Annotated in this window: 95 protein-coding genes, 1 tRNA gene and 5 pseudogenes (2 of these 101 cut by a window edge); 57 read left to right on the top strand and 44 right to left on the bottom strand. The window is 60.2% G+C overall.

Annotated elements, in window-relative coordinates; genetic code table 11:
- The 3 genes from PYH37_RS05190 to PYH37_RS05180 form a co-directional block, all read left to right on the top strand.
- Positions 1-199, top strand: partial view of a sugar transferase gene (locus PYH37_RS05190; RefSeq protein WP_280732356.1) — the 3' end only. Its footprint begins 524 nt before the window's first position; only the last 199 of its 723 coding nucleotides appear in the window; its start codon lies beyond the left edge, outside the window; the stop codon is at positions 197-199.
- Positions 200-268: 69 nt separating this feature from the next.
- Positions 269-955 (top strand): PIG-L deacetylase family protein, encoded by a 687-nt coding sequence (locus tag PYH37_RS05185; RefSeq protein ID WP_280732355.1) that lies wholly within the window; start codon positions 269-271, stop codon positions 953-955.
- A 100-nt stretch (positions 956-1,055) separates the two neighbouring features.
- Positions 1,056-2,249, top strand: coding sequence for a DegT/DnrJ/EryC1/StrS aminotransferase family protein (locus PYH37_RS05180; protein ID WP_280732354.1), 1,194 nt, complete (start codon positions 1,056-1,058; stop codon positions 2,247-2,249).
- 169 nt (positions 2,250-2,418) lie between these two features.
- On the opposite strand, the gene PYH37_RS05175 is transcribed toward PYH37_RS05180, so the two are convergent.
- Positions 2,419-3,261, bottom strand: coding sequence for a sulfotransferase domain-containing protein (locus PYH37_RS05175; protein ID WP_280732353.1), 843 nt, complete (start codon positions 3,259-3,261; stop codon positions 2,419-2,421).
- A 484-nt stretch (positions 3,262-3,745) separates the two neighbouring features.
- On the opposite strand from PYH37_RS05175, the gene PYH37_RS05170 reads away from it, so the two are divergent.
- Positions 3,746-4,915, top strand: coding sequence for a glycosyltransferase family 4 protein (locus PYH37_RS05170; RefSeq protein WP_280732352.1), 1,170 nt, complete (start codon positions 3,746-3,748; stop codon positions 4,913-4,915).
- A gap of 362 nt (positions 4,916-5,277) precedes the next feature.
- Positions 5,278-7,569: a GumC family protein gene (locus PYH37_RS05165; protein WP_280732351.1), complete on the top strand. Its 2,292-nt coding sequence runs from the start codon at positions 5,278-5,280 to the stop codon at positions 7,567-7,569.
- A 1,144-nt stretch (positions 7,570-8,713) separates the two neighbouring features.
- Here PYH37_RS05165 and PYH37_RS05160 read toward each other — a convergent pair.
- The 3 genes from PYH37_RS05160 to PYH37_RS05150 are packed head-to-tail and all read right to left on the bottom strand — an operon-like array spanning position 8,714 to position 11,156.
- Positions 8,714-10,549, bottom strand: a complete 1,836-nt coding sequence (locus PYH37_RS05160; protein ID WP_280732350.1) for a carbamoyltransferase family protein — start codon at positions 10,547-10,549, stop codon at positions 8,714-8,716.
- Between the two features lie 11 nt (positions 10,550-10,560).
- Positions 10,561-10,710 carry a DUF5989 family protein gene (locus tag PYH37_RS05155; RefSeq protein ID WP_280732349.1) on the bottom strand — a complete coding sequence of 50 codons (150 nt, stop codon included), beginning with the start codon at positions 10,708-10,710 and terminating at the stop codon, positions 10,561-10,563.
- A gap of 17 nt (positions 10,711-10,727) precedes the next feature.
- Complete coding sequence (locus PYH37_RS05150) at positions 10,728-11,156, bottom strand: SxtJ family membrane protein (protein ID WP_280732348.1); 429 nt, start codon at positions 11,154-11,156, stop codon at positions 10,728-10,730.
- Positions 11,157-11,467: 311 nt separating this feature from the next.
- On the opposite strand from PYH37_RS05150, the gene PYH37_RS05145 reads away from it, so the two are divergent.
- The 5 genes from PYH37_RS05145 to PYH37_RS05120 all read left to right on the top strand — a co-directional run bounded on the left by PYH37_RS05145 (position 11,468) and on the right by PYH37_RS05120 (position 17,816).
- Positions 11,468-13,309: a sensor histidine kinase gene (locus PYH37_RS05145; RefSeq protein WP_280732347.1), complete on the top strand. Its 1,842-nt coding sequence runs from the start codon at positions 11,468-11,470 to the stop codon at positions 13,307-13,309.
- Complete coding sequence (locus tag PYH37_RS05140; protein ID WP_280736685.1) at positions 13,306-13,950, top strand: response regulator; 645 nt, start codon at positions 13,306-13,308, stop codon at positions 13,948-13,950. The genes PYH37_RS05145 and PYH37_RS05140 overlap by 4 nt, the downstream gene beginning before the upstream one ends.
- Before the next feature lie 251 nt (positions 13,951-14,201).
- Entirely contained in the window at positions 14,202-15,518 is a 1,317-nt protein-coding gene (locus tag PYH37_RS05135) for an alginate O-acetyltransferase AlgX-related protein (RefSeq protein ID WP_280732345.1), read from the top strand.
- A gap of 433 nt (positions 15,519-15,951) precedes the next feature.
- Positions 15,952-17,049 carry a glycosyltransferase family 4 protein gene (locus PYH37_RS05125; protein ID WP_280732344.1) on the top strand — a complete coding sequence of 366 codons (1,098 nt, stop codon included), beginning with the start codon at positions 15,952-15,954 and terminating at the stop codon, positions 17,047-17,049.
- Entirely contained in the window at positions 17,046-17,816 is a 771-nt protein-coding gene (locus tag PYH37_RS05120; protein WP_280732343.1) for a polysaccharide deacetylase family protein, read from the top strand. Before PYH37_RS05125 ends, PYH37_RS05120 begins: the two co-directional genes overlap by 4 nt.
- On the opposite strand, the gene PYH37_RS05115 is transcribed toward PYH37_RS05120, so the two are convergent.
- Positions 17,803-18,633, bottom strand: a complete 831-nt coding sequence (locus PYH37_RS05115; RefSeq protein WP_280732342.1) for an MBL fold metallo-hydrolase — start codon at positions 18,631-18,633, stop codon at positions 17,803-17,805. The genes PYH37_RS05120 and PYH37_RS05115 overlap by 14 nt on opposite strands.
- Before the next feature lie 282 nt (positions 18,634-18,915).
- Here PYH37_RS05115 and PYH37_RS05110 point away from each other — a divergent pair, with 282 nt between their 5' ends.
- A complete protein-coding gene (locus PYH37_RS05110; RefSeq protein ID WP_280732341.1) occupies positions 18,916-20,124 on the top strand; it encodes a DUF3095 domain-containing protein in 1,209 nt (402 codons plus the stop codon).
- Here PYH37_RS05110 and PYH37_RS05105 read toward each other — a convergent pair.
- The gene (locus PYH37_RS05105) at positions 20,114-21,451 is read right to left on the bottom strand and encodes a nucleotide sugar dehydrogenase (protein WP_280732340.1); all 1,338 of its coding nucleotides are present in this window, start codon (positions 21,449-21,451) and stop codon (positions 20,114-20,116) included. The genes PYH37_RS05110 and PYH37_RS05105 overlap by 11 nt on opposite strands.
- Before the next feature lie 405 nt (positions 21,452-21,856).
- Between PYH37_RS05105 and PYH37_RS05100 the strand changes: the two genes are divergently transcribed.
- The 9 genes from PYH37_RS05100 to PYH37_RS05060 all read left to right on the top strand — a co-directional run bounded on the left by PYH37_RS05100 (position 21,857) and on the right by PYH37_RS05060 (position 34,078).
- On the top strand, positions 21,857-23,206 hold the full coding sequence (locus tag PYH37_RS05100) for an adenylate/guanylate cyclase domain-containing protein (protein ID WP_280732339.1): 1,350 nt from the start codon (positions 21,857-21,859) through the stop codon (positions 23,204-23,206).
- Positions 23,207-23,214: 8 nt separating this feature from the next.
- Positions 23,215-24,183, top strand: coding sequence for a polysaccharide lyase family 20 protein (locus tag PYH37_RS05095; protein WP_280732338.1), 969 nt, complete (start codon positions 23,215-23,217; stop codon positions 24,181-24,183).
- A gap of 225 nt (positions 24,184-24,408) precedes the next feature.
- A complete protein-coding gene (locus tag PYH37_RS05090) occupies positions 24,409-26,301 on the top strand; it encodes an ABC transporter ATP-binding protein (protein WP_280732337.1) in 1,893 nt (630 codons plus the stop codon).
- Positions 26,298-28,199 (top strand): ABC transporter substrate-binding protein, encoded by a 1,902-nt coding sequence (locus tag PYH37_RS05085; RefSeq protein WP_280732336.1) that lies wholly within the window; start codon positions 26,298-26,300, stop codon positions 28,197-28,199. The genes PYH37_RS05090 and PYH37_RS05085 overlap by 4 nt, the downstream gene beginning before the upstream one ends.
- 1 nt (position 28,200) lies before the next feature.
- Positions 28,201-29,199 carry an ABC transporter permease gene (locus PYH37_RS05080; protein WP_280732335.1) on the top strand — a complete coding sequence of 333 codons (999 nt, stop codon included), beginning with the start codon at positions 28,201-28,203 and terminating at the stop codon, positions 29,197-29,199.
- Positions 29,196-30,371 carry an ABC transporter permease gene (locus PYH37_RS05075; protein ID WP_280732334.1) on the top strand — a complete coding sequence of 392 codons (1,176 nt, stop codon included), beginning with the start codon at positions 29,196-29,198 and terminating at the stop codon, positions 30,369-30,371. Before PYH37_RS05080 ends, PYH37_RS05075 begins: the two co-directional genes overlap by 4 nt.
- A gap of 77 nt (positions 30,372-30,448) precedes the next feature.
- Positions 30,449-31,663, top strand: a complete 1,215-nt coding sequence (locus tag PYH37_RS05070; protein ID WP_280732333.1) for a glycosyltransferase family protein — start codon at positions 30,449-30,451, stop codon at positions 31,661-31,663.
- A 4-nt stretch (positions 31,664-31,667) separates the two neighbouring features.
- The gene (locus tag PYH37_RS05065) at positions 31,668-32,915 is read left to right on the top strand and encodes a glycosyltransferase family 4 protein (RefSeq protein WP_280732332.1); all 1,248 of its coding nucleotides are present in this window, start codon (positions 31,668-31,670) and stop codon (positions 32,913-32,915) included.
- Entirely contained in the window at positions 32,897-34,078 is a 1,182-nt protein-coding gene (locus PYH37_RS05060) for a glycosyltransferase family protein (protein WP_280732331.1), read from the top strand. The genes PYH37_RS05065 and PYH37_RS05060 overlap by 19 nt, the downstream gene beginning before the upstream one ends.
- Here PYH37_RS05060 and PYH37_RS05055 read toward each other — a convergent pair.
- Entirely contained in the window at positions 34,056-34,730 is a 675-nt protein-coding gene (locus PYH37_RS05055; protein ID WP_280732330.1) for a class I SAM-dependent methyltransferase, read from the bottom strand. The genes PYH37_RS05060 and PYH37_RS05055 overlap by 23 nt on opposite strands.
- A gap of 309 nt (positions 34,731-35,039) precedes the next feature.
- Here PYH37_RS05055 and PYH37_RS05050 point away from each other — a divergent pair, with 309 nt between their 5' ends.
- The 3 genes from PYH37_RS05050 to PYH37_RS05040 all read left to right on the top strand — a co-directional run bounded on the left by PYH37_RS05050 (position 35,040) and on the right by PYH37_RS05040 (position 39,198).
- Positions 35,040-37,751, top strand: a complete 2,712-nt coding sequence (locus PYH37_RS05050) for an ABC transporter transmembrane domain-containing protein (protein ID WP_280732329.1) — start codon at positions 35,040-35,042, stop codon at positions 37,749-37,751.
- 93 nt (positions 37,752-37,844) lie between these two features.
- Complete coding sequence (locus tag PYH37_RS05045) at positions 37,845-38,309, top strand: cyclic nucleotide-binding domain-containing protein (protein ID WP_280732328.1); 465 nt, start codon at positions 37,845-37,847, stop codon at positions 38,307-38,309.
- A gap of 139 nt (positions 38,310-38,448) precedes the next feature.
- On the top strand, positions 38,449-39,198 hold the full coding sequence (locus tag PYH37_RS05040; protein WP_280732327.1) for an FkbM family methyltransferase: 750 nt from the start codon (positions 38,449-38,451) through the stop codon (positions 39,196-39,198).
- Positions 39,199-39,740: 542 nt separating this feature from the next.
- Here the strand turns inward: PYH37_RS05040 and otsA are convergent.
- From otsA to PYH37_RS04985, 11 genes and pseudogenes are all read right to left on the bottom strand, one after another.
- A complete protein-coding gene (gene otsA / locus PYH37_RS05035) occupies positions 39,741-41,114 on the bottom strand; it encodes an alpha,alpha-trehalose-phosphate synthase (UDP-forming) (protein WP_280732326.1) in 1,374 nt (457 codons plus the stop codon).
- 45 nt (positions 41,115-41,159) lie between these two features.
- Positions 41,160-41,957 (bottom strand): trehalose-phosphatase, encoded by a 798-nt coding sequence (otsB, locus tag PYH37_RS05030; protein WP_280732325.1) that lies wholly within the window; start codon positions 41,955-41,957, stop codon positions 41,160-41,162.
- Positions 41,958-41,983: 26 nt separating this feature from the next.
- Complete coding sequence (locus tag PYH37_RS05025) at positions 41,984-42,331, bottom strand: hypothetical protein (protein ID WP_280732324.1); 348 nt, start codon at positions 42,329-42,331, stop codon at positions 41,984-41,986.
- Positions 42,332-42,541: 210 nt separating this feature from the next.
- Positions 42,542-43,587 (bottom strand): annotated as a pseudogene (locus PYH37_RS05020) (epoxide hydrolase N-terminal domain-containing protein).
- A gap of 54 nt (positions 43,588-43,641) precedes the next feature.
- Entirely contained in the window at positions 43,642-44,043 is a 402-nt protein-coding gene (locus PYH37_RS05015) for a cupin domain-containing protein (protein WP_280732323.1), read from the bottom strand.
- Between the two features lie 452 nt (positions 44,044-44,495).
- Positions 44,496-44,654 (bottom strand): hypothetical protein, encoded by a 159-nt coding sequence (locus PYH37_RS05010; protein WP_280732322.1) that lies wholly within the window; start codon positions 44,652-44,654, stop codon positions 44,496-44,498.
- Positions 44,655-44,854: 200 nt separating this feature from the next.
- Entirely contained in the window at positions 44,855-45,523 is a 669-nt protein-coding gene (locus PYH37_RS05005) for a VOC family protein (RefSeq protein WP_280732321.1), read from the bottom strand.
- A 55-nt stretch (positions 45,524-45,578) separates the two neighbouring features.
- Positions 45,579-46,451, bottom strand: a pseudogene (locus PYH37_RS05000) (epoxide hydrolase); the annotation flags it as partial.
- Positions 46,421-46,687 (bottom strand): tautomerase family protein, encoded by a 267-nt coding sequence (locus PYH37_RS04995; RefSeq protein WP_280732320.1) that lies wholly within the window; start codon positions 46,685-46,687, stop codon positions 46,421-46,423. The pseudogene PYH37_RS05000 and the gene PYH37_RS04995, both read right to left, overlap by 31 nt.
- 124 nt (positions 46,688-46,811) lie before the next feature.
- Positions 46,812-47,477: an SDR family NAD(P)-dependent oxidoreductase gene (locus PYH37_RS04990; RefSeq protein WP_280732532.1), complete on the bottom strand. Its 666-nt coding sequence runs from the start codon at positions 47,475-47,477 to the stop codon at positions 46,812-46,814.
- Positions 47,478-47,669: 192 nt separating this feature from the next.
- A pseudogene (locus PYH37_RS04985) lies at positions 47,670-48,602 on the bottom strand (LysR family transcriptional regulator).
- Between the two features lie 272 nt (positions 48,603-48,874).
- On the opposite strand from PYH37_RS04985, the gene PYH37_RS04980 reads away from it, so the two are divergent.
- Both PYH37_RS04980 and PYH37_RS04975 read left to right on the top strand, forming a co-directional pair.
- Positions 48,875-49,552, top strand: a complete 678-nt coding sequence (locus tag PYH37_RS04980) for a type 1 glutamine amidotransferase domain-containing protein (RefSeq protein ID WP_280732319.1) — start codon at positions 48,875-48,877, stop codon at positions 49,550-49,552.
- A 257-nt stretch (positions 49,553-49,809) separates the two neighbouring features.
- On the top strand, positions 49,810-51,579 hold the full coding sequence (locus tag PYH37_RS04975) for a cytochrome c biogenesis protein DipZ (protein ID WP_280732318.1): 1,770 nt from the start codon (positions 49,810-49,812) through the stop codon (positions 51,577-51,579).
- A gap of 37 nt (positions 51,580-51,616) precedes the next feature.
- Here the strand turns inward: PYH37_RS04975 and PYH37_RS04970 are convergent, their stop codons facing one another.
- Both PYH37_RS04970 and PYH37_RS04965 read right to left on the bottom strand, forming a co-directional pair.
- On the bottom strand, positions 51,617-51,784 hold the full coding sequence (locus PYH37_RS04970; RefSeq protein WP_280732549.1) for a hypothetical protein: 168 nt from the start codon (positions 51,782-51,784) through the stop codon (positions 51,617-51,619).
- A 13-nt stretch (positions 51,785-51,797) separates the two neighbouring features.
- Positions 51,798-52,979 carry a hypothetical protein gene (locus tag PYH37_RS04965; protein WP_280732317.1) on the bottom strand — a complete coding sequence of 394 codons (1,182 nt, stop codon included), beginning with the start codon at positions 52,977-52,979 and terminating at the stop codon, positions 51,798-51,800.
- 437 nt (positions 52,980-53,416) lie between these two features.
- Between PYH37_RS04965 and PYH37_RS04960 the strand changes: the two genes are divergently transcribed.
- The 6 genes and pseudogenes from PYH37_RS04960 (at position 53,417) to PYH37_RS04935 (ending at position 58,640) form a co-directional block, all read left to right on the top strand.
- Positions 53,417-55,087 carry a hypothetical protein gene (locus tag PYH37_RS04960; RefSeq protein ID WP_280732316.1) on the top strand — a complete coding sequence of 557 codons (1,671 nt, stop codon included), beginning with the start codon at positions 53,417-53,419 and terminating at the stop codon, positions 55,085-55,087.
- 107 nt (positions 55,088-55,194) lie between these two features.
- Entirely contained in the window at positions 55,195-55,803 is a 609-nt protein-coding gene (locus PYH37_RS04955; RefSeq protein ID WP_280732315.1) for a helix-turn-helix transcriptional regulator, read from the top strand.
- 96 nt (positions 55,804-55,899) lie between these two features.
- Positions 55,900-56,048: pseudogene (locus PYH37_RS04950) on the top strand (IS5/IS1182 family transposase); the annotation flags it as partial.
- Positions 56,049-56,554, top strand: a pseudogene (locus tag PYH37_RS04945) (GlxA family transcriptional regulator); the annotation flags it as partial.
- 207 nt (positions 56,555-56,761) lie between these two features.
- Positions 56,762-57,814 (top strand): alpha/beta fold hydrolase, encoded by a 1,053-nt coding sequence (locus PYH37_RS04940; protein ID WP_280732314.1) that lies wholly within the window; start codon positions 56,762-56,764, stop codon positions 57,812-57,814.
- 409 nt (positions 57,815-58,223) lie between these two features.
- Positions 58,224-58,640: an organic hydroperoxide resistance protein gene (locus PYH37_RS04935; protein WP_280732313.1), complete on the top strand. Its 417-nt coding sequence runs from the start codon at positions 58,224-58,226 to the stop codon at positions 58,638-58,640.
- A gap of 142 nt (positions 58,641-58,782) precedes the next feature.
- Here PYH37_RS04935 and PYH37_RS04930 read toward each other — a convergent pair whose 3' ends face one another.
- From PYH37_RS04930 to PYH37_RS04910, 5 genes are all read right to left on the bottom strand, one after another.
- Positions 58,783-60,108: an ATP-binding protein gene (locus PYH37_RS04930; RefSeq protein WP_280732312.1), complete on the bottom strand. Its 1,326-nt coding sequence runs from the start codon at positions 60,106-60,108 to the stop codon at positions 58,783-58,785.
- The gene (locus tag PYH37_RS04925) at positions 60,108-60,845 is read right to left on the bottom strand and encodes a response regulator (RefSeq protein ID WP_280732311.1); all 738 of its coding nucleotides are present in this window, start codon (positions 60,843-60,845) and stop codon (positions 60,108-60,110) included. Before PYH37_RS04925 ends, PYH37_RS04930 begins: the two co-directional genes overlap by 1 nt.
- A 665-nt stretch (positions 60,846-61,510) precedes the next feature.
- Entirely contained in the window at positions 61,511-62,353 is an 843-nt protein-coding gene (locus PYH37_RS04920) for a type 1 glutamine amidotransferase domain-containing protein (protein WP_280732310.1), read from the bottom strand.
- Positions 62,354-62,409: 56 nt separating this feature from the next.
- Positions 62,410-62,712, bottom strand: a complete 303-nt coding sequence (locus PYH37_RS04915) for a putative quinol monooxygenase (protein ID WP_280732309.1) — start codon at positions 62,710-62,712, stop codon at positions 62,410-62,412.
- 13 nt (positions 62,713-62,725) lie between these two features.
- Positions 62,726-63,517, bottom strand: coding sequence for an SDR family NAD(P)-dependent oxidoreductase (locus tag PYH37_RS04910; protein WP_280732308.1), 792 nt, complete (start codon positions 63,515-63,517; stop codon positions 62,726-62,728).
- A gap of 97 nt (positions 63,518-63,614) precedes the next feature.
- Here PYH37_RS04910 and PYH37_RS04905 point away from each other — a divergent pair, with 97 nt between their 5' ends.
- The 4 genes from PYH37_RS04905 (at position 63,615) to PYH37_RS04890 (ending at position 65,581) form a co-directional block, all read left to right on the top strand.
- The gene (locus tag PYH37_RS04905; protein WP_280732307.1) at positions 63,615-64,547 is read left to right on the top strand and encodes a LysR family transcriptional regulator; all 933 of its coding nucleotides are present in this window, start codon (positions 63,615-63,617) and stop codon (positions 64,545-64,547) included.
- Between the two features lie 303 nt (positions 64,548-64,850).
- Positions 64,851-65,069, top strand: a complete 219-nt coding sequence (locus tag PYH37_RS04900; protein ID WP_280732306.1) for a GcrA cell cycle regulator — start codon at positions 64,851-64,853, stop codon at positions 65,067-65,069.
- Positions 65,070-65,169: 100 nt separating this feature from the next.
- Entirely contained in the window at positions 65,170-65,466 is a 297-nt protein-coding gene (locus tag PYH37_RS04895) for a DUF982 domain-containing protein (RefSeq protein ID WP_280732305.1), read from the top strand.
- 24 nt (positions 65,467-65,490) lie between these two features.
- Positions 65,491-65,581: transfer RNA gene (locus PYH37_RS04890), tRNA-Arg, on the top strand.
- Positions 65,582-65,606: 25 nt separating this feature from the next.
- Here the strand turns inward: PYH37_RS04890 and PYH37_RS04885 are convergent.
- From PYH37_RS04885 to araD, 3 genes are all read right to left on the bottom strand, one after another.
- Positions 65,607-66,095 (bottom strand): metallophosphoesterase family protein, encoded by a 489-nt coding sequence (locus tag PYH37_RS04885; RefSeq protein ID WP_280732304.1) that lies wholly within the window; start codon positions 66,093-66,095, stop codon positions 65,607-65,609.
- 122 nt (positions 66,096-66,217) lie between these two features.
- Positions 66,218-67,000 (bottom strand): NAD-dependent epimerase/dehydratase family protein, encoded by a 783-nt coding sequence (locus PYH37_RS04880; protein ID WP_280732303.1) that lies wholly within the window; start codon positions 66,998-67,000, stop codon positions 66,218-66,220.
- 17 nt (positions 67,001-67,017) lie between these two features.
- On the bottom strand, positions 67,018-68,742 hold the full coding sequence (gene araD, locus PYH37_RS04875; protein ID WP_280732302.1) for an L-arabinonate dehydratase: 1,725 nt from the start codon (positions 68,740-68,742) through the stop codon (positions 67,018-67,020).
- Between the two features lie 77 nt (positions 68,743-68,819).
- Here araD and PYH37_RS04870 point away from each other — a divergent pair, with 77 nt between their 5' ends.
- Complete coding sequence (locus PYH37_RS04870) at positions 68,820-69,542, top strand: FadR/GntR family transcriptional regulator (protein WP_280732301.1); 723 nt, start codon at positions 68,820-68,822, stop codon at positions 69,540-69,542.
- 10 nt (positions 69,543-69,552) lie between these two features.
- Here PYH37_RS04870 and PYH37_RS04865 read toward each other — a convergent pair whose 3' ends face one another.
- Positions 69,553-70,509, bottom strand: coding sequence for a dihydrodipicolinate synthase family protein (locus tag PYH37_RS04865; protein WP_280732300.1), 957 nt, complete (start codon positions 70,507-70,509; stop codon positions 69,553-69,555).
- 165 nt (positions 70,510-70,674) lie between these two features.
- Between PYH37_RS04865 and PYH37_RS04860 the strand changes: the two genes are divergently transcribed.
- Together PYH37_RS04860 and PYH37_RS04855 are read left to right on the top strand one after the other, a co-directional pair.
- A complete protein-coding gene (locus PYH37_RS04860) occupies positions 70,675-71,562 on the top strand; it encodes an SMP-30/gluconolactonase/LRE family protein (RefSeq protein ID WP_280732299.1) in 888 nt (295 codons plus the stop codon).
- 255 nt (positions 71,563-71,817) lie between these two features.
- The gene (locus PYH37_RS04855; RefSeq protein WP_280732298.1) at positions 71,818-72,201 is read left to right on the top strand and encodes a VOC family protein; all 384 of its coding nucleotides are present in this window, start codon (positions 71,818-71,820) and stop codon (positions 72,199-72,201) included.
- Between the two features lie 80 nt (positions 72,202-72,281).
- Here PYH37_RS04855 and PYH37_RS04850 read toward each other — a convergent pair whose 3' ends face one another.
- From PYH37_RS04850 to PYH37_RS04825, 6 genes are read right to left on the bottom strand one after another with little or no spacing between them, the layout of a single operon-like run.
- Positions 72,282-73,361 (bottom strand): ABC transporter ATP-binding protein, encoded by a 1,080-nt coding sequence (locus tag PYH37_RS04850; protein WP_280732297.1) that lies wholly within the window; start codon positions 73,359-73,361, stop codon positions 72,282-72,284.
- 29 nt (positions 73,362-73,390) lie between these two features.
- A complete protein-coding gene (locus PYH37_RS04845) occupies positions 73,391-74,464 on the bottom strand; it encodes a Gfo/Idh/MocA family protein (RefSeq protein ID WP_280732296.1) in 1,074 nt (357 codons plus the stop codon).
- Position 74,465: 1 nt separating this feature from the next.
- Positions 74,466-75,482, bottom strand: coding sequence for a Gfo/Idh/MocA family protein (locus PYH37_RS04840; RefSeq protein ID WP_280732295.1), 1,017 nt, complete (start codon positions 75,480-75,482; stop codon positions 74,466-74,468).
- Between the two features lie 23 nt (positions 75,483-75,505).
- Positions 75,506-76,393 carry a carbohydrate ABC transporter permease gene (locus tag PYH37_RS04835; RefSeq protein WP_280732294.1) on the bottom strand — a complete coding sequence of 296 codons (888 nt, stop codon included), beginning with the start codon at positions 76,391-76,393 and terminating at the stop codon, positions 75,506-75,508.
- Positions 76,386-77,342 (bottom strand): carbohydrate ABC transporter permease, encoded by a 957-nt coding sequence (locus PYH37_RS04830; RefSeq protein WP_280732293.1) that lies wholly within the window; start codon positions 77,340-77,342, stop codon positions 76,386-76,388. The genes PYH37_RS04835 and PYH37_RS04830 overlap by 8 nt, the downstream gene beginning before the upstream one ends.
- A gap of 4 nt (positions 77,343-77,346) precedes the next feature.
- The gene (locus tag PYH37_RS04825; RefSeq protein ID WP_280732292.1) at positions 77,347-78,633 is read right to left on the bottom strand and encodes an ABC transporter substrate-binding protein; all 1,287 of its coding nucleotides are present in this window, start codon (positions 78,631-78,633) and stop codon (positions 77,347-77,349) included.
- A 199-nt stretch (positions 78,634-78,832) separates the two neighbouring features.
- On the opposite strand from PYH37_RS04825, the gene PYH37_RS04820 reads away from it, so the two are divergent.
- The 7 genes from PYH37_RS04820 to PYH37_RS04790 all read left to right on the top strand — a co-directional run bounded on the left by PYH37_RS04820 (position 78,833) and on the right by PYH37_RS04790 (position 86,682).
- Positions 78,833-79,510, top strand: a complete 678-nt coding sequence (locus PYH37_RS04820) for a TetR/AcrR family transcriptional regulator (protein ID WP_280732291.1) — start codon at positions 78,833-78,835, stop codon at positions 79,508-79,510.
- A gap of 120 nt (positions 79,511-79,630) precedes the next feature.
- Entirely contained in the window at positions 79,631-80,779 is a 1,149-nt protein-coding gene (locus PYH37_RS04815; RefSeq protein WP_280732290.1) for a Gfo/Idh/MocA family protein, read from the top strand.
- Positions 80,780-80,782: 3 nt separating this feature from the next.
- A complete protein-coding gene (locus PYH37_RS04810; RefSeq protein WP_280732289.1) occupies positions 80,783-81,946 on the top strand; it encodes a dihydrodipicolinate synthase family protein in 1,164 nt (387 codons plus the stop codon).
- A gap of 9 nt (positions 81,947-81,955) precedes the next feature.
- The gene (locus PYH37_RS04805; protein ID WP_280732288.1) at positions 81,956-83,380 is read left to right on the top strand and encodes an enolase C-terminal domain-like protein; all 1,425 of its coding nucleotides are present in this window, start codon (positions 81,956-81,958) and stop codon (positions 83,378-83,380) included.
- 21 nt (positions 83,381-83,401) lie between these two features.
- A complete protein-coding gene (locus PYH37_RS04800; protein ID WP_280732287.1) occupies positions 83,402-84,226 on the top strand; it encodes a sugar phosphate isomerase/epimerase family protein in 825 nt (274 codons plus the stop codon).
- Between the two features lie 163 nt (positions 84,227-84,389).
- Entirely contained in the window at positions 84,390-85,694 is a 1,305-nt protein-coding gene (locus PYH37_RS04795; RefSeq protein ID WP_280732286.1) for a Gfo/Idh/MocA family protein, read from the top strand.
- Positions 85,695-85,854: 160 nt separating this feature from the next.
- Positions 85,855-86,682, top strand: a complete 828-nt coding sequence (locus PYH37_RS04790) for an SIR2 family NAD-dependent protein deacylase (RefSeq protein WP_280732285.1) — start codon at positions 85,855-85,857, stop codon at positions 86,680-86,682.
- A gap of 77 nt (positions 86,683-86,759) precedes the next feature.
- On the opposite strand, the gene bla is transcribed toward PYH37_RS04790, so the two are convergent.
- Positions 86,760-87,653 (bottom strand): class A beta-lactamase, encoded by an 894-nt coding sequence (gene bla, locus PYH37_RS04785; protein ID WP_280732284.1) that lies wholly within the window; start codon positions 87,651-87,653, stop codon positions 86,760-86,762.
- Between the two features lie 177 nt (positions 87,654-87,830).
- Here bla and PYH37_RS04780 point away from each other — a divergent pair, with 177 nt between their 5' ends.
- On the top strand, positions 87,831-88,709 hold the full coding sequence (locus PYH37_RS04780) for a LysR family transcriptional regulator (RefSeq protein ID WP_280732283.1): 879 nt from the start codon (positions 87,831-87,833) through the stop codon (positions 88,707-88,709).
- Positions 88,710-88,745: 36 nt separating this feature from the next.
- Here PYH37_RS04780 and PYH37_RS04775 read toward each other — a convergent pair whose 3' ends face one another.
- Positions 88,746-89,336, bottom strand: a complete 591-nt coding sequence (locus PYH37_RS04775; RefSeq protein ID WP_280732531.1) for an SOS response-associated peptidase family protein — start codon at positions 89,334-89,336, stop codon at positions 88,746-88,748.
- A gap of 109 nt (positions 89,337-89,445) precedes the next feature.
- Between PYH37_RS04775 and PYH37_RS04770 the strand changes: the two genes are divergently transcribed.
- Positions 89,446-89,781 (top strand): hypothetical protein, encoded by a 336-nt coding sequence (locus PYH37_RS04770; protein ID WP_280732282.1) that lies wholly within the window; start codon positions 89,446-89,448, stop codon positions 89,779-89,781.
- A 658-nt stretch (positions 89,782-90,439) separates the two neighbouring features.
- Here PYH37_RS04770 and PYH37_RS04760 read toward each other — a convergent pair.
- Positions 90,440-91,723 (bottom strand): aminotransferase class V-fold PLP-dependent enzyme, encoded by a 1,284-nt coding sequence (locus PYH37_RS04760; RefSeq protein WP_280732281.1) that lies wholly within the window; start codon positions 91,721-91,723, stop codon positions 90,440-90,442.
- Positions 91,724-92,722: 999 nt separating this feature from the next.
- On the opposite strand from PYH37_RS04760, the gene PYH37_RS04755 reads away from it, so the two are divergent.
- Together PYH37_RS04755 and PYH37_RS04750 are read left to right on the top strand one after the other, a co-directional pair.
- A complete protein-coding gene (locus PYH37_RS04755; RefSeq protein WP_280732529.1) occupies positions 92,723-94,015 on the top strand; it encodes an NCS2 family permease in 1,293 nt (430 codons plus the stop codon).
- 226 nt (positions 94,016-94,241) lie between these two features.
- A complete protein-coding gene (locus PYH37_RS04750; protein ID WP_280732280.1) occupies positions 94,242-95,402 on the top strand; it encodes a CapA family protein in 1,161 nt (386 codons plus the stop codon).
- Between the two features lie 210 nt (positions 95,403-95,612).
- Here PYH37_RS04750 and puuE read toward each other — a convergent pair whose 3' ends face one another.
- Positions 95,613-97,028 carry an allantoinase PuuE gene (puuE, locus tag PYH37_RS04745; RefSeq protein WP_280732279.1) on the bottom strand — a complete coding sequence of 472 codons (1,416 nt, stop codon included), beginning with the start codon at positions 97,026-97,028 and terminating at the stop codon, positions 95,613-95,615.
- 176 nt (positions 97,029-97,204) lie between these two features.
- Between puuE and uraH the strand changes: the two genes are divergently transcribed.
- The 5 genes from uraH (at position 97,205) to PYH37_RS04720 (ending at position 103,049) form a co-directional block, all read left to right on the top strand.
- Complete coding sequence (uraH, locus tag PYH37_RS04740; protein WP_280732278.1) at positions 97,205-97,576, top strand: hydroxyisourate hydrolase; 372 nt, start codon at positions 97,205-97,207, stop codon at positions 97,574-97,576.
- Positions 97,577-97,582: 6 nt separating this feature from the next.
- Entirely contained in the window at positions 97,583-99,064 is a 1,482-nt protein-coding gene (xdhA, locus tag PYH37_RS04735; RefSeq protein WP_280732277.1) for a xanthine dehydrogenase small subunit, read from the top strand.
- Positions 99,065-99,077: 13 nt separating this feature from the next.
- The gene (gene xdhB / locus PYH37_RS04730) at positions 99,078-101,429 is read left to right on the top strand and encodes a xanthine dehydrogenase molybdopterin binding subunit (protein WP_280732276.1); all 2,352 of its coding nucleotides are present in this window, start codon (positions 99,078-99,080) and stop codon (positions 101,427-101,429) included.
- Positions 101,430-101,492: 63 nt separating this feature from the next.
- The gene (xdhC, locus tag PYH37_RS04725) at positions 101,493-102,350 is read left to right on the top strand and encodes a xanthine dehydrogenase accessory protein XdhC (RefSeq protein ID WP_280732275.1); all 858 of its coding nucleotides are present in this window, start codon (positions 101,493-101,495) and stop codon (positions 102,348-102,350) included.
- 393 nt (positions 102,351-102,743) lie between these two features.
- Positions 102,744-103,049, top strand: coding sequence for a hypothetical protein (locus tag PYH37_RS04720; protein WP_280732274.1), 306 nt, complete (start codon positions 102,744-102,746; stop codon positions 103,047-103,049).
- Between the two features lie 268 nt (positions 103,050-103,317).
- Here the strand turns inward: PYH37_RS04720 and PYH37_RS04715 are convergent, their stop codons facing one another.
- Positions 103,318-104,232 carry a LysR family transcriptional regulator gene (locus PYH37_RS04715; RefSeq protein WP_280732273.1) on the bottom strand — a complete coding sequence of 305 codons (915 nt, stop codon included), beginning with the start codon at positions 104,230-104,232 and terminating at the stop codon, positions 103,318-103,320.
- Between the two features lie 148 nt (positions 104,233-104,380).
- Between PYH37_RS04715 and PYH37_RS04710 the strand changes: the two genes are divergently transcribed.
- Together PYH37_RS04710 and guaD are read left to right on the top strand one after the other, a co-directional pair.
- On the top strand, positions 104,381-105,619 hold the full coding sequence (locus PYH37_RS04710) for a urate hydroxylase PuuD (RefSeq protein WP_280732272.1): 1,239 nt from the start codon (positions 104,381-104,383) through the stop codon (positions 105,617-105,619).
- Complete coding sequence (gene guaD / locus PYH37_RS04705; protein WP_280732271.1) at positions 105,616-106,959, top strand: guanine deaminase; 1,344 nt, start codon at positions 105,616-105,618, stop codon at positions 106,957-106,959. The genes PYH37_RS04710 and guaD overlap by 4 nt, the downstream gene beginning before the upstream one ends.
- A gap of 48 nt (positions 106,960-107,007) precedes the next feature.
- Here guaD and PYH37_RS04700 read toward each other — a convergent pair whose 3' ends face one another.
- Together PYH37_RS04700 and PYH37_RS04695 are read right to left on the bottom strand one after the other, a co-directional pair.
- On the bottom strand, positions 107,008-107,514 hold the full coding sequence (locus PYH37_RS04700; protein ID WP_280732270.1) for an Hsp20/alpha crystallin family protein: 507 nt from the start codon (positions 107,512-107,514) through the stop codon (positions 107,008-107,010).
- Between the two features lie 85 nt (positions 107,515-107,599).
- A complete protein-coding gene (locus PYH37_RS04695; protein WP_280732269.1) occupies positions 107,600-108,076 on the bottom strand; it encodes an Hsp20 family protein in 477 nt (158 codons plus the stop codon).
- 318 nt (positions 108,077-108,394) lie between these two features.
- Here PYH37_RS04695 and PYH37_RS04690 point away from each other — a divergent pair, with 318 nt between their 5' ends.
- Positions 108,395-108,700 carry a DUF982 domain-containing protein gene (locus PYH37_RS04690; RefSeq protein WP_280732268.1) on the top strand — a complete coding sequence of 102 codons (306 nt, stop codon included), beginning with the start codon at positions 108,395-108,397 and terminating at the stop codon, positions 108,698-108,700.
- Between the two features lie 185 nt (positions 108,701-108,885).
- Here PYH37_RS04690 and pbpC read toward each other — a convergent pair whose 3' ends face one another.
- Both pbpC and PYH37_RS04680 read right to left on the bottom strand, forming a co-directional pair.
- Positions 108,886-110,970 (bottom strand): penicillin-binding protein 1C, encoded by a 2,085-nt coding sequence (pbpC, locus tag PYH37_RS04685; protein WP_280732267.1) that lies wholly within the window; start codon positions 110,968-110,970, stop codon positions 108,886-108,888.
- 8 nt (positions 110,971-110,978) lie between these two features.
- Positions 110,979-115,343: the 3' portion of an alpha-2-macroglobulin family protein gene (locus PYH37_RS04680; RefSeq protein ID WP_280732528.1), read on the bottom strand. The gene runs 1,086 nt beyond the window's last position; only the last 4,365 of its 5,451 coding nucleotides appear in the window; the start codon falls outside the window, past its right edge; its stop codon occupies positions 110,979-110,981.

Here is a 115,343-nt window from a genome sequence, read left to right as displayed (position 1 = left end):
TTGGTATGTGGCCCATGCGAATCTCTGGCTCGATACACGGATATTGTTCTTGACGCTGAAAACGCTCCTTGCGGGCGAGCGCATCAACGCACGGAATTTGACGATCGCTGAAGAGTATCTCTCCCGCGCTCGGTCTGGAGGCCTCGGGGGGGCGGCGGAACATCCGACTGGTGCCACCGGATACTTGCAACGCGGCTAAAGAACTATAGCGCCATGGATTGGCGAGCGGGTGCGCGCGAGACTAAAGGCAGATTTTTCAGGAGGATTCATGCGTGGTTCGGGTATTTCCTTCGGTCGCACTCTGGTCGTTGCTCCGCATCCCGATGACGAGGTGCTTGGAGCGGGTGGCACCATTGCAAAGCTTTCCTCCGAGGGCGAGGAGGTTTTCGTCGCGATCGTGACAGAAGGCAAGCCCCCGGCCTTCGATCCGGTGACTATTGCCACAACTCAGGCTGAAGCACGGGAGGCCCATCGGGTCCTTGGCGTAAAGGAAACTTTCTGGCTCCGGCTGCCCGCGGCGCAGCTTGCGGAAACAGCGCATGCGACTTTAAACGCCGCATTGTCGGACCTCGTTCGGCGCATTTCGCCGCAAACGGTGCTGTTGCCCTTTGTCGGCGATATGCACATGGATCATCAGTTGACCTTCACGTCGGCGCTGGTGGCCTGCAGGCCGCATCAATCTGAGTTCCCCAAACTCATCCTGGCTTACGAGACCTTGTCGGAAACAAATTGGAATGCGCCCTATCTGTCTCCCGCGTTCGTGCCGAACGTCTTCGTCGACATCTCAGAACATCTCGAAGCGAAACTGCGCGCAATGCGGTTGTTTGCCTCGCAAGTGCGCGAACCGCCGCATGAACGGTCCATCGCGACACTGAGCGCGCTCGCCACTTTGCGTGGTGCCACCGTATTGCGACGGGCAGCCGAAGCATTCGTGCTAATTCGCCATGTCGTTTGAAGATTGCCGGTAATGGGTGCGTTCATGAATGCGGTGCTTCAACCTGGCCGTAGCGCCACCTGTAGGTGTTTGACGAACAGATGCAAAGAGGGAGATACGGATGGGTCGCTGGCCGATTTACGATGAGGAACAGATCGAGGATGTCGTGTCGGTCCTCAGATCGGGTGAAGTGAATGCCTGGACCGGGCCTCACGTCCGCAACTTCGAAGTAGCCTATGAGCGCTTTCTCGGCGTCAAACATGCCATTGCCCTGGCGAATGGAACGGTAGCGCTGGACCTGGCGCTCTTTGCGCTTGGGCTCCAACCGGGTGACGAGGTCATCGTGACCCCGCGCAGCTTCATCGCCTCTGCCTCCACTGTGCCAATGGCAGGCGGTGCAGCCATTTTCGCCGATGTCGATCGCGACAGCCAGAATATCACTGTTGAGACCATCACGGCGAAACTGACGCCGAGAACGAAAGGTATCATCGTCGTGCACTTGGCTGGCTGGCCCTGCGATATGCCAGCGATCATGGCACTGGCCCGCGAAGAGGGGCTTTGGGTTATCGAGGACTGTGCACAGGCGCATGGGGCTGAAATCGACGGTCGGCCAGTCGGCAGCTTCGGCGATATTGCGGCCTTCTCCTTTTGCCAAGACAAGATCATCACCACCGGAGGGGAGGGTGGCCTCATCGCGACGAATGATGAAGTCCTTTGGAGGAAGGCGTGGAGCCGAAAAGATCACGGCAAATCCTACGACGCCGTGTTCCAAAAAGAGCACCCCCCAGGCTTTCGCTGGTTGCACGAATCCATCGGAACGAACTGGCGCATGACTTCAATCCAGGCGGTGCTCGGATTGCGCCAGTTGCAGCGCCTTTCGCACTGGCGCAGTGTGAGGGCCAAGAATGCCGCCATTCTCGCCAAAGCCGCCGAGGAGATAGAAGCGTTGCGGACGCCCAGCCCGACGAGCGAATATCAGCATGCATGGTATCGTTTCTACACGTTCGTCCGGCCCGAGCTTCTGAAATCGGGCTGGAACAGGGACAGGATCATCGCCGAGATCATTAGCAAGGGCGTTACCTGCTTTAGCGGCAGTTGTTCCGAAATCTACCTCGAAAAGGCGTTTACCGATATCGGAATGGCACCGGCGCAGCGATTATCGAACGCGCAGGAATTAGGCGAGACGAGTCTATCCTTCCTGGTGGATCCCGCCCTCGACACGGCTGCTATGGAGAAAGCGGCGGCTGTATTGCGCGACGTTCTCACGAGCGCCACAGAAAGCAGAGAGGCGTGGTACGCGGCGAGAATGTCATAGACGCCACGGAGTGCACGGTGGCCGCAACGTTCAGCTTGCTGTGTCTTCGGTTGAGGATTTCAGATGCGTGTTGCCATATCAATTTGGCTTCGCTCGCCGGCGAATCGTGAATATGCTCCAACAAGTTGCAGCCGATCGGACGAAACCTGCATTCTTCTCTCGCTGCGCTCTAAACCTCCAATCCCGTGTGGCCAATGAGCCGCTTGGCGGCGGGTGTCAGATTGGCCGAGCACAATCGTTCGACCTCTAAGAGCTGAGCGTCATCGAGATAGTCGCGAAAGCCACCGACCTTGCCCCGTCTCATACGCAGGCTTTCGACATCGTTGCGATTATAATCATGGGCCGGAATGCCCTCGATCCGCTCCCGGTCCTGCATCACGTCAAAGCGCCCTGCCTCGACTGCATTGCGAAGAGCTTGTCGGTCAATTTGGCAACCCAGGAATTTGAGGGCGGCTTCGGTTTGCTCTTCGGTATCAGCGGAGAGACTTTCATAACTTAGAACGAAGTGCGCTCGGCTTGAGAGCCCGTCGGCCCATCTGTTCAAATAGCGAACCATGGCAGGCATTCCGTGTTCGCGATCTCTGATGAAATCCGAAAGGCTACCCTGAAAACGGTGCTTGTGACGCGTTGCGTGGAAGAAGGCCGAGACGATCACATCGCGGGGATCCCTGACCATCATGATGACTGGGCGTCGGAGAAAGCGGCTCGCTTGATAGTCTAGATGACTGACAAAAACTCTGGGAACCGTATTATTCGCCGTGCCGAAGCGATAGGCGGGGATTCCTCGTACAGGATCGAGGTCGAAATTTGGCACTATGGAAAACATGTTGTGCAAATCTATCGCCTCGGGAACGCCACCGACCGAGGCAAAGTAGTGAGCGAGAACATAGCGGAACCAGGTGCGGCCAGATTTCGGATAGGAGATCAGGAAGGCGTCGGCGCGGGCGGCGTGGGCGGTCAGTCGGGCCCGCCTTTCCACCCGGCGCCACGCGCGCCAAAAAATGTGCGTCATCCTCTTCTCCCATGTCTGCCATGCCGGGGCCTCCGCATGCCAAAAAGACGAATAAGCGCGTCCAGACCACCGCGAGCTTTAGCTAAATGAGGGTATTTTCTGACTTTAATCGGCTGCACTGAATATAATATTCTGCGCTTTCTATGTACCTCTTGTAACGTTCAACGCCTTTCTTAAAGGCAATGCTGCTGAATAGTTATGCTTTTGTGGACACAAGAAATTCATGCGCCTGGCGGAAATTGGATCGCTCAGATAGATTTCCACCAAAAAACCTGTCTTTATATCCAAGACTTGGAGCGAACCGTTGCAAGTTGAATATCAAATGAAAAAGACGCATCCTGTCAACAACGCAGTTTGCGACAGGGCATCGTCAATATGCCAGCGTAACCGTAAGCGCCGTCTTCTACAGTGCTGAGGTCAGGGCGGTTACCCGCCTTGTCACGGGGAGTGCTGATGAGGGAGTCGAGGTGAGAGGCGTTTCAATATGAGTGAGAGTGTGAGTACCCGAAAATTCGGAGCAACCAGCATCACAGGCGCCCGGATAGCGATCGTAGTTCCAGCGCTTGGCGCAGGCGGCACCGAACACGTAGTGAACCTGATTGCAAACCATTGGGCACGCGCGGGGCACAAGGTGACGTTGATTACACTCGAGCCGCCGAATGTCACGCCTTATTATGAGTTCGACCCGGCAATTGCGATAACTGGCTTGGGCGTCCCTCCTCAAAGGTCTTCGAAGCTCCAATCCGGTTTACTCGTCCTTCGTAGAATACAGCGGCTGCGCTCGGCTATTCGCCGCGCAAAGCCGCATCTCGTGTTGAGTTTTCTGACGCGAATGAACGTGCTGACGCTGCTGGCCGCAACCGGCTTGACCGTTCCGGTTATAGTGTCCGAGCGTAACAATCCTGCCTTACAGCCATTTGGGCCGCTTTGGAAATGGCTCCAGAACCGCTTGTATCCGCGCGCGTTCGGTCTGGTGACGATGACCCAAGGAGCTCTCGACCATTTTCCGGCGAAGATGCGCCGCAGGGCATGGGTGATTGCCAATGCCGTCGATTTACCCGCGGGATGGCAGAAGAAACGTGGAAAGAACATCTTGGCGGCGGTCGGTCGCCTTACCCATCAAAAGGGCTTCGATCTCCTGCTGGAGGCTTTCTCAAAGATCGCCGAGACCTACCCCGAGTGGAAGTTGGTAATTTGGGGGGAAGGCGATGAGCGACCGAGGCTGGAAGCCCAGCGTGACGCCCTGGGATTGAAGGCCCGAGTGGAGATGCCGGGTGTAACACCGCGGCCCGGCCTTTGGGTGGAAACCGCGGACGTTTTTGTATTGTCTTCGCGCTATGAGGGTTGGGGAATCGTTTTGCTGGAAGCAATGGCCGCAGGGCTTCCGGTGGTTTCATTCGAATGTGAATGGGGGCCGGGCGACATGATAAAGCATAGTAGTGACGGCATACTCGTACCGCGAGGGGACGTCGAAGCGCTCGCGAGGGCGCTTGGAGAAGTACTGGGCGATGGCGCACTTCGGGAGCGGCTGGCAGTAACTGCTGAAGCCAGCGCCAGAAGATACGCACCCGAGCGGATACTCTCGGAATGGGATGCGCTGGCTTCCTGCGCGCTGAAGCATGCGGCGGCCACACGGTGGCTGCAGGATGCCTGATCCACGCCTGCGCCACAGCTGTTCGGTTTACTTGCGTGCACCGACATCGCTTCGGCCGAACTCTGTTATGGTCGGCCCGCGTGACTTTTCATCTCGATCGTGAGGGAGTATCCTATCCTCAAGAATATGCTCGCGCAAAGGCAAGTTGTGTGGCAGAATTGCCAGCGAGAGTATGATTTTGTACATATATATAAAATAATTGGATAATCGGCGGACGAGATGCGCCGACAAGAGGCAGATTTCTTTGATTTCGCGTGCGTTTTCGCCGCTAAGTAATATTGCTATGCAACGACGGTTTCACTTCAAGATTTAAACCCCAAAAATTCAGGCTGGAATTCAGCCCCCGGGGTTGGAAGAGGGGCATGATGCTAACCTTTGATCGGGATTTTGAGGCCCGCGAAGAAAACCGGCGGCGTGCAAGTCTGCCGTTCTCAATAGAGCGCGATCCTTCCAGATATGGGCTTTCCGACATTCTGGATCTGCTGCGGCGCCACTTCAAATTCATTCTCCTGGTGATCGCGGCTGGCACTCTGTTGTCGGTCGTCATCACCTTCTCACTGACGAAGATTTACACGGCTTCGTCCATGCTTGTATTTGATCGCAACGACACGCGTCCTTACGAATCGGTACTGGAACTGCAGAAACTCGAACGCGACAAGTCAGCGATGGAAACGGAAATGGATATCGTTCGATCGCGCGAGTTTCTCGGCTTTGTTGTCGATGATCTGAAGCTCCAAGAAGATCCCTATTTCAACCCACGGCTTGCTGCGGCCCTCGCCGAGGGTGAATCGTCCTGGTTACCGGGATGGGCAGCGTTCGGCGGGTCCAATAGCGAAGACGCCAAGGGCCGAGAGGATATGCGTGGGCGTCTCGTTGCCGACGGCGCGCAGCGCGACCGTGCCATCACGCATCTCTTCTCTTCCGTTTCCGCCGGCCGCACGGGCGACAGCCTCGCAATGACCATCTACGTCAGGCACGAATCCCCCACCCAGGCTGCGGAAATCGCCAACGGCGTCGCCTCGAACTATGTGATTTGGACGTCCAAGTTGAAGGAAGCGGCCGCAAAAAACACCCTGAATTACCTGCGATCTCAAGCCAGTGCACTAGCCGCCACGATTGCACGGAAAGAGCGTGAGATGGCCGAGTTCACGACGCGGAGCGATCTGACATTTGATCCGAGTAACGATGTGTTGCGTGCACGCGTGGACCAGTTGAACGAGCAGTTCACCTTGGCGCGGGTGGAAGAAGCTGGCGCATGGGCTAAATTCAACGAAGCTAAACAATTGCTTGCCACTAGCGTAGATGCCGCGGGACGTGTGCTGACCTCAACTTTGCTGAGCGATCTGAGAAGCCAAGGGGGCCAGCTTATTCGCACACGCGCTCAACTCACCGCCAAATATGGTCGAAACCATCCTCTGGTCTTGGACGCCGACGCGGAGATCGCCTCAAACCGGCGGTTGATCGACGAGGAGGTGGGACGCATCGTTAAGGAGTTGGAAAACGACGCCAAAATCACAACAGTTCGTGTCAGAAAGTTTCAGCTGGAAGTCGGTCAGCTGCAGAAGCAAATGCAGGATCGCAATCTTGACGAAATCCGACGCCGCGAATTGGAGCGCGACTTGCTGACTGAGCAGAAGCGCTATGACGAAATAGCGCTGCGGCTTGGTTCGTTTGATCCCGAACAGGAAGAAGTCAAAGCAACGGCACGGATTTTGTCGTTTGCGGAGGTTCCGAGGGAACCATCGTTCCCGAAACCCTCCCTGATCATTCCGGTTGGCGCCGTCGCTTCGCTTTTGCTCGCGGCCATGGGTGCAATTGCCTTCGATGCTCTGGACGACCGCATCAGGACTTCGCGAGCGGTCGAGGAGATAACGAGACGCCCGAATTTGTTGTCGATCCCGGATGTAAAAGACATGCTAAAGCCGGGCGAAGGGCCTTATCAACATATGCTTGCCAGTCCCCATTCGCCTTTCGCACGGTCGATGCGCTCGCTTTGCCTCTCTTGGCGGGCCTTGGACCTCGGCACGGACAAGAAAGTCGTGATGTTCTGCTCGGCAGCAGCGGGGGAGGGCAAAACGACGTGCGCCTTGGGGATGGCCGCCATGGCCACCCTCAACGGGTTGAGGGCTATCATACTGGACATCGATGCAAAGCCGAGCGGCGCAGCGGGCATTCTTGGGATTTCGGTGAAGCATCCGACGCTCGGCATGTTTCTTGACGGGACAATGGATCTTGAGTCTTTAATTGCGGTCGCTCCCGAGTATCCTTTCCTCCGCGTCATCAATACTCGCCTCGGCCTACACGATCACGAAAAACTCTTCGAAGAACTCCGCCGCCGGTTCGATCTGATCATAGTCGACGCTCCCGGTATTGATCGCGATGATGACGCCATATGGCTGTCGCCACAGGTCGATGCCGCAATGCTCGTGGTCGCGATAGATCGCACCAGTCAGCGAGATCTGGAGGATGCTGTGGAGCGGTTCGGTGTCAGCCGAGCGCCAATCGTCGGGAGTATCCTGAACTTCTCTGCCGATCGTGCAGCGGGGGCGGACGTTAGCCTGGTCGGCCGAGTTCGATCCCTTAAAGCAGATGCGCACGGCAAATTTCAGAGCTTGACCGCGCGCTTTGCGCGTAACGGCATAAGGCGTGATTGATACTTTAGCGCTACTCCGGAAATAATTGCCCGGATAGCTTCGGCAAGCGATCCCTGAAGTTTGAAGTTTCGCTTGCCATGGTCAGCTTGGATACGGGGGAGCCCTCGCGCAACGTCGATTTTGCAGCGGCGAAGCAGCCGTTGCGCACGAGACTTCTCGTTTGACAGTCACGCTGTCGACCGACATTCGTGTGATCCAGCTTTCCTCTGGCGCCGGACCTCTGCCGGACTCGGCGCCGCCCGTTCCGCAACTCGCTCCCGTCGAGTCATCGTAAGCGCTGTGCTGAGGCCCGCAGATCAATGACGCGGGAACCTTGGTCGCCCCGGATGATCTTCGGAAAGCGCACTGTCCAGGGTCGCTACGACATCCTCGCCCCGGTAGCTGAAGGAGCACGATCGTTGTACGGGATCACTCGAAGCAGCTTGCGCGACCCGCCCCGGGTTCGCGCAGCGGGTTGGTGGCCTATCGCCTCCCAAGCTAGCTTGCAAGATTGGTACTCATTTGCGGAAAGAGACCAGCTGTTGAGGGCGCGAGTTGCCGAGGCGACTGGATGTATCGATCTATGTTTTACGCCAAATGTGGTCGCCAGGTTCTTAAAAGTCGTCGTGGCTGCGTAGATCGCGTCGGCCGAGACCACCGCCTCACGGACGCGCGCTACGTCCTCAATCTTGATATAGAGTACACCGGGTATGGAGAGCGGCATCGTCGCGACAACGGGATCCAGAATTACATTTACGGCCTGGGCCGTGACGTCGTTGAGAATAAATACGACGAGGCCATTTCGACTTGAGCGATACGCCGCCGCCATCAGACTGGCGGGGAGCTGCCCGCCAGATCGCGTGATCTCGATGACGCTGCAAACACGCATTTCGCCCCCCGCCGCTCTCGGCCCCACCGAGCGGTTATGATGGAATCTCGTCACACACCGCCACACGTCAAGGCTCAGAGGGCCTGAAAAGAAAAATACCCGATCGTCAACAGTCAAAGAACACAGCGGGACTGTTCATTTTTATCAGGGTGTTACAGAGACCCCCTTTGGATACATCCGCCCAGGAGTACATACTTCATTTGTGATCTTTTGAGTATATAACGTTGGGTATATTCAACATACACGCGAGCCGTTTGACCTGATCTCCAATGAGCGTCAATCAAGCTCGAATTTGTCTTTGTAATCCCTTCTCAGACTTGGAGCCTGGGCCTCCTTCAACAAAAAACAGTTTCCGACAACGAGCCGTTCTATCTCGGTTCCCATGAAGCAACGGAACGCATCCTCCGGCGTGCACACAACTGGCTCACCGCGCACATTGAAGCTCGTGTTGACTAAAATCGGACAGCCTGTGCGTGCCTTAAATGCAGTCAACAGTTCCCAGTAGCTCGGATTCGTCTCCTGATGCACTGTTTGCACGCGTGCGGAATAATCCACATGAGTGACTGCTGGTATCTCTGACCTCGGGACGTTCAGGAGATCAATACCAAATAGCCCTTCCACCGGATGGTTGGCATGGATCCTTCGTTTCTCCAACACGTCGGCCACCAGCAACATATACGGGCTGTCTGTATCAATATCGAACCAGTCAGCTAAGTCTTCCCGCCGGACAGACGGTGCGAATGGGCGGAAACTTTCCCGATACTTGACCTTGAGGTTGAGCATTTTTTGCATTGTTGGGGAGCGTGGGTCGCCCAAAATCGAACGCGCTCCCAATGCGCGCGGTCCGAACTCCATCCGCCCCCGCATCCATCCTACTGCTTTGTCCTCCACAAGGGCGTCTACTGTCCGGGTCAAGACCTCCTGCTCCGGCAGCACCTCAAAGGTCGCGCCGGCAGCAGCAAGGCGTTGCTCTATCTCGCTTTGACTAAAGCTCGGGCCAAGAAACGCCCCTGCCATGCTATCGTCAGCATTCGGATCTCGACTATTCCCGAGATAACCGTGCCACACGGCAAAAGCCGCACCCAGGGCCCCGCCAGCATCGCCAGCCGCAGGTTGAATCCAGATATCGTCGAAGATGCCCTTCTTGAGAAGCTTGCCATTTGCCACGCAATTGAGGGCCACGCCACCGGCGAGACAAAGGTGTCGCTCGCCAGTTTGCTGTTTGGCGAAACGCGCCAATCTGAAGACGACCTCCTCCGTCACGGCTTGAATTGACGCCGCCAGATCCATCTCCCGTTGTGTCAGCGGCGATTCGGGCTTCCGAGGCTCCCCCCCGAAGAGGCGATGAAAGGCCGGGGAGGTCATTGTGAGGCCGGTGCAATAGTCAAAGTAGCGTTGATCGAGCCGGAAGGACCCGTCCTCCTTTAGGTCGATCAGGTGTTCCAGTATGGTCTGGGCGAAGCGTGGGCGACCATAGGGGGCCAGTCCCATCAGCTTGTACTCCCCAGAGTTCACCTTGAATCCGGTATAGTAAGTGAAGGCGGAGTAGAGGAGCCCCAATGAATGGGGAAAATGAAGCTCGTTTAAAAGCTCGAGTTCGTGGTTTCGGCCGTGCCCGATCGACGTCGTGCACCACTCGCCGACGCCGTCCATTGTAAGTACCGCAGCGCTCGCGAAAGGTGACGGATAGAAGGCGCTTGCCGCATGCGCCAGATGATGTTCGGTGAATAAAAGCGAGCCCGCCCACTGCTTGGATCCTCCAATTTCACCGAAGCGCTGGCGCAAGAGTCTCTTTTGAAACAGCTTTTCCTTGATCCATATCGGCATCGCCATTTTGAACGAGCGGAAGCCCCGCGGCACTGTCGCGAGGTAGGTTTCCAGCAGCCGTTCGAACTTCAGGAATGGCTTGTCATAGAATACAACATGATCAATTGCATTGATGTCGCAGCGCGCCTCGTTGAGACAATATTCAACGGCCCTCGCTGGGAAGCTCGCGTCATGTTTCTTTCGGCTAAACCGTTCTTCCTGCGCGGCGGCGACAAGTTCACCATCTTCGATCAACGCGGCAGCGCTGTCGTGATAGAACGCGGATATGCCAAGAACGCGTTTCATTTGCGCTGCCGTCAAAACAGCGTGTAAACAAAAGGCGCAATAGCGGTGCCCTGGGTCAGGACGATTAGCGTCCCAAAGACTGTGAGCATGATCATGATTGGCAGCAACCAGAACTTCTTTCGGTTGCTCATATATCCAAAGAGTTCGCGTACCAGTTCCATTTGGTGTTCTCCTGGATTCAGTACTGGTTCGTCATTGTTGACGGGTTCGGCTCATTAGGTGCGCGGGTCTTCCAGTATGTGCTGGCCGCCCTATCGAGGGCAGGCGCGAGGGGATCGTGACCACGCAACCGTAGAATGAATCCTATCGGCAGAAACGTCGTGACGTACACAAAGAGCATGACGAGCGGATTTGCGATCTTGGACAGAAGTGTGCCGAGCCTCGTCCAAAGTTGGTTCGGAACCGTCAGCAACGCGGGAGCGATCAACGCCATGGCGACCAAGGCAATTCCGATCGCCGCGAGCGCAATGGTCACTAACGTGGTCGGACCCATCCACCATTTGGCGCCGGCAATTGCGAGCAAAATTCCCCCGACCGTATAGCCGAAGTTGCGATTGGAGGGGCCTTTTACTGGTTCGGGAAAAGTCGTGTCGTGTGAAATGCTCATCGGCACGCCACCTATACAAACGTACTCATTGTCAAAAACTGCGCGCAAAAAATCTAGAAAACATCACTTATCAGTTCGACAGACATTTCTATGATCCGTCAATATACCAAACGGTATATATCGATGTGTGTAGGTCCTCACCATTACTGAACTCGATGTATTGTCTACGGCCGACATCAGGCGTAAGTTGCGGGCGTATTTGCTGCCCGGTACATCGATAATGCGGTTTAGCTGCCGCTCATAAATGCGTAGATTTGGTGGAGCCGTGGTCATTTTTTGAAAGAAATGGGGATGACGCGCTGCATTCAGTTATGTGGGACGATTGGATAAAGAAAAGCGCGGTGCTGCAGCCAATCCAGGGTTCGTTCCGCCATTACGGGTGGGCTTACACCAAGCTCCCGCTCAATCGTTTGATGGCGAAACGCACCGGCCAGGAGCTCGATCTCGCCGCAGGCCGAAAAGTTTGGATGAATACCTTCCGCGCGCGCGCCGACAAGGTCATTGCCGCCGGCCGCATACTGCTGGCGATCGGCAGCCTTTGTATCGCTTGGCTTGATTCAACGCATCGGCCGACCCCGCCTGAGACAATCTACTTCCTGTTGATCGCCTATTTTGCCTATGCGCTCATGGCTGCGATCTTCGTTTGGCAGACCGAGATCTCTCGCGTGCGTGGTACTCTCATCCGGCATGTCGTCGACGTTATTGTCTTCACTGTGTTGATGTTCATGACTCAGGGTACCTCCAGTCCATTTTTCATGCTTATGCCCTTCACACTGCTATCGGCAACTCTGCATTGGCGTTGGAGAGGAGCATTCTGGACGTCTCTCATCTGCGTGGCGGTATTGTTGTACCTTGGCGCCTTCGACACGACGGCCTTGCTCGATCCCGACGATGGCACCACGGCAAACGTCTCGCGTGTACTCTTCATCTGCGTCGCGGCGATACTCCTGATCTGGCTCGGTGTTCACCAGGAAGCGGTGCGCGCGGAGATGCTGAGATTGGTCCAAAGGACACCGGCTTTGCCCGAAGGGCGCGATTGGCCCGCCGGTGTCGCCCTCGATTATGCGGTGCATGTCATGGGTGCACGGCGCGCCATTCTAGTTTGGAGTGATGCCGACGAACCGTGGACCTATCTCGCGACTTGGGAAAACGGAGTTTGCGACGTGGCGCACATGGCGCCTGATTTGTATTCGCCGCCTGTCGCCGAAGGATTGCTGAGCAAGAGTCTTTTGATCTCCGATGCTCAACGCGCACGGCTGCTGGTCCATAAAGGCGAAGGTCGCTTCGAACAATGGAGAGGAGAAGAAGCACCGCTTTGTGAAGCATTGGTCACCGAATTCGCGGTGACATCAGCTGTGTCAGTGCCGTTCCGGGTTGGAGATCTGGAGGCACGCCTGTTTCTTCTGGAGCCGCCGACGCTTGCGTTGGAAGACGTGGCTATCGCCGAAATCATCGCCGACAGAATAAAGGTTCTATTCGAGCAAGCAGTCTTGGTGCGCAAGCTTAGCGATGCAGCTGCAGGCGAAGAGCGGGTGAAGATCGGCCGCGACCTTCACGACGGCGTGCTCCAATCGCTTGCTGGAACGGCCCTGCAGCTCCAGACGCTGCGCTCGCTCGGCGTTGACGGTGACGAAGCACTGGGTCGCCGGCTGACTGCGATCCAAAACATGCTGACTGACGAGCAGCGGGAACTCCGCGCTTTCATCCGGGCGCTTGAGCCGGGGCACAAACATGGCGGCGTTCGTGTCCCTGAGTTAGCGGGCCAGTTCGAAGCTTTGGCTGCGCGGCTGCAGCAACAATGGGCCGTGGATATTTGCTTTACTGTGGGCCCTGCTGATCTTCGTCTGCCTGCAACGATGGCTTATCAACTCAGCCGAATGACGTCGGAGGCGACTGCCAATGCCGTTCGCCATGGCGCTGCTACCAAGCTCGATATCGATCTGCGGTTGAGTGCGGGGAGGTTGCTGCTCACGGTAGCCGACAATGGAATTGGTTTCGGCTTTGAGCGACGTGTCGAGCATGAGGAATTACAGCGTAATGCACTTGGTCCGCGCAGCCTGCAGCAAAGAGCCATGGCGTGCGGCGGAAAGCTGTCAATCGAGAGGGTGGCCGAATGGACGCGAATAGTGGTCATGCTGCCGATGCACCCATGAACTTGCGCATCATCATCCTAGACGATCATTTCATCGTGCTCGACGGCGTGTGTCGTTTGATTGAGACCGTGCCCGGTTGGCAAGTTGTTGCCGGTTGCACGCATGCCAGAGAAGCGGCCAAAGTGCTGCGGAGCGAGCCTGTCGACGTAGCTGTCGTTGACCTGCGGATGCCGGAGATTGACGGCCTCGAATTCATCAGGCGCATCCGGCCGGTGAAACCGGATCTCGCCATCATCCTGCTCACCGCCGATATCAGCGACCAGGATCTTGCTGAAGCAGCGCGGCTTCGCGTCAATGGCATCGTTCTGAAGGAGCAGGCGCCAAAGGAACTTCTCGACTGCATTCGCGCTGTTGCCTCGGGAGACACCTATTGCGAGGATCAAATCCTGCGAACCGCAATGGAACGTGTGCGGGCGCATAATGCTGAGCAGGATGAGATCCTTGACATATTGACACAGCGCGAACTTGAAGTCTCACGTTTGGCAGCGATGGGGTTGCGCAGTCGAGAGATAGGTGCAAAGCTAAGCATCACTCCGGGAACGGTGAAACTTCATCTTCATAGTGTTTACAACAAACTCGGTATTTCGTCACGGGTGGAGCTTGCAAACTTCTCACACCGGATGAATCTTGTTGGCAGTTAAGTTGTGGAGCCTAGCGCAAGAATTACTTGTCTGGGTTATTGGACGAGAATTTCTTTATATTGTAGTGAATAGTTCAACAATAGTGGCGCGCGGCGCATCAATAGCAGTTGTTCCTATCTGCATTACCTGCTCCGGAAGGGCCGCCGCGTAAATTTTCCATAGGTACGAGGCAAATGCGTCGAGGCCGAATCCGAAACACTGGTCATGATTGAAGGAGCAAACATGTCCGGACGGGGAGGAGATTAATCACCATGATTACGAAAAGATTGGGAAGCTTTCTCTGCGCGATTGTGGCGCTGTACCTGCTGCTTAGCCCTGCTTACGCGTTATATTATTTTGAGCAATTTGCATCCGACATTCCACGCGTTATCCGCTACAGTATTATACCCGGGGCGCTTAGTGTAATATTCTTGATCGTCGGATTTTATACAAAGCCTCAAATCGCCCTGGTCACCGGCCTATCCGGGGTGAGTGCCCTGGCCGGCTTTTTTCTCTTTGAGACCGTTCTCACCGCGCAATCTATTCCTGTTCGCTTGGCCATGTTGGGCCAGTTGAGCAATGAACAGCAAGAGAAGCTCGGCCGAAGCGACAACACCATTCGAGGATTCACTCTCGGCGGTCTGAATGACGCCGCCGGCACGGGTGAACTATCGAAGGCATTGTTATCCGGCTTTCCAGGGACACGGGTCGTTCTATGCTCGTCTCAGGATGGAGCGATCAGCTACGAGGCAGACCGGTACGGCTTTAACAATCCGGACGATATCTACCAGGACCCTTTGGAATTGATGGTCGTCGGTGATTCATTCGTGGAAGGGTTTTGTCTGCCTCCAGGCAAGGATCTAACGTCACGTCTGCGACAAGAAGGCTTGCGCGCCGCTAGTTTCGGCCTAAGGGGCAATGGACCCCTGCTTGAGCTTGCCACCATCGGGCGCTTTGGCAAGATTATTCGCCCACGGCACGTGGTCTTTGCTTTCTTTGAAGGCAACGACTGGGAAAATCTTGAAAAGGAATTGGGCCGTCCGTGGCTGCGCGCTGCACTCGAAGCAGAGGCGGATTACGGATCGCAGGAGGCCGCAGCAGATACAATACGTCAGGCAGAGCTTACCGTCAAAGAACGAAGCAAGAAAAGGATCACGACTTACGATCTGTTCGCGAAAACGGAGTTGCTCCGAAACTTCGTGGCCCTACAGCAAACCTTTACGCGGCTGGGTCTGATTTATCCCAAAGGCGTTGGTGCAATACCCGAGTTTAGAACAGTGCTGCGTCAAGCGAAGACCATCGTGGCGCAGTGGGGCGGTAAAGTCACTATGGTATACGTGCCGAGGAATGATCGTTTTTTGGGAGTCTTGTCGGCGGATCATGCTTTTGACGCGCTCCGAAACATCGTGCTCGATTCAGCGGCAAAGGAGGGAGTTGATGTCGTCGACCTTAGTGAGGCGTTTTCGAGGTATCCGGAGCCGAAACGCCTGTACGCGCCAGACAACCATTTCAGTCAGGAGGGAGCGGCATTTGCCGCGAGTATAGTCGCACGACACCTTACGATGATTGAGCAAAGCAAAGCCAATTAATGAGGATTGCAATCGCCGCCGGGATGATGGCGCTCTCGGGCGTCGAGGTCGGGTTCGCTGATCGCAGGTGCCGGCCTCGTCGGGGGTGTGATCGGCTTTGGCTCGCGGACCCTGGTCAAGGACGCTATCAGCGGCATCCTCTACCATGATGGATGATGCCTTCCGGATCGGTGCATACATTCAGCGTAAGCTCCTGCCCTGATCAAGGCCGCTTCGAGACCGACAGCTTCAGTTCGCCTCGGCGACCGTGCAGGTTGCCGGTAATGATGTTCAGTCGACAGCGGCAGCCTCGGCAACCCGCGGTGCGATCACCAAGAAGAATATTGCCGCACAGGCGGAGGAAGCACGAACGGGATAGCTCGCCGAATGCGGATGTGGCACCGGTTTCGCTCAATGTTGACTTCCGATTGGGAAGGCGAGATAGCTCGGCTCGATGAAGATCGCCTTTCATGCGCCGATGAAATCGCCCGACCACCCTGTCCCCTCCGGCGACAGGCAGATGGCGCGCGTGTTGATCGAGGCGCTTCGACTGGCCGGCCACGAAGTAAGTATCGCGTCGCAGCTGCGCACATTCTCGCGCGAAGGCTCGCACGCGGAGTTTTGGGCGCTCCGCAACGAAGCCGAGCAGGAAGCCGCACGTCTCCTTAGGCTCTGGCAACAGGACGGGGCGCCCGACGCTTGGTTTTGTTACCATCCTTATTACAAGGCGCCCGACCTCCTCGGCCCCGTTCTCTCGGCGGAATTCTCGATTCCCTACATCACTGCCGAAAGCTCCTATTCCTACCGTCGCAACGAAGGCGCCCGTAAGCTTGCGCAGGATCAAGTCGCCGCCGGTGCTAGGCAGGCGGCCGTCAATATCTGTTTCACCCGACGCGACCGCGAAGGACTGGAAGAGGCGATACCGGATGGCCGCTATGCGACGCTCGCGCCATTCATCGATGTGGCGCCGTTTCAGCAACTGCGAAAGATCGTAGCCGATGAATGCCGGCTGCTGGCCGTCGCCATGATGCGGCCGGGCGACAAGATGGACAGCTACCGGATGCTTGCAAAGGCATTGGCGCTGCTCCTCGATTTACCTTGGAAGCTGACGATCGTCGGGGATGGCCCTGCACGCGGTGAGGTACAAGCGGCATTTGCCGGGATTCCCGCGAAACGGCTGGATTGGGCCGGCGAGGTGGAGCCCAGGGCGATCGCCGGAGTTCTTGCCGCCGGCGACCTCTATGTCTGGCCGGGGTGCGGCGAGGCGTATGGCCTTTCCTATCTCGAAGCGCAGGCCGCGGGTCTTCCGGTTATTGCGCAACGCACGGCCGGCGTGCCGGAGGTCGTGAAAGACGGGAAAACGGGAGTGCTTACGCCCGCAGGAGACGTCGAACTCTTCGCCGCGGCGGTCCGGCGATTTCTTGGCGACAGGAGCCTCTGCACGCTCTTTGGAGCGCGCGCGCGCCGCTTCGTACTGGAAGAGCGCTCGCTTTCCGCCGCCGCTCTGCGGCTTGGGCAAATTTTCAAGGAGTTCGTGGAGAAGGCGGAATGACTGCGGCGTTGTGGCAACCGTTGATCGAAAGGCTGGATCGTTTACAGGCCACCGGCCGGGCCGCCGATTTCTGGTTGCGCGACGACGATGCGGTCGAACCGACGGCGGCACTTGAGCGGTTGATCGATCTCACTGATCGCTTTTCGATACCGGCGACGTTGGCCGTCATACCTGCTTTCACCGATGAGCGCCTTTCGCATCACCTTGCCGGTCGCGGCGATATCAACATCGCGGTCCATGGGTGGTCGCATCAAAACCACGCTTCCACGGGAGAAAAGCGGCAAGAGCTCGGCGCCCACCGGACGCGGGGAACAGTCGTGCGGGAACTGCGTATGGGATATGCTCGCCTTGCGGCGCTTTATCCCACCTCTTTCGTGCCGCTGCTCGTCCCGCCGTGGAACCGGATCGATTTCGGCTTGATCGCAGACCTGCCGGAGATCGGGTTCAGGGCGCTTTCGGTTTTCGGCCCCGAAGCGAGCGGCAAATTCGCCTTGGTGCGGCCTGATCCCGAGTTAGTAATAATCAACACGCATGTGGACGTGATGGACTGGCACGGAACGCGCGGATGCCGCGACCACGGCGAAATTGTTCGCGACATCGCCCGCCGGCTGGATCTGCTAAGCGACGGTCACGAGACGGTCGGCATCCTGACTCATCATCTCGTCCACGACGAGAGCGTGTGGACGTTTCTGTCGGAGCTGTTTGAGATTACGGCTCGCCACCCCGCCTGTTCTTGGCGGAAGGTCGTCGATCTCATAGATCGATGATCTGACCGTCGCGGGCTGCAAAGGCGCCGGCAAAAAAGGCCTGAACTTCCTGCTCCATCGCCGCCAGCGCCAAATCGGTGCGGGAGGGATCGTGATGGAACATCGCCAGGCGTGGAATGCCGGCGGCCTTGGCCAGCAGTGATCCATGCATGCCGGTCGAATGTCCGTAGCCGCGATATACCGGCATCTCCGTCTCGAGATAGGTGCAATCGTAGACCATGAGGTCCGCACCGGTGATGAAGTCGAGGAGCGCGGGGTCGAGAATGCCGGGCTCGTGTTCCGTGTCATATATGAGAGCAACTGCGCGGCCGCCCCAATCGATCCGATAGCCCACGCACCCGCCGGGGTGGGCGAGACTCATCGTCCGGACGGAGATGCCCTTGCGCGGCGTCAGAGTGTCGCCGGGTTGGAAATCGACGCAGTCAAGGCTCGCCTGACAGATGCCGGAATCTACCGGAAACCATGGCGGTCGCATGAAATCGTCGATCATCTCCTTGGTCGACATCTTGCCATAGAGATGTCCGGACCAGAAGCGGACGGCGGTGCTGCAGCGATAAATGGGCTTGAAATAAGGCAAGCCAATTATGTGGTCATAGTGGCTGTGGGTGAAAAAAACATCGTAGTCCGAGACGCCCTCAGACATCAGAGACAGGCCGGCTTCGCGCAGCCCGGAGCCTGCATCGAAGATCAGGACTTCTCCGCCGCAGCGGATTTCGATGCAGGGTGTATTGCCCCCATAGCGCAGGAATTGCTCGCCGGATACCGGCAAACTACCCCTTACTCCCCAGAACCGCACTCGAAAGGTGTTTTCCTGCATTCCAGTTTCGGCTTCGTCCTGCCCGCCTCGGCACCTTTACCTGCGGGCAATTCCTAGACAAGCACAGATCACGATGGTCCTGCAATGCTATTAGCTTCGATTGCTCTGGATTGCTTTTATTTCGTGGCGCTTGGTTCAAAGTCATGTTGAAACTTTGTCTTCCAGTTTAACATAAGTGATCGATCAGCCGGAGCGGACGGGAAAAAGCGCGAAGCGTTTTCCGCCCCCATTTCGCTCCTGAGATTTCTCGCCCATAGGGGTTGTCGAAAGTTCGGAGCATCCATGACGCAGGCAGCCGACATGCAGTTCTACGAAGAGCTTCCTCTCTTCGAGGCATTCGAGGGCGTCGCCAATGAGGCGAACTACCGAGCCCTGCCCGAAGGCTGGCTGCTTGCCGTCGCCGACATCGTCAATTCGACGGGAGCGATCGCGCAGGGGCGATACAAGAGTGTCAACATGGCCGGCGCTAGCGTCATCTCGGCGCTGATGAACGGTCTTGGCGAGCGGGACCTGCCATTCGTCTTCGGCGGCGACGGCGCGCTCGCCGCCGTGCCGGCAGCGCTCGCGGCGAAGGCGCGCTCGACGCTTGCGGCCGCCAAGACCTGGGTCGCGGAAGAGCTCGGTCTCGAGCTGCGTGTCGCGCTCGTTCCGGTCTCCGACGTTCGAGCGAGGGGGCTCGACATGCGCGTCGCACGCTTCAAAGCAAGCGAGGAGGTGTCCTATGCGATGTTATCCGGGGGCGGCGCCAGTTGGGCGGAAGCGGAAATGAAGGCAGGGCGCTACCAGATCGAGGCTGCGCCACCGGGAACCCGCCCGGACCTGACTGGACTGTCCTGCCGCTGGAATCCGATCGTCGCCCGCCACGGGACGATCGTTTCGATCATTGCGGTGCCGGGCGAGCGCGGCAATGGCCCCGAGTTTCAGGCGTTGATCGGCGACATCGTCACTTTGGCCGAAGGCGAACAACGCGGTGGACATCCTGTGCCGGAAAACGGACCCGAGCCTCGCCTTTCAATGCAGGGCGTGACAGCGGAATCGCGCGCCCTGGCGCCAAGGGGGCGGCGCTTCCTGACATGGTCCTGGATCGCTTTGCAGAGTCTTGTGCTGTTTCTCTTCTTCAGGCTCGGGCTCAACCTCGGCAAATTCGATGTCAACCGCTACAAGCACGATCTCGCCGCCAATTCCGATTTCCGCAAGTTTGACGACGGATTGAAGATGACGATCGATGTGAGCGTAGAGCGGCTGCGGCGGATCGAGGAGCGGCTGAAGCGGGCCGCGGACGCAGGCATCTGCCGGTACGGTCTGCACCAGCAGGAGTCGGCCTTGATGACGTGCATTGTTCCCTCGCCGATGAGCCGCGACCACATGCACTTCATTGACGGTGCCGCGGGGGGTTACGCCATGGCGGCAACTAACCTCAAGGCCACTCTTCCAGGTCGGGTCACCGAGGAGGTCCAAGGCGTGCCCGCTGCGCCTGCGGTCAAGCCTTGACGATATGCTCCGCCGTAAGGCCACGGCGAGCGAACACATTGCGTGTATCGACGATCAGCGGCGCCCAGTTTGCAAGTGCCGAATAGTCGATGGCGTCATGATCCGTCGCGACGAGCACGGCGTCAAAGCCACGGATGGTTTCCTCGTCGAAGGCAACCGAGTGGCGCCCCTTCAAGGCGATATGTTCCCGAGTCGAGGGAATTTCCTCCACATGCGGGTCGTAGAAGGCAGCGTTGCCGCCGCGCTCCTCGATGAGTTCGATCAGCCGCAGCGAGGGACTTTCGCGGATGTCCGGCACGTTCTTCTTGTAGGCGAGGCCGATGATCAGGATTTTGGAACGGCTGAGCGCCTTGCCCTGCTTCCGGTCGAGCGCTTCGGCCAGCCGTCCGACGACGTGGCGAGGCATGGCAGAGTTGATCTCACCGGCGAGTTCGATGAAGCGCGTCGGCAGTTCGTACTCACGGGATTTCCACGTGAGATAGAAGGGGTCGATGGGGATGCAGTGCCCGCCGAGCCCGGGGCCCGGGTAAAAAGGCATATAGCCGAAAGGCTTCGTCTTGGCCGCCTCGATGACTTCCCAGACATCGATGCCCATCGCCTCGTAGACGACCTTGAGTTCGTTCACGAGCGCAATGTTGACGGCGCGGAAAATATTCTCGGTGAGCTTCACCGCTTCGGCGGTGGCATTGGAAGAAACCGGCACGACGGTCTTGACCACGGCGGCATAGAACCGTTCCATCAGCGCTGCTGCCAGCGGACCGTCGCCCGCGACCACCTTCGGGATATTCGCCGTCTCAAACGCCCGGTTACCTGGATCTTCGCGCTCCGGTGAAAAGCCGAGGAAGAAGTCTACTCCCGACTTCAGACCCGTTTCTTCCAGAATCGAGCGCACGACACCGTCGGTGGTGCCGGGATAGGTCGTCGATTCCAGAGCGACAAGCTGGCCCGGCCGCAAGACCGATGCGATCGAACGCGACGTCTTTTCCACGAAGGAGAGGTCCGGATCGCGATGCTTGGTCAGCGGCGTCGGCACGCAGATGACGATTACGTCGCAAAGACCGAGTTCCGCAAAATCTATGGTCGAGCGGAACCGACCGGCGACAACTTCCCGGCCGAGGGCATCCTCTGAAACCGCTTCGATATAGGAGCGACCGCCCTCGAGCGCGATGATCTTCGCGGGATCGATGTCGAAGCCCGTCACCGAAAAACCGGAGCGCGCGACCGCAATTGCCAGCGGAAGACCGACATAGCCAAGTCCGATGACAGCGACATGTGCCGTGCGCAGGGAAATCGATTCGAGCAGCCTGTCGTGATGCGGGGAGGTCAAGATTCGCTTCCAGTTTTCCTTGGCGGGCGGGCTGATCATGACGAGCCGGCTGCCGGTCCATGCTTCGCTTTGTTGGCGAGAAAGAGGACGCAAGTCAAGCGCGGGCCTGATCGCTTGCGAGCAACCCCGGCAATTACAGGGTGTAATCGGCCGGGCGGTTCCGTGTAACATCTCACGACGATTAAAAATTGCGGACCTCTCTGGAAATCGTGTTCGGCGGTGAATATCTGCAAGGTAGCAGTGTGGCGATCCGATCGCCGCACAAGACCGCCGCCGGCTGCGGCAGGAATCTTTCTTTACTGGCGGGTGCCAATTCCAGGGCTGCCGTGGGACGCGCGATATTGATCGCCGGCTTCTGCGGGAGGGCACTGGAGGCGGTCGTCATCGCGACGATGAGGATATGGAATGAGCCCGAGCAACGATACTGTTTCCGAGATCCTTTTGGACAAGGTCGCGGATTGGCTCATGCGAACGTCGCTCAGCGACGAAACGCTGGAGACCATCGTGCGCGGTTTCTGCGAGCGACTGGCGGCGGCCGGCTTGCCGCTCATGCGCGTCCACTTGTCCTTCTCGATGCTTCATCCGCTTTACGACGCCCTCGGCTTCACCTGGTGGCGCGGCAAGGGAGTCGAGGTGAGTGGCTTGCGCCACGAGGAACTCGCGCTCAATCCCGAACGCTTCCTGCGCAGCCCCTATTACTATCTGCTCAGCAACAACCTCGATCACGTGAGACGGCGCATCGACCCGGCCGAACCCTCGGAGTTTCCGATCTTCGACGAGTTGAAGGAGCAGGGAGCAACCGACTACATCGCCTTCATGCAATCGCTTGGCTCGGACGCCGAACATGGCATGGTTGGCTCATGGACGACGGACCGCCACGGCGGCTTCAATGACGATGTCATCGCCGCCTTGCTCAGACTTCAGAACCATCTGGCGATCGCAGCCAAGGTTGCGGTGCTCGGCAAGCTTGCCGACAACATGTTGACCACCTATCTCGGCGCGAATGCCGGAAAGCGGGTGATGAGCGGCCAGGTTCGGCGCGGCGATGGCGAAACGGTTCGAGCGGTCCTCGTCATGGCGGACATGAGAGGCTCGACGGTGCTCGCGGAGAAGGAGGGGCGCCAAGCCTATATCGAAACGCTGAATGGTTTCTTCGACGCGATTGCCACGCCGTTCAATCGGAACGGCGGACAGATCCTGAGTTTCGTCGGCGACGGGTTCATCGCCGTCTATCCCTGCGGCCGGCACAAGGAGCCATCGGAGATGGCGAGCCAGGAAGCCTTCGCCGCGGTGAGCGCGGCGACTGCGCGGATGGCCGCGCTCAACGCGGAACGGAAGAAGCAAGGTCGCGACGCGATCGGGTACGGCATCGGGCTGCATGTCGGAAACGTCATGTTCGGCAATGTCGGGCTTCGCGACCGGCTGACCTTTTCCGTGTTCGGTTCGGCGGTCAACGAGGTGCAGCGGCTGCAGAATCTGACGAAGAAATACGCTCACAGCGTTGTCGCAAGCGAGGCCTTCGTCAACTATTGCGGCGGCGACTGGATGACGCTCGGCCAGGAGCGATTGCGCGGCGTCCGCCAGAAGTTCACCATCCTCTATCCGCAAGACGCCGCGCTTGCGGCAATAGCGGAAGAACGCCCCGACGACGCAACTCAGGATGGACTTTCCGAGGCGGAACATGTCATGCTGCTCTACCGCGGCAAGAAGCGGCCTTCCGGCCCACGCGGCCTGATCGACAAGATGCTTCAGTGAGGAGATGGATGTACCGCGTGGCTCTTCTAGCCGCCGTCCTTGCTACGGCAGGCGTCGCAAATGCTCAATCGCTGAAGCAAGAACCGGCTCTGGAGCGGAAATTGGTCGACGGTTTCGAGGGCACGGATTTTGCCCCCGAAGGCGGGCTTTATTACCGCGAGAACTCCGAGCAGAGCGCCGGCACTTTCGAGTTTCAAAGCGCGGTCAAGCGGACGGGCAACGGCGGGTTGAAACTTAGCGTCGTGCCCAAATGTCGGCCAGCGGACGACGGATGCAGCGAGCGGGCGGAAATCTGGGAGAAGACAGCACTGCGCATGCCCTATGACCAGGGTGTTTGGTACGGCTTTTCGGTGAAGTTCGCCGATCCGGTACCGAGCGGCGATCACCGCTACCTCATCGCACAATGGAAGCGCGAGATCGACGCGGGCGCTGACGGGGATTTCAGCCCCTTCCTTGCCCTCCGTATGAATTTCGGCAAGCTTTTTGCCACTGTAGAAACCAACTATCTTCCGCCGGTCTCGACGGGGCCTAAGAATGCGGCGGCGCGCTGCGGTGAGGGCGAGGTGCCGGTGTGGCTCCGTCCTGACGTCAACCAGATGCGCATGCTGGTTGCGACGGACGGCAATTGGACAACGGAGGACAGCCGCCTCTTCAATTCGTGCACGACAGCAATAACCGTTACGCGTCACGGCAACCCGCTGCCTGATCCGAAGTCCGGTTGGATCGATTTCGCCGTCTTCACCAAACCGGGGCCGGATGGCTCCGGCCATATCGAGCTATTCGCCAATGGCCAGCCGATCATAACGGTGAAGGGCCATGTGGGGCACGCGGACAAGGGGCTCGGCGAGAACCAGTACTTCAAGTTCGGCCCCTATCGCGCCGCCGACACCACGAATTGGACGCTCTATTACGATGATTTCCGGCGCTCGCCGCGTTGCGCCGACGTTCTGACGAACGGCATTTGCCCCTTCTCTTAAGTGTGCGCAGCTCCCTCTCGCCCACGGATTAGGCCGTCTGGTCGCGTGCTGGACAGCCTGTTGAAGCTACGCTACTGTTTTTTTGTGGCGAGGCTACAGCGCTGCGTGTCTGTTTGCAGGCGCAGACGCCGCTGTAACATCTGAAATCGCTGCATAATTTGGTCTTGGTGGGTGACGCCGATCCAGGGAGTTATGCAGGAGGGGCAATGAGGAAAGCGTGTTGCAATGACGTCAGGAGCGGACCTGCTGCGGGTTGAGGGTCTGCGGATCACATTCTCGGTGCTTGGCGGCCAAGTGGAGGCTGTTCGGGAAGCAAATTTCAGGATTTTGCCGGGAAAAGTGACCGCGCTCGTCGGCGAGTCCGGGTCGGGGAAATCGGCGATCAGCCAGGCGATAATGGGCATTCTGCCGAGCGTCGCAGAAGTCAGCGGCCGAGTGTTGTTCAATGACCCGGCGACTGGCGGAAAGCCACTCGATCTGCTCTCGCTGGAATCTGACGGGCGCGACATCCAGGAGATCCGCGGTGCGCGCATCAGCAAGATTTTCCAGGAGCCGATGACGTCGTTGTCGCCGCTTCACACGATCGGCAACCAGATTTCCGAAGTGATGAAGATCCATACGGACGTGGACACGGCCGGGCGGCGGGCGAGGACCGAACAGCTCTTGGGCTATGTCGGATTTTCCGATCCGAAGCGGGCTTATGACATGTATCCGTTCGAGCTCTCCGGTGGCATGCGACAACGTGCGATGATCGCCATGGCGTTGATTTGCCGTCCGGCGCTGCTGATTGCCGACGAGCCGACGACCGCCCTCGACGTGACCGTCCAGGCGCAAATCCTCCAGCTCCTGCGCGAACTCCAGGCCAAGCTCAACATGGCCATGCTGCTGATCACGCACGACCTCGGCGTTGTCGCCAACATGGCCGACGAGGTCGTCGTCATCTATCATGGCGATATAGTCGAAGCAGGGCCGGTCGACGCTATCTTCCGCAATCCCCAGCATCCCTATCTGAAGGGACTGATGGCGGCGGTGCCGCATTTCGACATGAAGCCTGGCGAGCGGCTGAAGGCGCTCCGCGAAGTGCCCGTAAAGGCCGGGACGCTTGTTGGAAGCCAACAGGCACAAAAATCCTCCGGGCCCGATGTCCTCGTGTCGGTTCGCCATCTGTCGAAGACCTTTTCGAGACGCAGCTCCGGCTGGTTCGGCAGCAGCGGCACGTCTCAGCATCGCGCCGTCGATAATGTCAGCTTCGACATTCGTCGCGGCGAATGCCTGGGGTTGGTGGGAGAGAGCGGCTGCGGCAAGACGACGGTCAGCAAGATCCTGATGCGCGCGGTAACACCGGACGCAGGATCGGTGACCTTTGACGACGGCGAAGGTCGGATCGACGTCCTCAAGCTCGAGGGCACCGAGCTCAAGGAGTTGCGCGCCAAGATCCAGATGGTCTTCCAGGATCCGGTTTCTTCCCTCTCACCGCGGATGACGGTCAAGAACATTCTCAGCGAGCCACTCGAAATTCACGGCCGGGGGACGCCGAAGTCGCGGGTCGAAACGGTGCGCTCCCTGCTGCAGGCGGTCGGCCTCGATCAGCGTTTCATCAACCGCTATCCGCACAGCTTCTCCGGCGGCCAAAGGCAACGCATCGGGATCGCCCGGGCGCTTGCGTTGGTGCCGCAGCTTCTGATCTGCGACGAGCCCGTCTCGGCCCTCGATGTCTCGGTGCAGGCCCAGATTCTCAATCTGCTCAAGGATTTGCAGAAGGAGCTCGGCCTCACGACGCTTTTTATTTCGCACAATCTCGCGGTGGTCGACTACATGGCGGATCGGATCGCGGTCATGTGCGCCGGCCGGATCGTGGAGCTCGCGCCGCGGGAGGTCCTGATGCGCAATCCCGTACATCCCTACACGAAATCATTGCTCGCAGCCGTTCCCTATCCCGATCTCGATCGCAAACTCGACTTCGATTCCCTCCAGGCGAGCGGCGGATCGGACCAAGACCGCTGGGGGGCACAATTCTCCGATGGCGGCGAGGAGAACGCTCTCTTTCCCGCCCACCTTGGCGGCGACCATTATGTCCTCGCCCGAAAGTCGATGGATGCAAGGGAGTTACGCCCGTGATTACCCGAAGAACCGCTCTTGCCATTCTCGCTTCGACTGCCCTGCCGAGGGTCCTGTTTGCGGCCGGGAAAGAGGTCGAGGCCCTCGCTCCGCTCGTCGCAGAGGGCAGGCTTCCGCCGCTTAGCGAGCGGTTGCCGAAGACGCCCCGGGTCATCAATGTCGCGGCGATGGGACGACAGCCGGGCCGCCATGGCGGAACGGTCCGGAGCCTGATCGGTAGCGCCAAAGACATTCGCCTCATGACGATCTACGGCTATGCCAGGCTGGTCGGTTATGACGAGGCGCTCAATCTCCAGCCCGACGTCCTTGAAAGCTATGAGACAGTCGAGGATCGTATCTTCACCTTTCATCTGCGCGAAGGACATAAGTGGTCGGACGGAACGCCGCTTTCGACGGAAGATTTCCGCTACTGCTGGGAAGACGTGCTGCTCAGCGAAGAACTCTCTCCGGCCGGGCTGCCGACGGCGCTGGTCATGGACGGAGAGGGAGCAAAGTTCGAAATCGTCGACGAGCGGACGCTGCGCTACTCGTGGAAGACTCCCAATCCGGATTTCCTGCAGAAGCTGGCCGCTCCGCAGCCCTTGGTTATTGCCATGCCGGCCGCTTATCTCAAGCAGTTCCACAAGAAATACCAGGACGAGGACAAGCTCAAGGAGATCATGAAAGAGCAGCGGGTCAAGAAATGGAGCCAGTTGCATATGCGCATGGCGCGTTCCTACCGCCCCGAAAATCCCGATCTGCCGACGCTTGATCCCTGGCGCAACACGACGCCGCTGCCGGCCGAGCAGTTCGTCTTCGAACGCAATCCGTATTTTCACCGTGTCGACGAGAACGGCCTGCAATTGCCTTATATCGACAAGTTCGTCCTGAGCGTCAGTTCCTCCTCGCTCATTCCGGCAAAAACCGGCACAGGTGAGAGCGACCTCCAGGCAGCGGGCATCGATTTCGTCGACTACACCTTCCTCAAGGATGCAGAGAAGCGCTATCCCGTGAAGGTCAAGCTCTGGAAGAAGACAACCGGCTCTCGCCTGGCGCTGCTTCCCAACCTCAACTGTTCCGATCCTGTGTGGCGGCCGCTGCTGCGAGATGTGCGCGTCAGGCGGGCGCTGTCGCTCGCGATCGACAGGCGCGAAATCAACATGGCGGTTTTCTACGGCCTGACGAAAGAAAGTGCCGATACGGTCCTGCCGGATAGTCCGCTCTACCGACCCGAGTTCGCCAATGCCTGGATCGCCCACGACCCGGAGCAGGCGAATGCCTTGCTTGATCAGGCGGGACTCGCCAAGCGGGGCAGCGACGGCATACGCATCCTCCCCGATGGCCGCGTAGCACAGATCGTGGTCGAAACAGCCGGCGAAAGCACGCTCGACACGGACGTGCTGCAACTCATAACCGATTACTGGCAGAAAGTTGGCATCTCGCTCTTCATCCGCACGTCCCAGCGCGACACCTTCCGCAGCCGCGCGGTCGGCGGCGAGATCATTATGTCGATATGGTTCGGCATCGACAACGGCGTGCCGACCGCTGATATGAACCCGGGCCAGCTCGCCCCCACTGCCGACGATCAGCTGCAATGGCCCGTCTGGGGCCTGAACTATCTCTCGCACGGTGAAATGGGAGAGGCGCCCGACCTGCCGCCGGTCGTCGACCTCCTATCCCTGCTCAAGCGCTGGCGACATTCCGCGGACGATGCCGAGCGGGCGGACATCTGGAGGAAGATGCTGTCGATCTATACTGATCAAGTCTTCTCGATCGGCCTCGTCAACGCATCGCTGCAGCCGATCCTCGTTTCCTCGAAGCTCCGTAACATGCCGGAAAAGGCGCTGTACGGCTTCGATCCCACGAGCTATTTCGGCGTCTACAAGCCCGACACCTTCTGGTTGGAACAGGACAACTGACATGCTGCGCTACATTCTCTGGCGTATCGCGGTTATGGTTCCGACCCTCCTCATCATTTCCGCGCTCGTCTTCACCATCATCGAATTGCCGCCTGGCGACTACTTCGAAAGCTACATCGCCGAGATCAGGGCGCAGGGCGAAGGCGTCAACATGGAGCAGATCGAGGCCCTGCGACAACAGTACGGCTTCGACCAGCCGCCGCTGCTGCGCTATGTCTACTGGGTGGCCGGGATGCTGCAGGGCGACTTCGGCTATTCGTTCGAATACGAATTGCCGGTGAGCGAAGTGGTCGGAGACCGGCTCTGGCTGACCATTCTCGTCTCCTTCTTCACGATCATATTCACCTGGGTCATAGCGTTCCCGATCGGCATTTATGCCGCCACGCATCAATATAGCTGGGGTGACTACGGTTTGTCGCTGATCGGCCTTATCGGCATCGCCATACCGAATTTCATGCTGGCGCTGATCCTCATGTATTTCGCCAACATGTGGTTCGGAACCACGATCGGCCATCTGATGGACCAGAAATATCTCGCCGAGCCGATGAGTTGGGAAAAAGCCGAATCTATTCTCGAACACATCTGGATCCCGGTTATCATCGTCGGCGCGGCGGGCACGGCAGGCATGATCCGGCGGCTCAGGGCCAATCTGCTCGACGAGCTCCAGAAGCAATATGTCGTCACGGCGCGGGCGAAGGGACTGTCGCCCACCCGCACCCTTCTCAAATATCCGCTGCGCATGGCGCTCAACTTCTTCATCTCCGACATAGGCTCGATCCTGCCGGCGATCATCTCCGGTGCGGAAATCACGGCGATCGTGCTGTCGCTCGAAACCACCGGACCGATGCTGATCAAGGCGTTGCAGAGCCAGGACATGTATCTAGCCGGGTCGTTTCTAATGTTTCTCGCGTTTCTGACCGTCATCGGCGTGTTGATTTCCGATCTCGCGCTCGCCGTACTCGATCCTAGAATTCGCCTGCAGGGCAGGAGCACCAAGTGACATCCCCGATTCCGGCGCCCGGCGAGCCCCTGCCGCATTACGTTTCGACCGCCCCGTTCGATCCTTACTCAGTCGAAGTGATGACGGAGGAGCAGGTACGGGTGAATCAGGCGTCGCAGTTGCGCCTGATGTGGTGGAAGTTCAGACGCCACAAGCTGGCGCTCGCTTCCGGCATTTTCCTCGCGGCGCTCTACGGCATGATTCTCATTTGCGAGTTCCTGGCGCCCTATAACCTGCATACGCGCAACGTCGATTTCATCTACGCGCCGCCGCAACGGGTTCATTTCTTCCATGAGGGCGCCTTCGTCGGTCCGTTCGTATACGGCCGCACGATGGCGCTCGACATGGACACGCTGAAGCGCAACTACACCGACAACCGGTCAAACATAGAGCCGATCCGGTTCTTTTGTCGCGGTGACGGCTATCGTTTCTGGGGTCTTTTCGACAGCAATCTCCATCTGGTCTGTCCCGCCAAGGACGGCCAGCTCTTTCTGTTGGGAACGGACAGGCTCGGCCGCGACGTGCTGTCGCGCATCATCTATGGCGCGCGGATATCTCTGACGATCGGGCTTCTCGGCATTACCGTCAGCTTCGTATTGGGTATCGTCATCGGCGGCCTTGCCGGGTATCACGGCGGGATATTCGACCTCGTTGTTCAGAGGATAATCGAGGTTCTTCAGTCGATACCGAGCATTCCGCTCTGGCTTTCGCTCGCGGCAATCATGCCGGCGACCTGGAGCCCCATCCTCATCTATCTCGGCATCACCGTCATCCTCGGCCTTCTCGACTGGACCGGGCTTGCACGCGCGGTCCGGTCAAAGCTCCTTGCCTTGCGCGAAGAGGATTATGTGCTAGCGGCGCAACTGATGGGGGCGAGGAGCAGCCGCATCATCGGGCGGCATCTGGTGCCGGGCTTCATGTCCCATCTCATCGCGACGGCGACGATCTCCATTCCCGGCATGATTCTCGGCGAGACGGCGCTGAGCTTCCTCGGCCTCGGCCTCAGGCCACCGATCACGAGCTGGGGCATTCTGCTGACAGAGGCAAAGAGCGTCAGCGTCATTGCCTTCTATCCGTGGCTGCTCTTTCCCACTATACCAGTTATTCTTGTGATCTTGGCGTTCAACTTCCTGGGAGACGGGTTGCGCGACGCCGCCGATCCCTACAAATAGCACCGGTATCGCCGTTGATCGAAAGCAGGCGCTGCAGCAGATCGTGACCTTCTAGTTATGAGCGAAAGGTTCTTCGCATGATACGGCGTTTCGAAGATGCCCGGATCCTCATGTACAGCCATGACACGTTCGGCCTCGGCCACCTGAGGCGCTGCCGTGCCATTGCGCATGCGCTGGTGGAAGACTACAGCGGACTGCAGATCCTGATCATCTCCGGCGCAACCATCGCCGGCGCCTTCGACTATCGCGCGCGTGTCGATTTCGTGAAAATTCCGAGCGTCATCAAGCTCAGAAACGGAGAATACACGTCGCTCGACCGGCACATCGAACTGCATGAGACGCTGAAGATGCGCCAGTCGATCATTCGCTCGACTGCAGAGACCTTCAAGCCGGATATCTTCATCGTCGACAAGGAGCCGATGGGCCTGCGCGGCGAGGTCGAGGAGACGTTGACCTATCTGAAGACGCACGGGACGAGATTGGTTCTAGGCCTCCGGGAAGTCATGGACGCGCCGCATCTGCTTGAAGTCGAGTGGAAGCGTCGCGACACGATGCGCAAGATCGAGCAGTTCTACGATTCGGTCTGGGTGTATGGCCCGCCGGATTTTTACGATCCGCTGGTGGATCTCGAAGTGCCGACGGCTGTGCGCGAACGCATGAATTTCGTAGGTTTCCTGCAAAGGAGCGTGCCGCATGACGGATTGCCCGGCCACAAGCCGGAAGGAGACTACATCCTCGTCACGACCGGCGGCGGCGGCGACGGCGCCGACCTCATTCATGATGTCATCCATGCCTATCAGCAGGATCCGGAACTCACGCATAACGCGTTCGTCGTGCTCGGCCCCTACATGCCCGCCAAGCAGCGCAACAAGCTGATCAGGAAGGGCAGCCGCATTCCTTTCATCAAGATGATCGAGTTCGACAATCGCATGGAGGAGCTGATCGCCGGCGCCACGGGTGTCGTCTCGATGGGCGGTTACAACACCTATTGCGAGATCCTTTCCTTCGACAAGCCGGCGCTGATCGTGCCGCGGCTGCAGCCGCGCGAGGAACAACTGATCCGTGCCCAGCGCGCATCAGAGCTCGGCCTCGTCGAAATGCTTCTCCCGCATGAGGCGGAAGACCCGCTCAGATTCGCCGCCGCACTGAAGGCGCTGCCCAAGCGCGCGCCGCCGTCGCATGGCGCCAACGGGCTGCGGCTCGAAGGCCTTGTCCACATATCCGAAATCGTCGGCGATTGGCTCGATCACAGATCGAAAGAACACTTAAGCGTCGTTAAGAAGACAAGCTGAACCCGTGTCGTCAAATCGAAAGATTGCCGTTGTTCTGAAGGGTTATCCCCGCCTTTCGGAAACCTTCATTGCGCAGGAACTGCTCGGCCTGGAAAAGGCGGGGCACGAACTGGTGCTCGTTGCCCTCCGCCGTCCGACCGATGCCAAGCGCCATCCCGTTCACGACGAAATCCGCGCTTCGGTGTATTACCTGCCGGAATACCTGCATGACGAGCCCTTGCGTGTGTTTCGTGCATTGCTCAAATCGACACCGAAGGCCGGTTTCTGGCGGGCATTGGGACCGTTCCTCCGGGATCTGTGGCGCGACAGGACACGCAATCGCTTCCGCCGTTTTGGTCAGGCGCTGGTGCTTGCCGCAGAATGGCCCGGCGACGCAAGCTGGCTTCACGCGCATTTCATTCATACACCGGCATCGGTGACGGATTATGCGAGCATCATCGCCGGCATCCCCTGGACCTGCTCTGCGCATGCCAAGGACATTTGGACGTCTGCGGATTGGGAACTTTCCGAAAAACTTGGGCGCGCCCGCTGGACGGTGACCTGTACGCGCAACGGCTTCGAGCATTTGCAAAGCCTAACGGCCGAAAAGTCCCGCGTGCATTTGAGCTATCATGGCCTTGATCTCGACCGGTTCCCGGTCTTCGAAGGCGATCATTCCCGCCGCGACGGTTCCGATCCCGGCGATCCGGTTCACATCGTCAGCGTCGGACGTGCCGTCGCCAAGAAAGGATACGATATCCTCCTCAAGGCGCTTTCGCTGTTGCCCGCCGATCTCAACTGGCGCTTCGAGCACATCGGCGCGGGTGATCTGACGGGCGAACTCCAGACCCTTGCCGATGAGCTTGGCCTTGCGGGTCGCGTAAGCTGGAACGGTGCGCTCGACCAGAAGGACGTGCTGGTGCACTACCGCAGAAGCGATATCTTCGCGTTGGCGTGCCGTATCGCTAACAATGGCGATCGCGATGGCCTGCCGAATGTGCTGGTAGAAGCGTCGAGCCAGCGCCTGGCCTGCGTTTCGACGTCCGTCTCCGGCGTACCGGAGCTGCTCGACGACGGTCGGAACGGCCTCCTCGTGCCCGCGGAGGACCCCCGCGCGTTTGCCTTGGCGCTCGAAAGACTGGCACGCGATCCCGATCTGCGCCGGCGGCTTGGGGGAGCGGCGGAAGAGCGCGTGCGTGCCGAATTCGATCATCATTCCAGCGTCCGGCAGCTGATCGGGCTTTTTGAAAGCGAATGGAGAAACGCCCCTTGAGAAAGCGCCGCGTCTTCTTTTACGTACAGCATCTGCTCGGGATCGGACACCTGGCGCGGGCGAGCCGTATTGCAAGAGCGCTCTCAGAGCGTGACTTCGAGGTCACGATGGTCACCGGCGGCATGCCCGTTCCGGGATTTCCTGGAGAAGACCTGAAGACGGTCGTCTTGCCGCCGGTGACGGCTGGAGACAAGGGCTTTTCCGGCTTGAGCGATGGCAATGGCAATCCGGTGACGAGCGCTTTCCAGGAGCACCGAAGGAACCTGCTCCTCGAAGCGCTTCACCAGACCGAGCCGGATGTCGTAGTTATAGAGGCGTTCCCCTTCGGCCGCCGGCAAATGCGGTTCGAATTGCTGCCTCTGCTCGATGCTATTGCCGCCATGGAGCCGCGACCGCTGGTGGCGACGTCTCTGCGCGATATCCTGCAGGAACGAATCAAGCCGGGACGGGCAGAGGAGACGGTGGACCTCGTGAGAGCGCATTTCGACCTGGTGCTCGTCCACGGCGATCCGGCGTTCGCGCGGATCGAGGAGACCTTCCCGCTGGCGAGCGAGATCGAGGACAAGGTATTCTACACGGGCCTTGTCGCCCCGCCGCCACCGGCGTCGCCGGCCGAGAAGTTCGATGTGCTGGTTTCGGCGGGCGGCGGCGCTGTCGGCAAGGAGTTGATCGGGGCAGCGCTTGGCGCCGCGATGCTTTTGCCGGAAGGGCTTCGCTGGTGCCTCGTGACCGGTCCCAATCTGCCGCAAGCGGATTTCGATGCGTTCGCGGCCATGGCGCCGAACGGTGCCGGCCTCTTTCGCTTTCGACAGGATTTCGCGAGCCTGCTTGCCGGCGCGCGCCTTTCCGTATCACAGGCCGGATACAACACCGTGTGCGACACTCTGCGCGCCGGATGCGCCTCGCTGCTCATTCCTTTCACCGCAGGCGGCGAAACTGAACAAATGACGCGTGCGGAGAGGCTTGAAAAGCTCGGCCTCGCGGCCGTTTTGCCGGAGGAGGGCATCACGCCGCAGGAACTTGCACGCAAAATCGAAGAAATGCTTTCGCGGCCGAAGCCGGATATACCACCGCTCGATCTCGATGGAGCCGTCAAGACGGCAGTCATTCTTGAACAACGATTGCTGTCGACCAAAGCGGTCAGACCGTCCCGATCAGCATGAAGCGGGTGTATTTTTTCATCGGCAGTGCTCCCGCGAAGTCGAGCTTCGCAAGGCCTGCCTGGGCGCGGAACTCATCTAGTGACGAGACACAGCTTATATGTGTCGGTTCGCTGAAATAATCATTCGACTGCAGCAGAACGCGCGTGCCCGAGGGAACGAGGCTGAGCCAGCCGCCGAGGTCTGCGATATGCTCGCAACTCGTGTTGATCAAGAGATCCGCGCCCAGGCCCTGATAATCGAGAGCATACATGTCCGCCGTGATCGCACGAAACCTGTCGCTAAAGGCGGAATTGAGCGTCGACGCGACTTCTTCCACCGCCGGATCGATATCGTAGCTATCCACCGCCGCGATATTGAAACGTCTATCTTCGAGCAGCATGGCTGGGAGGACCCCGTACCAGCCTCCGAGCACCACGATCCTGCGATAGGACGGGCCGGAACTTTCGAGAAGCTTGTCGCGGGCCCAGATCTTGCAGCCGACTTGCTTGTGGTTGAACGCGTTGGCGATGTTTCCTTCCGGATGCTTGGCGATCACCTTGGCTATGCCATCGACGAGCATGCTGCCGGAATAGACGGCCAGTCCGCGAACGAGGTCGTAGGCATTTTCGCACCAATCTTCGGGAGGACGGAGGGAGTGGCTGGCATGCGTCATGCGGCTGTTGTAAGCTCACGCCCAAGCGAGTGCAAGGGCGCGCCAAGAACGCTACGATGGCTGACTAGAGTCGCGGACAGGACGGCGAAAGCGTTTCTAAAAGCGAGGCTGTTTGCGTCGGCAATCCGTCGGCGGGTGTTAGGCGCTTGACATGAAGCGTGGCTTTGCTCTCATGCCGTGCAGTCACGATTTCGTGGATGAGGTGCGGGCCCGTTGAAGATCGGGCGGACTGGAACCATCTGCGGACACGAGTCCGCCGGCAAAAAGCCGAGCGATCCCGAGTTTTAGATTAGGTCTCATTATCGGCACATGGAAACACGTCTTTCCCGCTACATCTGGACTCACACCCGCAAGCAGCAGCTTTGGATCCTGCTGGTCGTAGCGCTGTCGATGATTCCCTACTTCTTGTCCTTCGATCTACCGAAGCAGATCGTCAACGGACCGATTCAGGGTGACGGCTTCGAAAGTCCGGAGGCGACGCAGCCTTTCCTGCCCATTTCTTTCAATTTGCCGTTTTTCGGCGAACTTCCACTGTTCTCCGGCTTTCAGCTCGGGCGGGAAGGCATGCTGCTGGCGCTCAGCCTGGTGTTTCTCCTGCTCGTCATCATCAACGGGCTGTTTAAGTTCTACATCAACACCTACAAGGGGCGATTGGGCGAACGGCTTCTTCGGCGCATCCGTTTCGAACTCGTCGATCGGGTTTTGCGTTTCCCGCCCCATCACTTCAAGCGTGTGAAACCGGCCGAAATCTCGACGATGATCAAGGACGAAGTCGAGCCGTTGGGCGGCTTTACCGGCGATGCTTTCGTGCAACCGGCACTTCTCGGCGGCCAGGCGCTGACGGCGCTGATTTTCATCCTTATCCAGAGCTTGTGGCTCGGACTGATTGCCGCGTTCATTGTCGCCATCCAGGCTGTAGTCATTCCACGTATGCGCCGGCGGCTGATCGTGCTCGGCCGCGAGCGCCAGTTGACGGCGCGTGAACTGTCGGGCCGAGTGAGCGAGATCGTAGACGGTATCGGCACGATTCGTGGCCACGACACATCCAACTACGAGAGGGCGGACATCGCCGCTCGCCTCGGGCGGATATTCAAGATCCGCTACGACCTGTATGAATGGAAGTTCCTGGTGAAATTCCTGAACAACTTCCTGGCGCAGGTCACGCCGTTCCTGTTCTACTCGATCGGCGGTTATTTCGCACTGCAAGGCAGACTTGACATTGGTCAGCTTGTTGCGGTCATCGGCGCCTACAAAGATCTGCCAGGGCCGCTGAAGGAATTGATCGATTGGGACCAGGCGCGCCAGGACGTGCAGGTCAAGTATGCCCAAGTCGTGGAGCAGTTCAGTGTCGGCCCCCTGATCGACGCCAAGGTACAGGCATTGTCTGTCACTCCTGCTGCGCCGCTGACGGGAGCGCTGGCCGCGGTCAATCTGACGGTTGCTGACGATGGCGGATCGAAGATCGTGGAACATGTGTCGCTCCAGGTTCACCCCGGCGAGACAATTGCAATTACCGGCGGCACCAACGGCGGCGGCGAAGCGCTCGCTGAAGCTTTCGGCCGTTTGGTCTGGCCGGAAGGCGGCAGGATAGTCATCGGCGACAACGATATTCACGATTTGCCGGAATCGATCGTCGGGCGGCGGATTTCCTATGCGTCCTCGGAAGTCTACGCCTTCCAGGGTAGTCTCGGCGACAATCTGCTTTACGGGCTCAAGCACGCTCCGCTGACGGAAGTGGCTTATGAAGGCGACAAGGCAGCCCATCGAAGGTGGGAACTGCTGGAAGCTAAACTCGCCGGCAATCCTTCGCTCGATTTGAATAGCGACTGGATCGATTATGACGCCGCAGGCGCGACAGGCGCGGACGATCTTTTTGCGAAGATCAGGGCCGTGCTCGACGTGGCGCTTCTGACGAACGACATTCTGGCGCTGGCGGTCCGGTCAACCATCAATCCCGTCGAGCATGAAGCCTTCGCCGGCGAAATCGTGGAAATGCGCGGCGCGCTCCGCCGTCGCCTCGAAGCCGAAAAGCTCAGCGATCTCGTCGTCTTCTTCGAGCCGGGCTCCTACAATATCGAGGCGACAATCGGCGAAAACCTGCTTTTTGGCACGGTGACGGACCGGGCCAGATGGGAAACGGCGCTCGAGAGCCATCCCTTCTTCAAGACCGTGCTGCGGAAGGCCGGCCTCCATGAGACTTTCTACGAGATGGGGCTGGAAATTGCCGAAAACGTCGTCGAACTGTTCCGCGACCTGCCTCCGGATCATCCGTTCTTCCAGCAACTGACCTTCATGACGGCCGAGGAAATCCCCGTCTATGAAGCACTTCTTCAGAAGGTGAGGGGACGGCCGATCGAGGAAGTTTCAGAAGATGATGCCATCAGGATCATCCGGCTGTGCTTCGGCTACATAGAGCCGCGGCACCGTTTCGGCCTGCTGACCGAGAGCCTGATGAACAAAGTCGTCGAAGCCCGGCGGGAATTTAGCGAAGGCCTGCCGGGCGATCTCGTCGGCATCATCGAACACTATCAGCCGAACCGCTATATCGCATCGGCCAGCATCATCGATAACGTGCTCTTCGGCCGTATCGGTCATAAGCATACGGACGGCTCCGAAAGAATTCGGGCAACCGTGCGCGACCTTTTTGAATCGCTTGGGCTTTTCAACAAGGTGCTGGCCTTCGGGCTCGACTTCGATGTCGGAGCCGGCGGCAAGCGGCTGACAATCGGCCAGCGGCAGAAACTCAATCTGGCGCGCACGCTGATCCGCGTGTCGGATTTTTACATCTTCAATCAGCCGCTGCTTGCCCTCGATCAACGCGCGCAGGACCAGATCACCCGCAACGTCTTTGCCTTTCTTCGCAACGAGGGGCGGAAGCCCGCCATCGTCTGGGTCCTCTCCAATCCGAGTCTTTCGGAACTCTTCGACCGCGAAGCGCATTTCGATAACGGGCACTTGGTACGGGACGAAGCTGTGGAAACTTCCTCAAAAGACAGCGACTATAAGGAACTGGCATCTTGATGTAGTATTAACATTAGGAGGCAAGCATATTTTCCCGGCCACTTGGGCGGGAAGTGTTTGCGCCCCGCGACACATTCGGAGAAACGGACTGTTATGCTCCTAAAAGATGAAGTGGAAATGTTGCGCCGGATTACGCTCTTTTCCGGATTGCCGCCTGCGAAGCTCAAGCTTCTGGCTTTCACCTCCGATCGGGTGATGTACAGCTCGGGAGAAAATCTGTTTCATCAGGGTGACATCGGCGATGCAGCCTATGTCATTCTTTCCGGAAAGGCAGATGTGTTGGTCGCAACACCGAACGGCCAACTGAAGGTCGCCGAAGTCGAGCAGAATTCTATCGTCGGCGAGATCGCCATTCTCTGCAACACGCCGCGCACGGCGACCATCAGAACGACCACGCCCCTCGAAGCGCTGCGCATCCGCAAGGACGATTTCCTGAAACTGCTCGCCGACTTTCCTGAAATGGCCGTTGAGATCATGCGAGTCCTCGCTGATCGCCTTAGCCAGACGACGTCAGAACTTACCGAAGCCCGCAGCCGCGCCCAGCGCGCAGAGGCGTAGAACTTTCGAGACGCCTCAAATGATCGCGCATTGAGCGAGATGACCCCTGCGCCCGCAAGGACACCGTAGTCACGGATTTGGATGTGATAGATACGGAAACTGCTTTGCACTTTCCCTCTTTGGGCCCTAAAGAAGCGCGATGCGCGCGATAACCTATTTCCAGAAGACCGTTTATTTCCCCGACAAGCCGGAAAAGAAGCGCTTCTTCGCCCGATTGCAGCACGGGCAATGGGAGCCCGGGACTTTCCGCAATATCGAACGCCTGGTTGATGAGAAAACGACCTTCATCGATATCGGCGGCTGGATCGGCGTTACGCCCTATTGGGCGGCCCAGATCGCCGACAATGTCATTACTGTCGAACCGGATCCCGTGTGCTTCGAGATCCTGACTGAGATGAAGGGTGTGAACACGGGCGAAGTCGAACTGCTCAACGCGGCGCTGTCGCAGGACGATTGCCTCGTCCTCAACTCGGTCGGGGGCGGTTTCGGCAGTTCGGAGACCTCGGCCTTGATTGCCGACGATACCGGCATGGTGATTACCGCCAAAACCATCACTGTTCCCGATCTTCAGACGATGGCGAGAACGGAGCGGCTCTGCTTCAAGATCGATATAGAAGGATACGAGTACAAGGCCCTCGATCAGTTTGGCGCGATCGACAGGAAGCGAACCGCGGGCGTTCTCTTGGCCGTGCATCCGCAAATCCTGGCCGCCTCGCTTTCCGGGCCGGCCTTGCTGCGGGCAATTCGGACAGTGGCGGCCACAGCTCGCCTTATTCAAAGCTTTCACGGATTTCGGCTGGAAAATCCTTCGGCGATCTGGGCGGCGATCCGCAAATCGATCGCCAGGCGTGAGTTCAAGGGCTTCGATCTACTCTTCGTCGCAAAGTGAGCTGCAGGGCGGCCCGCTTCACCGGATGGCCCTCCATTCGCAGGCCTGTTTGTCACTTCAGCTTGTTCGGTGCTTCGCGGATCTGCTTCGCGTGTCTGATGGCGGTTGTTGTCAGCGCGACGCAATGGGTGCGCCGAGGCGTGACAGCTCGGTCGCTTCGTGAAATCATCTTGCCCTGACCCGCACCGGTTCGATGCCGCTGCGACCGAAGCGGACGGGCTCCTGGGTCTTGTGGACAGCAGTCGGCGCTTCGAACCACGCGATGCCGGACCGAATAGCTTCCTTCGCAAACCCATCCCTCCTCACAGTTCAGAGACGGTGGGCTTGTGGGATCAGATGGATCAGGTTCCACAACCCCGCATAGCTCGCGGCATCCTTGATCGAATGCTCGCGAAGCAGGAGCCTTTCGGAGGACAGGGATATCATGGCTCGACCTCACAGTTGTGTGCGCGGTGTATCGTACACAGTGTCCCAGCGTTCAGTTTCGAGAATGAGAGCCTTCTAAGCGCTTGTTTAGGAGCGCTCTAATGAGACTGATCCGGTCATGCCGTCAGATCATTGAGAAAATCCCGGCACCAGCGCGAAACGTCATGTTCCAGCAAGTGATCCATCATCGTCTTCCAGCGCTCCTTCCGCTCTTCCAGCGGCATGCTGAGCGCGCGCGCCATGGCGTTTGCGGTACCCTCTACGTCGTATGGGTTGACGAGCAGTGCTCCCCTTAGCTCGCGGGCAGCTCCGGCGAAACGCGAAAGCACAAGCACACCCGGATCGTCCGGATCCTGCGCGGCCACATATTCCTTTGCGACGAGGTTCATCCCGTCTCGAAGCGGCGTGACGAGGCCGACTTTGCCAAGCCGGTAAAGCCCTGCAAGAATGTGGCGGCCTACCGAGCGGTTGATATAGCGTATAGGCACCCAATCGACGGCGCCGAGCGCGCCGTTCACCCTGCCGGCCTGTTCGGCAACAGTGCGCTGCATGGCTTCATATTCCGGCACTTCGGAGCGGGACTTCGGCGTGATCTGCAGATAGGTGACGCGTCCCTGCTGTGCGGGATTGGCCAGGATGAAGCGCTCGAATGCCTCGATGCGCTGCATGATTCCCTTGGAATAATCGAGGCGATCGACACCGATGATCAGGCTGCGGTTTTCGATGCTCTCACGCGCTTTTTTGACCGTGGTATTGGTCGATGCCTTTTTGGCAAATTCGGCAAAGGCCGCAGTCTCGATGCCGATTGCATAGGCGCCGCCCTTGAATATGCGGCCATAGGCGCTGAAGCGGCCTGCTCCAACTTCGTCGCCGATGCCTTCCCGCCTGAGGCAGCCGGCGAAGTTCTCGAGGTCATGATCGGTCTGGAAGCCGACGATATCGTAGTGCGACAGGCCACGCATGATCTCCTCATGAACGGGCATCGTGAAGAGCACGTCCGCAGGCGGCCAGGGAATGTGGAGGAAGAAGCCGATGCGGTTCTTCAAGCCCATTTGACGCAGTTCCGCGGCGAGGGGGATCAAGTGGTAGTCGTGCACCCAGATGATGTCGTCGGGTTCGACAAGCGGCGCCAGCCGATGGGCGAAGAAGCGGTTGACGCGGAAATACCCGGCCATTTCCTTGCGACCGTATTCGGCGAGATCAAGCCGGTAGTGGCAGATCGGCCAGAGAACGCGGTTGGCGAAACCGTGGTAGTATTCCTCTACATCGGTATCGGTCAGATCCGTCAGTGCATAGGTAATATTGCCCTGCTGCAGTTGCGCAAGCGGCTGCGCCTCGTGCTCGCCGCTCGATTTTCCCGACCAGCCCATCCATATGCCGCCATGCTCTTCGAGGGCGGCTTTAAGCGCGACCGCCAGCCCACCGGCGGGCGCAATGCCACCCTTGTCCGGAACGGGTACGCGATTGGAAACAATGACGAGACGGCTCATGCCGAATTCCTTTCATGCAAGAAAATATGTCAGGTGCTCAAATATTCAGGAGACCAACGCGGCGATGATGCCGCGCAGGGCCTCGGCAGAGGGGATGGCGCCGAGCGCTTCGCTCGCAGGCAAAGGCGGTCCGATGCGGATCGAATAGCCGCCGAGCCGGTTGACCACGCGAAACATCGCTTCGTCGGTCACATCATCCCCGATCGCGATCGCGCGTCTGCCGGCAAAGGCTGGCTGGGCGAGAAATGCCGCGACTGCGTGGCCCTTGTCGGCGCTGGCCGGACGGATTTCGATAACCATCTTACCATGCTGGATCGTCCAGTTTGGTCCTGCTCGAATCAACGCCCGCTCCATCAGCGGTTCAAGTTCGAGTTTTCTGTCCGGCGCAAGCCGGTAATGGGCGGCGACTGCCGCTCCCTTGTCCTCGATCAAAACGCCCGCCCAGTTGGCGGTATCGGCGATAAGATCGGCCTTCAGCCGCTCAAATTCCGCCGTCGCTGCGGGTTTGTGCACACGGCCATCCGGATCGCGGCGCTCGGCACCATGAAGCCCTGCGATGGGAAAATGGGACGGCGAGAAAAGCTGGTCGGCATAATCAAGACCGCGACCGGTCACGAGTGCCAGAGCACCTCCGAGTTTTCTCGACAAGTCATCGAGATTTGCAGGCAGCGAAGGCGGAACGGCTACGGCGTCCGGCGTTTCGGCAAGGTCAAGCAACGTACCATCGATATCGAGGAACAGAGCCCAGCTTTCCAGATCGGTCGAGAGAGCGGCGAGAATGAAGTCCTCTCCTGAAACCGCATCCGGTTTCGAGCCGCTGAGAAACTGCTTCTGGCATGACATGAGGCCATTTCTATATCAGATCCCCGCTACCGGCCAACCTTAACTTTCCATTTGAAGTGGAGGTTAGCGGAGGCGGTCATTGGGCGTCGGCCGATGGGGTCGCTACTTCGTCCGTGAAATTGACCGTCTGGGTCGCTGACGACCAGCCCATCACCATTCCGTAGGACCTCGAAATCGATGGGTGGCAGGCCGATCGATTGGGGCACCGAAATGACGATGCGCTGCCCCGGCCCAAGGGTGGAGATGAAGCGAATCGGCAGTTCCTCTGGACCGGAAGCCAGGATCGCAACGATGCGATAGCTGGTCTCGTCAACCGTGTAATAGATAATGCCGTCGAAGGCGGGCAAATGAATGCTGTGCGCTGCCGGGCGCAAGTTCGGCCGTCGCGGAGGCCGCTGTCAATCGTGCTTGGAAGGTTGCGGAAACTTCTTTCCTTTCCTGGAAAGCTCCTTGCTGGCCGTCTTCGCTATCGGCATACCCGCCGCACTCACGAGCTCGACGGCATTATCGAAACGGCAGGCGGGATAACCGGCGCGCGTGTTTCGAGGCGGAGCCACAGGCGTGCGGACGCGAAGGGCGCCGGGTTAGCGCAATGGCCGGAAAGCGGCACGCACTTCGGCGCTGAATAGGTCCGGCTCTTCCCAGGCCGCAAAGTGGCCGTCCTTATTCACTCGATTGTAGTAAATGAGGTTGTGGTAAGTCCCTGCCGCCCAGCTCTTCGGCGGTTTGTAGACCTCTCCAGGGAAAATCGTCACCGCTGCCGGAATCGAGATACCGACCAACTTGGTCTTGCTGGCATTGTTCTCCCAGTAAATTCGTGCGCTTGAGTTCCTGTGTTTGTCAGCCAATAGAGTGTGATGTTGTCGAGCATCTCGTCGCGGCTGAGCGAGCGCTCCGGTTCGCCGCGGGTGAACACCCAATCACCGAACTTGTCGTAGAACCATGCCGCCAGTCCCACTGGCGAGTCGGCGAGGCCGTACCCGATGGTTTGCGGACGCGTTCCCATGATTGCGGCGTATCCGAACCCCTCGTTCATGAACTCCCTGGCCTGATCAAACACTGCCTTTTCTTCGGCGGTCAGGTTCACCGGTGCGGGTTCCCCGCTTCTTAGCGCCTTCGCGACTTCCGGCGGGATAGTCGTTGAACGCTCAATTCTGTTGACATGGATGCCGAGCAGACCCTCTGGAGCCTGACGGCCCATCGCATCGGAAATGATGGCACTCCAGTCGCCGCCTTGAGACACGTAGCTTGTGTATCCAAGACGCTTCATTCGTCAAAAACTGCGGCAAGGCATTGAGTTTCGCCTCTGCCTTGCGCCAGTCGTAGCCCGTTTCCCAGTAGCGCACGAGTGCCTGAAGCTTCTCGAGTTGGACGCCCTGGGAGCGGTCACTGACCGTTTCCGGCTCAGGCCAGCGCGTTGCGGCAAGGCGACCGCGGAGGTCGATGAGCTCCGCGGGCGGAACATCGACGCGGAAGGGGCGGATGGCCTCTACCCCAAAGTGCGGCGCGGCCTCTGATTGGGCGGCAGCCGTTACGGGACGAAACACCGCAAGGGCTGCCGCCGCCGCTCCGGATGGAGCAGCGCCCGGCGGGACAGGGCGGAAGCGTTCGTCGGTTCCCGTGCCGTCAAGTTCGCACCTCTTTCGCTATGGTTCTCAGGATCCCCATGTCATCGCAGGAACGCTCACTTGACCGGAACGACGAGCGCCGTCCCTTTGTTGACGATATAGGTCGCGAGCTCCGACGCCTTGCCGCTGCCGACGTTCTTCGCCACGTGCGCCACTCCGGCCGGAATGAACAAAGCCTCGCCGGCTTTGAGTGTGACCGGTGGTCTGCCCTCGAGTTGATACTCCAGCGAGCCTTCGAGCACGTAGGCGACCTCTTCACCGGGGTGAGAATGCTTGATCGAGACTGCGCCGGGCTTGAAATCAACGCGCGCCTGGACGGCCTCGCGTCCCGGCACGCCAAGATCTTGCTGCAGGATATCGGTGCGCTGAATTTCCAGCTGTTGGGCCTGCGCCATTTGCAGCGTCAATCCGCTGCCGACGAGCAGCAATGCAGTCGCCATGATCCGAGTCGTTTTCATATTGTCATCCTTTCATGAATTTGGTCGAGCCTTCGTCTTCGAAGTCGTGTCGCCATTTTCAGCGGAGCCTGTATTGGCGATGTGTCAGCCGGGCGGGACTTTTGTAAGCTCATGTGTTCACGGAAGTGGCGGTGGACCGGGCCGGCAGCCGGTTCACCTTGGGAGAAGAGCGGGGACGGCGGCGTTCCATTCCGTTCATTCAGATCGATTGCCGCAACGATCTGAACCCCGCGCGAACTGCCGCGGAGAACTGCGGCTGTCCCCAACCCGAGAAGCGCCGGCCTTTGTCGACCTTGTTGTAGTAGTAGTTTGGGACATGCCCGTTCCGCCCAACTCGGCGGGAATTGATATGGATCTTGTTGATGCGACGAAGGGCCTTCGTGGCTGCCCCCGACGAGGGCAGCCTAAGCGGGATTTTGCTCCGCAGCCGATCCGACCCTCAAGCCGTGGCCTCAAGGAGCGAATTCAGTGGCGTGGAGCTTCACGAAGTCATGCATATTCGTCGGCGTCTTGCCCGTGAGCTTGAACAGGTCGTCCGTCATGCGGCCGTACCGCCCCTGCGCGTGAAGATCGGCCATCACAGCAACGTGGTTGACGAGGTGCACTGGCACCCCCGCCTCCTTCAGCCTATCGATCCACCTCGAGAGCGCCACGTCTCGATAGCGGATCGGCCGGCCGAGTGCCTCGGAAAAGGCTCGCGCGTAGTGGTCCAGATCGGCGGAACCCTGTGTTCATGTCCCATCCCCGCGGCGCGGAGCCCCGCGGGGTTGTCAGTCGTAGCTTCACTTCGGCGGGCCGCAGCGGCCACTGCTCATGACGGCAGCGCCTCGCCGGCCTGCTCCCGGAAGATGTACTCGGCGTACCAAATGGGCCAGTCCTCATCTCGCCGGCCGATCCGCTTCTCGTACTCGCCGTGGGCGGCTTCTGCACGGCGGAGCGCGCTCGCGAGCTCAGTCGGCGACGTGAATGTCGTCGCATCCATGTCGACGCGTCCGGGCAATCGCGCGGTGACCTCCTGGAGCAGCCAGCCGTTGCCGTCCGGATCGCTGAACGAGGCATAGGAGCGATAGCTGCGGCGCTCGGGATCCGGACCGCCAACCCGGAGCCGCCCAAACAGGTAGGGCTCGTCCGCACCAGCATGTACGTCACCGCCGTCGTGGAACACCTCGCTGATCTCGACGCCGCGGCCGAGCAACTCGTCGCGAGCGGCTTGGATGTCGGAGACGATCAGGTACAGCCCCTGGGCGGAGCCAGGTGGCGCCGCGGTCACGTTCGTGCCGAAGATGACCGAGGCCCCTGAACCAGGCGGCGTGAACTGGATGCCGCGGTAGTCGTCACTACCGGCGAAGTCGGCGTCGAGCCTCCAACCGAGGCTTCCGTAGAAATTCTTTGCGCGGTCGACATCCGAAACAGGGATGACGATGACCTCGAGCTTCATGTCGACTGTCCGCACTCTCTCGGTGTTGGTTGCAGTTGTCATGGTTTTCTCCTTGCGTTTCGGAAGGGCGGGGCGCGCAAACGCGCCCGTGTTTTTCTCAAATCGACTGGCGCAGCGACCTGAACGCGGCTCGGAGTTCTTGGGTAAACATCTCTGGCTGCTCCCAGGCTGCCAAGTGCCCGCGTTGTCGAGCCGGTTGTAATGAATGAGCTTGGGAAACGCTTTCTCTGCCCAGGATCGCGGTGCTTGGTAAAGTCGGTCGGGAAAAGCGCTCACAGCAACTGGAATCGAAACACCCTGTGGGCAAAAAGGCGAACTTGTTTTCCCAATACAAGCGAGCCGAAGACACTGCTGTGTTCGTCAATCAGTACAGAGTAATGTTGTCGAGCACGTCATCTCATGTGAGGCCTTCATGCTGGCCCATCAAATAAGCGCGCGATAAGAGCATAACTTCGCGCATCGTGGTCGAGTATCCAGTTAGCCAAGCCGATCGGCGAATCTTCAGTTCCGTACAGCGTCCGCGGGCGCTTACTCAGCTCCTGAGCGTAAGCGAGCTCATTCTTATAAAAAGGCCGAGCTGATCATACGCGTAACGCCCGTCGGAGGATAGATCGGACGGCGGCCGGCCGCCGGACCCCAGCACCTTTTGGATTCTGTCTGGCACGGTTGCTGGCATATTGGTGGGAATGCCGAGCGGCTCCGGCGGTGCCTGGACGGCCAGCTGCTCCGTTACTGCATCACCCCAATCGCCGCCTTGTGCCACAAATCCAGTGTAGCCCAAGGGCTTCATCTGCATCGTCCAGGCACGCGCGATCCGGGCTGGCTCCCAACCCAGGTCGGTAGGCTTCCCCGAAACATAGTCGGGCAACGAGGAAATAACGATGTCGAAAGCATCCGTCCCACCATGTGCCGTGGGGTTTGTTAAAGGATCGATGATCTTCAGCTGCTCGATGATCGAACCGGGCCACCCGATTTTGTCGCCGCGGCACGCTGGCGACGATACTGTACCGCCGGGAGGCCACCCCAGCCCCAATTGTCGAGATCGACTTCCTCGATCACTACGTAGGTCGACTCAAGGGGCTTGTTGAGGACGTTGAGGAGCACCTCGCTGACGCCCTTGATGATGGCAGCCTTTTCCTCGACGGTGACCGAATTGCGGTCGGGTGTGATTCCCTCACGGGTAACTTGTACAGTGACGATAGGCATTGTCGTGTCCTTTCCTAGAGTTTGGCTTGGCGGCGTTATGCCAGGACGAGCAGGGCGCGTAGTCTTGCGCAGTCGCTCTTGATGTGCTGGTTCGGGCAAGGCCTCGAACCAGCACATCGTGTGTTCACCAGCGTCCGGCGTTCTGGCCGCCGTCGACGTGGAGGATCTCGCCGGTGACGAAGCTCGCGGCCTCGAGATAAAGGACGGCGTCGACGATATCGCGAATTTCGCCCATCCGGCCAACCGGATGCAGGGCCGCCAGCGCCGCGTGCGCCTCCGGCGGGTGCATGGGGGTCTTGATGATCCCCGGGGAGACCGCGTTGACGCGAACGCCGCTCTTCGAGAACTCCATGGCGAGCGACTGGGTAACCGCGTTCAGGCCACCCTTGGTCAAGGAGGCGAGGGCGGCAGGCATGCCGGCCATCGGCTGATTGACCAGACTCGTCGTGATGTTGACGATGTGCCCCGAGCCCCGCTTCAGCATCTCGGCGGCCGCCCGCTGGGTGATGTGGAAGAAGCCGGCGACGTTCACGCCTATATTGTGGGCGTAGTCTTCCTCTGTGAACTCGATGAACGGCTTGGAGAGGAAGACGCCGGCATTGTTTACCAGCGAGTCGATACGACCAAAGTGTTGCAGGCCCTCGCGGACGATCCGCTCGGCGGTTTCCGGTTTGCTGATGTCGCCTGGGACGGCGAGGATGCCTGAGTCGGCGCTGTCCTTAATCGACCGGGAACTGGCGATGACGCGAAAGTTCCGGTCACGGTAAGCTCGAACCAGGGCGGCGCCTATCCCTTACGACGCGCCGGTGATAATGACGACCTTCTGTTCGGTACTCATGGATGTGATCCTTTTTTCGATCGCAGCGGCCGCTTCATTCGCGCCCGCCCTACGCCCTCGGCGTTGGTGCAATTGATTTAGATCCATCCGTTCTCTGGGAGAATTGTCGGCGATTGGCGGACACTCATCCGTGCAGCGGCATAATCAGCCGAGCGTGCCTGCTTCTGCAGCTAGGCGTGTAAATTCTGTGCGTAGACGCGGCGCGGCGAAATCGACAAAGGCGCGGACCTTCGGCACCGACATACGGCCGTGCGGGGCGAGCAGATGCACTGGCAGGGGCGGGTGCTCCGCATCGGCAAGCACGATCTTCAGCCGCCCGTCTCTCACATATTCGGCGACGTGATAGGAATAGAGCCTGGTCAGACCGCGGCCCGCAGCGGCCGAAGCCGCCGCAGCGCGCACACTGTTGACGATGCACCTCGGTGTGAATTGCGCTGTCCGGGGGATCGACGAGCCCTTCGCTGGCGTGAAGTTCCAAGAATCCAGGCCGAAATTGGTGAACGCCACGATTTGGTGCTTCGCCAGATCTGTCGGCTCTTCGATACGGGGATGGTTGGCAAGATAACGGGGAGACGCGACGACGACGCGCCTGACATCGCCACCGAGCCGAGTGGAAATGTGTGACGAATCTGCGAGATGGCCAATGCGCAGGGCAATATCGACGCCTTCGTCTACAAGGTTGACGAAGCGGTCGAGCAGGAGAAACCGGGCTGAAACGGCCGGGTGGAGATCAAGGAAATCGTCGAGAATGGGGCGCAGCACCTCTTCCCCAACGATCGGCGGCGCCGAAATCGTCAACATCCCACGGGGAGCCGAGCGTTCACCGCCGGCGAGCATATCAGCTTCCTCGAGATCGATCAGCACCCGCCGGCAGGCGGCCGCATAGCGTTGGCCGGCCTCGCTCAGCTAGAGCGTGCGGGTCGTTCGATGCAGCAGTTCGACCCCAACATGGGCCTCCAGGAAGCTCAGCGCCCGACTGACCGCCGTCGGTGATCGCTTCAGCCGGCGGGCTGCTCCGGCGAGACTGCCCTCGTCGATCGCGGTGACGAACACTTTTATTGCATCAATGCGATCCATTATTCTGCCGATCTTCGGGATAGTGACTGCCGATCAGCAAGTATTCACCCGAAAGCGGAAAGAAGTAAATATGGTGGCAGGCTGTAGCGCTACCGGCAAGAGCCTGGACCATTATGCGGTCAAGTACCGAGAATAGGCTGCGAAGCTGGGTGTCGAGGCGTCGTCGGTCCGCCTTGTTGCAGATGACGAGTATCAAAGCTGAGCACCGCTCTCGAGTTCGGGAATACCCGGTGGCCCGCGTTTGGGCACGCCTCAACCAAGGGAGAATGACGATGAAGATCTTGATGGTTTTGACGTCGCATGACCAGCTCGGGAATACGGGCAAGCCGACCGGTTTCTGGCTCGAGGAGTTTGCGGCGCCCTATTATGTATTCAAGGACGCCGGCGCCGAGATCACCTTGGCGTCACCCAAAGGGGGGCAGCCGCCGATCGACCCCAAGAGCGACGATCCGGGCAACCAGACCGAGGCGATGACGCGCTTCAAGGAGGACCCCGCAGCTCAGAAGGCACTGGCGAATACCGAAAGGCTCGGCGACGTCAAAGCGGGCAGTTTTGACGCTGTCTTCTATCCCGGAGGCCACGGTCCGATGTGGGACCTCGTTAACGACAAGAGCTCGATTGCCCTGATCGAGGGCTTCTACAACGCCGGTAAGCCGGTCGCGGCCGTCTGCCATGCCCCGGCTGTCCTGCAAAAGGTGACCTATCGGGGCGAGCCAATCGTCAAGGGAAAGCGCGTCACCGGCTTCACCAATTCCGAGGAGGAAGCCGTGCAACTGACCGAGGTGGTACCATTTCTCGTCGAGGACGAGTTGAAGCGTCTGGGCGGCCGCTATGAAAAGGCTGGCGATTGGGCCGATTTCACAGTCGTGGACGGTCGGCTGATTACGGGCCAGAACCCGTCCTCGTCAACCTCGGCCGCCAAGGAACTGCTCAAGCTTCTGCAGGCATAGTTCTGGTCCGGCGCGGGCCGTAGGGTCCGCGCCGGACCTTGCCCGACGATGCGGTATGAAACGCAGCCGCGCCTCAGAGAAGCATGAAGTACCGTCGTAACCGGGCCGGCTGGAGATTATCGCTCTTCGGCCGCAAGCACTCTGATACAGATCCCCCTGAAATAGGACACATCCAGGATACTCCCCGCTGGTCCCATGCGGTGAGTGTCAAGCGCGATCAACGCAAGAAAGCGTTGGTCTACTGCAGAGGGACGACGATGATCCTTTTCACAATAGCCTATCTTGCAGGCGTGCTGACCATTGTCAGCCCCTGCATTCTTCCGGTCTTGCCGTTCGTGTTTTCTCGGGCCGGTCAGCCATTCACGCGGAGCATCCTTCCGATGCTCCTCGGCAAGGTCGTGACATTCGCGGGCGTGGCAACGCTTGCCGCGCTCGGCGGAGAATGGGCGGTGCAGGCGAATGAGATTGGCCGATATGCGGCAATCGCACTGCTCGGTGCTTTTGGCCTGATCCTGCTGTCGCCGCGGCTCGCGGCTGTGATAACCCGTCCTGCGGTTGCGCTCGGTAACCGGCTTTCGCAAAGGGCGGCCGGGCAGAAGGCGACTGTCGGAGCATCCTTCCTCCTCGGCGTCGCAACCGGGCTTCTATGGGCGCCCTGCGCCGGTCCGATCCTGGGGCTGGTCCTGACGGGCGCCGCCCTCCATGGAGCCAACGTTGAGACGACGCTTCTATTGACGGCCTATGCCGCGGGCGCAGCCACCTCGCTCGCGCTGGCGGTATTCGCCGGAGGAAGGGTGTTTGCAGCAATGAAGCGATCGCTCGGTCTTGGCGAGCGTCTCCGACAGGGCCTCGGCGTCGCCGTTCTGGCGGGCGTTGCGGCCATTGCACTCGGTGTCGATACCGGGCTGCTGGCGCGCCTGTCCTATGCAGGCACCACCAGCCTTGAGCAGTCGCTGCTGGATCGCCTGCGCGGCAACTCCGCCGAGCGCGCGGACACGGCGGCGAACAACCGTATGGCGCCGGCCGCAAATGACGCGCGGCAGGCGTATCGGAGCACCTTGCCGGTCGAGGGCAGGTTCCCGTCGCTCGATGGTGCCGTAGCGTGGCTCAATTCTGAGCCTCTGACGGTGGAGGAGCTTCGCGGGAAAGTCGTGCTTGTCGATTTCTGGACCTACTCCTGCATCAACTGCATCCGAACGGTTCCCTATGTTCGCGCCTGGGCGGAGAAGTACCGGGACCAGGGCCTGGTCGTGATCGGCGTGCATGCGCCCGAATTCGCCTTCGAGAAACGGATCGACAATGTCAGACGGGCGGTCCGGGATTTTGAGATCGGCTATCCCGTCGCGATCGACAACGACTTCGCGATCTGGCGCGCTTTCGGCAATAATTATTGGCCGGCCCACTATTTCATCGATGCGGAGGGGCGGATCAGGTACCACCACTTCGGTGAGGGCGACTACGAGAGGTCCGAGCGGGTCATCCAGGAACTGCTGGCGGAAGCGGCAGGTAACCGTAGGACCGATGGCGGCCTCGTGAGCCCGAAAACAAATGGCGCCGAGGCTGCGCCCGATTTCGCCAGCCTCGGGTCTGGAGAGGCCTATATCGGCTACATGCGAGCTTCCAACTTCGTTTCCCCAGAAGGTGTCGGGGCCGACAGCGCCCGCGATTACTCGATGGCAAGACCGGGGCTCAACCAGTGGGGCCTGACCGGCAACTGGACCGTGGGACCCGAGCAGGCGACGCTCAATCACACTGGCGGCGGCATCACATACAGATTCAGCGCGCGGGACCTGCACCTTGTGCTCGGTCCAGGGGCAAGCGGCAGGAAGGTGCGCTTCCAGGTGAAGGTCGACGGGGCTGCGCCGAGTGTAGATCACGGCGCGGACATCGATGCTGGCGGCAATGGGACGGTCTCGGAAACGCGGCTCTATCAGCTTGTGCGCCAGTCGGGAGACGTGCGGGAGAGGACGTTCGAGATACGCTTCCTTGATCCCGGCGTCGAAGCATTTGTTTTCACATTCGGATGAGAGGCGAGGGCGGCGCTGCGCCCGTCTTTTGGCGCGGCTATGACTCGTCAGGCGGCGGAGCCTGATTGACGCCGGACTCTTCGAGGACGGGCTTATAGCCCCAGGAGAGTTGCGATTGGCGGAATAGCTTGAGAAGGAGAGGAGTCGCGGGCAGCCATTCCAGATCGGCTTCGCGGGCCAACACCGCCAGCATCTCGTCGAGCACGCCCAGCCTCACTTCACGGCGAGCCGAGTTCCACCTCTCCGCCGAAATCGAACACTGCGCGCACGCTGAAAATGTGAGCGGTTTCATCCTCTGCGTTGCGCGCGAAGGTGTAGGCTGCGGCGAGTTTCCAGCCGGCCCCCTCGAGCGGCCTGTCTTCGTCGGACGCATAGATGATTTCAAAGTCGGCTAGGTGCTCGCGTGTATCCGGCCATCCGGCAACAAAGTTTACCTGCTGGGTATAGGTCGCGACGTAGGTTACCCGCTCCACCTCCAGCGCCGCGGAGCCGGTGAGGACCAGGGCATCGTCCGAGCGGCCGTCGAAATGCCGAAGATAGGCCGTTTCGCCGAGCAGCCTCAGGGTCGTTTCGTCCAGTTCCACGCTCGTGGTTGCGGCCGCGACGTAGGCGAGTTCGTTGCCTGACGCCAGCCGTTGTTCCAGGTCCTCGTCTGTAGGCTCTCCGGCTCGCTGATACCTCACGCCCAGTCTGTAGCCGAAGTGACCGTCCTCATAGCAGTCGACCGGTTCTGCTCCCCTGCAGCCGTCAAGTATAACCGAGAGCGAGGACAGGCCGGCAGTATTGCCGGCGCCGCCGTGCGACAGGCTGGTCCGCCCCCGGCTGGTGAAAAGCGAATCGCTGACGATCGTCCGGTCCGTCGTAAACGCAGTTGCCGCCAAAGCCTGATTCAGCCCCAGGCCGTCAAAATCGAGGATAAACTCGGCGCCCAGGCGCTCGTCGGCATCGAAGTCTGACACCAGTTCGGTGGCATTGATCCCTGGTAGGATCTCGCTGGCGAGGCTGAAGATCGTATCGAATTTGCCGGCCCTCACGGTGGCAGGGCCTGCTCCGACGGTGGCGTAGAGTTCGGCTAAATATGTGCCGATTCCTTCAAAGGCGGCATTCTCACCGGGTTCCGGGTCGACGACGGGCTCTGTGATGATAGAGGCGGCGAACTGCAGGTAATTCGTCGGCGCGAAGAAGAGGTCGACTGTGACGGTCGGTTGCAGGTCGTCGGACCTCAGGAGGGACGGGTCCGCAGCAAACACCCAGTCATTCTGAAGTTCCGCGGAAATTTCGTAGCCCACACAGGGCACCATGCAGCTTTCGACGAGTGCCGGTACCGGATCGTCGGCCATCACCGCAGGTGAGAACGCTACGAACACCATGCCGGTGAGAGCGAAGACGAGAAAACGCATGACCATTCCCGTCAGCACCTCGAGCCGGCGCTGGGCCGGGACTCGGCCCGCTGGGCCGGCACGATCGAGAAGGACAAATGCGAGCCGCGAAAGCGCAAAGGACCGAGTCGGCGAGCATGGGCAAGACATTTGGGCCCTCGAACGGACTTTCCATTGCGCATCACGGCAAAAATCGAAATCCGCATCGTCCTTGATCCCCGCTCGATGCCCCGCCAACAGACCATAGCCCATGATTTGAGCACCACCAATGCCGGCGCGACGGGACGCGGACTGCAGCCCATCTCACATCCGTTGGATGGGCCAGCCAGAACTTTGAACGGTCAAGTCTTTTTTGTATCACGCCTGCTGGATTCCCGTGAGGCGGTCGCCACCGCATGCTCGCGCCGCGGCGGAGCGACGGACGCGTCCGCGACGCAATCCACCTCGGAGGACATGCCATGGCCATTCTGCCCAATTTTGGTGCGGCGACCTTCATTCCCAGAGCGCCGATCGACAATCCGTATCTTCCGCTGATCCCCGGCCACGTATTGAGCTACATGGGCGATGAGATCGATCCCGATACCGGAGAAGTGACGACGGAGCGCAACGACCTCTTCACCACTTCCGCGACATTCGAGGTCCGCGGCGTCGCGACCACCGTGATCCGTGACACGGTCTATGAGGACGACGTAATCCTCGAAGACACCTTCGACTGGTACGCACAGGACACGGCCGGCAATGTCTGGTACTTCGGCGAGATCGTCATAAATTACGAATACGATGACGACGGCAATTTCACCGGCGTTAATCATGACGGCGAGTGGTCGGCCGACGATCCCGGTAACCAGCCGGGCTGGGCCATGAAGGCGAGCCCGGAGTTCGGCCCTGCCTATTATCTCGAATTCGCGCCCGGCATTGCCGAGGACGAAAGCATCATTGCCGAGACCGGGCTCAGCGTGAAAACGGCCTTTGGGCAATTCGATGACGTGATCAAGATCATCGACAGTTCCGCTCTCTCCACCGGTGTCGAGTTCAAGTATTACGCCCCCGGCGTGGGCGAGATCACCGAACTCGCCGTGGCGCCGGACGGAAGTACGACGTCGAAGGTCGATCTCTACCGAAAGGGCCAAGTCGGTGTGGCGGACCCCGACGACACGGACGACGTCACGCCCGCCCTGGCCAAACTTCATGAAGGAAAGGCGGTAAAGGATCTGGCTGACGTGCGGGACCTTGACGTGGCGGACTTCACGGGAACGACCAAGGAGGTCACGGTGATCGGCGGCTCCACCGACAGCGTCGACGCGCTCGGCGCCTATTACTTCGACGCGGCGACCGGCGGGATCAGTGAGGCACGCATACTTTTGCCGGATCTCTCCGAAGTTGTGCGCGGTTCCTCGGTGGTCGTCGACGTGCCGGAGGGCCAGACGCTCGGCCTTTTCCTGGTGCGCGGTGTCGACGAGATTGGCGTCGACCTAGAGCAGTTCACCGATGGCGGGCTGCATCTCACCAACCTCCTAACCGGCCTGCCGGCCAGCATGACCGACCTCTATGCCCCCACCATCATGGACGATGCGGGGAATATCCTGCCGATCCAGCCATTGAGCGCGCTTGGGGCCGCTGACGGGTCCAACCTGCTGAACCCCGCCGGCAGCCTGCAGGCGATCGGACTTTCCTCGACAGTGGAGGGAGCAGAGGGTATCGAGATCGTCGGCTTTGAAGATCGGTTGAATACCAGTCCCGAATATGACGGCGATTTCAACGACGCGATTGTCGCGGTGAGCGATACGCCGATTGCGGCGACCACGCTCCAGCAGCTCCTTATCGAGGCCGGAGGGTCAAAGCCCAGCTCGCCGGTTGGTGACCTTCTTGCCGCCAACCCGAGCAATGACGCGCTCGAGGGTTGGATGGCGTCGGACAGCTTCCAGTTTTCCGAAGGCGCTCTTTCTGCCGAGCGTATCGCCGATGCCGGCAAGGGCATAATGGCTGCAGATTTTGCGGCGGCTTTCGGGGACGAGGCGTTCGCTTACGACGATGGCCTTGGCGGCACCGACGTGATCGGCGACCGTGGCACAGGGATCGACGTCGCGGGTGTCACCTCGTTGGGCGCCGACGGCTTCTTCTTCACCTGACCTGGTGTCCAGTTGCCCATCTGTTGCGGAGCGCGGCCTGTGGGCGCAGAATGGGCGCGATACGGAGAGCCGCGGTGCCTCGCCGCGACTTGAGCTGGAGACGAACCATGGATTGGACCAAGGGGCGCGGCCGGCAGATTCTGATTGCGGGTGCGGTGGCAACGTTTGCGCTGTTGCTCGGCATGGAGGTGGTGCAGGAGGAACAGGAGCTAACCGTCACGGAGTTGCTTACGGAGGCGGTGGGCATCGCGCTTCTGGTCGGCTGCTCGGCCTGCGTGGCGCTCCTCTTCTCGCGCTTGCGAGAGCAGGAAGCGGGGAACGTCGACCTGCGCGATGAGGTCGCGCACATCCGTCAGCGCAATGCGCAATGGCGAGCCGACCTGGCCGACCATTTTCAAGAGCTCGGCGCAGCCATCCAGCGCCAATTCTCCGCCTGGGGCTGCACCCAGGCGGAGCAGGAAATCGGACTGCTGCTGCTGAAGGGCTTCTCCCACAAGGAGATCGCCCGGATCCGGGGCGCGAGCGAAGCGACAATTCGTCAGCAAGCGACCTCCGTCTACCACAAGGCTGAGCTCTCCGGTCGCGCGGAGCTCTCTGCCTATTTCCTCGAGGAACTGCTGATGCCGCCCGGGCCGACGCCGCAGCCTCCGGCGCGCGGCGATGGACTTGCTCGGACCGACGCCTCCGATACGACCGGCCGCGCCACGCCGGACTGAGTTCCATCTGCAGACCGTCTTTCCAGACGCGCTAGGTCGTAGTGACGAATTAGCGGATTGAGATTCCCAAGAGGGAGCAAATCAGATTCAACGCTGATTTTTGGAGTCGGCGATGGACTGCGATGCGCTTCGGGATGGGAACGGATCAAGGGCTTTCTCCCGATGGAACGAAAGGCAAGCGGGGCCTGCGATCCGATAACCGGAAGTTCTTGGATGCGTTGCTGTGGATGGCGGGTTCGGGCGGCGACGGCAGCGTGTGGACGTCCGCAGGGATCACAGCGAGCATCGACCTCGCTCTCGCGATGATCGAGAAGGATCACGGTCAGGACGTCGCTCGCTCGGTTGCGCGCAAGCTCGTGGTCTACCATAGGCGAGCAGGCGGCCAATCGCAGTTCTCTGCGTTGCTCGACCTCGAGCCGAAGTCAGACCGGATCCAGAGATCGATCAACTACGCCAAGGCGAACCTGCAAAGTGCGTTGTCGGTCGAAGAACTGGCGGACGCCGCGGGATTGAGCGCGCGACAGTTCAGCCGGGCTTTCCGGGCCGAGACGGGACAGTCGCCGGCCAAGGCCGTGGAGCATCTTCGCGTGGAAGCAGCACGACTGATGATCGAAGAAGGTCGGCATTCCATGGATGTGATCGCGGAGGAAACCGGCTTTGCCGATCGCGATCGCATGCGTCGGGCTTTTCGCTCGGACAGCCGCCGCAAGCGATCCGGCGAAATGCGCGCGAGAGCGCGTCTGCACTGTGAAACAGAACGCAAAGCGTAAGCTCATCATGGCGGCGACATATGCGCCTCGGCCCTCTTTGGCCAACGGACTGGCGCAGCGCAATCGTATCTCAAAGTATCTTCCTGCCTGATTCCTACACGAGCTTTCAATTTCCGGCTGTAGACCTCACAGTGGCGATACATGAGCATCACATGCCGCGACTGAGTTCACACAGTTGGAGAAAATCGATGACAGAGGAAATCAATCAGCCGCGACGGCGGTTCATGGGAGCGGCGGCGATGACCGTCGCCGCTGCTTCGCTCGGGATAATGGGCGCGGCGCGCGCCCAATCGGGCAGCCATGCGGGACCCCGCATCCCCGCGATCGCGACGGGGACGAATACATCCTTCGCCTCGATCAAGGAGATCGACGCGGGCGTCCTCAATGTCGGCTATGCCGAGCTGGGAGCGAGCGATGCGCCCGCGGTCATTCTTCTGCATGGTTGGCCCTATGACATCCACACCTACGTCGATGTGGCGCCGCTTCTGGCGGCGGCCGGCTATCGAGTCATCGTTCCTTATCTGCGGGGCTATGGTACGACGCGCTTCCTCTCTCGCGACACTCCGCGCAATGGCCAGCAGTCTGCGATTGCCGCCGACGTTATCGCCTTGATGGACGCTCTTGGGATCGAGAAGGCCGTCATCGCCGGCTGCGACTGGGGCGCACGGACCGCCAACGTTATCGCCGCTCTCTGGCCGGAGCGCTGCAAAGCCATGGTTTCGGTCAGCGGCTATCTGATCGGCAGCCGTGAAGCTAACAAAATGCCGTTGCCGCCGAAAGCCGAGCTTGCCTGGTGGTACCAGTTCTACTTCGCCACGGAACGCGGGCGCGCTGGCTACGAGCGATACAGGAACGAATTCGCCAGGCTTATCTGGCAGCTCGCATCGCCGAAATGGAACTTTAACGACGCAACGTTCAATCGCACCGCGGCTGCGTTCGAGAACCCGGATCATGTCGACATCGCGATCCACAACTATCGCTGGCGGATCAGCTTGGCCGACGGCGAGCCGAAGCACGACGATTTGGAAAGGCGACTCGCAAAATTCCCGCTGATCGGCGTGCCGACGATCACGCTGGAGGGCGATGCCAACGGTGCGCCTCATCCCGAGCCGGAGGCATACGCCAAGAAGTTCTTGGGCACGTATGAGCATCGGTTGATCACGGGCGGCATCGGTCACAACCTGCCGCAGGAAGCACCGCAGGCCTTTGCCCAGGCCGTGGTGGACGTCGATCGTTTCTGATCATCCTCGTCAAAATCGTACTGGCGAGGCTGCGCAGCGGCAGTGGGGCAGGGGATCGCTCCTCGCCGCGACCGCACAAAGCTTGGGGTGACTGGCAAAGTTGTGGCCGTTGCGCTTCTGCCCGCGGAGCGGCCACATGGTGGATCGGCTATCCTGACATTCCGCCGGCACAGCTTTCATTGCTCTTTCCCGGAATCACCTGCGGCCGCACTCGCCGACACCTCAACTATTTGAGGCGAGCATCTCGCCACCTTCGTATCACAGTGTGTCCGTCCTGCATTCTGTCAGCAGTTGATTACATTTCGGTCCGGTCACGAAACATTCCATACAAGTGCAGAGCGGCATGTGCATCTCGACGGTCGGACAGGCAAGCCCCGGCGTCATCAACTTTGTCAAAAGGAAGGACACCATGACCGAGATCGAGAAGGTACTTTACACCGGCAAGACGCACACGACCGGTGGTCGTGACGGGGCATCCCGCAGTTCCGACGGTCGCCTTGACGTCAAGCTCTCGTCGCCTGGCAGTGCGAGGCCGGGGACCAACCCGGAGCAGCTCTTTGCCGCAGGCTGGTCGGCCTGCTTCATTGGTGCGATCGGACTGGCGGCTGGCAAGCTGAAGGTTGCGCTGCCCGCCGATCTGGCCGTCGATACCGAAGTGGATCTCCGCAATAGCGCCGGCGGCTATTTCCTGCAGGCACGGCTCAATGTGCGTCTGCCCGGGATCGACGACGACACCGCCCAGGCGCTTGTCGATACGGCGCATCAGACCTGCCCCTACTCGAAGGCTACACGCGGCAATATAGACGTTACGATTAACATCGTCTGATGCGATGAAAAGGCCCGCTTGGTCGATCAGGCAAAGCCGTTCAAAAGAAGCGGCGGCCGTAAAGGCTGCCGCTTTCTGCTTGCCGTCGTGTTGGGCGGCGGCCGCCTATTTGGGGCCGCCGCGAGGATCGGTAGGCCTCTCGTTAGCTGTGAATGGCAATTTCTGCCGCAAGGCCGCCGCCGTCGCGATTGCGCAAGGTGAGTGAGGCGCCGATCGCCGCAGCGAGCTGTTGGGCAATGGCCAGACCAAGGCCGGTTCCACCCGTATCGCGGTTGCGGGACTGTTCCAAGCGGAAGAAGGGCTTCAGGACCTCCGCCAGTTGGTTATCCGGAATCCCGGGGCCGCGATCGAGCACTGTGATAAGCACGGTTTCTGCGGTGAGGCGCTGCACCTCTATCTCGGCGCTGCCACCGAACTTGAGCGCATTGTCGATCAGGTTGGTGAGAATCCGTCTCAGAGCATTGGGCCGGGTCACGATCGCGCCGCCGCTCACCTTGCCGACCGTGACCGCCTTGCCCGTATCCTGATAATCATAGGCCAGACTTTCGGTGAACGAGGCGAGATCGATGCGGGAGGCCTTTTCGTCGTTGCCATGGGCGCTGCGTGCATAAGCGACCCCTTCCTTGACGAGGCGTTCGATCTCGCCGAGATCCCGGATCAGCTTGTCCCTTTCGACCGAATCCTCGGCCATTTCTGCGCGGAGTTTCATGCGTGTTATCGGCGTTTGCAGATCATGTGAGATCGCCGCAAGGATCTGCACGCGCTCTTGGAGATACTGCGCGATGCGGTCGCGCATGGCATTGAAGGCCGTTGCCGCATGGGCGACCTCCTTTGGTCCAGTCTCGCTGAGCCGCGGCGTATTCCTGTTCGGGTCGAGCGTATCGGCGGCTCTTGCAAGATTGCCCAGAGGACGGATTGCCTGATGCATCGCAAGCCAGCTGCACAGCACCAGGAGCCCGACCTGCGCGATGAGCACATAGGGGAGCCAGTCGGCCAAGGGCATGACCCCTGCCGGATGGAGGTCGATTGTCAGGGGCGCGCCGTCGCTCAGCGTCAGATGAGCTTGGAGGTGCCGGCTACGGCCGGGAATGGATTCGACCTCTGCCTGATATCGTGCGCCGATGGCAGCCTGGATCTTTGAGGCGATCTCGGCGCTCCGCGTGTCGAGCGTGGAATTGCCCGCAATTCCGCGCCCCAGGATGAAACTGTAGGAGTTGCGGCCAAGTCGATCGAGCCAACTGACGCGCTCGGCCGCGGGCAACCGGTCGAGGATGGCGATCGACGTGGCGACATCGTTTTCAAGGTTATTGAACATGACCGACTTGGCCGCCATGTAGCGCTCGAAAAACAGCACGGTGAACGACATGGCATGGGCGATCGTCAGACCCGCAAGAAGAATAACAAAAAGCCGCGCCCTGAGCGTGCGCGGCCATAGGCGAAATTTATGAAGAAGGGCGGGCGCGGCCATCAGCGCACCTCTACGATCTCGACCGGCATGGAAAAGACATAGCCTTCACTGCGGACAGTCTTGATGTAAGTCGGTTCCCGCGCATCGTCGCCAAGCCGCTGGCGAACTCGGCTGACCAGGAGATCGATGGATCGGTCGAAGAGTTCGGCCTCACGTCCTTGGGTAAGGTTGAGAAGCTGATCGCGGTTGAGGACGCGCTGCGGATGATCGATGAAGACGCGCAGAAGGCGGTACTCGGCTCCGCTGAGCGCAATCACCGTACCATCGGAGTCGACAAGATGCCTTGCCGTCGTGTCGAGCTTCCATTTGCCGAAGCGCAACAACTGACCAGCCTCCGAGACCTGGAAGTTCGGAGGCAGCATACGTGTGCGCCTGAGGACGGCCTTGATACGGGCCAGCAGCTCGCGTGCCGAAAATGGCTTTGCGAGATAGTCGTCCGCGCCCATCTCGAGACCGAGAATGCGATCCATTTCGTCGGTGCGGGCGGTGAGCATCACGACGGGTGTCGCCTTGTGTTTGCCCGCGCGCAGCTCGCGGCTGAGCACAAGGCCGTCATCACCCGGCATCATGAGGTCGAGGATAATGAGATCGACCGCGTTCGCCTCGAGGAACGCACGCATATGCCGCCCGTCGGCGACTGCGGTGGCGCGCAGGCCGTTCTTCGTCAGGTAGCTCGACACAAGCTCCCTGATTTCGCGATCGTCATCGACGATCAAAATATGGTCGATGTGCTCCATTGCGCAATATCCTAACTGTGCACGTACTAGTGATCTTCCCGATGTATCCTTTGTGTGTTCAAACCCTCGCAGGTCTGCGTCTTGATGTGACTCGCAGGCAGTCGGATACATTTCGATACAATGTCCGTTTGCTTGGCAAGCTTTGTGATCCTTGGCCGCGCTTCCGGCTTTGGCGTCCGGATGACTAAGACCAGCCCATCCGGCGGTTTCTGCCCGAGAGCGCAGGCTGGTCATGTGTGATGGTGGGCCGCTGAAGGCTCGAAAGACGTGGCTGCAATCAAGGGTCAAAATCAACCCGTTTGAGAATGGTTTGAACCCAAGTGCAGAGCGGCTGACCAATGCGTGGCGCAAAAGGTGGAAAAGCTTGGCGGCAAATCTTCGACGAAGCGGCGGATCTTTCGGCCACTGTTCCGGACCCGCTACAGCGTCGTGCGTCTTTTCAGACGCACAAAGGTCACTGTAGCACTTTGAATTGCTGCATGTTTTTGTCCTCAAATCGGCTGCGATTTAACGAAACATGCAGTAGAGGTCGGGATTGCCACAGAATGATCGTAGAGAGCGGCCCGGCTTTCTTAAGAAGCGAAGCCACTGCTCGGTCCGATCCAAGCGAACTGCTGCCGATCATCCCAATGTTGATCTACGCCGTCCGATCGAAGATGCGCTTTTCACTTCAAGCGCTTCAGCAATTCCTGGGCAACGGCTGGAGCCGAGGCCGGATTTTGGCCGGTAATCAGTTCCCGATCGGTCACGACATGCGCGCTGAAGGGTGCCTCGGATTGACCAAAGCGACCACCCGCTTGAGTGAGAGCATCCTGCGGATAGAATTTCATCTCGCCGCCGCCGAGCAATCCCTTGGCCATTTCCTCTTCCTGATTGCTGATGACAGTCAGCCTATAGCCGGCATAGATCCATTCATCTTCTGCTTTCGCGGTGCCGGCGATTTCAAGCTGTGCGGTGAACCCCTTCGCGTCCCGCAGCGTCGAGATGAGCGCGATGGGGCCATGGCAGCCAAGCGCGGTCGTCTTGCCCTTTTCATGGAAATGCGTCAGCAACTTGCCAAGTTCGGGGCTGACGAGAAGATCCTGCATCGGGGCATGGCCGCCGGGGACGTAGACCGCGTCGAAATGATCGTAGCCGATCTGCTCGACCCGCGCGAGACTGACCACGGGAGATGTGCTGCTCGACAACAGGCGAAGTTCGTCGAGTTGCGCTTCGCTCGCCTTCATCGCGGCTTCGTCGCCGCCAAAATACATCTTGTCAATGGACGTCTCGTCGACGGACGGTGCGGTGCCCTTCGGGGTGGCGAAGGTGATCTCGTGACCGGCATCGAGCAGGGCTTTGACCGGCTGCATCAGTTCATTGAGATAGAAGCCGGTCTTGAAGACCTTGCCGTCCTTCAGGTCGAGATGGTCGGAATCGGAAAGAACGACCAGAACGTTTGCGGCATGCGCGCTGGCAGCGGTGAAGGCGAGGACAAGGGTGACGGCGAGGTTGAGCAGAGGTTTCACGGTTTGTCTCCGAATGTCTGGAAATTCTGTTTTGAAGGAAGAGCGAGACGGCTGTTTCAGCCAGCGACCTTCACCAGGCGATGCAGCGAGAAATCGGCGAAATAGTCGCCGACGCCGCTGGTCTGAAACCGCTGCATGGCAGCGCCTTCCATATGGGCACGCCACCGGGCTTCGCTTTCCCAGCTTTCGACGAAGATGCGGACCCGACCGTCGTCGAGAGACTGGTGCAGTTCGTAGCGCAGGCAGCCGTCCTCGATGCGCGTTTCGGCGACCAGCTTTTCCTGGGCAGCACCAAGGGCCGCCTCCTTGCCAGGTTTGGCGGTGGTGATGGCAATGATCGTGAGCGGCGAATTTGGCATTGAACGCTCCCTCTCAGCCGATCGTGTTGACAAGGCCGCCTTCGGCGCGCAGGGCTGCGCCATTGGTGGCCGATGAACGCGGGCTGGCGAGATAGGTGACGAGGCTTGCTACCTCTTCTGCCTCCACCATGCGCTGCAGGATCGAAGCGGACCGCGCAGTGGCGAAGAATTCAGCCTCGATCTGCTTGATCGAAGCGGATGGGTGGCTGGCTTGGCTGCGCAGGAAGGCTTCGATGCCTTCCGAACGGGTCGGCCCCGGCAGCACCGCATTGACGGTCACGGCGGTGCCGCGCGTCAGTTGCGCCAAGCCGCGCGAGATTGAAAGCTGCGCTGTCTTGGTGGTCGCGTAGTGGATCATGTCGGGCGGAATGGCGAGACCGGACTCGCTCGAGATGAAAATGATCCGACCCCAGTTCTGCTCCAGCATGCCTGGCAGGTAAGCGCGCGACAGGCGCACGCCGCTCATCACATTCACATCGAACAGGTGGGTCCAGTCCGTGTCGGTGATGGCGCCGAAGTCCTTGCTTTCGTAAATGCCGAGATTATTGACAAGGATATCGACTGATGGTGCGGCCTTGGCGATGATCGTGGCGCCTTCGGCCGTGGCAGCATCTGCCAGAATGCCGCTGATGGCTTCACCGCCGGAGGTCTTGATATCGCTGATCGCGCTGTCGAGCTTCGACTGGTCGCGGCCGGTGATGATAACGTTTGCGCCTTCGAGAGCGAGAGCGCGAGCGATTGCGAGCCCGATGCCGGCGGTGGCGCCGGTGACGAGAGCAGTTTTATCAGTCAGTTGCAAATCCATGATAGGTCTCCAGATTGTTTCCGGCGATAAGCTATGATTTAAGAACTGCAGGCACTATTGCCCTAATTTGACATGCACCTGTGAATGAAGGTCATCAATGCCGCGCATTCTGATGGAACGATCGGGCGAGATGGAGGTGTTTGCGCGAGTCGTGCAGGAAGGTGGCTTCTCTGCAGCAGCGCGCAGCCTTGACATTACACCATCAGCGGTCAGCAAACTGATCGCGCGTCTGGAAGCAAGGCTTGGCACACGCCTTCTGGTGCGCACGACCCGCGCGCTGACGCTGACTGAAGAAGGCGAAGCCTATCATCACGCAGCACTTCGGATTTTGCAGGATCTGAACGATGCTGATCAGGAAGCGGCCGGTGGTGCGGTGCGTGGACGGCTTCGGGTGAACACCACGATTCCGTTCGGCACGATGTTTGTGGCGCCGGCCATGCCCGCCTTCATTGCGCGCAACCCCGATTTGATCGTCGACCTGAGCTTCACAGACGGTATCGTCGATCTCGTCGCGGACAAGACCGACGTCGCCATCCGCATGGGAAACCTGCCGGACAGCGCTCTGATCGCGCGAAAGCTCGGGCAGAGCAGGCGTGTCGTTTGCGCCGCTCCCTCTTACCTGGAGCGCAAAGGAAGACCTGCAACGCCCGCCGATCTAGACCGTCATCACTGCCTGACCTTCAACTTTCGCCGCGCACGGCCGTCCTGGCCCTTCGTGTGGGAAGGCCGGGAAATCGCACAGGCGGTCACGGGAAGCCTGGTCGTCAACAATGGCGAGACCATGAAGCAGATGGTGCTTGCCGGAGCCGGCATTGCACGGCTGGGACTATTTCACGTCGCGACCGATATTGCCGCCGGAAGGCTCGTGCCTCTGCTTGAAAACTGCAATCCAGGTGATCTCGAATTGATCCACGCCATCTATGTAGGCGGCGGACCGCTGCCGCATCGGGTTCGAGTCTTCATTGAATACATGATCGAGACGTTGGAGGAATCGCCGCTCCTGAAGGGAGTAGCCCTAACGGCGGCATGATGCCGGGATGCCATAAGAAGTCGTTGGTTTTGTACGTTTCAGGCACGATACCGTCGTTACCCGAGGCGTCGAGCCGCTGCTGCGTTCTGAAGCTCGATCGTGCATAAGAGCTACCGCCAGACGTCGCCATCGCTGCGGGGACGAGGATTTGTCAACGGCTGCTTTGAAAGTGACGGCTTTCGCCACCTCATAGCGGGATCGTATTTCGCAATCGCGCGTTTCTCCCGAAGAAAACACGGATCCGGAAACCTCAGTCACAGAGGCTGGTCGGGTCTGCGGAACGAAATAGCGGTGACGTCGACGATGAACGAGTATGTGAGAGAATTCACCCCTGCGGATGAATACGACGCGAAACGGTTGCCGTTCGCTAAGCGCTTGGAGGATTTGTTGCCCGGCGAGTGCATCTGGCCGATCAACAGCGGTGGCCCGTATCTTTTCTGCGCAGCCAAGGCCGAGGGGAAATACTGCCCGCATCACAAGGCACGCTTGATACAGAAGAGAAGTGTACATCCCCGCGAGTGAATGGCGCACTCCGCCCTAGGCGGTATAGGAAGCCGGTCTTGAAGAGCCAAAAATCGCCTCCTAAATCTCGGTTGCAACGAGCCTAGATAAGGAGGCGGAAATGGCGACAATGCTGTTTGACAGACCCATCTACGTCAAACGGAAGCATTACATCGAAGAGATCACGTGTCTTGATGACGCATTCGACTTCCTGGAGGACTGGCCCAGCGACCGACGTGATCTTGTATATGAAATGGCAGGGAAGGCTTGCCGTGAAGCATATGCCGGAACGTTTCCCCTAGCTGCCGCGCAGGAGACATTCCGACGCTTCGCCAAGAAAACCGATATCCTCTGTAAAATCGAGGACGTTCCGAGTTTTGCCCGGCACGCCAGTGATCGTAACCTCAGCGGAACGTAGCCGCCTAGCTCGGATGCCTCGTGCGGAGCCGTAGCAGAGTGGTCGATTGCAGGGGTTGCGAACTTCCCGGGCCCTCAGGAAGGCTCCGCTGGCTCGGATCCAGCCGCCTCCGCCAGCCCCGCCGGGTGCGGGTTTTTTGCTTAACGGCGCTTGAGAAGCGCACCCAGGCTGACCGGCCGTAACCCCTGAGCGTCGACACCGACGTCGTACTGGCGTGGGGTTGCCTTCAATCGACCATGTGAATGACCATGCAGGTTGATCGATCTTTTGCCCATCTTGTTCCAGGTTCTGAAAGGGTAGTGGCAAAGGACCAGGAAATGTTGCTCGACTAAAATCTCGGCGTAATGCTGAACGCTCGCCCAACCCGGCGAGCTTATAACCTGTGGAGTATCGTTGTTGCCGATGATCAGATGCTTGCAGCCGGCAAGCATCGAAAGCACCTGATCGCAATCGCCGCGGCTAGACGACATGAAGTCGCCGAGATGCCAGATCTCATCCTCTTCCTGAACGACCGAATTCCAGTTTCGGATCAAAGCTGCGTCGTGCTCGGCCACAGTAGCAAATGGACGGCGATCGATCCGTAAAACGCGGGGATCGGCAAAATGAGTATCGCTGGTGAAATAGATCATGACAGAATGATGGAGACGCGGTCGGAGGTTTCAAGCGGGTATTATACTCACCTTCCCGAGCGCGCCTCGGCCGGACCTCCTCCGGCTGGCCGAGAAGATCGACGCTCCAAAGCAGTCGTCGACTAGGCGGATGTCTCCACCGTCGCGAGACGGCCGCCCTGGAACCGCCAACCGGCGGGGTCCTGCTCGCTCAACTCGATCGATTTCCGATAGGGCTCGCTGCTGTCTTGCGGCTGCCAGCCGATGAAATCGGCATGAGCGTTGGACCACCAGACGTCGCGGTTCGCCGACACGCCGTAAAGGATCAGATGGCCGATCACCGGTACGTCGAGAAGCTTGCTCACCAGCGATATGAAGTCGCGCGGGCTGAGCCACGTCGAAAGCATACGTCGGTTTCGGGGTTCATCGAAGCAACTGCCGATGCGCAGGCAGACTGTCTCCAGCCCAAATTTGTCGAAGTAGAGCCTGGATAGGTCCTCGCCGAAGCATTTGCTGACGCCGTAAAGACTGTCGGGCCGACGCTCTGCTTTGTCATCGAGCTCTTTGCCGATCGGATGAAAGCCGGTGACATGATTGGAACTCGCAAAGATGATGCGCTTCACCCCGGCTTTGCGTGCAGCTTCGTAGAGATTGTAGGTGCCGAGGAAGTTGGCCTGAAGGAGTGCATCGAAACTGGCTTCGGTCGCCAGAGCGCCAAGGTGCAGGATCGTATCGCAGCCGCATACCAGAGCTTCGATCGCCTTCCCATCGGCGAGGTCGCACTGGACCACTTCCTCGCCTTCGCGGGGAGGGCCAAGATCGACAACGTCCGAGAGGCGCAGAACCTTCCCGCGGTCTTTCAGTCCTTCGCGCGCATAACGGCCGAGGACGCCGGCGGCACCCGTCACCAAAAGTCGCGTCGTCATCCGTTTCACCTATCCCATCAATGTATCTCGGGTTCGGGCAGTTTATGGGGCGACTGCAGGAAGGTGAAGTCGCAGCCTTCCGGGGCCTGCTGAATATGCTCCGCGTGCATCTTTAGATAGCCGCGGGAATAGTCGCGCTCCGGCGGGCTCCACCCGGCAAGCCTGCGTTCTATCTCCGCCTGGTTGACTTCCAATGTAATGGTGCGGCTGGCGACGTCGAGGGCGATCACGTCCCCGTTGCGAACGGCAGCCAGCGGACCGCCGACGTAAGCTTCCGGCGCCACGTGCAGAATGCAAGCGCCGTAGCTCGTGCCGCTCATGCGGGCGTCGGAAATCCTGACCATGTCGCGGACACCCTGCTTCAGGAGCTTTCGTGGGATAGGCAGCATTCCCCATTCGGGCATGCCCGGCCCGCCGACGGGGCCGGCATTGCGCAGGATCAGCACCGTTTCGGCGGTGACGTCGAGATCGTAGTCGTCCACCGCCCGCATCATCTCGTCGTAACTGTCGAAGACGAGGGCAGGCCCGCGGTGCTTGAGAAGCGCGGGATCAGCGGCAGCCGGCTTCATCACGCAGCCCTGCGGCGCGAGATTGCCCTTGAGGATGGCCGTGCCGCCACGTCCTGCCACGGGATTGTCGAGCGGGCGGATCACATCGGGCAGGTGAACCTCGGCATGCTTTAGCGCTCCGCCGATCGTACCGATGACGTTCCGTTCTTCGGTGTGGAGCAGCGGCTCCAGCCTCTTCCAGAGCGCGAGCAATCCTCCGGCGTAATAGAAGTCCTCCATCAGGAAAGTGCCGGTCGGGCGAATGTTGCACAGAACCGGGACGCGCTCGGATATGCGGTCGAAGTCTTCCAGCATCAGATGAATGCCGCATCGCCGTGCCATCGCAATCAGGTGGATCATCGCATTGGTCGAGCCGGCCATGGCCATATGCACCGTAAGTGCGTTTTCGAATGCCTTGGCGGTCAGAAGATTGGAGGGTTTCAGGTCCTCGAAGACCATCTCGACGATGCGCGCGCCCGAAAGCGAGGCCATGCGCGAATGGCCGGCGTCGGCGGCGGGAATGGCCGAGGCCCCGGGCAGACAAAGGCCCAGAGTATCTGCAAGCGCCGTCATGGTCGAAGCCGTTCCCATCGTCATGCAGGTGCCGAAGGAGCGGGCGATGCCGCGCTCCATTTCGTTCCATTCAAGCTCGGTGAGCTGTCCCGCCTCCTTCTCTGCCCAGTATTTCCAGACGTCGGAGCCGGAGCCGAGCGCCTGGCCGCGATAGTTGCCGCGCAGCATCGGGCCGGCCGGCACGAAGATCGTCGGAAGATCGACCTGGATCGCGCCCATGATCGTTGCCGGCGTTGTCTTGTCGCAGCCGGCGAGAAGGACGACGCCATCGACCGGATGCGAGCGGATCAGCTCTTCCACCTCCATGGCGAGGAAGTTGCGGTAGAGCATTGTCGTCGGCTTTACATAGGTCTCGGCGAGCGACATTGCCGGCAATTCGATCGGAAAGCCGCCGGCCTGCCACACGCCGCGCTTGACCTCCTCGGCGCGCGTGCGCAGATGCGCGTGGCACGGGTTGATGTCGCTCCAGGTATTGACAATCGCGATGACAGGCTTGGCTGCGATCTCATTGTGATCGTAGCCCATCTGGTAAAGGCGGGAACGATGGCCGAAGGAACGCAGATCCTCGGCGCCGAACCAGCGAAAGCTTCTAAGATCTTCTGGACTCTTGCGTTTGGTCATTGGCGACCTCCTTTGCATTCCCGATCGGCTCGGCTAGATTACGCCTGTTCAGAAAAATTACAGGTGAGACCAAGCTATTGAACGATGTGATGTTGAGACTGAAACCGGCGCGGCGAGAGCGCCTTGCCGATGTCCTTTACGGTCAGATCCTTGAGCAGATCACGAGCGGGCAGATGGCGGAGGGCGCAAAATTGCCGTCCGAGGCCCGGATCTGCCGCGACTTCCAGGTCTCCCGGCCGGTCGTACGCGAGGCGTTGATGCGGCTGCAGGCGGACGGTCTGGTGGTCTCGCGCCAGGGGATCGGCACTTTCGTCAAGTCGCGCCCGTCCGACCGGCTGACCGATTTCGCCGCGTCGGCGGAAATCGCGAGCTATCTGCGCGCCTTCGAACCCCGCCTCGCACTCGAAACGGAATGCGCCGGACTGGCCGCGATGCGGCGAACCAAGGCTCAGCTCAACCAGATCGGCGAGGCGCTGGCGGCGCTCGAGAGCGCCTTCGCACGCGGCGAGACCGGCTGGGAGGAGGACTTCGCCTTTCACCTTGCCGTTGCCGAAGCGGCGGGAAACGAACTTTTTCCGCGTCTCCTCGAAGAACTGCGCGATATATTGCGCGGCTCTATGCGCATGGCGCTGAGCCTTACGCAGCAGGGGACCGAAGACAGGCGACGTCGGGTTCTTGACGAGCATCGCAAGATATTCACCGCGATTTCCGGCCAGAACCGCGACTTGGCGAGCCTCTACATGCGCTATCACCTGATGGAGTCCCGCGCCCGCATTACCGGATCGCATAACGATCGCTAGCCGCGCCATGTCAAGCGCTCGCCGCTCGCCGCTCCGCGCCGCTCGCCGCCGCTTCGCTCTTTGCCTTCAGCTCCCGCGCGGCCGCGGCGATGGCAGCTAGCCTTTCGGCGCCGTCGAGATTGGACAGGAACTCGCCAATCGGACCGGTCTCGCAAATCGCGGCAAGCCGCACCGCTTCATGCAGGACGCGGATCGGGGAATGGGCATCGCGCAGATCCTCGAGTGGCAGGAAGCTTGCGCGAATTGCCGTGGCGTCGGCGAGCCGCCCTTCGCGGCAGGCCTTCAGGATGGCGGTCGACAGATGCGGGGCGACGCATACCGAACCGGAGGTAAAGGCCGAGAGCCCCATCTCCAAATGGTCGATTGCCGGGCGCTCGCCAATGCCGCTTACGATGCGCTCGCCGGAGCCGACGGCATCAAGGATGGCCTCGAGATAGGCGTCGTTTTTCGGCTCCGCGCGCACGACAGCGTATTTCAAGGCCGAGATCGCGCCGTCGCGGAAAAGCCGGGCAACGTCCCTCGCATCCAGGAAGCCGTCATTCTTGATATAGGCAATCAGCGGCCGCGCGCTGATATCGGCAAGCTTCGCAAAGCCGGAGGCAAGGCCAGAAGGCGTTGCAGGAAAAGCAAGCGGCAGCACCATGGCGGTCGGAAAGGCCCGCTCGCGAAGGATCGCAGCCTGGTCGGCCGCCTTGCCGAAGTCGGCACCAATCGACGGGATCATCCAGCCGTCACCTGGTGCAATCTCCTCGAGCAAGTCCAAGAGCCGGCCGAATTCCATGACGCCGAAATTGTAGAGATTTGCGTTGCCGCCGTAGAGATAGGTCGTTACGTCGCCCGAGCGCAGCCATTCCACCATTCTGCGATTTTCGGCCTTGCTCGGTTCTCCCTGTGCGTCTCGCGCCAATGGCGGCACCGAGAGGACGGAAGACTTTAGGTCGGCCAGGTCTACGGGGGTCGTTTTCATGGAAATCTCCTTGGCAAGTTCCTTGTATTTTTAATTTACAAGTTGAGCGAGGGCAATAGCAATGTTAGAGAAAAACGAATGCGGTAAGTGCCTAGAAAATCGTGATTTGTGCTGAAGTGCATCAGCCCCCGCAATCGGTAATTCGTCATATCAAAGGTGCAAGACATGTCTTTCGACCTAACATTTGAGTGTGTGCTGGACCTGCGGTGCGAGGTCGCCGAGAGTCCGGTCTACGACGACCGCCGAAACTGCCTGTTCTTCGTCGACATCGGCAGGCGCGCAATTCATCGTGCCGATCTTTCAGGGGGCAATCACGTCGAATGGATCGTTGAGGATGGCGCCTGCAGCCTCGGCCTTGCTCAGTCCGGGCGCCTCATCCTTGCGCAGCGAGAGCGCGTCGTGCTGTTCGATCCGGAAAGCGGCGTGGTCGTCCGCGAGGTTGCGATGATCGAGCCGGAAAGGCCGGACACGCGGTTGAACGACAGCAAGGTCGGACCGGACGGCGCCTTCTGGGTCGGCACCATGCATGATGTCACTAGCGACCGGCAGCCGATTGCTTTTCTCTACCGTGTGTCGCCGGAGGGCAGGGTGGAGCGCAAGGCCAGCGAGATCGTCTGCTGCAACGGGCTCGCCTGGAGCGCCGACGGTTCCGTGCTGTTTCATTCCGATTCCCGCGGGCCCTGGATCGACCGCTGGCAATTCGATCCTGCGACCGGCGAAATCTCCGGGCGCCGGCGGCTCGTGGTCCTCGACGAGCCGACCGGCCGTCCGGACGGAGCGGCCACAGACTTTGAGGACAACTACTGGAGTGCAGGCGTCTCGGCGGGCGTCCTCAATCGCTTCACGGCCGAGGGGCGCCTGATCCAGGCGCATCCGTTCCCGGTGCCGGCACCCACCATGCCCTGCTTCGCCGGACCGGATTTGAAAACGCTCTTCGTCGCGTCGCTGCGCCCGGCCGATGCTGGTGAGAAGAGCCGGGCCGGCGGTATTTTCGTTGCCCGCAGCCCGGTGGCAGGCGTCGCCGTCCATCGTTTCGATGACCGCGGACTTTAAGCGGGGCTTTGGGGACTGCAGACATACTCCCGCAGAACGACCATCGATATTCCTACTGCATGTTTCCTAAAATCGAAGCCGATTTAAGGATAAAAACATGCAGCAATTCAAAGTGCTACAGCGACCTTTGTGCGGTCTGAAAAGACGCACGGCGCTGTGGGTGCAGTTGTATGTTAGGGTAGATTGCCAACCGGAAACCGCAGGCCTACGAAACATTCGATTATCGCTCGATGATGCCAATATCGTGAGGCAGGAATGTCAGAAACGACCGTCAATGTGCGCTACATGGTCAACGACGTCGAGGCTGCCGTCGAGTGGTATGTACGACACCTAGGCTTTTCACTTCTCTCTAACCAAGCGCCCGCCTTCGCCGACGTCCAGCGAGGATCGTTGCGGCTGCTGCTCAGCGGGCCGACAAGCTCGGCCGGACGACCGATGCCCGACGGTGAACGACCGCAGCCTGGCGGCTGGAATTGCATTCACCTCATCGTGGACGACCTGACCGCTGAGGTCGCTCGATTACGCGCTGCTGGCGTAGAGTTCCGGAACGATATCGTCACCGGACCTGGCGGATCGCAAATTCTGGCAATGGACCCGTCCGGGAATTTCGTCGAGCTATTCCAGCCGGCTCGCCGCTGACGTTCCGGTTCGATGGCAAATGCCCATCCGGCATCCCTTCCGGTCCGCGCAGCCGATATTTTGAAAGCGGGCAGCCGTCCCTACATCGCCTTGCCGTCAGCGCCGAAGACGTGACAGCGCGAAGGATCGAAGTAGACGGAAAGATTGGTGCCGCGCTCCACCTTCTGCTGGCCTTCGAGCGCAACCGTCACCTGCTGGTTGTCCGGAGTGATGCCATAAAGCATGGTTTCGCCGCCGAGATTTTCCACGAGCTCGACATTGATTGCGGCAAGCGCAATGCCGCTCTCGCGTGCGGAAAGATGTTCGGGCCGAATGCCGAAGGTGACGTCCTCTCCTGTGGTCGCTCCCGCAAGGCGACGGGGCAGGCGGATCCTGCCGCCGCAGACCTGAATTGCCGTTTCCGCTTCTCCGACATCCTCGATCCGCGCTTTGAGGAAGTTCATCTTGGGGCTGCCGATGAAACCGGCGACGAAGCGGTTGACGGGTTTGTTGTAGAGATCGAGCGGCGCACCCACCTGCTCGACCCGACCCGAGTTCAGGACGACGATCTTGTCGGCCATGGTCATCGCCTCGACCTGATCGTGAGTCACGTAGATCATTGTGTTGCCGAGGTCGCGGTGGAGGCGCGAGATCTCGACCCGCATCTGCACCCGGAGTTCCGCGTCAAGGTTCGAAAGCGGCTCGTCGAAGAGAAATATGCGCGGCTCCCGAACGATCGCGCGGCCGATCGCCACGCGCTGGCGCTGGCCGCCGGAAAGCGCCTTCGGCTTGCGCTCGAGCAGCTTTTCGATCTGCAGGATTTCGGCGGCGCGGCGCACTCGCGGCTCGATCTCCGTCCTTTTGTAGCCCGCCGTTTCGAGGCCGAAGGCGAGATTTTTGTAAACCGACATATGCGGATAGAGCGCATAGGACTGGAACACCATGGCGATGCCGCGCTTGGCGGGCGCCACCTCATTCATCCGGTCGTTGTCGAGCAGCAGCGCCCCCCCGGTAATCTCCTCCAGCCCGGCGATCATGCGCAGCAATGTCGACTTGCCGCAGCCCGAGGGGCCGACGAAGACGGCGAACTCACCGGGATCGATGGTGAGATCTATGCCGTGGATCACATCGAGCGCGCCATAGCGCTTCTCGACCTTCTGAAGAACGACGCTCGTTGCCATGTGCATTTCCTCCCTGCGGCCTTCGCCGATTATCTCGTGTTCGCGCGCCAGTCGGCGTATTTCGGGCTCTCCGGCCCAAGCGGCAGCGATATTTCCTGACCGGTATCCGCCGACTGATAGATCGCGGTTACAAGCTCCAGTGCCTGGCGCGCATCCTTTGTCGTCACCGGCAGCGGACCCCTGCCGGCGAGGAACGCGTGGAAATGCTCCATCTGGGTCGTGAAGCGCGGCGAAACGGGTTGCCAGTCGCCGATCACTTCATCGATCCGCGCCTGCACCTCCTCATTGGCGGCAATCACCTTCCAAGGATCCCTCCCCGGGGCATAGGGTTCATGGCTGCTTTCGAAGGTGACGTTCTCGAAATGCAGCCGGAGCCTACTAATCTGCTCCTGTGAACCGAGCGTGCAGGAAAGCGAAACGAAGGCGCCGTTTTGCATGAGCAGGCTCGCCGAGGCGCAGTCTTCGACCTCGATATCGTTGACCCGCGTCGCGACGCGTCCGAACACTTTTGCAACCGGGCCAAGGAGATGCAGCAGCATGTCGTGGAGGTGCAGCGCATGGGTCACCAGTACGCCGCCGAGTTCCGTCTCCCATTTGCCGCGCCACGGAACGGAATAATATGCCGGCGTGCGCAACCAGAAGGTCTCCACCGAACTCACATAGGGCTTACCAGCGATGCCAGCGTCGATGATCCGCTTCGCTTTCTCGATGCCGTCGCCATAGCGATACTGAAAGATCGGCATCAAGACGCCCCTGGCGTGCTTCTCCGCCTCGATGATCCGGTCGACGCCCGCCAAAGAACCAGTCAGCGGCTTTTCACAGATCACATGCTTGCCCGCGGCAAGTGCTGCGAGCACCTGCTCGAGGTGAATGCCGGGCGGCGTGCAGATATCGATGAGGTCGATGCTGTCGTCGGCAAGCAGTTCCTCGAAGAACCTCGTCCTCCGCTCGATGCCGAACTCATCGCCGACTTCGTTCAACCGCTCCACGTTGAGGTCACAGAGCGCCACCACGCGGAACTTGTCCGGGTGCGGCAAATAACCTTCGACGATATGCGACCGTCCGATGCCGCAGCCGATAATGGCGACTGTCTTGATACTCATATCAGTTCTTTTCCCAATTACGTTCGGCGAGCGCTTGCGCTGAAAGGGCAAGCTCCATCGCGTTGAAGCAGCGCTCCTGCGGCATGGCGGTTTCGGTCCTGTCGCGGATATCAGCGAGGAGCTGACTGCCGAAGGGCAGTTCAACACCCGAGCAGTCGATATGCTCGACGCCGTTCCGATCGGCGAGAAGGAGGTGATTGCCTCCCTCGCGCCCGGCGAGATCGACCGTCTTGCGCACCTCGATCGTGCCCGTGGTGCCGATGATGAAGAGCCGGCCGTCGCCCCAGGTCGGCATGCCGTCGGGGGTGAGCCAGTTCACATGAATCATGCCGGTAGCGCGACCCGTCGAAAGATGGAGGTTGCCGGTATCCTGCAGTTCCGGCCTGTCGGGAACGCTTCGGTTGTCGACGCTTGCTGAAAGAATCGTGGCCTTGCTGGCGCCGGTGAAGAAGAGGAACTGTTCGCACTGGTGCGAGGCGATATCGGTGAGGATGCCGCCGTAGTCCGCACGGCGGAAGAACCATTCGGGGCGCGTTTCCTTGCGCAGCCGATGCGGGCCAAGGCCAACAATATGAACGACGTCGCCGATCGCGCCGGCGGCGACCAACTCACCGGCCTTGACCGTCGCCGGGCTCTCGAAATGTTCCGAGTAGAGAATCGAGAAGATGCGTCCGGTCTCGGCCTGGATCCGGCGCACCTTGGCGAGCTGGTCCAGGCTGATCATCCCCGGCTTATCGACCAGAACGTCCTTGCCGTAGCGCATGGCGCTGATCGCCAGCTCCGCCCGCTCGGCCGAGATAGCGGCAGAGGTGATCAGGCCGATGCTCTCGTCGTTGAGAATCTGTTGGAGCGAGGCGATCCGCGGCACGTCCTTGTAGATCGCGGAAAATTCCGCAGCGAGTGCGTCGTCCTTTTCGTGGAAGCCGACGAGGCGTGCGCCGGCTCTCATGAGGCAGTTGACCTGGCCGTAGATGTGGTTGTGGTTGAGGCCGACGGCGGCAAAACGCAATTCATCCATGGTTTTTCTTTGAACTCCGTCGATCAGCGTTTCATGCCGGTGGTGGCGATGCCTTCGATCAGCAGGCGCTGGAAGAACAGGAAGAAGAAGAACACGGGCACGAGGGTCAGTGTCGACATGGCGAAGAGACCGCCCCAGTCGGAGGTGCTGCTCGAGTCGACGAAGGTTCTAAGCCCGAGCTGGATCGTGTAGGTGTTCATGTCGTTCAGGTAGATCAGCGGCCCGAAGAAATCATCCCAGGTCCAGATGAAGGAGAAGATCGCGGCCGTCGCCAGCACGGGCAGTGACAGCGGCAGCATGATCTTCCAGTAAATGCGCCACGGGCCGCAGCCGTCCATCATCGCCGCCTCGTCGAGTTCGCGTGGTATGCCGCGGAAGAACTGCACCATCAGGAAGATGAAGAAGGCGTCGCTTGCCAGGAACTTCGGCACCACGAGGGGCAGGATCGTGTTCACCCAGCCGAGATCAAGGAAGAGCACATATTGCGGGATCAGCGTCACGTGATAGGGGATCATCATCGTCCCCAGCATCATCGCAAACCAGAAATTGCGGCCGGCAAATCGTAGGCGCGCGAATGCGTAGGCCGCAAGCGAGCAGGCGACCACGTTGCCGATGACCGTCAGCACCGCAATGACAAGCGAATTCCAGAAGAAGCGCCCGAAGCTGACGTCGAGCCCGAACCAGCCGCGCACATAAGAGGCAAAATCCACCGAAGACGGCCAGAGTGTGGTCGAGGAGAAGATCTCGTCCTCTGGCCGAACCGAGGCGGAGACCATCCACAAGAGCGGATAGAGCATCGCGATTGAAGCGGCGATCAGGGCGGCATGAATGAGAACCGACCCGACCGGGCCGCGGCGGCCGGACATTGGCGGAGGCGGTGCGGTGATCGAGCTCATGGTCGTGTCAGTCATCGTAGTGCACCCAATAGCGCGATGTGAGGAAGGAGAAGGCCGTGAACAGACCGATGATCAGCACGAGAATCCAGGCAAGCGCCGAAGCATAGCCCATGCGGAAGTTGCCGAAGGCTTCCTGGTAGAGATAGAGCGTGTAGAACAGCGTCGAGTTGATCGGCCCGCCGGTGCCGCCGGAGATGATGAAGGCGGGAGTAAAGGCTTTGAAGGCTTCGATCGTCTGCACCACCGCATTGAAGAAGATGACCGGAGTCAAGAGCGGCAGCGTGATCTTGTAGAACTGCCGGAACTTGGATGCTCCGTCGAGGCTCGCCGCCTCATACATGTCCGTCGGGATCTGCCGGAGACCCGCGAGGAAGATGATCATCGGTGAGCCGAACTGCCAGACGCTAAGGACGACGAGTGTCCAGATCGAATAGTCAGGATGCGAGATCCAGCTCGGGCCCTCGATGCCGAACTGGGCGAGCAGGCTGTTGATCAGCCCGTCGCCGGCAAAGAGCTGACGCCAGAGCACGGCGATCGCTACGCTGCCGCCAAGCAGCGACGGCAGGTAGAAAATGGCGCGATAGACGGTGAGGCCCCTCACGCCGCGATCGAGAAGGATCGCGACGAGCAGCGCGAAGCCGAGTTTGAAGGGCACCGAAAGCACGACATAGAGAAAGGTCACCTGCAGTGAGGCGGCAAATTTCGGATCGGCGGTGGCGATGCGGACGTAGTTGGCCGCCCCGACCCACTCGGGGGAGCGGATCAGGTCGAAATTGGTGAAGGAGAGATAGAGCGAGGCTACGGCAGGCCCGAGCGTCAGTCCGAAGAAGCCGACGAGCCACGGCAACAGGAACATGTAGCCGGCGCCGTGTTTTGTCCAGAGGTCGGCCAGGCGGCCCCTGGCGGCGGGGCGCCCCTTGGCGCCCGCACCGACAGCTATCGCGGAATCCTGCACGGCTGCCATGCCCTCAGCCTCGCGACAGGATCTGAGTGGCCTCGTTCACCAGTGTCTCGCCGCCTTGCTTGGCGTCGAGCTGGCCGAAGCCCACCTGTTCGGCGACACTGCGCAGAGCTAACTCCGCCTCGCCAGCGCCCGACGGCGGCGGCGGCGGCAAGTCGCCGGCGAGCGCTCCGAGACCCGAAACATATTCGAGTGCAGCGCGACCGAGCTCGTCGAGCGTCGGCGCCAGCGCCTCGCGCACGGCGGCCGATTCCGGCACCCCGCGTTCGACCCCGAGGATTGCCGCAGCTTTTGGATCCTTGACGAAGAAATTAATGTATTTGGCGCCGAACTCGGGGTCCTTGGTTTGTGCGGAGACCGAGAAGAACATCGACGGCTTGCGGTAGTGGCCGGGCTTTGCATCCTTGCCGATCAGCGGGTGAGTTCGCATCGTCAGCTTGTCTTTGTTGATCGCTTGATAGCCGACGAGTTGGTTGGAATGGGCGTAGGACGTCGCCGCCTTTCCGAGCGACAACGGGCTTGTTTCGATATTGAACTGATCGAGTGCCTGTATGTCCGGCGGCACGCAGGCCTTGGCCTCACGCATCGCCGCCCACATGGCGAACCATTCGGCCGCGTCATTTGCGTCGTAAGCGATTTTGCCTTCCGCGGTGAAGAGCGCCTTGCCGCGCTGGCGGAGCCAGTTTTCGAAGAGCGGTTCCACACCGCTGCCGTCCGCCAGGCCGTAGAAGCCCTTGCGCTTGCCGGCCTTGGTGATCTCCGCGCCGATGCGCGCCATGTCCTCCCAGGTGGTCGATGAGGTCGGCAGCTCGACACCGGCTTCCTCGAAAGCGACGACATTGACCATCATCGCTGCCGAGTTCGCGCCGAGGCTGACGCCGTAGAGCTTGCCGTCGACGCTGCCGCCCTCGATCTGGACCTTGTCGAAATCCTCGACCTTCAGCACGGAGCCGAGATAGTCGTTGAGCGGCGCGAGCGCGCCGCGCCGGGCATATTCGACGATATAGCGATAGTCCATCTGGATGATGTCCGGCGCATTGCGCCCGGCGACCTGTGTCGCGAGGCGCGGCCAGTAATCGGTCCAACCGAGGAATTCGCCGTTGATCGCAACGCCCGGGTTTTCGGATTGAAAGAGCTGGTTGACCTTGTTGGTGCGGTCGGCGCGGGACTGCGATCCCCACCAGAGCACGCGCAGTCGCTTTTCCTGCGAAAGGGCGCTCGAAGCCAGCATGGAATATGAAAGAACTGCGGCGCCTCCTGCGAGGACGTTCCGTCTCGTCATGCGTAGTGTCATCTGTTCCTCCTCCCTGCGGAACGCCTCCACAACGTTCCGTTACGTGGTCCTCTTGCAACAAATAACTAATTGGTTACAAGTTATGAGCAAGAAATGAACCTGTCAAGCAGTTGTGCGCGAAGGTGTCATTATCTTGTAAATTATGTTTACAATGTTGCATCGATTGCCGACGAAGGCAAGAGGTGCCGGAGGTGGTGCGATGGACAAGATGCGGCTAGGCGCGAGAGGCAGGAACGGGACGGGCGGACGCGCTGAGCGGGCTGCGCAGCGCGACCCCGAGCGCACGCGCGCCTCGATCCTTGCGGCCGCGACCAAGGAGTTCGCGGAGAACGGCATCGGTGGCGCGCGCGTCGATGCCATCGCGGAGAGGGCGGGCACGAACAAGCGGATGCTCTATCATTATTTCGGCGACAAGGAGCAGCTCTATCTCGCCGTCCTCGAAGAGGCTTACATCGGCATCAGAACGGCGGAAAAATCAGTTAAGCTCAGTGACTTGGAGCCGGAGGAAGGAGTAGCGGAGCTCGCGATGTTCACCTGGAGGTACTTCCTTGAGCATCCGGAATTCCTGAGTCTGCTCGGCACTGAGAACCTGCATCGCGCACGCTGGTTGCGCCAGTCGACGCGATTGAAGGAATTGCACTCGCATTTCATCGACAAGCTCTCCGGCCTTCTCGACAGGGGCAAGGCAATGGGTCTCTTCCGTGCGGATGTCGATCCGTTGCATGTCTATCTGACCATCGCCGCGCTCGGCTACTTCTATCTCTCGAACCAGTATACATTGTCGACAATCTTCGGCCGGGACTTGGCGGAAGAGGACAGCCTCGAAGCCTGGAAGCGGAACATCGTTCATGTGACTTTGGCGTCCATCCGCCGCTGAAATCACCCCATGTCGTTTTTTCTGTTGACAAGTACGATTACCCTCTGTCACAAAGTAACCGTTTAGTTACTGGCTTGGGAGGGCTGGTCCACTCCTACAGGCCTGGCAGGGAGGAACCGCATGGCACGTTTGGGGATCATATTGCACGGCGTTACCGGCCGGATGGGGTACAATCAGCATCTGGTACGCTCAATTCTCGCCATTCGCGATCAGGGCGGGCTCACCCTCAAGTCAGGCGAGCGCCTGGAGATCGATCCGATCATCGTCGGCCGTAACCGAGACAAAATGGAGCAATTGGCCAAGCGCCACGGTATCGCTCGCTGGTCGACCGATCTCGATGCGGCTCTTTCAGACCCGAATGACCATATCTTTTTCGACGCCGGTACGACGCTGATGCGCGCCGAGCTCATTGGCAAGGCGCTCGACGCGGGCAAGCACGTTTATTGTGAGAAGCCGATTTCGGACGATCTGAGGACGGCGGTCAAGCTCGCAAGAAAGGCGCGCGCTTCAGGCCTGAAGCATGGAGTGGTACAGGATAAGCTGTTTCTGCCCGGGCTGCGCAAGCTCGCTTTGCTTAGGGAGTCCGGCTTCTTCGGAAAGATCCTCTCGGTGCGCGGCGAATTCGGCTACTGGGTTTTCGAAGGCGATTGGGGTGTGCCCGCCCAGCGTCCCTCATGGAACTACCGCAAACAGGACGGCGGCGGCATCATTCTCGATATGCTCTGCCATTGGCGCTATGTGCTCGACAACCTCTTCGGCGAGGTCCGCTCCGTCTCCTGCCTGGGTGCCACCCATATCCCCAGCCGCATCGACGAGCAGGGCCGAAGCTATGACTGCGACACGGACGATGCGGCCTACGCGACCTTCGAGCTCGAAGGCGGCGTCATCGCGCAGATCAATTCCTCTTGGGCGGTGCGAGTGCGCCGCGACGATCTCGTGACCTTCCAGGTGGACGGAACGCACGGCTCCGCCGTCGCCGGCCTCACCAAGTGCTGGACCCAGCACCGCGTCAACACGCCGAAGCCGGTCTGGAATCCGGATCAGCCGCAGACGATCGATTTCTACAAGACCTGGGACGAAGTGCCGGACACGCAGGTGTTCGACAACGGCTTCAGGGTGCAATGGGAAATGTTCCTGCGCCATGTCGCCGAGGACGGCCCCTGGCCCTACGGGCTAGAGGCTGGCGCCAAGGGCGTTCAACTCGCCGAACTGGGCCTCAAGTCGTGGGCCGAGCGCCGCTGGCTCGATGTCCCGGAACTGGAGCTCTAAACGATGACCGGCATCAATCTCCCACTCGAAGGCAGGCCCGTCCGTTATGAGCTGACCGGCCGGCCGGTTCCGTTCACAAAGCGCGAGGCGGCGAATTTTTCGAGGGTCGCCTTTGCCGCGGCCCACGTCGTCGCCGATCCCCTGGCCGACAACGATCCATGGCTGGCGCCGGCGATCGATTGGGAGCGCACACTTGCCTTTCGCCACCGTCTCTGGGACCTCGGTCTTGGCGTCGCCGAAGCGATGGACACCGCCCAGCGCGGTATGGGCCTCGGCTGGCCGGAGGCGCGCGAACTCGTCCGCCGGGCGCTTGCCGAAGCGCGCGGTCGCCCCGGCGCCCTGATCGCCTGCGGCGCCGGGACCGACCACCTGGCGCCCGGCCCGGATGTATCGATCGACGATATCCTCGAAGCCTATGAGAGCCAGATCGAAACGATCGAAGCCGAGAACGGGCGTATTATCCTGATGGCGAGCCGGGCGCTTGCGGCCGCCGCAAAAGGCCCGGACGACTATATCCGAGTCTACGACCGCATCCTGTCGCAAGTGAAGGAGCCGGTGATCATCCATTGGCTGGGCGAGATGTTCGATCCGGCGCTCGAAGGCTATTGGGGCAATGCCGACCACCTGGAGGCGATGAAGACCTGCCTTGCGGTCATCGAAGCCCATGCCGCCAAGGTCGACGGCATCAAAATATCGCTTCTCTCGAAGGAGAAGGAAATCGCGATGCGGCGCCTGCTGCCGGAAGGCGTGCGCATGTATACCGGCGACGATTTCAACTACGCCGAGCTCATCGCCGGCGACGAAGAAGGGCATTCGGACGCTCTTCTCGGTATATTCGATGCGATCGCGCCCGTTGCCTCCGCGGCCCTTCATGCCTTGGGCGAGGGGCGGAACGGCGAATTCTTCGAATTGTTGGAGCCGACGGTGCTGCTGTCGCGCCATATCTTCAAGGCGCCGACGCGGTTCTACAAAACCGGCGTCGTGTTTCTCGCTTATCTCAACGGTTTGCAGGATCATTTCGTGATGATCGGCGGGCAGCAGAGCGCCCGCTCGCTCACGCATTTCGCCGAACTCTTCCGCCTGGCCGACAAGGCCGGCGCTCTTACAGACCCGGATTTGGCAACGGCGCGCATGCGCCGTGTGCTCGCCGTGCATGGCGTCGACTGAGGCGGGGCGATGACCCAAGCTCCTCGCGTGAGGCTCGTCGGGGCGGAGTTCTTCGAGCGTCAGGTCGATTTCCGCTTTCCGTTCCGCTTCGGTGCAGCGCACGTCGAACGCGCGCCGCAGGCGTTCGTCCGGGTTCGAATCGCCGACGAGCAGGGCCGTCAGGCTGCTGGCTGGTCGGCCGAGATGATGATGCCGAAATGGTTCGACAAGGATCCGGCGCTTTCGCCGGAGGATAATGTCGATGAGCTTCGTAAATCGCTGCGTCTGGCAATCGAAGGAATGCTGGCCCGAAAGGCGAATACGCCATTCGGTCTTCACGCGGCCCTCGAGGCTGATCATCACGGCGCTGCGGCAAGACAGGGTCTGCCAGCCCTTGTCGCCTCTTATGGGCTGGCGCTCGTCGATCGCGCGATCATTGATGCCCTATGCCGCTTGAAAGGCGTGAGTGTGATCGAGGCCGTAAAGACAAACCTGCTCGGGATCACCGACGAGACTGCGCCTGATCTTGCCGGCTTCGACCTCGCTCGTTTCTTGTCGGGGCTGGCGCCGTCGCCGAAGCTTGCCGTGCGCCACACCGTCGGCCTTGCCGATGCACTGAGAGCGTCAGATATCGAGCCATCGCATCGGCTAAAAGACGGTCTGCCGCATACGCTGGAAGAGGTGATTGCCGCCTACGGACACCGATTTTTCAAGATCAAGGTATCCGGACGCCCCGAACAGGATGTGGAGCGGCTGCTCGCCGTCGCTTCGCTCCTCGACGACCGGCTTGATGCCTATCAGGTCACGCTTGACGGCAACGAACAGTTCCAAAGCAGCGACGCGGTCGCCGACCTTCTGGACAGGATCGAGAAGGAGCCGCTTCTGAAGCGATTGCGCGCCTCCATTCTTTTCTTCGAGCAGCCGATAGCGCGCGCGGAAGCCCTGTCGACAGCGGTCGCGGCAATCGCCGATCGGGTGCCGCTGGAGATCGACGAATCCGACGGCGATGTCGGTGCCTTTCTGCGCGCCCGCGAGCTCGGCTATACGGGTATCTCGTCGAAATCCTGCAAGGGGTTTTATCGATCGCTGATCAATCGCGCCCGCATCGAAAAATGGAACACCGAGGTCGGGTCTGCCCGCTATTTCATCTCCGCCGAGGACCTGACGACGCAAGCCGGCCTCGCGCTCCAACAGGATCTCGTTCTGGCGGCTCTTACCGGCGTTGGACATATCGAGCGCAACGGGCACCACTATGTCGATGGCATGGCGCAGGCGCCGGCGGGCGAGCAGGCCGCCTATCTCGCTGCCCATGGGGATCTTTACCAGGAAGCAGGGGCGCGCGCGCGGCTCGCCATCAAAGCCGGCGAGATCACCTTTGGAAGCGTGTTGCGGGCGATCGGTCTCGGCTCTTCGGTCGAGCCGGACTGGCCTTCGATGGCGGCGGGCAGGACATGATCAGATGCGGGAGGAGATAGTATGCAGGTCGAAGGCCTTTCGATAAATCTAGCGACGATCCGTGAGCAGTGCGGTTTTGCCGATGCCGTGGACATCTGCCTGAAGCACGGGATTACAGCGATCGCCCCCTGGCGCGACCAGGTGGCGGCGATCGGTCTTGAGGAGGCCGCGCGCATCGTTCGCTCCAACGGGCTGACGCTCACCGGTCTCTGCCGCGGTGGTTTCTTTCCGGCGGTGGACGGGGCCGGGCGCGAGAAGGCCTTCGACGACAACAGGCGCGCGATTGATGAAGCCGCAGCACTCGGTGCGGACTGCCTCGTGCTCGTCGTCGGCGGTCTTCCCGGCGCCTCGAAAGACATCGAGGCGGCGCGTGGGATGGTCGAGGAAGGGATTGCCGCCGTACTACCGCACGCGCGTGCGGCGGGCGTGCCGCTTGCGATCGAGCCGCTGCATCCGATGTATGCCGCCGATCGGGCCTGCGTGAACACGCTCGGGCAGGCGCTCGACATCTGCGAAAAGCTGGGTCCGGGTGTTGGTGTTGCAATCGACGTCTATCACGTGTGGTGGGACCCCGATCTCGCCAGCCAGATTGCGCGTGCCGGCGAGATGAAGGCGATCCTTGCGCATCATATCTGCGATTGGCTGGTCCCGACCAGGGACACGCTGACGGATCGCGGCATGATGGGCGACGGCGTTATCGACCTCAAGGGGATCCGGCGCCGGATCGAGGCCGCCGGCTTTCGCGGAGCGCAGGAGGTCGAGATTTTCTCTGCCGACAACTGGTGGAAGCGCCCCGCCGACGAGGTGATCGCCACTTGCGTGGAGCGTTATCGAAGCTCCTGCTGAGATGGTCCGCTCGGCTATGCTCCTGACAAGTTGGCCGGTAATATGATCGTCGCTGCATTGACTTTCGCGGATTTCGGCCGCTAACATGTATGATAAATTTACATGTCGATATCGCTGCCGCCGCTCGCGCGGCTTCATCCCAGACAGGATTGCGTGAGGAAAGATGGACAACAAACGTCGTTTTGCGCTGGTCGGTACCGGCAACCGCGGCACCACGATGTGGGGCAGGGACCTTCTCGCCGGATGGCGCGGCTACGTCGACCTCGTCGCCATTGCCGACACGAACTCTTTGCGGGCGGAGCGCGCCCGCACAATGATCGCCAGCAACGCGCCGATCTATGGCGATGTCGATACGATGCTTGCCGAAGCGCAGCCGGACCTTGTGATCGTCTGCACCCCGGATGACACGCATGACGACATCGTCGTCAGGGCGCTCGAATCGGGTGCCGACGTCATCACGGAAAAGCCGATGACGACGACGGTGGAAAAGATCCGCCGCATTCTCGACGCCGAGACACGCACGGGCCGGCGGGTGGACGTATCCTTCAACTACCGCTTCGCGCCGACGGCGGGACGCATCAAGGAACTGCTCGATGCCGGAGAAATCGGCCGCGTCACCTCGGTTGACTTCCATTGGTATCTTGATACCGAGCACGGCGCCGACTATTTCCGCCGCTGGCACGCCTATACGGAGCGCTCGGGCAGCCTTTTCGTGCACAAGGCGACACACCATTTCGATCTCTTGAACTGGTATCTCGACAGCGATCCCGAGGCCGTCACGGCTTTCGCCGACCTTCAGATGTATGGGCGCAAGGGCCCGTTCCGCGGCCCTCGCTGCAAGCTCTGTCCCCATAAGGGAAGCTGCGATTTTTATCTCGATCTCGAAGCCGATCCCTTCCTCGAAGCGCTTTACGAGCAGCCTTCAGAGATCGACGGCTACTTCCGCGACGGCTGCGTCTTCCGCGAGGATATCGATATTCCCGACACGATGGTCGCGAACATACGATACCGGAACAATGTCCACGTCTCCTACTCGCTGAACACCTTCCAGCCGATCGAGGGCCACCACATCGCCTTCAACGGCACGAAGGGCAGGATCGAACTGCGTCAATATGAGGACCAGCCATGGGAGACGGCGGCGGAAGACGTCATTCTACTCGTCCGCAACTTTCCAAAGGGTGTCCCAGCGGTCGAGCGCATTGCGATACCGCATTCCCCTGGCGGACACTACGGCGGCGATGATCGCATGCGGAACATGATCTTTAAGCCCGGCGTGTCAGATCCTTTGGGACAACGAGCCGGCGCGCGGGCCGGGGCGCTCTCCGTTCTCTGCGGCATCGCCGCGCTGCAAAGTTCGCGGAGTGGCAAGCTGGTGCGGCTTGCCGATCTGATGCCCGACCTCTTCGAGAACGAAGTCCGGCCGGTTCGTCAGTTCGCGGCTCAAGCGTCGGCCTCCGCGGGCCCCTGACACCTTCGCATTTCTCGCTATGCAGCGTGCGTTTGGCGAATCCTCGCCTCGGCTGTCGATTCCGGCGCACTTTATGTCCGTTGACCCGCCGTCATGAACGCGGGTCAACGGGAACAACGATGCTTTCTGCCCGTTTGCCGGTTCTGACACCGGAGCATTCATGAACGAGCCTGTTTCAGAGATCGTCGAAGCGGTCAGGCGACGCCACGCGCTGCTGTTCGTCGGGGCCGGCGTTTCCATGAGCGTCGGCTTGCCGTCCTGGCAGATGCTCATCGACCATATGTTGGGCGAGTTACAGCTAAACGCCTCCATAATGAAGGATCCCGACGTTACGCACCAGACGATCGCCGAATACTATCGCCTCGAGCGCGGCACCCTCGATGCGCTTCTTGATTGGATGAAGCAGAATTGGCAGGTGTCAGAGCCGCGCGTTCAGCAATCGGAATTACACCGGCTGATCGTCAGCCTCGACTTTCCAATAATCTATACGACAAATTACGACAGCAACCTCGAGATTGCCTATGAGGTCCACGGTCGCCCTTACGCCAAGATCAGCAGCGCGAGGGACATCGCGCGTGCGCCAGCCGGTGTCACGCAGATTATCAAATATCATGGCGACTTCGACGACGCGGAGACGCTCGTGTTGACCGAAAGCGATTATTTTGACCGTCTGTCGTTCGACTCGCCGTTGGACGTGAAGTTTCGAAGCGACGCTCTCGGCGCTACTGTTCTTTTCATCGGCTACAGCATGTCGGACCTTAATATCCGTTTCCTGCTCCATCGCTTGTGGAGCACGTGGCGCCACTCGGGATACGAGGATGACCGGCCACGGTCCTATATCGTCATGCACGAGCCGAGTCCGGTTCAGGAGGCCGTTCTCCGCAAATGGGGGGTGAAGGTGGTGGCGGGGGACGGGGCCGATCCCCAACAAACGCTTCTGAGCTTCATGAAAAAGCTTGTGTCGCAGACGGCGCCCGTCGCCTCGTAAGGAGCCTTTCGATTATTCCCAGGTTGCTAGATGCTCGGACGCCATCATCATGTCGATGATGGTGGCGTCCTGGCTGCCTATACCTGTGCGGCAATCCGTCCGATCTCCGCATGAACAGCGTTGCGCTCCTCGGCCGATATCGCCGGTATTTGGCAGTAGGCCGCAACGATAATTGGTGCGCGCTCCGAGGGCCACGCTACGGCGATATCGTTATTGTTCCCGCTCTTGTTGCCATTGCCCCCGGTCTTGTCACCGACGAGCCAGTTCTCCGGGAAGCCGGCGCGCAACCGCGTGTCGCCGGTCTTGTTCGTGATCAGCCAGGCAGCCAACTGGGAGCGCGAGGGTTTAGAGAGTGCATCGCCAAAGATAAGCTTTCGCAGGGTCTCCAGCATTGCCGCCGGCGTCGTGGTGTCGCGGAGATCTCCAGGCCCGTCATGTTCGTTGAGTGCAGGTTCGATGCGGTCGAGCCGCGTGATGTCGTCGCCGAGCGAACGTACATAGGCCGTCAGCGCTCCCGGTCCGCCTAAACTGGCGAGTAGAAGATTGGCTGCTGTATTGTCGCTCCGGGTCACCATCGCATCGCAAAGCTCCGTGATGGTTATGCCGGCCTTATTCGCCCGGGCTTCGGTCACCGGCGACCCGTCCACGAGATCCTTACGCGAAAAAAAGATACGACGGTCAAGCTGCTCCTCCTCCCGGTCGACGCGAGCAAGGACGAGGGCCGCCGTCAAAGCCTTGAAGGTACTGCACATCAAAAAGCGCTCGTCGATCCGGTGCCCGACGCGCTTGCCGGTCGCCAAGTTGAGCACAGCCACGCCAATTCGGCCGCCGTGGGCACGTTCGAGTTCGGCCAGCCGAGCCTCTGCATCGTCCCGGGTTCGGGCCCGCGCTCCGTCCTGAAGCGATGCAAGCGCGGGAACAGCGAGCAGGGAGCCGGCAAGCGCCGCCCGCCGCGATATCGAGATCGTCATTCTTGTCTCCATTGTTCGGGAAAGCCGTCCGATAGACCGATAATAGCGGCCTTTCGGAGCGGCGCTGGGGTGGCCGCTGACTTCGAGCCGATTGTATTCAGGAAGGGTTGCCCTAGACAATTGATCAATTTTCCGATCAGACATGAGAAAATATTGACCTTGTTCAGGGAGAACTCGATGGACGTCTCGCAATTGCCGCTCAATGCGCTCCGCGCATTCGAAGCATCTGCACGGCTCGGCAGCTTCACCCGTGCAGGGCTCGAACTTAGGGTCACCCAAACCGCCATCAGCCATCAGGTCAAATCGCTGGAAGCGACGCTCGGCGTGACGCTCTTTAAGCGCCTTCCAAGGGGCCTCACCCTGACGGACGAAGGGCATGCGTTGCTCCCGGTGCTGACCGACGCTTTCCGCCGCATGAGCGCCACGCTGAGCCAGTTCGAGGAGGGCAACTTTCACGAGATACTGACGGTCGGCATGGTCGGGACCTTCGCGGTCGGCTGGTTATTACCGCGGCTGAAGACCTTCAAGGAACAGCATCCTCATGTGGACCTTCGTCTCAAGACGAACAACAATCGCGCCGACATCCTCATTGACGGCTTGGATTTCTTTATCCGCTTTGGTGACGGCGCATGGCATGGAACGGATGCAATCCGTCTGATGGATGCGCCCCTTTCGCCCGTCTGCACGCCAGCGCTCGGCAAACGCCTTCGCTGTCCGGCAGACTTGGCGAATGAGGAGTTGTTGCGGTCCTACCGAAGAGACGAATGGGCCATCTGGTTCAGGGCTGCAGGTCTAGAGCCGCCCAACCTGCGCGGTTGGATGTTCGATTCATCGTTAGCTCTTGTGGAAGCTGCGGCGCGAGGCGTGGGCGTCGCCCTTGTCCCGGTCGCCATGTTTGCTCATGAGATCGAAAAGGGACGAATTGTCCAGCCCTTCGAAATAACAACGCTGACCGGAGCCTATTGGCTGACACGACTGAAGTCGCGGGCGGAGACGGCATCTATGAAGGCTTTTCGGCAGTGGCTTGTGGCTGAAATGACGGAAATGGGCAGGTGAGTGGGCAGCTTCAGTAAGCGCGCGCGGCATCCCCGGCTAATCCGATCCGGATCTGACGGTTTCAGCCGTCAACGCTCCAGGGGGCGAGGGCCTCAGCAATTCCTCTTCCCGCTTGCTCAGATAAAGCCATGACGGCCAGTCTTCCGGCCGCAGCGCCACGACCTGGCGATCGTGATAGGGCGCAACGTCCGGTCCTGGCTGCGTTGTCAGCATGGTGAATGCCGGCGGATGGTTGCCCTGTCCCTCGCGCCAGATGCCAGCGATCGCCATGAAGGGCGCATCCTTCAACGCGAATCGATGCTTTGCCTTGGGGTACGTCTTCCCGGTGAATTCAAAGAAGGCGCTCGCGGGAATGAGGCAACGTTTGCTGTCGGTAAAACGGCGTCCTTCCGATCTGAAGTTGAAGACCGGTCCGCCGCGGCCCGCAGGCGGGAAACCGAAGTTCATGGGGAAGAGTTCGACAAGATTCCCGGACGCCCGCATGACTGGGGCGATGTCGTTGATTTTGACGTCGTCCGCGCTCGGCAGGTCGAGTTCGCTCTGGTGTGCTGGCATGGCGAGTTCCAGGTCCTGCATCATCTTGCAGTATTCTGCCCACTGTATATGTCGCTCGTAGTCGTTGCACATGTGGCGGAACATAGTGCGCGGAATCTCCTCGGCCAGCGCAGGCTTCGGTCGTCGCGGAACCCCTCGCTGCCTTCTCGGGTTTCTCAAGGCGAATTTAGGAGGAGAACCGATGCGCGAACTTGACAAACCACAGCCCGGCAGCTCGGTCACTGTGGACGATGCGCCGCTCGTCGACGAGGTGCTTGCAGCGACACCGCGGCCCGACTGGCGGGGAGAGACATTGCCGCTTTCACCAGAGGAACAACTCGCTGCGCTTCGGGCGGATGTCGTAAAGCTGAAGGACTCGATTGCCGAGATCGCGTCCGGCGCGTCACGAATGATCGTCGACGATGTCAGGACCGCGGTCAGGAACGCAGATCACAAGCTGGCGGAACACATCGTGCTCGCCATTGCGATTGCGGGCGCGGCAGGTTTCATCGCTGGTGTAACGATGCGACGCCGGTAAGGCATCGGAGTGGCCGTTCCTCGCAGCCGGATCGACCTTGCGGGGGGCGAGCTATCCTTGACCATAAACGAATGTGGTCATCACAAAGTGATGCATCCAGGAACACCGGGTTGGTCGAAAGCGTTCCCCTCGTCGCGAACTGCTAATCATTTTCCTGCCACATGGTGCGATATGAAGATCCTATGGCGACTCCTCATAATGGGTTCTTTGCCGCTGACAGCCGGACCAGCGTTTCCAGACGAAGCGCCTTTCCTGGAATCCTTACAGGGAGAATGGACCGGCCGAGGGACAGTAAGGCTTCGCCTCGACAGATCGCCGATGACTGTGAGCTGCAATATTGCCTCTAGCGCCAGCGGGCCGTCGCTTACGATGCGGGGCACCTGCCGAGCGTTGGTGTTGGTGTCACGAACCATTGCAGCGGACTTAAGAGCGGCTGGCGAGCGGTACAGCGGTGTTTACATTGGGCCGCAGGGCGGCAGATCAGCACTTTCCGGACAGAGGCGCGGCAATACGATCAACCTCGCGGTCCGGTGGGCGAAAATTGTCAATGGCGATCACAGTGCGAACATGCAGATACGCAAAGTCGGGAGCAATCGAATTACGTTAGCGACCATCGATACTGATCTGGCCACCGGCAAAAGTGTCGTCACAAGCGAGATCAATCTGCGCCGCAGATGAGGCCGTTCGAAAAGGCGTCGGGCGCTCGGGCCGATCGGCCGGAACTGCTGCGCCTGATCTCCGAAAGGCAAGGCGAGGGACCCGCCAACGCGTTTCGTAGCGCGGCGACGAAAGTATCGAGATCACTCTTCAGCATATAGATGTGCGGTGAAACCCGCAGGCCCTCGACGTGCTCGACCTTGCGGTACTTCACGTGGACCTGGTGGTTCTCGCGCAGATCGCGCTCGATCTTTTTCATATCCAGATTGTCGATCGAAAAAAGGCTGATCGCCCCGAGGTTGTCCGTAGCGGTGGCCGTATGGAGCCTGAAGCCGGGTATGTCACGGGCGAGACCGATCCAATATCGGGTGAGTTCGCGCAACCGCGCGTGCTTTCTCTCCGCGCCAATCGCCTTGTGGAACTGAATTGCAGGCGCGATTCCCGCCTGTAGCGCGGAATTGTATGTGCCCAGATTCCAGTGGTCGAACTTGTCTATGTGCAAGGCTGGCTGGTCGAAAGGTGCAAGCAATGGCCAGGTTTGGTCGATCTGGCGTTCATTGACGATCAGCATGCCGTTGCCGACCGGCGCACCAAGCCATTTGTGAAGGCTCGTGACAAAGAAGTCGCAATCGAGTTCGCGAAAGCTGACCGGCATTTGAGCGAATGTCTGAGCCCCATCGACAATGGTGATGATGTTTCGCTCCCGGGCTATCGCGCAGAGTCGCCTGACGGGAAGGACCCGCCCGTTCCAATGGTACATATGCGTCAGCTGCAGGACGCGGGTACGGGGCGTCATCGCGTCGACATAGGCTTCGATGATGTCGTCGTCGCTGTCCATGAGGTCGAAAGCGCAGTTTGCAACCTCGATGCCCTCGCGCTGTTGCCGCTGAAGCCATCCGGCACGGACGCTCGGGTAGTCCCAAACCGAGATCAGCACCTGATCGCCTTTGGTGAGCGGTATTCCGAAGATTGCCGTCGAGAGGCCCTCGGACGAATTCCGGTTCAGCGCGATCTCTTCGGGGGTGCAATCGATGAGTTCCGCCAGCTCTCGTTTGATGCCGGGGAGGGCGGTGTCGAGCCTGCTCCACATGTTGTAGTCGGGATTGCGGCTGATGAAGCGGTAGGCGTCGACCACCGCCTCCTCAACGACGGTTGGAGGGGGACTGACCGCGGCGTTGTTCAAGTTCAGGAATGGTTCCTGTGCTGGAAATTCTGCGCGGATACGCTCCCATTTTGCTTCGCCTTCATCTTCTTCGGCCGACCGATTTACAGCAAAGTAGTTCATATGGATCATCCTATTCGTCGAATTCGTCTGTTGCTCGATGATAGGCTGCGGGACCGGCTCAATCTGCCTATGTGCTATCAGCGGACAGAACTTAATTGCGAACGGTCGGGATTTCGCGGGACGCAAAACGTCGCTAGGGCAACATATTGCACCCTCAATGCCAACTCGATCTACTCGAAGCCGCAGGACTGAACGGCGATGTCTCGAGGCTCATTGGGATGCGGACCTGGGGCGGAGTTCGATAATAGATCTTCGGCGATCCGCGCGTGGCAGCCAGGCAGAAATGTCCGCTCCTCCGTAAGGAAGAGTGTTATTTAGAGCAGCCGCCGAGCTGCTCCCTGCGGCAACCTGGAATCGGCGGCAATTACAAGTCTCTGTGGCTTCAGGCCCGGGCAACCATCGCAAGGATGCTATTGGCTGGCCGGCAGCCTCCCGATGGTATCAAAAGCTGGCATGTGCCGGTAGCCGGCACGATATCCAGCTGGTCACCGGTCTCATACCGATCATCGGAGACGCCCAGCGCCGTCGATTTAGCAGGCCTGCATCAATTTTCTTTGGTAAATCCCATCAGAACTTTTTGGCGAAGCCAGTGTTTTCGCACGCTTAGCTGCACCAAATTCTTTTTGGCCCATCAGACGCCGTCGCCGTAAAAAAGGGGTGACCTTGCGGCCCGCACAGTGGATGGCGGGTGTGTCGAGACCTTATGCGCCGCGCAGGCGACGCCTCAAATCTGCAAAAGCATCCAGCTCGAATGCCTTGGAAAATTTGAAAGTCTTTCGCATCCGGCTGCGAAATGGGTGGCTAGCGATCATGCGCGTGAAGACGCACAATCGTCTCGCTGCGCATGAGGCGATCGCCGTTCTCATCCGGCGCGGGCCGCAGGCCTGGATCACGATCGCAAGAGAGCGAGTGGTCAAATGCAATGATCGGCCGCTGGAGGAGAGCGAACCGATCTCTGTCGTTCGGCTGCGTCGAGAGGCGTCTGCCAAGGGAGGAAAAATGTTTGAACGACTTTTCAAGCTGAAAGACCACGACACGACTGTCCGCACCGAGGTGGTCGCCGGCCTCACGACGTTCCTGACGATGTCCTACATCATCTTCGTCAACCCGGATATCCTGTCGACCACGGGCATGGACCGCGATGCCGTCTTCGTCGCGACCTGTCTCGCCGCCGCGCTCGGATCCGCCGTCATGGCTCTCGTCGCCAACTGGCCGATCGGCATGGCGCCGGGCATGGGCCTCAATGCCTTCTTCGCCTTTACCGTGGTCGCGGCCCTCGGCTTCACTTGGCAGCAGGCGCTCGGCGCTGTGTTCATTTCCGGCCTCATCTTCCTGCTGCTGACCGTTACGGGCGTGCGAAGCTGGCTGATCGCCGGCATTCCGCATTCGCTGCGCAGCGCGATTGCAACCGGTATCGGCCTGTTTCTCGGCATCATCGCCCTCAAGAATGCCGGCATCGTCGTCGACAACCCAGCGACGCTGGTTGGCCTCGGCGATTTGAAGCAGACCGGTCCGCTGCTCGCCATCCTCGGCTTCTTCGTCATCGCGGTGCTCGATTCGCTCCGGGTACGGGGGTCGATCTTGATCGGCATCCTGGTGGTCACGGTCCTCTCGATGCTTCTCGGCGTTTCCGAGTTCAAGGGTGTGGTCTCGGTGCCGCCGAGCATCGCGCCGACCTTCCTGCAACTCGACATCATGGGCGCGCTGCATGGCGGTCTCGTCCATGTCATCCTCGTTTTCGTGCTGGTCGAAGTCTTCGATGCAACCGGCACGCTGATCGGTGTTGCCAAGCGGGCGAGACTGGTGGAAGAGGGCAAGCCCAGCCGCCTCGGACGCGCCCTGCTTTCCGATAGCTCCGCCATCATCGCCGGCTCGCTGATTGGCACCAGCAGCACGACGGCCTATGTCGAAAGCGCCTCCGGCGTGCAGGCCGGCGGCCGCACCGGTTTGACTGCACTCGTCATCTCGGTGCTGTTTCTCGCCGCGCTTTTCATTTCGCCGCTTGCCGCAGCCGTTCCGTCCTATGCGACTGCACCGGCGCTGCTCTACGTCGCAGGGTTGATGATGCGCGAGCTCACCGAAATCGATTGGGACGATCTGACAGAGGCGGCCCCAGCGGCGCTAACGGCGATCGCAATGCCGTTCACCTATTCGATCGCCAACGGCCTTGCCTTCGGCTTCGTGAGCTACGTGGTCCTGAAGGTATGCACCGGCAAGTGGAGCGTGATCCATCCGGCAACGCAGCTCGTCGCCGCTCTGTTCGTCGTCCGCTTCGCGTTTTTCGGCGGTTGATCGATCACTCCCGAGGCGGCCAGATTGCCGCCTCGGGTAATCCGGCGAAGACTGTGACCAAACCTTCGTCGACCATTCTTGAGCGACCTTCGGGCAAAGAAACTGTTATCCTGCCTCTGATCGCAGTTCACATCCCATGGGTCCAGTGTCTTTTGGGGACCGCCCATCGCACCGGCCGCACCGCGGCTGAGCCCCATTGGGTTTGGATCAACAGAGGTCGGCAGTTATGAGCGCGATCGGAGATTTACCATCGAACATGGTTGTGGAAGAGCGGACAGTCCAGCTCTTCCTCTGCGGCGACGTCATGACCGGACGGGGCATTGATCAGGTGCTGCCCAATGCATGTGATCCGGTTCTGTACGAGGGCTATCTTCGATCGGCCGGGGATTACGTTCTTCTGGCGGAGAGGGCACACGGACCCATCCCTCGGCCGACGGACCCAGCTTACATCTGGGGAGCGGCGTTGGACGAATTCGATCGTGCACGGCCAGATGTCCGCATTATCAATCTCGAAACCGCCATAACCCGCAGCAACGACTATGTTCCGAAAGGCATCAACTATCGGATGAGCCCCGAGAACGCTTCCTGTCTCATCGTTGCCGACGTGGATTGCTGCGTCCTTGCCAATAACCACGTCCTTGATTGGGGACCTGCCGGCCTACTCGAAACTTTGGCGACTTTAGACCGCCTTCAAATCAAGACGGCTGGGGCTGGACATGATTTGGCCGAAGCGAGCGCGCCCGCCGTGATTGATGCGGGCGACAGAGGTCGCGTGCTCGTGTTCGCTCTTGCGATACCGACATCCGGCACGCCTCACAGTTGGGCCGCGGCAAGTAACAGAGCAGGCGTGAATTTTTTGCCGGATCTTAACCCCGCCCGCGCCAGTCGCGTCGCTGATCACATCCGCACGATGAGACGGCCGCAGGACGTGGTGGTCGTCTCGATTCATTGGGGCCCGAACTGGAGCGAAGACATACCCGCTGCTCAGCGACAGTTCGCGCACGCGCTTATAGAAGAGGCAGACATTTCGATCGTGCACGGACACTCGTCGCATCACGCCAAGGCGATTGAAGTCTATCGCAACCGCCTGATCCTCTATGGCTGTGGCGACTTCATCAATGACTATGAGGGGATTGCCGGGTACGAGACGTTCCGCGGCGATCTGCGTTTGATGTATTTTGCCTCCATAAACCGCGCAAATCGCGACCTCGCAGCACTTGAACTCGTTCCCCTGCAGGCACGCCGCTTCAGTCTTGTCCGGCCCTCCAGAAAGGACATCACGTGGCTGAGCGAAACGCTCGACGGGAAAAGCCGGCGGTTTGGGACCGGTGTGCAGCAAACGCTTGATGAGCGGCTTGCTTTGTCGTGGTCGACCAAAAAGCCGTGACAGGTATTTATCTGCCGTCGCTCAGGTCTGCAGTGCAGCGATCGCCGAATGGCGATTTCCTTCATCCGGCGCAGACTGTCGCAATCGTTCCGGAGATGCGTAGGCGGTTGACCCGCCATCGGAATGGATATTGGGGCGGGCATGCCTTGCTGCGCCGGCCTGCCTGACCTTGTCAGCTCCATAGCCATGGCGGGTTACCATGGCGTTTCCTCAGTCCGGCAGCATGTCGCGTAGGCGGAGAAGCGCGATCCTTTCGACCTGGCGGCAGGCCGTGTCGAACTCCGCCGCGCGGTCGTTGCCGATGCGGCTTTCGAAGGCCGCGAGGATTTCGTCCTTGCTTCGTCCTTTCACCGCCATAATGAAAGGGAAACCGAATTTCTCGACGTAAGCGCTGTTCAGGCTTATGAACCGCACACGTTCACGATCGGTGAGCGCGTCCAGGCCGGCCGAGGCCTGCTCATTGGTCGAGCTCTCGGTCAGGCGCTTAGCCTCGGCGAGCTTGCCGGCAAGGTCCGGGTGGGCGTTGAGGACGGCAAACCGCTCCGCTTCGGTCGCGCCGCGAAAGACGGCGGTCAGCGCCGCATGCAGGCCGATCGCCGTGTCATTGGCAGGCGACAGCTCGTCGGCAAATGCGCGCCTGGCGATCCAGTCCGAATGCTCGAAGACGCCGCCGAAGCGGGTGACGAAGGCCTCCTCCGAAAGCCTCGAAGGGCGATTGTCGTTCGGCTGGAACGGATACGTCTTAGCCCAGTAGCGGGCGATGTCGACCCGGCGCGCCAGCCAGACCTTCTCATGTCCCTTTACATAATCAAGGAAGCGTGCAAGCGCGGCGGCCCGCCCCGGCCGACCGGCGAGGCGGCAGTGAAGACCGATGCTCATCATCTTCGGTGAGCCGACCGCACCCTCGGCATAGAGGACGTCAAAACTATCCTTCAGATAGCTGAAGAACTGATCGCCGCTGTTGAAGCCCTGCGCCGTCGCAAAGCGCATGTCGTTGGCGTCGAGCGTATAGGGAACGACGAGTTGGTGCCGACCGGCGTGCTCATGCCAATAGGGCAGGTCGTCGGCGTAGGAATCCGAGACGTAGTCGAAACAGCCGGCCTCGGTCACGAGATCAAGCGTGTTTTCTGAGCAACGGCCCGTGTACCAGCCGTATGGCCACTCGCCGGTGACGATCGTATGCAGCCGGATCGCTTCGCCGATTTCGGCACGCTCCTCCTCGACGCTGAAGTCCTTATACTCGAGCCATTTCAGCCCGTGGGAGGCGATCTCCCAGTCGGCCTTCTGCATGGCGGCAACCTGGGCGGGCGATCGCTTGAGCGCGGTCGCGACGCCATAGACGGTGACCGGCACATTCCTTTCAGTAAACAGGCGGTGCAGGCGCCAGAAGCCAGCGCGTGCTCCGTACTCGTAGATCGACTCCATGTTCCAGTGGCGCTGGCCAGGCCATGCCTGGGCGCCGACGATCTCCGATAGAAAGGCCTCCGAGCCGGCATCGCCGTGCAGCACGCAATTTTCGCCGCCCTCTTCGTAATTGACGACGAATTGAACGGCGATCCGAGCTTCGTTCGGCCACACGATATTGAGGCTGGGGCCGTAGCCGTGGAGATCGCGGGGATATCTCATCCAACAGTTCCTCGTGAGATTGTCTCTAGATGCCCAATTGGTAGCGGCAAAGAAGCGCGCCAATTCCCCCCGAAAAATTTGAAAGTCTCGAAGGATGAAGCTGCTACACAAAGGCGCCCGCTCTGCCGATATTCGTCGTTGGGGACTTGCGAGACTGAGTTGGAGGAGCGACACGCATGCAAACTCAAAGTGCAAACGCCGGGCGGCTGACAACACACGTGCTGGATACGACAAGCGGCAGGCCGGCCGGCAACCTGCGCATCGACCTCTACCGGCTCGATGGCGAGTGGCGGGAGCATCTCGCTTCGACCCGCACCAATGACGACGGGCGTTGCGAGCAGCCGCTGCTCAGCGGCGGCGCGATGGAGAGCGGGGTCTACGAGCTGCGGTTTCACGCTGGCGAATATCTGGGCTCTATGCCGGAGCGCGGCGCCTATCCTTTCCTTGACATCATTCCGATCCGCTTCGGCATCACAGATCGGGCCGCGCACTATCACGTGCCGCTCCTGCTTTCACCCTATGGCTATTCGACCTATCGCGGGAGCTGACCGGGCATGACGATCGAAGTCCGCAATACCATCCGTTTCCTGCTGAACGAGCGGCTCATCGAGCTTGCCGATGTTCCGCCGGTCGAAACGCTGCTCGATTTTCTGCGCATCGACCGCAATCTGCGCGGGACGAAGGAAGGTTGCGCGGAGGGAGACTGCGGCGCCTGCACGGTGCTTGTCGGCCGGCTTCACGGCAGCGAGCTGAAATATGAATCGATCAACGCCTGCATCCGCTTTGTCGCCTCGCTCGATGGCTGCCACGTCGTGACGGTGGAGGCGCTTGCCGAACCCAACGGACCGCTTCACCCCGTCCAGCAGGCGATGGTCGACACGCATGCCTCCCAATGCGGCTTCTGTACGCCCGGTTTCGTGATGTCGCTTTACGCTCTTTGGATGGAAAATCCGATGCCGAGCATCCAAGAGATCGAGAAGGCCCTGCAGGGCAATCTCTGTCGTTGCACCGGCTATGCTGCGATCATTCGCGCAGCCGAGGCGATTTCCTCTATCGGTGAGGTCGGGAAGGATCCGCTGGTTGTCGAACGCGAGAAGATCGGCCGGCAGTTGGCCGCGCTGCAGGACGGTCGCCGCGTCGAAATCGGTCAGGAGGCCGAACGCATCGTATTGCCTGCCTCTCTGGATGATTTCGCCGCAGTGCTCGAATCTAGTCCGAAGGCGACGATCGTTGCGGGCTCGACCGATGTCGGCCTCTGGGTAACGAAGTTCATGCGCGACATCGCCCCGGTCGTACACACTTCGCATCTGGACGAATTGCGCCGGATTTCCATCGACGGTAGCGGCGTGACGCTTGCCGCCGGCGTCACTTACACCGAAGCCTATTCGGTCATTCTCCATCATTTCCCGCAACTTCGCGAGCTCTGGGACCGGCTCGGCGGAGAGCAGGTTCGCAACATGGGCACGATCGGCGGCAACATCGCCAATGGTTCGCCAATCGGCGACACACCGCCGGCGCTGATCGCGCTCGGCGCGGCGATAACCCTGCGGAAAGGAGCGCGCCGCCGGACGCTGCCGCTCGAAGCCTTCTTCATCGAATACGGCAAGCAGGATCGTCAGCGGGGCGAATTCGTCGAGAGCGTCCGCATTCCCTTCCTCGGCGATGCCGACCGCTTCGCGGTCTACAAGGTCACAAAGCGGCTGGACGAGGATATTTCGGCCGTCTGCGGTGCGTTCCGGATAACCATCGACGGTGAAGGCCGGGTTCCTGATGCCGTCATCGTCTTTGGCGGCATGGCAGGAACGCCCAAGCGCGCCTCGAATGTGGAGGCCGCACTCAAAGGTCAGCGCTGGGATAACGCCACCATCAGAGCCGCGATCGTCGCCTTCGAGCAGGATTTTACACCTCTGAGCGATTGGCGCGCTTCTGCGGAATACCGCATGCTGGTGGCAAAGAATCTCCTGCGGCGCTTCTATCTGGAAACGCAGGGCACGAAGAACCTCCGGATCGACCGCAATATCGCGGCGGCTGTCTAGAAAGGTCCGACCGATGAATGTGATGCAGCCCATCGACCGCATCCGCGGTGGCGTTCATGAGAAGGAAAAGCACGAATCCGGTCATAAGCACGTCTCGGGCACGGCCGAATATATCGACGATATGCCAGAGCCCGCCGGCACGCTGCATGGGTATCTCGGCCTATCCCAGCGGGCGCACGCGGAGATCCTGTCGACCGATTTCGAAGCCGTCAGGGCAAGTCCAGGTGTCGTAGGCATCCTGACCGCCGATGATATCCCTGGCGAGAACGATATCAGCCCGGCCCACAAACATGACGACCCGGTGTTTGCGACAGGCAAGGTCGAATTCCACGGCCAGCCGATCTTTGCCGTGATCGCCACGTCGCGCGATGCAGCGCGGCGGGCGGCCGCGAAGGTGAAGATCGAATATCGCGACCTGCCGCATGTCACCGATGTCCTCGAAGCGGCGGCCGCAAACTACCCAATGGTGATTGATCCTTTGAAGCTCGAACGCGGCGACATCGACGCCGGCTTCGCCAAGTCGAAGAATGTCGTTAAGGGCGAGATGCGGATCGGGGGTCAGGATCATTTCTATCTCGAAGGTCATATCTCTTTCGCGATCCCTGGAGAGGATGACGAAGTGACCGTCTATGCGTCTACCCAGCATCCGAGCGAGACGCAGCACATGGTCGCTCAAGTGCTCAGGGTGCCGTCCAATGCTGTAACGGTGAATGTCCGCCGCATGGGTGGCGGCTTCGGCGGCAAGGAGACGCAGGCGAACCTTTTTGCGGCTGTCGCGGCGCTCGCGGCGAAGAAATACCGCCGCGCGGTAAAAGTCCGCCCCGACCGCGATGACGACATGACGGCGACCGGCAAGCGCCATGACTTCCACGTCGATTACAAGGTCGGCTTCGATGACCACGGCCGGATCGAAGCCGTGGACGCGGTCTTCGCCGCGCGCTGCGGCTTCTCGGCCGATCTCTCCGGCCCCGTCACCGACCGTGCGCTCTTCCATGCCGACAATTGCTATTTCTATCCCAATGTTCGGCTGCGTTCGCGTCCGCTCAAGACCAATACGGTATCGAACACCGCCTTCCGCGGCTTCGGCGGCCCGCAGGGCATGGTCGGCGGCGAGCGGATGATCGAGGACATCGCCTATACGCTCGGCAAGGATCCGCTCGAGATCCGCAAGCTCAATTTATACGGCGAAGAGGGGCGCAATCTGACGCCCTACCACCAGACGGTGGAAGATAACATCATCGGGCGGATCATCGAGGAACTTGAAGTTTCCGCGGATTATGCCTCCCGGCGGCAGGCGGTCCTCGCCTTCAACTGCGAAAACCATGTCATCAAGCGCGGCATCGCACTGACGCCGGTGAAGTTTGGCATCTCCTTCACCAAGACCGAATACAATCAGGCAGGCGCCCTCGTCCATGTCTATACGGACGGTTCGATCCACCTGAACCACGGCGGAACCGAGATGGGGCAGGGGCTCTATACCAAGGTAGCGCAGGTCTTGGCCGACGAATTTCAGGTCGATCTCGACAGGATCAAGGTGACGGCGACCTCCACCGGCAAAGTGCCGAATACCTCGGCGACTGCGGCCTCCTCAGGATCGGATCTCAATGGCATGGCGGCCGCCAATGCCGCCCAGCAGATCAAGGCGCGGCTCGTGCGTTTCGCGGCGGAGCGCTACAGTATCAGCGAAGCGGATGTCGGGTTCGAACCGAATGTGGTGCGGATCGGCAGCGAACGCGTCACCTTTGCGGATTTCATCAAGTCGGCCTATGCGGCCCGAGTACAACTTTCCGCCGCCGGCTTCTACAAGACGCCGAAGATCCACTGGGATCGATCCGAGGGCAGAGGGCGTCCATTCTACTACTATGCTTACGGCGCCTCGTGCTCCGAGGTCAGCGTCGACACGCTGACCGGGGAGTACCAGGTCGACCGGACCGACATCATCCACGACGCCGGCAAGTCGCTGAACCCGGCCCTCGATCTCGGACAGGTCGAAGGTGCCTTCGTGCAGGGCATGGGTTGGCTGACGACGGAAGAACTCTGGTGGGACGCGAAGGGCCGGCTGCGCACCCATGCGCCGTCGACCTACAAGATCCCGCTTGCTTCCGACCGGCCGCGTGTCTTCAACGTGCGCCTGGCGGAATGGTCGGTCAATCGCGAGGAGACGATCCGCCGCTCGAAAGCCGTAGGGGAACCGCCATTCATGCTGGGAATTTCCGTTCTCGAAGCGATATCCATGGCGGCGGCAAGCGTTGCGGATTATCGTATTCCGCCGCGCATCGATACGCCGGCAACGCCCGAACGCGTTTTGATGGCGATCGAGCATTTGCGCGCCGCCGCAGCGTCGCGGGTTGAAGCGAATGCGTGAAGCGCTTTGAAGTCGTCGCCCGAAAGGCGCCGCCATCCGGGCAGCGGAACAGGAACAGTGAGCATGGCGAGCACGGAGGACATACGGGATTTCCTGAGCCGCGAGACGGCCTGCATTCTCGTCGAAGTGGCAGGAGCGGCCGGGTCGACGCCGCGCGATACGGATGCCTGGATGCTCGTCTCGAAGGAGCGGACCTTCGCCACCATCGGCGGCGGCCAGTTGGAATATTTGGCGATCGACCACGCACGGAAGCTGCTCCAGGGAGCCGCCGCCGAGGATAGGCTGATAATTCCCCTCGGCCCGGAGATCGGCCAGTGCTGCGGCGGGCGCGTGGCGCTGTCGTTCAAGCCCGTTGATACCGAAACCGAGGCCGCGCTCATCCAGCGCAGCGATAGCGAGATCGCACGGCGGCCGCACGTCTATATCTTCGGAGCCGGCCATGTCGGCAATGCGCTCGCCACGGCCCTGTCGCTGGTGCCGGTCAGGACGGTGCTCGTCGACACGCGCGAGCACGAGCTTTCTGGCGTCGATACCCCGGGGATCGAAACCTGTCTCACGGCGATGCCGGAGGCGGTGGTCCGCGACGCGCCACCGGACAGTGCCTTCGTCGTTCTCACTCATGACCACGCGCTGGATTTCCTGATCGCGACGGAGGCGCTCGGCAGAGAAGATGCCTGCTATGTCGGCATGATCGGATCGAAGACGAAGCGTGCCACCTTCAAGAGGTGGCTCTCCCACGAAATCAATCAACCGAAGCTTCTCGACAGGCTCGTCTGCCCGATCGGCGGCGCGATCAAAGACAAGCGGCCGGCGGTCATCGCGGCACTCGCAGCCGCCGAAATCATAACCGCCGTGTTGGGTCACGATCGGCAGAACAGCGACATGCCACCGCGCAGACAGGGAAAACCTGTTGGCGCGTGATCGCGCCTGTCGAGAAAGATCTGCGCCGCCCTTTGCAGCGCCGTGCGTCGTTTCAGACGCACAAAAGTCGCTGTAACGCTCTAAATCGCTGCATGATTTTGTCCTCCAATCGGCTCCGATTTGAGAAACCATGCAAGTAGCCATACCATGCTGTGACATAGCCCGAATGCGTTGCTTTCTGAACCAGGCGCCAGAAGATAATCCCTATTGGTTGCTTCTCTTTGTTGTCAAACTTATAGTATAATATGCAATTGTTGCAAAATTCAAGGTCGGCTGTGTTGTCAGTACTGATCGAAAAATAACGCGTTGGTGAAATTCTGGTTTCTCCGTAAGTAAAATCGCGTTTTGCAAATTTTCCGAAAATCGCAATACCACACCAAACGGGAGGCGACGATGAGTAAACTGACACGCATTCTTACCTTGTCGACAGCTTTGGCACTGCTGGCGGCATATTCCGCTCCATTTGCGATAGACGTCGCAAAAGCTAACTATCAAAGCGACGACGGCGACGGCGACAATGGCGACGGCGACAATGGCGACGGTGACGGCGACGACGGTGACGGCGACGATGGTGACGACGGCGACGACGATGACGATGACGATGGCCACGGCAAAGGTCCGCACGGCAATAACGGCTTCGGCAACGGCGGTGGTGACGGCGTGCCCGGCAACTCCGGCAAGACTGACGTTAATCGTTAAACGCGCAAGAGCATGCGAGGGCGGCAACAGTCTTGGGGGCCGCCCTCCTTTTTTCCTTTTTGAAGCCAGCGAGAGCGGGACGACATGGTGCGGGCGGTTTCTCTCGCGTTCCACGTCCGAGTTCATTAGCATTGGATCCGAAGCAGATTAATGCCTGTCTCACGATGATCTAGCGTGGGCGACGGCATCATCCTGGCTCATGCTTGCAACAGCGGGTCCACGTCGGCCGATCTAGCTTTGACGTCGAAAAGAGCGATGCACGTCCCTCTTAAGCCAGCATCTTGCCGATCAGCCGCTGACATCGTTCGGCCATGAAGTCTATGATCAGGCGCACTTTCGGATCCTGGAACCGCTTGTGCGGATAGATCGCCGCGAGTTGGGCGCTGAGCGGGGGCGTCTCCTCCAGGATAGGCACGAGCAAGCCATCGCTGATAAATTGCTTCACCTCGAACAGCGGCTTGTTGATGATGCCACGGCCGTCGAGGGCCCATTGCGTGAGGACGTCGCCATCGTCGGAATCATAAGGACCGGCCACTTCGAACTTGCGCACGCCGTCGCCGGTCTGCAGCGTCCAGTAGTATTCCTTGGAACCGGGGTAGCGAAGCAACAGACAGTCGTGGCGATCGGTGATGAGTTCGTCGGGCGTTGTCGGTATGCCGCTTTTTTCGAAATAGAGCGGCGAGCCGCAGATCACGCGATCGCAATTCATGATCCCGCGCATGCGCAGGTTCGAATCCTCGAGTATGCCGAGCTTGAAGGCGACATCGACGCCTTCGCTCAGGATGTCGACGTTGTGGTCTGAGAGGCGCAGGCGCACTTCGATATCCGGATATTTGTCGTGGAATTCCGGGATGCCGGTTGCGATCAACCGCCGACCGATGCCAAGCGGTGCGGTGATCTTCAGCGCTCCCTTGGGATTGCGTGAAAGATCGGTGACGGCGCTTTCGGCCTCGTTCACCGCTTCGAGGATCTTGACGGCGCCGTCGTAGAAGACACGGCCATGTTCGGTCGGGGTCAATTTGCGGGTGGTGCGGTTGAAAAGGCGCACCCCCAGTTGGCGCTCCAACTCCTTGATCCTGTTGCTGGCGACGGCGGGGGTCACGCGCTGGTCGCGGCCGGCGGCCGACAGCGTTCCAAGTTCCACGACACGCACGAAAACGCGCACATTATCGAGATAGGACATGCTCCCGCCTCTGCTTCTCAGGACTCAAACTAGCGTGCCAGCTCCGAAGTGATTTTATAGTTTTTTTTGAAAGAGTTGGTGGCCTGGCGCCGTTCTCGTCTCCCCAAGCAATGACACATAATGCCGCCCAGAGAAATGGGAGACGTGCATGTACGAATATGCCATTGCCTGGGACTGGCTGACATTCGCGGTAAGATGGCTGCATGTCATCACCGGCATCGCCTGGATCGGTTCGTCGTTCTATTTCGTCGCGCTCGATCTGGGCTTGAGACAGCGACAGGGGCTGCCGGTTGGCGCCTATGGCGAGGAATGGCAGGTCCACGGCGGCGGTTTCTATCACATCCAGAAGTACCTGGTCGCGCCGGAGAACATGCCCGAGCACCTGATCTGGTTCAAATGGGAATCCTACGTCACTTGGCTTTCGGGCTTCGGCATGCTCGCACTCCTTTATTACGCCGGCGCGGATCTCTATCTGATCGATCCCAACGTGCTCGACGTCTCGAAGCCAACCGCTATTGCCATTTCGCTCGCGTCGCTTGGCTTCGGCTGGCTTGCCTATGACGCGATCTGCCGATCGCCGCTCGGCAGCGACAACACGCGGCTGATGGTGCTGCTCTATTTCGTGCTCGTCGCGGTCGCCTGGGGCTATACACAGCTCTTTACCGGCCGCGCCGCATATCTGCATCTCGGTGCCTTTACGGCGACGATCATGTCGGCCAACGTGTTCTTCATCATCATCCCGAACCAGAAAAAGGTCATTGCCGACCTGATCGCCGGCCGCACGCCGGATCCGGCTCTCGGCAAACAGGCAAAGCAGCGGTCAACGCATAACAACTATCTGACGCTACCGGTGCTGTTCCTGATGCTGTCGAACCATTATCCGCTGGCCTTCGGTACCCAGTACAACTGGATCATCGCCTCGCTCGTCTTCCTGATGGGCGTCACGATCCGTCACTGGTTCAACACCCGGCACGCGCGCAAAGGCAACCCGACGTGGACCTGGCTGGTCACCGTGCTGCTTTTCATCGCCATCATGTGGCTTTCGACCGTGCCGAAGGTTCTTTCCGAGGGCGGAGAGGCAAGGGCCTCGACGGCCGAGCAGGCGGTCGTTGCAGAGGCGGACTTTTCAAAAATACGCGACACGGTGCTCGGACGCTGTTCCATGTGCCATGCCAGGGAACCTGGCTGGGAGGGCATCATCGTGCCGCCCAAGGGCGTCGTTCTTGAAAGCGAACGCGACATCGTCTCGCATGCCCGCGAAATCTATCTGCAGGCGGGCCGTTCGCGCGCCATGCCGCCTGCCAATGTAACTGGTATCACCGAAGAAGAGCGGCAACTGCTGGCCTCCTGGTATGAGACGGCCGTGAAGGAAGGAAAGATTCGATGAATGAGTTGCTGATCCGTGGCCGGGTGCTCACCTTCCTCAAGGAGCCTGAGGGCATCGATGATACCGGCTCCTATCGCTTTTTCGAAGACGGCGCCGTGCTCGTCAGGAACGGCAAGGTCGCCGACGTCGGGTCCTACGGCGACATCGCCAGACAAGCTGGCGACCATGCGGTGATTGCCGATCATCGCCCGCATCTCGTGCTGCCCGGGCTCATCGACACTCATCTGCACTTCCCTCAGACGCAGGCGATCGCCTCTTACGGCGCGAAACTCCTGGAATGGCTGAACACCTACATCTTCGTCGAAGAGCAGAAGTTCAAAGCGCCGGAACATGCCGATTTCATCGCAGGCCGTTTCATGGACGAACTTCTGTCCAACGGCACCACGACCGCGGTCGCCTATTGTTCCGTGCATGCGGAAAGCGTCGATGCCTTCTTTACCGCCGCGGAAGAACGCAACATGCTGATGATTGGCGGCAAGGTGATGATGGACCGCAACGCGCCCGACGCGCTGCGCGATACGCCGCAGAAAGGCTATGACGAGACGAAACACCTCATCGGTAAATGGCACGGCCGCGGCCGTGCGCATTATGCGATCAGCCCGCGTTTCGCGATCACCTCGACGCCCGAGCAGATGGAGATGAGCCGCGCGCTCGTCGCCGAACACCCGGACTGCTACGTGCAAACCCATCTTTCCGAAAATCGCGATGAGGTCGCCTTTGCTACATCGCTCTACCCGGAAGCGAAAGATTACACCGACATCTACGCACGTTATGACCTGCTGCGTCGCAAGACCCTGCTCGGCCATTGCATCTATCTTAGCGATCGGGAAATATCGGTGCTCGCTGAGACTGGCGCGGTCGGTGTATTCTGCCCGACATCCAATCTTTTTCTCGGCAGCGGCCTTTTCGACCGGGATCGCTTCGACAGGCTCGGGGCCCGTCATTGCGTCGCGACCGACGTCGGCGGTGGCACAAGCTTCTCCATGCTCGAAACCATGGATGAGGCCTATAAGATACTGCACCTGCAAGGCCAGCGGCTTTCTCCGCTGAACTCCTTCTACATGATGACACTCGGCAACGCCCGGGCACTCGACCTCGATCACCGGATAGGCTCGCTGCATGCTGGCGCGGACGCGGATATCGTCGTACTCGACAGTCGCGCAAAGTCGGCCATGGAACTGCGCATGCAGGTCGCTTCATCGCTCGTGGAAGAGTTGTTCATCCTCCAGACGATGGGTGATGACCGTTCGGTGGCGGAAGTCTATGTCGCCGGCACGCCGATGAAGCGGAGCAAACAGTTCGCCGGAAGCACCCTCCAGCGAGTGCCGGAGACGGCATAGCGATGCGTCGGGCGCTTTGCGCGCCCGACGGGCGTCGATTGACCTATCTTATGAGCTGCTGATCGCGATGCGTTTGCCCTTGGCCTTGCCCTGCTCGGTCTTCGGCAGGGTGACACTCAGTACACCATTCTTGAAGGTCGCGTTCACTTTGCTTTCGTCGATGTCGTAGCCGAGCGGAATGCGCCGCTCGAAGCGACCATAGAAGCATTCGGAAAACTGATTTTCCTCATCTTCGCTCTCGGCCCTCTTCTCGCCGCGCAGCGTCAACACGCCATCGGAAAGGAAGATTTCGACGTCCTTTTCCTCAAGCCCGGGCAACTCTGCCGTAAGCTTGACTTCGTTTTCCCGGTCGGTGATTTCCACACTCGGCCAGCCGCCGAAGCCTGAACGCCCGGTAAACGCGAAGGGCATACGCTGATCAAAGCCGCGGTAAATGTCATCGAACAGCCGGTTCATTTCACGGTGAAGCGTGAGGAAGGGGTTACGATCACCGCGATAGGATGCAGGGACCTGGTCTTGTTTCCAGCCCCAAGGAATGAGTTCACGTACGTTCATTTCTCAGCTCCTTTCTGCTGCTACCGCCGATGAGACGCCGGACGCTGCCGGCGTCTCAGGATCGGTGGATGCTGTTATCCATTGCTTATGCGGCCTGCTTGCCGCCCTCGATCTTTTTAGATTCGACCGGCGGCAAGGCGTCGGCCTGCCGTATCTCGATACGGCGCGGCTTCATCTGCTCGGGCAGCTCACGAACCAGGTCGATTGTCAGCAACCCGTTGGCGAGGCTGGCACGACTAACGGTTACATAATCCGCGAGCTGGAATCTGCGGTCGAAATTGCGAGCGGCGATACCGCGATAGAGGTAATCCGCCTCGTCCCCTCCGGCTTTCTCACCGGTGACGACAAGCAGGTGCGGCTCGTGCGTGATCGTGATTTCTTCGGGCGTGAAGCCTGCGACCGACATCGCGATACGGTAGTTATTTTCCCCGGTACGCATGATGTCGTAGGGCGGCCAATTATCCGTAGGCGCCATACGGCTCGCGGCGTCCAGCAGGTCGAAAAGGTGGTCAAAGCCCACACTCGACCGGGACAGAGGCGAAAAATCGAACGTTGTTCTCATGGCCATATCCTCCTTGAGCAACATGGACAATGAGGCGCGCCGAAGAGGACGGCGCCCCTCGACCGAGAGCCCCTAAAAGGCGGCTCTATAATCGATTTAGTCGCTCGGACCGATGTTTCAAGGGGCAAATCTTGCCTCGATATGTCCAACGGCCCATCGGGCAAAACGGGGATGGCCACTCGAAAATTCGTTTTTTTGGAGCCGGTATTCACAGCGGCAAACATGCATCGTCGAGGGGTAATTGATTTTGCATTTTCAGCGCCAATATCTCTTTTCATCCAATCCATTCACGGTATGCGAAAGGAGGAAGGAGGAAAAATGCTTCTCAACGAGGTTCCCTGGACAATCCCTCTCATCGTGCGTCTCTCGAATGGTCTGACGCGCACCTTCAGTTCGGTATATGAGGCCCTTGACTTCCTGGAGAACGAATGGCCGCTGCGCAAGGGAGAGCGCTACGAGCGAGCGGTGCGCACCTGCCGGCGCGCGCTCAACCGGATGACGCCAGCAGCGGTGGCGCGAGAGGCCTTCGTTGCCGCCTGCCTCGAAGCGGGGATGCCCGCGGTCATGGCGACCCAGGCGCCGCACCGGCAGAAAGCAGCGACGCAAGCTGCACTGACGGCCTGAACTACAGCGCCGTGCGTCTTTTCAGGCGCACAAAGGTCGCTGTAGCACTTTGAAATGCTGAACGTTTTTATCCTTAAATCGGTCATGCAGCAGGTCGCAAACATTCACCGGCCGGATGCACGGAGCGGCAGCTCCGGCCGGTTTGGAGCACATATCTGCCAAAAAGGAGGGACGCTCTTTCCAGCCTAGTCCACGAATACGCGGACACTGGCCGCGCGACCCAGCGCGTCGATGACCGTCAGGGTCGAATAGCCGCCGCCGTCGGGCAGCCATTGGCTCACGCGACGGCGGGTGATATCCGGCAGCGGACGGCCATTGGCAAGCCACCGGAACGGCGCCCGGCCACCATGCAGTTTCAGCGTCAGGGGCATCATCGCTTCGCTCCGGTCGGCGCCAAGTTCGACACGGGCCCCTTCCGGGGGAAAGACGATCTGCGGCGCGGCTTCGCGTATCGATGCTGAAAGCAAGTCGCTCGCGGTAATGGAGAAGCGCCGTTGGCTGATCGGCAGCTCGGTCTGGGCGATCCGCACGGCGCCGGCAGGCCCGTCTGGCAGTGCTGTGATGGCGACCCCGCTCTTGGCAAATCCTTCGAAGAGGATCGGGGCGGCTGCTCCATAGCCGGTCAATCCCGGCACAGCGCCGTTGTCCGGACGGCCGAACCAGACCCCCAGCACGTAGCGACCGTCGAAGCCGACGGACCACGCATCGCGATAGCCGTAGCTGGTGCCCGTCTTGTAGGCGATGCCGCGCTGGCGGCTCCCGGCTGGCGGCAATACGTCCGCGAGAATATCGGCGACGTGCCAGGCGGCGACCGTCGAGAGCAGCGGCTCGCCATCGATCAGCCCGGCCTTGCCGTCAATGTTGTCGCCGAGCCGCACAGGCCAGCCGCGATTAGCAAGACCGGCATAGAGTTGGACGAGATCGCGCAAGGTGACGCCAGCACCGCCAAGGCCAATGGCGAGCCCTGGCGCCTCGTTCGGCGGCAGCTTTGGGCGCACCTCCGCGCGGCGGAAGCGCATCATCAATCGTGCGGGCCCCACCGCATCGAGCAGGCGGATTGCCGGTACGTTGAGGGAAAGCTGCAGGGCTTGGCGCACGCTGACATCGCCCTGGTAGGTCATGTCGAAATTGCGCGGCCGATAGCCGAAGAAATCCGCCGGCCTGTCCTCGATTATCGTTTCCTGGGCGACCAAGCCCTCCTCGAAAGCGAGCCCGTAGATAAAGGGCTTCAGCGTCGACCCCGGCGATCGGGTGATCCTCGTCATATCGATCCAGCCGGAGCGGCTTGCGTCGAAATAATCGGCCGAGCCGACCTCGCCGACGATCTCGCCGCTTCGAACATCAGCCATGACCATGGCGACCGAGACCTTGGGGCCGAGCCTTGCTGCCCCTTCGCGCGCGACGGCCTCCAATCCGCGCTGCATGTCGCGGCGCAGGGTCGTGTGATGCTGGAGCGTCCGGGGCTCCTTGCGAACGGCGGCTTCCGCCAGATGTGCGGCATGAGCCGGAAGCTGAAGGCGGCGGTTCGGGATGGCTGTTATCGCCGCCCGCTCTGCCTCCCCTTCGCCGATCACATTGGCAACCGCCATGCGGGTTAACACCCGTTGCCGAGCCGCCTCCGCCGCCGCAAGATTGCGATCTGGCCGGCGCTTTTCCGGTAATTGCGGTAACGCGACCAGAAGCGCCGCTTCGGCGACCGAGAGGCGGCGCGGCTCCTTGCCAAACCAGGCGAGGCTAGCGGCGCGTACGCCCTCGAGATTGCCGCCATAGGGAGCGTGGGTCAGATAGAGGTCGAGGATCTGATCCTTGCTAAGGCGTCGCTCGATCTGGATGGCGCGAGCGACTTGCAAGAGTTTTGCGGTAAGCGTCCGCCGCGCGCGTGGCTCGATCAACCTTGCCACCTGCATCGAGAGCGTCGAGGCACCGGAAACGATGCGGCCGTTAGTGACAAATTGTAGCGCCGCGCGTGCCAAGGCCAGCGTGTCCACCCCGTGATGTTGCCGAAAGCGCTGGTCCTCATAGGCGATCAGCATCTCGAGAAAGCGCGGGTCGACATCGCCGACAGTCGTTTTCAGTCGCCACAAACCATTCTTCATCGCGAAGGCGCGCAACAATTGTCCATCCTTGTCCAGAACCTCGACCGAGACCGCCGCTGTTCTTTCGAGCGGCGGCGGAAAGGTCTTGTCCGCCCATTCGAGCGCAAAAAATGCCGACACGGCCATGATGAGGCCGATCGGCAAGCCGATGAAGAGTTTTCGCCGAATGGACATAGCCCGTGCTACTGCGCTGCCAGCACCTCCATGCGTCCTGTCGCCGTGCGCGCCGAGAACTGCGGCCGGTACATGTCCTCGACACTTGCGGCCGGATGGTCGTAGGTGCCAGGTGTCACCGCGCGCACGACATAGGCAAGGGTGATCTCTCGGTTGTCGCCGGTCGACCGGTCGAAGGCGGCGACGAAGCGGTCGCTGCGGAACTCGGTATGGGCGGCCTCGACCTCGCCGATCCACTCGAAGTTGGTAAGTGCGGCGCTGTCGACGAGGCTTGGATTGTCGATCTCGAAGCCGGCCGGCAAGAGATCGGCGATCAGCACGCGCGACGGCCAGTCGTTGCTTTCGGTCACCTTGAGCACGACGACATAGCGCTCGTTCTGCCGCGCTTCGCTGACATTCGCCTCCGCGCCCTCGAGCGTGTAATAGGTCCGCTCGATGGTGAAGCCGTCACCGCCGGCCGACAGCGGCTGGGCGGGAGCGGCCACGGTCGTCACCATCGCGGACACGGCATCGGCGCCGTTGTTGCGGATGACGACGGGGTGCTCCATGAGCGCATCGCCGGTGATCCGCGCAGCGTAGCTGCCGGTGCGCTCGGCGCCATTGATGTCCAGCCTCATATCCTCGTCGCCGCCCTGAATGGCGCGGGCGGCAAGGAGCATCCAGGTCTGTTCCTGGGTGCTCGTGTATTTCGCCTGCTGCCACTCTCTCGCGACGATCTTCGAAAGCTCCGGAATGATCGGCGGCACGGGCCGGCTTTCGGCGGCGAGCGCCAGTACGGCCGCATCGTCGCGCAGCGACGATCCATAGTCGGAGCGGGCGAGGCTGACATTGACGAGCCCGGTCGACATGTTGAGCGAGGCAGCGAAAATATCCTGCGAACGTTCGGCATCGCCATAAAGCGCGAGTGCTGCGGCGATATGCGCTTTGGCGAGCGGAGTCGGGAAGTCGCCAAGCATCGTGTCGGCATAGTAGCGCAGATCGCTGATCGCCGCCTTGCGATTGCGCGCAAGCACGTAGAGTGCATAGGCGATCTCGTTGCCCTGGTCCTTGACGTTGACATCGTAGCTCAGCGCGTTCTGCAGGTTTTCGAGCGCCTGCACCATCGCCTGCTCGGGCACCTCATATTTCTGCTCGCGGGCGCGGGTCAGGAAGTCGGTGACATAGGCGTCGAGCCAGAGGTCGCCGGAGCCGGGGCTCCACAGGCCGAAGCTGCCCGATGAGGATTGATAGGCGAGGACGCTGTAGATCGCCTCTTGAACCCGCTTCGTCACGTCCCGGTCTTCCGGAAGACCGGACTGCTTTGACAATTCGCTGAGGTAGAGCAGCGGCAAAGCTCGGCTGGTCGTCTGCTCGGCGCAGCCATAGGGATAGCGGTCGAGGGTCATCAGCAGCGCCGGGATATCGAAGGCGGCCGAGCGCGTCACGTTGAGGCTGACCGAGGCGCCCTGCAAAAGGCTCTCGGCGAGCAATTGCCCGTCCACGGTCAGGCTGCTGTCGGCGGCGATATTGACGACCTGGCGTTGCGTCACCGGCAGCGCAGCCGGGCGAACGGGGATATCCAGCGCCTGCTCCAGCGACAGGCCTGCGGCGTTCGAGAGTTTTACGCTGACGCGGCCGCTGCCGGGATATTGACCGGCGATGGGCAGCGTCACGGCAGACTTGCCGCCGGCGTCGAGCTGCACGGTTTCGAACGGCCCCACCTGTTCGACGGTGATCGGGCCGTTGCTCGTCACCTGCAACTGATAGTCGCCGGCCGGCGCATCGGTGTTGGCGATGTCGAGCCTCAGTTCAGCCCGGTCTCCGGGTGCGAGGAATTTCGGCAGATTGGCGGTGACCACGACCGGATCGCGGACGACGACGTCCTTGACCGCGTGGCCGACGCCGGTCTTCGTCCAGGCGACGGCCATGACCCGCGCCGTTCCGTTGAACTGTGGAATGTCGAAGCTGACATTCGCCTTGCCTTCGGCATCGAGCTTTACCGGACCGGAGAAGAACGCGACGAGTTTTTCGGTCGGCGGGCTGCCCTGCAGCGGCATCTGCCCGCCGTCGCCGCCGGTGCGCAGGCGCCCGGTCGCGCCGAGCGAGCCGTCGATCAGCCGGCCGTACAGATCGCGGATCTCAAGGCCAAGCTGCCTTTGGCCGAAGTACCAGCCGTCGGGATCGGGAGCTTCGTAGCGGGTGAGGTTCAGGATGCCTACATCAACGGCGGCAAGGGTGACATAGGCGTCTTCTTGCGTGCCCGCGCCCTCGACCCTGAGGCTGATATTAAGCGGCTGGCGCGGCTGCGTTTTCTCCGGCACGTCGAGTGCGACGGCAAGCTTGCGGTCGGCGGGATCGACGGTCAGCCATTTGATGCCGACCGCCCGCATCGGCATGCGGCTCTCTTGAGCTTCGCCGGGGCGGTAGAGCGTTGCGGTGACATAGGCGCCCGCGCCCCAGTCTGCGGTGACCGGCAGTTCCACTTCACCACCAGTCTCTGCGATGGCTGCGGTCGTCGTCGAAATCAAGTTTTCCGTGCCGACCGTCACCAGGAGCTCGCCGGCAAAGCGCGGAGAAACCTTGAGCTTCGCGGTCTCTCCGACGGAGTAATTTTCCTTGTCGAGCGCGATCTCAAGCCCATCCGGCGTTTCCGTCGACGCGGCCTCGACATACCAGCCGGCGTCGAACTCGACACTGGAGGTCGGGCCGTCAATCGCCGCCGTCTCGATCTCAAGCCGATAGCGACCCCAGCCGACCGGCACGGCAATCTCCGTGCCGTCCTTTGTCACGTCCGCCGTACCGTTCGCCACCTGCTTTGTCGAAATGACCGGCTCATATTTCCAGGCACTTCCGTCGCGGTACCATTGATAGTTCCGCTCGACGCTGATCAGCTTCCAGATGAGGCCGGGCATCGCTATCTTCGCGCCATCGGCGTCGACGGCGATGACATGGAATTTGCCAACCGAGTTTTCAGCAAGGTCGCCCGAGAACTCCGGCTTGATGCCGATCATCGGGCCTTCCGGTTTGACCGGCAATGTCAGCGAGCGCTCGACCGCGCGTCCGCCGGCCTCGCGCATGCGCACCGTAACGTTGGCATTGAGCAATTGCGTCGTCGACGGCACCTCGCTGAGGTCCACGTCGAAGACGGATTTTCCGTCCGCGTCGAGCGGTTCGAGCTCTTCGAGCGGCACGCGCGTATCTTCACTCGCCTCCTCATCGGCAAGGCCGAAAAAATAGCCTTTGAAAGCTTCATTCTCGCGTGTCGGCTTCACCGACACCTCGCCCTCTAGCGTCAGCCCCGCAGCCGGCGCGCCATAGAGGAAGCGACCGTCGACGGCGACCTGGATCGGTGTGCCGATTTCGATCGACTTTGCCTCGCTGGTGAGGTCGAACTCGGTCCGGTCCGGCACGAAATCGTCGACGAGGAACTGTTTCTCGCCGATCGCAGACCCCTTCGGATCCGTGAAGATCCGCATCGTCCAGGTGCCGCGCATGGCGTTTTCGGGAATCGGCAAATCGAGCGTGTGTCCGCCGAGCTTGCCGCCATTACTGACGAGGCGCCGATCCTCGACACCGTCCGGACGCATGAAAATGAAGGTGAGCGGCAGGTTCTCGATCGCCGCACCATTGACGTCGCGGGCGAGCGCGGCGGCATGGACCGTCTCGCCGGCGCGATAGATGCCGCGTTCCGTCCAAGCGAAGATGTCGATAGCGCCGGGCGCCGCCCGTCCGGTGACGCCGCGGTCGGACAGATCGAAGCCGGCGCGCGTCATGTCGAGAAAGACGTAGTCGTCAGCGCCTTTCCTCGCGGTGATGACAGCCGGCGTCATGCTGGCGGTGCCACGGATCAGCCCGGCCGCAAAGGTCGCGCGTCCGTCCGCATCGGTCGTCGCGGTGCCGAGCACTTCGTTGTTCTTGGCGATCAGTTGCAGTTCGACCCCGGCGAGCGGCTTGGCGCTCGCGAGCGATCGCACGAAGACGGAGAGCCCGTCGGTGCCAGCATAGGTCGAGATGCCGATCTCGGAAACGACGAACCATTGGGTGGCGCGCGCATCCCATTCCTGGCTGACGCCAGTCGAAGAGACCGCCGTAAGCACGTAGACGCCGGGCTCGCGCTTCGGCAGCGCCTCATCCACCGGGAAGCTCGTGACCACTTCCTTGTTGAGCTCGGTCTCGATGTCGATGCTGCCCTGCCAGACGAGCTCGCCGCTCTCGTCCTCGATGCGCTGCGCACTGTAGGCATCGATCTGCGTGAGGAATTGCGAACTGGTCAGCAGTGACGAAATGCTGCGGTCGCCGATGCGGTAGAGCTTCAGGTTTGCGCTCTCGGTATTGACCGAGACGATCGGTATTCCGCGCCGCGCGGTCGACGGCAGCACGAAGCTGTCGCCGGT

The sequence above is a fragment of the Sinorhizobium numidicum genome, assembly GCF_029892045.1.
GTDB lineage: Bacteria > Pseudomonadota > Alphaproteobacteria > Rhizobiales > Rhizobiaceae > Sinorhizobium > Sinorhizobium numidicum.
The sequence above is the reverse complement of the archived record's forward strand: the minus strand, read 5'-3'. Positions and strand labels throughout refer to the sequence as shown.

What these genes read in the sequence shown, in the direction of transcription:
- PYH37_RS05185 (WP_280732355.1), top strand. Translation starts at nt 269, where the DNA reads ATGCGTGGTTCGGGTATTTCCTTCGGTCGCACTCTGGTCGTTGCTCCG.
- PYH37_RS05180 (WP_280732354.1), top strand. Translation starts at nt 1,056, where the DNA reads ATGGGTCGCTGGCCGATTTACGATGAGGAACAGATCGAGGATGTCGTG.
- PYH37_RS05175 (WP_280732353.1), bottom strand. Translation starts at nt 3,261, where the DNA reads ATGACGCACATTTTTTGGCGCGCGTGGCGCCGGGTGGAAAGGCGGGCC.
- PYH37_RS05170 (WP_280732352.1), top strand. Translation starts at nt 3,746, where the DNA reads ATGAGTGAGAGTGTGAGTACCCGAAAATTCGGAGCAACCAGCATCACA.
- PYH37_RS05165 (WP_280732351.1), top strand. Translation starts at nt 5,278, where the DNA reads ATGATGCTAACCTTTGATCGGGATTTTGAGGCCCGCGAAGAAAACCGG.
- PYH37_RS05160 (WP_280732350.1), bottom strand. Translation starts at nt 10,549, where the DNA reads ATGAAACGCGTTCTTGGCATATCCGCGTTCTATCACGACAGCGCTGCC.
- PYH37_RS05155 (WP_280732349.1), bottom strand. Translation starts at nt 10,710, where the DNA reads ATGGAACTGGTACGCGAACTCTTTGGATATATGAGCAACCGAAAGAAG.
- PYH37_RS05150 (WP_280732348.1), bottom strand. Translation starts at nt 11,156, where the DNA reads ATGAGCATTTCACACGACACGACTTTTCCCGAACCAGTAAAAGGCCCC.
- PYH37_RS05145 (WP_280732347.1), top strand. Translation starts at nt 11,468, where the DNA reads ATGTGGGACGATTGGATAAAGAAAAGCGCGGTGCTGCAGCCAATCCAG.
- PYH37_RS05140 (WP_280736685.1), top strand. Translation starts at nt 13,306, where the DNA reads ATGAACTTGCGCATCATCATCCTAGACGATCATTTCATCGTGCTCGAC.
- PYH37_RS05135 (WP_280732345.1), top strand. Translation starts at nt 14,202, where the DNA reads ATGATTACGAAAAGATTGGGAAGCTTTCTCTGCGCGATTGTGGCGCTG.
- PYH37_RS05125 (WP_280732344.1), top strand. Translation starts at nt 15,952, where the DNA reads ATGAAGATCGCCTTTCATGCGCCGATGAAATCGCCCGACCACCCTGTC.
- PYH37_RS05120 (WP_280732343.1), top strand. Translation starts at nt 17,046, where the DNA reads ATGACTGCGGCGTTGTGGCAACCGTTGATCGAAAGGCTGGATCGTTTA.
- PYH37_RS05115 (WP_280732342.1), bottom strand. Translation starts at nt 18,633, where the DNA reads ATGCAGGAAAACACCTTTCGAGTGCGGTTCTGGGGAGTAAGGGGTAGT.
- PYH37_RS05110 (WP_280732341.1), top strand. Translation starts at nt 18,916, where the DNA reads ATGACGCAGGCAGCCGACATGCAGTTCTACGAAGAGCTTCCTCTCTTC.
- PYH37_RS05100 (WP_280732339.1), top strand. Translation starts at nt 21,857, where the DNA reads ATGAGCCCGAGCAACGATACTGTTTCCGAGATCCTTTTGGACAAGGTC.
- PYH37_RS05095 (WP_280732338.1), top strand. Translation starts at nt 23,215, where the DNA reads ATGTACCGCGTGGCTCTTCTAGCCGCCGTCCTTGCTACGGCAGGCGTC.
- PYH37_RS05090 (WP_280732337.1), top strand. Translation starts at nt 24,409, where the DNA reads ATGACGTCAGGAGCGGACCTGCTGCGGGTTGAGGGTCTGCGGATCACA.
- PYH37_RS05080 (WP_280732335.1), top strand. Translation starts at nt 28,201, where the DNA reads ATGCTGCGCTACATTCTCTGGCGTATCGCGGTTATGGTTCCGACCCTC.
- PYH37_RS05070 (WP_280732333.1), top strand. Translation starts at nt 30,449, where the DNA reads ATGATACGGCGTTTCGAAGATGCCCGGATCCTCATGTACAGCCATGAC.
- PYH37_RS05060 (WP_280732331.1), top strand. Translation starts at nt 32,897, where the DNA reads ATGGAGAAACGCCCCTTGAGAAAGCGCCGCGTCTTCTTTTACGTACAG.
- PYH37_RS05055 (WP_280732330.1), bottom strand. Translation starts at nt 34,730, where the DNA reads ATGACGCATGCCAGCCACTCCCTCCGTCCTCCCGAAGATTGGTGCGAA.
- PYH37_RS05050 (WP_280732329.1), top strand. Translation starts at nt 35,040, where the DNA reads ATGGAAACACGTCTTTCCCGCTACATCTGGACTCACACCCGCAAGCAG.
- PYH37_RS05045 (WP_280732328.1), top strand. Translation starts at nt 37,845, where the DNA reads ATGCTCCTAAAAGATGAAGTGGAAATGTTGCGCCGGATTACGCTCTTT.
- PYH37_RS05040 (WP_280732327.1), top strand. Translation starts at nt 38,449, where the DNA reads ATGCGCGCGATAACCTATTTCCAGAAGACCGTTTATTTCCCCGACAAG.
- otsA (WP_280732326.1), bottom strand. Translation starts at nt 41,114, where the DNA reads ATGAGCCGTCTCGTCATTGTTTCCAATCGCGTACCCGTTCCGGACAAG.
- otsB (WP_280732325.1), bottom strand. Translation starts at nt 41,957, where the DNA reads ATGTCATGCCAGAAGCAGTTTCTCAGCGGCTCGAAACCGGATGCGGTT.
- PYH37_RS05015 (WP_280732323.1), bottom strand. Translation starts at nt 44,043, where the DNA reads ATGAAAACGACTCGGATCATGGCGACTGCATTGCTGCTCGTCGGCAGC.
- PYH37_RS05005 (WP_280732321.1), bottom strand. Translation starts at nt 45,523, where the DNA reads ATGACAACTGCAACCAACACCGAGAGAGTGCGGACAGTCGACATGAAG.
- PYH37_RS04995 (WP_280732320.1), bottom strand. Translation starts at nt 46,687, where the DNA reads ATGCCTATCGTCACTGTACAAGTTACCCGTGAGGGAATCACACCCGAC.
- PYH37_RS04980 (WP_280732319.1), top strand. Translation starts at nt 48,875, where the DNA reads ATGAAGATCTTGATGGTTTTGACGTCGCATGACCAGCTCGGGAATACG.
- PYH37_RS04975 (WP_280732318.1), top strand. Translation starts at nt 49,810, where the DNA reads ATGATCCTTTTCACAATAGCCTATCTTGCAGGCGTGCTGACCATTGTC.
- PYH37_RS04965 (WP_280732317.1), bottom strand. Translation starts at nt 52,979, where the DNA reads ATGCGTTTTCTCGTCTTCGCTCTCACCGGCATGGTGTTCGTAGCGTTC.
- PYH37_RS04960 (WP_280732316.1), top strand. Translation starts at nt 53,417, where the DNA reads ATGGCCATTCTGCCCAATTTTGGTGCGGCGACCTTCATTCCCAGAGCG.
- PYH37_RS04955 (WP_280732315.1), top strand. Translation starts at nt 55,195, where the DNA reads ATGGATTGGACCAAGGGGCGCGGCCGGCAGATTCTGATTGCGGGTGCG.
- PYH37_RS04940 (WP_280732314.1), top strand. Translation starts at nt 56,762, where the DNA reads ATGACAGAGGAAATCAATCAGCCGCGACGGCGGTTCATGGGAGCGGCG.
- PYH37_RS04935 (WP_280732313.1), top strand. Translation starts at nt 58,224, where the DNA reads ATGACCGAGATCGAGAAGGTACTTTACACCGGCAAGACGCACACGACC.
- PYH37_RS04930 (WP_280732312.1), bottom strand. Translation starts at nt 60,108, where the DNA reads ATGGCCGCGCCCGCCCTTCTTCATAAATTTCGCCTATGGCCGCGCACG.
- PYH37_RS04925 (WP_280732311.1), bottom strand. Translation starts at nt 60,845, where the DNA reads ATGGAGCACATCGACCATATTTTGATCGTCGATGACGATCGCGAAATC.
- PYH37_RS04915 (WP_280732309.1), bottom strand. Translation starts at nt 62,712, where the DNA reads ATGCCAAATTCGCCGCTCACGATCATTGCCATCACCACCGCCAAACCT.
- PYH37_RS04910 (WP_280732308.1), bottom strand. Translation starts at nt 63,517, where the DNA reads ATGGATTTGCAACTGACTGATAAAACTGCTCTCGTCACCGGCGCCACC.
- PYH37_RS04905 (WP_280732307.1), top strand. Translation starts at nt 63,615, where the DNA reads ATGCCGCGCATTCTGATGGAACGATCGGGCGAGATGGAGGTGTTTGCG.
- PYH37_RS04900 (WP_280732306.1), top strand. Translation starts at nt 64,851, where the DNA reads ATGAACGAGTATGTGAGAGAATTCACCCCTGCGGATGAATACGACGCG.
- PYH37_RS04895 (WP_280732305.1), top strand. Translation starts at nt 65,170, where the DNA reads ATGGCGACAATGCTGTTTGACAGACCCATCTACGTCAAACGGAAGCAT.
- PYH37_RS04885 (WP_280732304.1), bottom strand. Translation starts at nt 66,095, where the DNA reads ATGATCTATTTCACCAGCGATACTCATTTTGCCGATCCCCGCGTTTTA.
- PYH37_RS04880 (WP_280732303.1), bottom strand. Translation starts at nt 67,000, where the DNA reads ATGACGACGCGACTTTTGGTGACGGGTGCCGCCGGCGTCCTCGGCCGT.
- araD (WP_280732302.1), bottom strand. Translation starts at nt 68,742, where the DNA reads ATGACCAAACGCAAGAGTCCAGAAGATCTTAGAAGCTTTCGCTGGTTC.
- PYH37_RS04865 (WP_280732300.1), bottom strand. Translation starts at nt 70,509, where the DNA reads ATGAAAACGACCCCCGTAGACCTGGCCGACCTAAAGTCTTCCGTCCTC.
- PYH37_RS04860 (WP_280732299.1), top strand. Translation starts at nt 70,675, where the DNA reads ATGTCTTTCGACCTAACATTTGAGTGTGTGCTGGACCTGCGGTGCGAG.
- PYH37_RS04855 (WP_280732298.1), top strand. Translation starts at nt 71,818, where the DNA reads ATGTCAGAAACGACCGTCAATGTGCGCTACATGGTCAACGACGTCGAG.
- PYH37_RS04850 (WP_280732297.1), bottom strand. Translation starts at nt 73,361, where the DNA reads ATGGCAACGAGCGTCGTTCTTCAGAAGGTCGAGAAGCGCTATGGCGCG.
- PYH37_RS04845 (WP_280732296.1), bottom strand. Translation starts at nt 74,464, where the DNA reads ATGAGTATCAAGACAGTCGCCATTATCGGCTGCGGCATCGGACGGTCG.
- PYH37_RS04840 (WP_280732295.1), bottom strand. Translation starts at nt 75,482, where the DNA reads ATGGATGAATTGCGTTTTGCCGCCGTCGGCCTCAACCACAACCACATC.
- PYH37_RS04835 (WP_280732294.1), bottom strand. Translation starts at nt 76,393, where the DNA reads ATGACTGACACGACCATGAGCTCGATCACCGCACCGCCTCCGCCAATG.
- PYH37_RS04830 (WP_280732293.1), bottom strand. Translation starts at nt 77,342, where the DNA reads ATGGCAGCCGTGCAGGATTCCGCGATAGCTGTCGGTGCGGGCGCCAAG.
- PYH37_RS04825 (WP_280732292.1), bottom strand. Translation starts at nt 78,633, where the DNA reads ATGACACTACGCATGACGAGACGGAACGTCCTCGCAGGAGGCGCCGCA.
- PYH37_RS04820 (WP_280732291.1), top strand. Translation starts at nt 78,833, where the DNA reads ATGGACAAGATGCGGCTAGGCGCGAGAGGCAGGAACGGGACGGGCGGA.
- PYH37_RS04815 (WP_280732290.1), top strand. Translation starts at nt 79,631, where the DNA reads ATGGCACGTTTGGGGATCATATTGCACGGCGTTACCGGCCGGATGGGG.
- PYH37_RS04810 (WP_280732289.1), top strand. Translation starts at nt 80,783, where the DNA reads ATGACCGGCATCAATCTCCCACTCGAAGGCAGGCCCGTCCGTTATGAG.
- PYH37_RS04805 (WP_280732288.1), top strand. Translation starts at nt 81,956, where the DNA reads ATGACCCAAGCTCCTCGCGTGAGGCTCGTCGGGGCGGAGTTCTTCGAG.
- PYH37_RS04800 (WP_280732287.1), top strand. Translation starts at nt 83,402, where the DNA reads ATGCAGGTCGAAGGCCTTTCGATAAATCTAGCGACGATCCGTGAGCAG.
- PYH37_RS04795 (WP_280732286.1), top strand. Translation starts at nt 84,390, where the DNA reads ATGGACAACAAACGTCGTTTTGCGCTGGTCGGTACCGGCAACCGCGGC.
- PYH37_RS04790 (WP_280732285.1), top strand. Translation starts at nt 85,855, where the DNA reads ATGAACGAGCCTGTTTCAGAGATCGTCGAAGCGGTCAGGCGACGCCAC.
- bla (WP_280732284.1), bottom strand. Translation starts at nt 87,653, where the DNA reads ATGACGATCTCGATATCGCGGCGGGCGGCGCTTGCCGGCTCCCTGCTC.
- PYH37_RS04780 (WP_280732283.1), top strand. Translation starts at nt 87,831, where the DNA reads ATGGACGTCTCGCAATTGCCGCTCAATGCGCTCCGCGCATTCGAAGCA.
- PYH37_RS04775 (WP_280732531.1), bottom strand. Translation starts at nt 89,336, where the DNA reads ATGTGCAACGACTACGAGCGACATATACAGTGGGCAGAATACTGCAAG.
- PYH37_RS04770 (WP_280732282.1), top strand. Translation starts at nt 89,446, where the DNA reads ATGCGCGAACTTGACAAACCACAGCCCGGCAGCTCGGTCACTGTGGAC.
- PYH37_RS04760 (WP_280732281.1), bottom strand. Translation starts at nt 91,723, where the DNA reads ATGAACTACTTTGCTGTAAATCGGTCGGCCGAAGAAGATGAAGGCGAA.
- PYH37_RS04755 (WP_280732529.1), top strand. Translation starts at nt 92,723, where the DNA reads ATGTTTGAACGACTTTTCAAGCTGAAAGACCACGACACGACTGTCCGC.
- PYH37_RS04750 (WP_280732280.1), top strand. Translation starts at nt 94,242, where the DNA reads ATGAGCGCGATCGGAGATTTACCATCGAACATGGTTGTGGAAGAGCGG.
- puuE (WP_280732279.1), bottom strand. Translation starts at nt 97,028, where the DNA reads ATGAGATATCCCCGCGATCTCCACGGCTACGGCCCCAGCCTCAATATC.
- uraH (WP_280732278.1), top strand. Translation starts at nt 97,205, where the DNA reads ATGCAAACTCAAAGTGCAAACGCCGGGCGGCTGACAACACACGTGCTG.
- xdhA (WP_280732277.1), top strand. Translation starts at nt 97,583, where the DNA reads ATGACGATCGAAGTCCGCAATACCATCCGTTTCCTGCTGAACGAGCGG.
- xdhB (WP_280732276.1), top strand. Translation starts at nt 99,078, where the DNA reads ATGAATGTGATGCAGCCCATCGACCGCATCCGCGGTGGCGTTCATGAG.
- xdhC (WP_280732275.1), top strand. Translation starts at nt 101,493, where the DNA reads ATGGCGAGCACGGAGGACATACGGGATTTCCTGAGCCGCGAGACGGCC.
- PYH37_RS04720 (WP_280732274.1), top strand. Translation starts at nt 102,744, where the DNA reads ATGAGTAAACTGACACGCATTCTTACCTTGTCGACAGCTTTGGCACTG.
- PYH37_RS04715 (WP_280732273.1), bottom strand. Translation starts at nt 104,232, where the DNA reads ATGTCCTATCTCGATAATGTGCGCGTTTTCGTGCGTGTCGTGGAACTT.
- PYH37_RS04710 (WP_280732272.1), top strand. Translation starts at nt 104,381, where the DNA reads ATGTACGAATATGCCATTGCCTGGGACTGGCTGACATTCGCGGTAAGA.
- guaD (WP_280732271.1), top strand. Translation starts at nt 105,616, where the DNA reads ATGAATGAGTTGCTGATCCGTGGCCGGGTGCTCACCTTCCTCAAGGAG.
- PYH37_RS04700 (WP_280732270.1), bottom strand. Translation starts at nt 107,514, where the DNA reads ATGAACGTACGTGAACTCATTCCTTGGGGCTGGAAACAAGACCAGGTC.
- PYH37_RS04695 (WP_280732269.1), bottom strand. Translation starts at nt 108,076, where the DNA reads ATGAGAACAACGTTCGATTTTTCGCCTCTGTCCCGGTCGAGTGTGGGC.
- PYH37_RS04690 (WP_280732268.1), top strand. Translation starts at nt 108,395, where the DNA reads ATGCTTCTCAACGAGGTTCCCTGGACAATCCCTCTCATCGTGCGTCTC.
- pbpC (WP_280732267.1), bottom strand. Translation starts at nt 110,970, where the DNA reads ATGTCCATTCGGCGAAAACTCTTCATCGGCTTGCCGATCGGCCTCATC.